Genomic DNA, 115,343 nt, shown 5'->3' with positions numbered 1-115,343 from the left:
GAATTATTGAGAACTGTCCCTAGTCTTTCTTTTTTTAAGATTGTAAATCCCAAAGCTTGACAATAATATGAAGTTGCTATATTATTACATATAAGATTAGAATATAAAAATTACTATTAAGGTTAATTTCAATATGACCTAATTATATTAGAGAGGTATTTTATGAGTATGTTGCTGGTTAGATAGTTAAAAAAATATTTAAATAAATCTTTTTAAGGGGTATAACATACCTTTGTTAGTTGAGGATTTATTTAATACTATCTGTAAAGTATATGTCTACTCAAGATATCTCAAGTTACAAAGATTGAAGCAATAGTATGATTTCAATGCTGAATATGAATAATTATGAGAAGTTATTTGATGGAATAGTGCTGTATTAATCAGTAATTGATTAATATAAACGGCATTATTAGATTATTTATATATTTGAAATATTAGTATTCAATCTTTATAAATATTTCTATAAACCTACGTTTAATATAAAACGTATTATTAAGTTGTAGAAATAACTAAAAGAGATAATTCTTCAAGTCACAGACATGTCTGTGACTTTTTTATTTACACAAATATATGGGTTAAAGATTCTAATCTTAGGACAGTACTTTATGGGTAATTTTATAAGGGTTAATATAAAAAACCTTGCGGAATTTAATGGTTTTGATAAAATTTGCTTATGAAGGAGAAATAACATTGAATATAAATACATTTAATACATTAGGATATAACGATTTTAAGGAAATAATAAAAGGATATTGTGTTAGTGGCTTAGGGAAGCAATTAATTGATAAAATGATTCCTTCGAGTAATCTAACTGTTATACAGAAAAAGTTAAGAGAGACTAGTGAGGCAAGAAAAATATTAGACGATTCTAGGCATATTCCCTTAGAAGGAATTTATGATATTAGAGCTTTGGTTGAGAAGGTGGAAAAAGGTGGATTGTTAGAAGCAGAAGAAGCTACTCATATAGGGGATTTTTTAAGGGGCTGTAGGAAAATAAAGAGGTTTATGGTGCAACAAGAAGCATATGCTCCAGTTCTCAGTGAATATGCATATTCTATGAGTGAATTAACCAATATAGAAGATGAGATTAATAGAATAATTAAGAATAATAAAGTAGATTCATCTGCAAGTAAAGAACTATCAAGAGTAAGAAGAAATATGGATGCTACTGAAGGAAAAATTAAAGAGAAGCTAAATAAGATGTTATCATCATCTCATTATTCCCAGTATATACAAGAATTCTTTGTGAGTATGAGAAACGGTAGATATGTTATTCCGATTAAAGCTAATTATAAGAACAAAGTAGACGGTAATATAATTGATAGTTCAGCTAAAGGAACCACTGTATTTATTGAACCATCATCAGTAAGTAAGTTAAATAGTGAACTTAGTACGTTGAAATATGCTGAGAAGGCAGAAGAATATCAAATATTAGCTTATCTTACAGGGATAATATATGAGGAATTGAGAGAAATAAAGATTAATATTGAGTTGATTGCTGAATATGATATGATTTCTGCAAAAGCAAAATATAGCCAAAGAATTGATGGAATTGAACCGGTAATTAATACTAGAGGATATATAAAAATAGTTAATGGAATACATCCTTTATTGGAGGGTGATACTGTACCTTTAAATTTTGAAGTGGGGGATGAATATAGAAGTCTTATAATAACAGGGCCTAATGCTGGTGGAAAGACTGTAGCATTAAAGACTATTGGCATACTCACATTAGCAATGCAATCGGGAGTACATGTTAGAGCAAATGATGGAACAGAACTATCTGTGTTTGATAATGTATTTGTTGATATTGGGGATAATCAGAGTATAAAAAATGCGTTGAGTACCTTTTCTTCCCATATGAAGAATATTTCGGATATACTTGATCAAGCAAATAATTCTTCCTTAATTCTATTTGATGAAATAGGTACTGGGACAGAGCCAAATGAAGGTACAGGATTAGCTATTGCTATACTTGAAGAATTATATTATTATGGGGCAATAACAGTTGCAACTACACATTATGCAGACATTAAGCGTTATGCTTATGAACATCCAGAGTTCCAAAATGCTCATATGAAGTTTAATCCAGATACTTTAGAACCCCTTTATAAAATGGTTATTGGTGAAGGTGGAGAAAGCAATGCATTATGGATATCAAAAAAGGTAGGGGTAAAGGAATCAGTACTAAAAAGAGCTAAGGGTTATATAGATGATAAAAAATATGAATATAACTTAGTAAAGAGGAGTAAATTGAGAAATGATGAGATTTCTAGGATTATTTCGAAAAAAGAATCTATAGAGTTTGAATATAGAGTTGGTGATCAGGTTATATTACTTGAAAATGGACAGAAGGCAATAGTTTACAATGAAAGAGATAAGTTAAATAATATAGTAGTCTTAATTGGGGATGAATATAAGGAAGTCAATATTAAAAGGGTTAAGCTGAATATAAAGAGAGAAAAACTTTATCCAGAAGATTATGATTTTGATATATTATTTAAAGCATATAAAGATAGAAAGCTAGAGCATGATTTAAAGAGGGGATCTAAGAAAGCAATTAAAAAAATACAGAAAGAGATTAGAAATAATAGGAAGTTAAATCAGTAATATTAAACCAGTACCTTTGATTCAATAGGTACTGGTTTTTAAATTAGGGAAAAGGGACAGTTCTCAAGTTTTTACTTATAAATAAAAACTTGAGAACTGTCCCTCAAAAAGTAACTAACAATATTTAAAGTTGACCAATTTGGTTGGGTTTGATAAAATCAGTTATAAAGAATAATTATTTTTAATTAATCACAATAATTAAATCATTAAAGATTCAGAAAATAATTCGATTATTATATTTTTAATTGGGATATTATTTAACAATTAGAATAACTACCCGTTCTATAAGAATTAAATCGAAAAATATGACAACAAAATGTCATATTAAAAATAGTACAATCAAGAAGAAGGTAGCTAAGCATCTGAGAGATAAAAGTTATTATTTGTAATCATAATATTATAAGAGCTTAAATATTTATTTAATGTAGGAGGTATACTTACCTCTGGTATACATAGTGATTACTAATATAGTAAATACATCAGAAAAATTGATAAAAAAGAAGTTAATAAAGAAATTAATAGAGGTCAGGAGGAAAGTTGATAAAGTGAATAAAAAAGTGAATAAGAAAATGAATAAATTAAAGAAGATGATTGTGATTTTTGGTGTATTATCATTAGCGTTAACCAGCTTAGTTGGTTGTGCAAGTGACAAGAACTCTGAGAAATCAAAGAGTTCTCTTGATAAAGAAACAATTGTGGTAGGTATGGAACTGAAGTATCCTCCATTTGAAACAAAGAACAAAAAAGGCGATCCAGAAGGGGCAAGTGTTATGCTTGCTAAAGCATTTGGAGAGTTTGCAGGGAAAGAGATTGAAATAGTCGATGTACCATATCCAAGTTTAATTACATCATTAGAGACTGGTAAGATAGATATGATTATATCATCAATGACAATAACTCCAGCAAGAGAAGAGCGAGTTGACTTTTCAATTTCATATACAACAAGCCAACTTATGATGTTGGTTTATAAAGATTCAAAAGTACAATCAGTAGATGATTTGAATAGTTCTGATGTGGTGATTGCTTCAAAAACAGGAACAATAGGTGCTCTTTGGGCAAAGGAAAATGCTCCTAATGCAATCATTAAGAATGTTAATGAAGAAGCAAGTGCGGTACTTGAAGTAGCTCAAGGTAAAGCTGATGTATTTATCTATGATCCTCTGTCAGTAATAAGGCATCATGAGAATTATCCAGATACTACTAGAACGATTCTAGAACCACTACCAAATACAAAAGGTTGGGGTGTAGCAGTTAGAAAAGGTGAATCTGAATTAGTGGAAAAGCTAAATGAATTTATAAATAAAGCTAAGGAAGATGGAACCTATGATGAAATAAGAGAAAAATATTTAAAAGATAAGATGGAAGAGTTTGAGGAATATGATATAGACTTCTTCTTCTAGAAAGAGGCCATGGTATGAAAAAAATATTACATTTTCTAATAGCAGTTGGTATGTATATTGCTTTGTTTAGGTTTGTTTTATACAAAGCAGTTGGAAACGACTTTGAATTTGATATTTATATTGATTATTCACAGTTAGTATTAAAAGGATGGATTAGTACAATATTAATAAGTATATCAGCATTACTTTTAAGCCTAGTAGTGGGACTAGTATTATATATGATGAGCAATTCTAAAATACTATTCTTGAGATATATGGCTGAATTTCATAAAACAATAATATTTGGAGTTCCTTTGTTAGTTATTATCATAGCAGCATATTATTATATTGGAGATGCATTTAATATTGATAATAAATTTACAGTAGGAGTTATTACCCTAGCATTATATACAGGAGCATATATTGCAGATATTTATAGAGGAGCGATAGAATCTGTTCATGTTAGACAATGGCAGGCTGCTAAGATGTTTGGATTCAACAAATATCAAACATATAGATATATAATATTTCCCCAAGTAATAATGTCTATATTGCCACCTTTAACAGGACAATTGGCACTATTAATAAAAGGTAGTGCATTACTATCATATATAGCTTTTGATGAGTTCTTTAATGTGATTACTACTACTCAAGCTTCAACATTTGCTTATGCTGAAGGGTATATAATTTTAGCAGTAGGATATTTAATAATGACAGTTCCTTTACTGTTTGTTATAAGATTACTTGAAAAAAGGTTTAATTATAGAGGTGTGTAAATATGGAATTAAGAGTTAATAAAGTATTAAAAAAGTATGCTGAAAATATTGTTCTAAATGAAATCAGTTTAATGATAAGTGAAGTTAATGTGGTAGCTATTATTGGACCAAGTGGAGGAGGAAAGTCTACATTTCTAAGATTACTTGCTGGGCTTGAGGAGTATGATGGCGGAAATATAATGATAAATGAACACAACTTATCTAAAGATGATTTAGATAGCTACAGAAAGAAAGTAGGATATGTATTTCAAGATAATAATTTATTTCCTCATTTGAGTGTATTTAAGAATATTAGCTTAGTACTGGAAAAGGTACATGATAGGCCAGAGAAGGATAATAAAGATTTGATTGAAGGGCTGTTAAAACAGTATGGATTACTTGAACATAAAGATAAATACCCTCATCAGATTAGTGGAGGACAAGCACAAAGAGCATCAATAGTAAGAGCTTTGGCGATAAATCCTGAAATACTTCTTTTAGATGAGCCAACTAGTGCACTTGATCCAGCTCTAACATATGAAGTACTTCAATCAATTAAAAAGCTTAAGGATAATAATAAGGATTTTATAATTGTTACACACGAGATTGGATTCGCTAAGCATATTGCAGATCATATAGTCTTTATAGATAATCAAAAAATAATTGAGCACGGAAGTGTGGACATATTAAACAATCCTAAAACGGAAGAGCTGAAGAAATTTCTAGATAAAGTTCTAAGTTATGAATAGAAATATCAGAAAAAATATATAGAATGATTTAATTAAAAAGCACGTGTAGCGTGCCTTTTTATTAGAGTTTAAAGATTTAACCAAATTGTAAAAATATATTAATATATATGACAGAAATAATGTATAATTAAATTTAGGTACAAGCGTTACACAAACTAAGGAGGAATAGTATGGATCGATTTGGAGGAGAAAAAAAGAAAGTTGTAAACTCTATGTTTTTAATTGTCTTTGGGATTTTATTCTATCTTATGGTTGGACAAGAGGAAAACTTAAGGTGGATTTTCAAGATTGTTCAACCTATATTTATAGCTTTTTCTATTGCGTATGTACTTGAGCCACTTGTTAAGCTTTTATGCAATAAGTTCAAGTTTAAAAGAGGTATCAGTGTATTAATAATCTTACTTGTATTAATAGGGTTTATAGGTATTTCAATATCATTTATAATACCTACATTAGTAGGAAGTATAAAGGATTTGGTTAATCTAATAAATATTGAGCAGTTGAATAAAATAGTTGACGAAATAGTAGCTGGAGTAGGGATGGATCAATCTTCAGAGATATTTAAGCAATTGAATAATATGTTAGGAAGTTTCGTCACAAAATTCGGAGAAGCAATAACAACAATACTGCAGAACTCATTGGGTGCAGCGCTACAGGTTACATCTGGGATATTTAATCTTATTGTAAGTTTGTGTATTGCTATATATATGTTATTGGATAAAGATGATCTTTTGGCTAGAATAAAGAGATTGATGTATGCATTTAGTAAGAAAGAGAAAGTGGATGACGTATTAGCAGTAGGGAGACGTGCTAATGAAATATTTATGAGATTTTTCATTGGAAAGATAATAGATTCAATAATTATCGGGATTATTTGTTTTGTAATTATGTTTATTTTTAGAATCCCATATGCACCATTGTTGTCAATAATCATAGGGATAACAAATATGATTCCTTATTTTGGACCGTTTATCGGGGGAGTTCCAGCAGTGCTTATCGTCTTGTTTGTAAGTCCAATACATGCGCTTATAGCGGGAATAATAATTATAGTATTACAGCAGTTTGATGGCTTGTACTTAGGTCCTAAAATATTAGGGGATAAAGTAGGGGTAGGAGCCTTTTGGATTATTGTATCAGTTACAGTTGGCGGTGCCATTATAGGTGTTTGGGGAATGTTATTAGGTGTTCCAATTACAGTATTAATTAAAACACTTATAGAAGAATCAGTGCAGAGGAAACTTGATGAAAAAGGTTTAGGAGATATAGAAAAAGACAAATTAAAGGAAGCATAATAAATGATATATATGCTATAACTAGAATTACCCAGAAAATAAAAGTCAATCACTATAGGTTGACTTTTATTTTATTTGTGGTACAATATTGAAAAATGAAAAAAGTAAACTTCGTATAACCCTAATGATATGGTTTAGGGGTCTCTACCAGGAGCCAAAAACTTCTGATTACGAAGAAAATTTGTTATTCAAATTTTCTTCGTAATCAGAAGTTTTTTTTATACTTATGGTAAGAATACTAATGATGTATAAATTAGCGGACTTCTGTTTTTTAGGAAACTGAAAAATTTTCATCGGGAATTAACACATGTAATCTAATTGGTATTAATCGATTACATGTTTGTGTAAAATTGTATCAGATCAATTTCTATAAATAAAATGCTGAAAACGTTGGCAGAATCAAAAAAATAGAGTATAATAATTAAAGATAATACACGAATGATATTGATGAAAGAGATGGAGTGAACTCTAAGAATGTTGGTATATAAAGAATAGGAGGGCGAACAATGGGTGTTGTGGGATTACCGAAAATTGAATTGCATTGTCATTTAGATGGAAGTGTTAGACCGGAGACTTTATTTGAATTATCTAAAAAAGAAGGATTAAATCTAGGGGTAGAAAGTATAGAAGAATTTAGAAAATTAGTAGAGGTTCCAGAGAATTGTAAATCACTAGATGAATACTTAGAGAAATTTGATATAGCTAATAAAGTGATGCAAACGAAAGATAACTTAGAAAGAATCACATATGAACTTATGGAAGATGTTGCACAGGATAATGTTAAATATATTGAAATAAGATTTGCACCATTACTTCATATTAATAAAGGGTTAACTTTTGAAGAGATAGTTGAGAGTGTGATATGTGGAATTAAACGTGCAGAAAAAGAGTTTGATATATATGGAAATCTAATATTATCATGTATGAGAACTATGCCAGTTGAGGCATGTTTTCAAGTTGTAGAAAAAGGAGCAAAATACATTGGGAAAGGTGTAGTTGCTATAGATTTATGTTCTAGTGAAAGAGCAAATTTCCCAGAAGTGTTCCAAGAGCCTATAAATCTAGCTAAAAAATTAGGTTACAGAATTACTATACATGCTGGAGAAACAGGAATAGGAGAAAATGTATTAAAATCTATAGAACTTTTAGATGCTGAAAGAATTGGACATGGAGTATACTCAAAAGATTGTCCCGAAGCATATAAACTTCTGAAAGAGAAAAATATTGCACTAGAGGTATGTCCGACAAGTAATGTTCATACTAAAGCGGTTGTAAGTTATGAAGAACATCCTATGAAGGCGTATTTTGAAGATGGAATAAAAGTAACTATAAACACCGATAATATGACTGTATCTAATACAGATTTGAATAAAGAATATACAATATTAGAAGATAAGAATATATTCACAGAGGAAGACTATAAACAAATGTATAATTATTCTGTTGAAGCTAGCTTTGCATCAGAAGATATAAAAAATAAATTAAGAGCTTATATTTAAAAGTAACTTTGAAAAACTAATAAAAACCTAATCATATTCATGTGATTAGGTTTTTATTTTTTCTACCATAATATAATGATTTAAAATGATTAATACTTAATCGATAGTACTATTATATTGTTATATCAGATTTTAAAAATATTTTTGAGTTTAATTCGTATTTTTTTATTAATTCGAAGAATAATAGCTGATAAGGAATTGTTGTTGTATAATCTAATGCTTTCAAATATATTTTGTAGAGGGCGTCTAAGTTAGTTTGTTACTAAGTTGAAGATAATATCTTGTATCATTTAAAAGATAATATGGAAAGAGTGGGAATCAATGTATATCAACGGATTTACCACAAAAACAGTACTTGCAAATTAGGTATTTATACATAATAATAATAGATTAAAAACACAGAAAATTTAATAGGAATTTTTTGAATTTTAAAACTTTAAAATTTATGTTTTTTTTTGTTGAAATACTTCAAACTATGTGATACTATATAGAAGTGCTCGAGAGACGGGTACAAAAAAAGAAAAAATAAGTGGTATGTAAGTGATATGCGTCTTTAGCTCAGCTGGATAGAGCAACGCCCTTCTAAGGCGTGGGTCGGGAGTTCGAATCTCTTAAGGCGTACCATATCGGGGTGTGGCGCAGATTGGGAGCGCGCGTGCTTTGGGAGCATGAGGCCGCAGGTTCGAGCCCTGTCACCCCGACCACTTATGCGGGTGTAGTTCAATGGTAGAACTCCAGCCTTCCAAGCTGGTAGCGTGGGTTCGATTCCCATCACCCGCTCCATATGGTGGACGTAGTTCAGTTGGTAGAGCGCCAGATTGTGGTTCTGGTTGTCGTGGGTTCGAGTCCCATCGTCCACCCCATACATTGGGATATCGCCAAGCGGTAAGGCAACGGACTTTGACTCCGTCATGCGCAGGTTCAAATCCTGCTATCCCAGCCAATTGAGTTCTATTTCAATAGAACTCATAATTCTAAAGCATGATAACCAAAGATTTAATCTTTGGAAATCATAATACGTGCAGGTGTGGCGGAATTGGCAGACGCACTAGACTTAGGATCTAGCGCCTTCGGGTGTAAGGGTTCGACTCCCTTCACCTGCACCAATTTTTTTTATGTGCGGTAGTAGCTCAGCTGGTAGAGCGCCACCTTGCCAAGGTGGAGGTCGCGAGTTCGAGCCTCGTCTACCGCTCCATTAAAAAAATGTATTATTAGGGTAGATTTCCAAAACACGTTTATGTCCTCAAAATCCTCTCGATTAATCGAGAGGTCTTTTTTTATTCTTTATACAATTCTTTTCCTGCTGTTTTCTGTAGATGTTTCTAGAAAAATGTAATATAATCATTAAGGATGATAAAACTCGATTTTGTAATAAAAAGGAGAGTAAAATGATTAAAAGTATACTTATAATATTGTTTTTTGGATTTTTGGGAAATAAAATTTTCTCAAAGATTAAATTACCAGGATTGCTTGGAATGATAATTGCAGGTATAGTGGTAGGTCCGTATGGGCTCAATCTTATTGATGGTTCAATAATTGATAATGCAGCAGACATAAGGAGTATGGCATTAATAATAATTCTTCTAAGAGCTGGATTAGGAATAAATAAACAAACCTTAAAGAAAGTTGGTAAGGTTTCCTTGAAGATGGCATCAATTCCATGTTTATTAGAGGGTACAGCGATTTTGTTGGTAGCTCACTTTTTATTAGATTTTACATTTATTCAATCAGGAATTTTAGCATTTATAATTGCTGCAGTTTCGCCAGCAGTAATAGTACCATCTATGCTAGAACTAAAAGAGTCGGGAAGAGGGATGGATAAGGGGATTCCAGTACTTATCTTAGCGGGATCTTCAATTGATGATATATTTGCAATGACATTATTTTCTGTATTCATAGGACTTGAAAAGAATACAGGAGTTCCTTTAGGAAAGCAGCTTTTAGCAATACCTTTTGAGATAGTAGGTGGAATATTATTAGGGTGTATTGCAGGGTATATAATCATAAAGATTATGAAGAGGTTTAAGAGCAAATTCTCTAAGCAAGATAAGTTATTAATATTATTAGCATCTTCTTTCGGTGTATATATTTTAGGAGATATGATTAAAGTATCAGGTCTTCTAAGCATAATGGCTATAGGCTTCTTACTTCTTGAGTATAGTAAAGAAACTGCCGAGGAGATTCAACCATCATTAAATAAGATATGGTATTTCGCACAGATTTTCTTATTCATGTTGATTGGTGCGGCTGTGGATATTAATATTGCAATAAAAGCTGGATTAGTAGGATTAATCATAATTACAATAGGGCTTATTGCTCGTACTATTGGAGTTGTAATAGCGCTTACCAATTCAGAGTTATCAATGAAGGAAAAGATATTTTGTGCCATTGCATATGTTCCAAAGGCAACAGTACAGGCTGCTATCGGAGCTAAACCTCTAGAATTAGGAGTTGTTGGAGGGGAGTTAATGTTAGCAATAGCAGTATTATCAATAATAATAACTGCGCCATTAGGTGCTATTGGAATAAAGATTTCTGCACCTAAATTGTTGAATAAGATTAAGATTGTTAATGAGGAAGATATAGAAAATTTATCTGCATCATAAACAACAAAATAAAGTATTTCATATAGCACTAGGGGGATATGCCTTGGTGCTATTTTATATTGCATAAAAAATATGAAAAATTCAATATATTACTAAAAAATGAATAAAGTGCTATAATATATGTAGGTATATGAAAAAAAAATTACAAGTTAAAGATGCCATAAAATAGACTGGCATACTCACTAGTTGATTATTTGAATATATCTTAAATGAATTCATATATACAGAGGGATTACGCAATGAAAAAGAAAGGAGGATAATTAGTGGAAGATTTGAAGGTTCTAAGGTTTATTGAAGATAATATACAGAATGGGACAAGGTGTGCAATTGCTATTATGACAGATTCTTATGGTTCTTCTCCTAGAAAAGAAGGGACAACTATGGGTATTGATGAGAATGGAAATATATCAGGGACTATAGGGGGAGGAGCATTAGAAAAAGAAGTTATAGACAGGGCGATTAATGCAGTTAAAGAAGGAAAGAATAAGCTCCTTACTCTTCATTTGAATGATGAAGGAGAGTTACACATGCAATGCGGAGGAAAGACTGATATATATATCAAGGTATTCATTCCAAGTGATAGGATAATAATCGCAGGGTGCGGACACATAGGAAAGGAACTATATTTTCTGAGCAATTATCTGAATTTTCGTACTATAATGCTAGATGATAGAGAGGAATTTGCTGATAAAGATATTTTCACTAATAGCGAAGAGGTTTTGAAAGGTGACATATATGAAAATCTCACGGGAATTAATATTACATCTAATGATTATATAGTTATTGTAACAAGAGGTCATAAATATGATCAGGAGGCACTAGAAGCGGTAGTTAATAGTAAAGCTAAATATATTGGAATGATAGGCAGTAAGCATAAAATAACACATACACTTAAGAATTTGATTGATAAAGGTATAACTGAAGAAGTGTTGAATAGAGTATATGCTCCAGTAGGTCTTGACATATCAAATGGAGAACCTAGAGAGATAGCATTTGCTATTCTAGGAGAAATTCTTAAGGTGAAGAATGAAGGAAGTGGAGAGAACTTAAAGAAGATGAAGTTTGGAGGGGATTTTTTTGGAAAGAAAACCTGTTAGAGAAGCTGTAGGAATGATATTATGCCATGATGTTACCCAAATAATACCTGGTGAAGTTAAAGGGAGAGCATTTAAGAAAGGACATACAATTACACAAGAAGATATCCCTGTTCTATTATCTCTTGGAAAAGATAATATCTATGTGTGGGAGAACGATGAGACCATGACCCATGAAAATGATGCAGCGGAAGTATTAAGGGAGATAGCAGCTGGGGAAGGATTGGAATTCACAGAGGTTAGAGAGGGGAAGATAAACTTTATAGCATCTGAAGATGGTCTATTAAAGATAAATAAGGAAATGTTATTTAAGCTAAATTGCTATGATGACATAGTACTAACAACATTCCATAATAACGCTCCAGTTAAGAAGGGGGATATTGTGGCTGGAACAAGAATCGTCCCTCTTGTTATAAAGACTGAAAAATTAGATGAAGTCAGAAAAAATATTAATGATAAAATTGTGAGCATAAAACCATTTAACAAGATGAAAGTGGCTGTCGTTACAACTGGTAGTGAGGTATTCCATGGAAGAATAAAGGATGCTTTTGGACCTGTTATAAGAGAAAAATTTCAAGAGTATGGTTCAGAAGTGATAAATCAAGTGAAGGTTCCAGATGATGAGGAAAAGATTGTACAAGCAGTTAATGATGGACTCAAGAGTGAGGCTGACATAGTAGTGTGTACAGGTGGTATGTCAGTTGATCCAGATGATCTAACACCATCAGCTATAAGAGAGTGTGCTAGCGAGGTTATAAAATATGGAGCGCCTGTACTTCCAGGTTCTATGCTATTGGTAGCATATAGTGGAAAAAAAGTGATCTTAGGATTGCCAGGGTGTGTTATGTACTTTAAAAGAAGTGTATTTGATTTGGTTCTCCCTAGAATATTGGCTAGGGAAAAAATAGAGAAGATGGATATCATAAAGCTGGCACATGGAGGATTATGTATGAGGTGTGATGTGTGTGTATATCCAAAGTGTTCTTTTGGAAAGGGAGAATAAAATACAGATGAAAGAGCGGAGCATATGTAGATGAAGGGAAGTATAGGATCTATATTAATGAAAGTTTTTCTGGTATTAGTGATAGGATTTTTTACAATACCAATAATTTCACTCATTGTATATTTACTAAGAGAGGGTGGAATTAACATTGGGGAAAGATTTATACAAAGTCTTATGGTGAGTTTGAAGAGTACAGGAATTACGGTTTTAATAAATATTACACTTGGAATTCCTATAGCATATTACCTGTCAAGAAATGAATTTAAAGGTAAGAGAGCGATATCCATGATTTTGAACATCCCTATATTATGCCCACCTTCTGTTTCTGGGATAATATTACTGCTAGCATTTGGTAGGCAGGGAGTTGTCGGTAAATTATTAAATGGGTTTGGTGTGAGTATACCATTTACATTTATTGCTGTGATTATGGCTCAATGTTTTGTATCTTTACCTCTATTCATCCAAATAGGTAAGGAAGCTTTTGATAAGGTAGATGTTGAAATTGAAAGATCAGCTTTATTGTTAGGAATGAGCCCCATTAAGGTTTTTTTGAAGGTGACAATTCCTATGGCTCTATTTGGATTGCTGAAGGCTACAATTATGTCATGGGGTCGGGCGTTTGCAGAGTTTGGAGCAACAATAATATTCGCAGGTAATCTAGGGGGCAAAACACAAACACTGCCATTAGCTATATATTCAGCCATGGAGGGAGATTTTAATGAAGCTCTATCTATGGCACTTATAATGATAATAGTTGCTGTTACGGTACTAATAGTAATCAGCCTATTAGGAAGAAAGAGTTGGGATTAGAGAGATGTTAAATGTAAAGTTTGAACAAGAGTATGAGAATATAAATCTAAACATAAATGTAAAAATAGATTCTATGAGATGTGCTTTAGTTGGACCTTCAGGGGCAGGAAAGACTAGTATATTTGATGTTATATCTGGCTTGAAGATCCCCCCTAGAGGAAAGGTTATACTAGGAAAGGATATATTATTTTCCTCGCAAGAGAAGGTAAATATTCCTGTTCATAAGAGAAGAGTGGGATATGTAAGGCAAAATAGTTATCTAATACCACATATATCAGTAGAAGATAATATACGTATGGGGTTGAATATAGATAGCAAAGATTTTGAAGATATTCTGACTAGACTTAAAATAAAGGATATATTGAAGAAGCGTCCAGGAGAACTATCAGGAGGGGAATTAAGAAGAGTTGATATAGCTAGAATGTTGGTTATAAAACCAAGATTGTTCCTTATAGATGAAGGGTTATCCTCATTGGATGAAAATCTTAGAGCGTGTGTATTCAAGTGTATCTTAGATAAGTGTTCAAAGTGGAATACAGGGATGATGATTATAACACATAACCCATTATATATAAAAGGACACGTGGATAGTGTGATAAAGATAGAACAAGGAAAAATAATTCAAGGTTAAATTATTGAAGAAGGTGACGGTATTGAATACATGGAATAGAATAGTTTGTATTATGATGATGTTCATAATAGTAGGAACTTTAGTTTCTTGCGGAAAAAAAGAAACAAAAGAGAATCAAGTAATAATATACGCTGCAGCTTCCATGACAGAGTCTCTCAGTGATGCTGTGGAAGAGATAAATGAAAAATATCCTGATATTGAAATATGTGTGAGTTTTAATAGTAGTAGTAAACTAAGATTACAGATAGAACAGGGAGCAGATGTGGATATATATATATCTGCTAGTAAGAGTCAATACAATAAACTAAAAGAGAAAATCCAGATTGAAAAAGATAAAGAATTTTTATCAAATGAGATTGTAATAGCGGCGAACAATCGAAATGCTATTGAAAAGTGGAATGATATCCAAGGAAATTACAAGGTGTTGAAAGCAGAAGACCAGGTTCCAGCAGGAGAATATGCAATTAGATTACTTGAAAATCTTGATGCTATAGAGAAAGGATTTAGTGATAAGGTTTTAAGAAATGTTGTATCTGAGGAGATAAACGTGAAACAAGTTGTTAACAAATTATATCTTGGAGAAGGGGATGTTGGGTTCATATATAACACAGACCTCACGGAAAAAGTAAAGGATAAGTTGTATAAATTAAAGGTTCCAGAAGCTATGAAGGTCAAAAGTAACTATTATATATGCCTTTTAAAAAAGCAAGATGAGTCCTCAAAAATATACAATGAGCTTATAAGTGATGATATTCAGAAAATTTTCTGTAAATATGGGTTTTCATCACCAAAAAATTCGCAGGAATAGTGGAGATATTAAAATATGAATCATATATTATTAATGGAAATAATATCTGGAGGCTATTATGCAGAATAAGACAAGTAAATCCTTATTCGGAGTAGATTTAAATCAATACAGAGCAAATGCAGATTTTAAAATACTGGCAACTAAATGTGACTTTATTTTCTTGAGGTCATCAGGCTCAGGAACTGGTAAGTTCAAAGTGGATACAAAATTCCTTGAATTAGCAAAGAAGTGTAGGGATTATGGAATTCCATCAAGTGCATATCACTTTGCTGTTCCATCAGCAGACCTTTCTACAGCGGATTCACAATGTGATGATTTCATAAACATATTGCAAGAGGGGTATGGTAAGGGAGATTACGGAGAGTTATTCCCTGTTGTGGATGTAGAGGTACCGTTAGATAAATCAATATCCACAGATAATCTTCTCGATTGGGTGGATAGATTTAGAAAAAGATTCGAGAGCAAAACAAGAAGAAGATTAATGATATACACAGGATCATTCTTCATAGATATGTATAATAATTTCAAACATTCTAAAAAGGGATATATTCTATCAGATATGCCTCTTTGGATTGCAATGTATAGTGATATTCCAGCAAATCCACCATTTCCTAATGACGGAGGAGGATGGACTAGATGGAGAGTATGGCAATTTTCAGAGAAGGGAGATGTTGCAGGTATAGATCTTCCGGTGGATGTTAACTGGGGACCTGATCACATTGACCTTTTAAGAATGCCTAAACCAGTATCAAATGTGAGAGCAACTATCCATGGAGGCATGGCTAAGGTAACTTGGAACAAGAGCACAGATATTGATCTCAATGGATATAATCTATTTGTGAATAAGGAATATGTAACTACTTTAGATAAGAATGCAGTATCTTACACTATAGACTTGAGTAAAGTACCACGCTTAAAAGCAGGAATGGAAGTGGTTGTAGGAATCGAGTCATTTGACCTAGATGGTGAGTTTTCTAAGAGAGTAGAGGTAAGAGCAGGAACAAGAGAAGATGAAATGGAAAGAGAAGATACAATAGAAAGAGAAGATATAATAGAAAGAGAAGATACAATAGAAAGAGAAGATATAATAGAAAGAGAAGATGAAATGGAATTTCAAGAGTTTAGGTACGATAGTGTATCAGAGGAAACATTCTTCATAAGGTACCCAAAAGGATGGAGAATCTAATTAAAAATATAAAATTATAAAATTAAATCCCTCATACAACTTTGTGTTGTGTGGGGGATTTAACTTTGAGTATATAATTAACTACATTTGTAGTAAGCGCGTTCAAGGAAGAACGAAAAATTATCGTTGGTTATTAATTGGTTTGAAAAAATTATAATTTCTCTTCTTAATTTCTATAATGTAAAAATAATAAACCTATATTTTACAATAATATGAGTATAATGTAGAATGTAAGTATAGAGAATCCGTAGTTAAACTTTATTTATATATACTCAAAATCGCAGTGTTTCTATGAGTTTTGAGTGTGTATCAATTTAGTTTTAACTTGGAATCTATGTAGGAATTCAATGTAAATGAGAGTGAATAAAAATGAAAAATGATTTAACTATAGATGAAATTTTAAAAAAATCAGTTCATGAGTTTGAGATTTCCCAATATGGTGTGATAAAATGCCAAGAATTTGAAGATCTAAGGGAAATACTTATGGGAAGAAAAGAAAAAGATGAATTGACTGGATTTGAAGAGCAAGATATTGAAAAAAGAATAAATCCAAAGCTTACTATGGAGGATTGCAGATCAATTATTGTGTGCTTGTTTCCTTATTACAAAGTAAGTAATGAAGAGAGTAATTTAGCAAAATACACACATGGGATGGATTATCATTTTGTAATAAATGATATGATGAATCTTTTGGGAGATAAAATAGGGAAGGAAGTTGAAAACTTCAAATATATGAGTTTTACTGATTCGGGTCCTTTAGTGGATAGATATGTTGCATATAAAGCTGGGTTAGGATTTTGGGGAATCAATGGACATATTATAAATGAAAAGTATGGTTCTTATATTTTAATTGGGTATATGCTTACCAATAAAGAGTTTAAAGAATATAATACCCAACTTGAAAATAGTAGTTGTATTAGATGTATGAGATGTGTGAAGTCTTGTCCAGGCGGAGCTATTAAGGGTGATTATGATATAAATCCATTAAAGTGTAAATCTTATATAACTCAGAAGAAGGAAGAACTCACATGTGAAGAAAAGAATATACTCATGAAAAGTCAAATTATATTTGGGTGTGATATATGCCAAGAAGTATGTCCTCACAATAAAAATATTGAAGAAACTCATATTGCACAATTTAGTGAGGATTTAATAAAAAGAATTACTGAAGATGAAATAACTGAACTTTCAAATAAGAAATTTAGAAAGATTTACGGTAGAAGAGCTTTTGGGTGGAGAGGAAGAAAGATATTAGAGAGAAATATGAAAATCATTAAAGGGGAATAGGGGGCTACGTATGAATATTTTACCTGAACCAAGGGTTATAGAACACATGAAAGGGGAATTTTTATTAAAAGGTAACATGAGGATTGAACTTGATACCAGCTGTGGAGACAAGGAGTTTTATTCAGCTAAAATTCTTAGGGGTGCATTTAAAGAATTAGGGATTGAGAGTTCTATAATAAAATCATTACCAAAGAGGGTTATTGGAGATATTAGGATTAAGATAGAAAAAGATATGCACCTTAATCAAAACAAAGAGACCCACTTTAATCAAAACAAAGATATTCACCACATTCAAAATATAGAGAATAAGGAAGAGGCATATTGTATTGAAATAAAAGAAGATTACATTACAGTGATGGGAACAAATTCAAAAGGGATATTCTACGGGGTTCAAACATTGAAGCAGATTGTTGAGAGTGGAGATAGAAGAATAACGTGTACTAAGATAGTTGATTATCCAGAATTCAGGGTTAGAGGATTCTATCATGATATTACACGTGGAAAAGTTCCTACACTTGACACTTTAAAAGGAATAGTGGATGATCTTGCAAAATATAAGATAAACCATTTTCAATTATATGTTGAGCATGTATTTCCGTTTACAGGACATGAAGAAGTATGGGCACATAAGGATCCTATAACACCTGAAGAGATATTAGAGCTTGATCAATACTGTATAAATAATAACATAGAGCTTGTCCCTTCTATAGCTACATTTGGTCATCTTTATCATCTCTTAAGTTCAGAGAGGTATGGTCATCTATGCGAGTTAGAGGATAGCAAAGGAAAGCCTTTTTCTTGGGTAGATAGAATGGGTCATCATACCATAGATATAAGTAATGAAGAGAGTATAAAGATTATAGAAGGTATGATAGAAGATTATCTTCCTTTATTCTCAAGTAACAAGTTTAACATATGCTGTGATGAGACCTTTGATTTAGGAAAAGGAAGAAGTAAGGAATATGTTGAAAAGGTTGGTAAGGGAAGAGCATATTTAGATTTTTTAAACAAGCTTATAAATATAGTTAAGAAAAATGGAAAGATCCCTATGTTTTGGGGAGATATAATACTCAATTATCCAGAGTTATTAGATGAGATTAGCGAAGATGTTATATGTCTAAATTGGAATTATAGCCCTGAGGCAACAGATAGTTCAACTAAGACTCTTAGTGAGAGTGGACGAAGATTCTATACATGCCCAGCAGTATGGGGATGGGATAGGTTCATGAATGATATTGAAGGATCTTTCAGTAATATTGAGAAGATGGTGTCATATGGTAAGGAATTTGGGGCAGAAGGTGTATTATGTACTGATTGGGGTGATTATGGACATGTTAATTCCTATTCATCATCTAAGCCAGGAATGATATTAAGTGCTGTATTGAGTTGGAATAGTGATAGTAAGGCAGAAATATTAGAAGGACAGATATCAGAGAGAGAATTTGGAGATAGGGATATTGTATCCCTAATGAGGGAACTTGGAAAACAACAGTATATTTCATTCATGGAGACAGTATGGTGGATGGAGAATAAGATGAAGAAGACTACTCTGTTGATTGAACGTTCCGAACTTATTGAGAAGTATATGCTCAATAAATCAGAAGAACAGTTGAAGCAGAGTTATTATGCAGCATATGAGATAGAGGAGAGCTTCAAAGATAAACTATATGAAAATTCTAAATCAAAAGAGGACATAAAGAGTTTCATATTGAGCGCCCGAGCAGTAGGGTTATTGAATTCATTATATCTATATATCAAAGAGTGGGATTTTAATGAGAAGGTAGATGAGTTCATACATGACAATAATGAACTTTCAAATTTATTTGAGAAATGGTTGAATGAGTATAAGGAAATATGGAGAAAAGATAATAAAGAGAGTGAATTATATAGAATTGAAGAATTCTTTAATGAAATATGTATATATTTAAGAAGAGGAGATGGGAAACTATGTTAAAAAGTAATAGGGATAAGATTGTGAAGTGGTCTGTACAGGGAAAGATTCATCATCCATTAGGAGGTACATATAGAATAACTCATAATGGTGAACCAAGAATACTGCCTGCTACAGGAGGAATAACTTACAATGTAAAATTAGGTGATCCAGCATTTGGATGGGTAGGAGATCATGTTGAACCAGGAGTTTCGATAAGAAATGAGGATAAATCACAAAATGCAGCTTTAACTACATTTGCTTGTGTTGGAAATGAGGCAAAAGTTGTATCTGGAGATGCAAAGGGTGCTAAGGGATATGTGATTGGAGTACATGGAGGCATAGATCATACGATTATTCATTTTGAACAAGAAGATCTTGAGAATATGGCAATTGATGATAAAATTCTAGTAAGAGCATATGGGCAAGGATTAGCTTTAGATGATTACCCAGATGTAAAAATTCAGAGTATAGACCCTGAACTGTTTTTTAAACTAGATATAAAAGAAGAGGATGGAAAACTAGTTGTACCTGTTGTTGCAGAGGTACCAGCATATTTAATGGGTTCAGGAATAGGATCAGGTAATGCATATACTGGTGATTACGATATTATGACAGCAGATGAAGAAGAAATCAAAAGACTTGGTTTAGATAAACTTAAGTTTGGAGATCTAGTACTTTTACAGGATGCCGATAATACTTTTGGAAGAGGACACTATAAAGGTGCTGTGAGCATAGGTGTAGTTATCCATAGCGATTGTGTAAAAGCAGGTCATGGACCAGGTATAACAACTATAATGAGTTGTAAGCAGCCTATGATTAAAGGGAAAATTGATTCCAATTCTAATATAGCAAAACACTTACTATAAAAAGTATAAAAGCCTTGAAGATTTTCTTCAAGGCTTTTATTATATATAATTATTATAGACATTGAATTAATAGATTTCTTAATTCAAGCATATCATTTTCATTTGGGTGTTTAAGCGCACTTTTGTAGTTTTCAAGCTGTTTTAGAGCATGAAGATCATCAGGCGTTTTTTCAAGAAGATTGAACCACTTGTCCATTATTCCATTAGAAATCTGTCCCTGACATAAAAAATGGCCTATTACAGTATTATTCTGTTCAAAGATATTCTGTATATTCTTTTTAATGATACCACCATAGGGTGAACTTGGATTAGCTCCCATTGTGCCAAATAAAAATATTTTTTTCCCTCGTATACTACTTAAATACTCTTTTAGATTATCATCAATTGATCCACTAGTTAACCTATATCCTACAAATAATACATCATAGCTGAATGGTTCCGGTGCCATGGATACATGTGCTATATCAAAGTTATTACCCAATGATTCCCCTATAGTATTTGCTAATTTTTTTGTATTACCTGTCTCACTAGAATATATTACAAGATATTTCATCTTAATCCCCTTTTCAACGAAATGATTTTATCATAATATAAATGTATATTTACACTCTATAATTTACAATAGTTGAGTTAATGCAGAAAAACCAATGAAGATTATAATTAAGAAAACAAATGAAATATTGAAAATACTCCCATTTCCCTCACTATTATATTCTCTAATAAGATTATCAGAGATATGTTCATCTTCATAAGTATTGTCAGAATTATAATACGGTTTAGTGTTTTTGTAATATAAATCCTTATTTATTATATCATGTTCTGACTGGGAATCATCAGCTGTATTATAATTTTTTTCAAAATTAGTAATATTATTTAATCTTATAGCTCTTAGAATATAATAAGTTAAATATAATGAAATCATAAAAAAGATTACAGAAATTATAATACTAGATGGTTTAGAAGATAATTGCGCTGCTTGATTAATGGTCTCTTGATCAATTTTAACAATGGATGACATTGCTACAGACAATCCGTTGTTCACAAGATGCATTATCATACTAGCGAATATAGATTTTGTATACCATACTACAATCGCAAAAATAGTTCCAAGAAAAGCCGTATAGAAAAATTGATGGAAGTTCATATGCAACATACCGAAAAGTATACCATTGAGTATTACTGCCTTTTTAAATCCAAATTTTTTATAACTATCCAATACAACTCCTCTCATTATGACTTCTTCGCATATAGCAGGAGTAATTGCAATTACAAAAAATAGATAGGGAAAGGTATTACTTGATACAATATCAGTAATAACTTCAGATATTGGGCTACCAAATATTCCAGATGCTATTTTAGATATTAGCCCTGTTATTGGTAATATAACTATGGCTAGTAATATTACTCTAAGTACATCTGATATTTTCATTGGATTAAGTTTTAAAGTCTTTTTTATATTCATCTTATTGGCTAACATGAATACAATACATGGTATTAATATAAATAGATATTGGTTCAAGGCTAATGTTAATTTAGGTGGAACATTGATAAAGAAAAGCGCTCCTATTATAGGTAAAAAAACACATGCAATAATCAATAAATTGGATTTTTGTATTTTACTCATTTGATAATCTCCTTAAGTTAATGTGATTTTATTATATATTAAATATATTTTTCATTCCATAAGTATATACAATATTTATAATACATTAAATAAATTGGACATTTGTGGTCATAATACAATCAAGTTATTATTTCATCATAAAAACACACAATATATTATGGTGAAATTAATTTCATATATATAAAATTTGAATAGTAATCTAGTAAAAACATATAAAATGAGTTAAAATATTAGTAATATAATGAAAACTTCTCATGGAGGGTAGAAAGATGAAAAATAGAGTAGAATTGTTACTTAACAAGATGAAAGAACACGGGATAGATGCATATGTTATTCCTAGCTCAGATGCACATATAAGTGAATATGTAGCTGAGCATTGGAAGAGTAGAGCATGGGTATCAGGATTTACAGGTTCAGCTGGAACTGTTGTTATATCTAGAGACGGAAGTGGTTTATGGACAGATGGAAGATATTTCATTCAAGCTGAAAAACAAATTGAAGGATCAGGTATTGAACTATTTAAGATGGGTCAACCAGGAGTTCCAACTATAACTGAATGGTTCAATAAAAATCTTAGCAATGGAAGCACTATAGGATTCTGTGGAGAGAGTACATCATTATTATTTAAGAGAAACTTAGAAAAAGAGTGTAAGGAGAAGGAATTTAATATTGTTTCTGAGTTCGATCTTGTAGATGATATATGGAATAATAGACCTAATATTCCCAGAACACAGGTATTTGTACTTGAGGATAAATACGCAGGATGTAGTTTCAAAGAAAAATTAAATGTTGTAAGACAAAAGATGCAGGAAAAGGGAGCAACTACTTATGTATTAAGTAGTTTAGACGATATAGCATGGTTGTTTAATATAAGAGGTAATGATATCCCAAATTACCCAGTAACTATTTCTTATGCAATCATAACCCTTGACGAGGCAAACCTTTTTATAGATGAATCAAAACTTGATAATAAAGTTAAGGAATACTTAAAAGGCAACGATATTAATGTCTTTTCATATGAAGAGGTATTTAATAAGGCAGGGGAATTGAAGAAAGATGATGTTATATTCTTTAATTCTTCTAAATTGAATTCTAAATTATATATGGCTATGCCAGATGGGTGTAAGAAAAAAGAAGGAAGAGATATTACAACAGATTTGAAAGCTATAAAAAATGAAGGTGAGCTTGCAAATCTTAGAAAATGTCATATAAAAGATAGTGCTGCAATGATAAACTTCATTCACTGGTTAGATACTAGTGTTGGTAAGGAAGAAATCACAGAAATGTCAGCTGATGAGAAATTACTTGAGTTCAGAAAAGAACAAGATTTGTTTATTGGAAGAAGCTTTGATACTATAGCTGGATACAAGGAACACGCTGCTATGATGCATTATAAGGCAACAGAGCAACAACAATATAAGCTTGAGAAGAAGGGATTATTCCTTGTAGATTCAGGCGGACATTATATGGATGGAACTACAGATATAACTAGAACAATGGTACTTGGTGATATTACTGAAGAGGAAAAACTTCATTTCACATTAGTTGCTAAAGGGCATATTTCATTAAATAAGCTTAAATTCTTGCATGGTGCAACAGGCTCTAAGCTTGATATGATAGCTAGAAATCCATTATGGCAGCATGGTATAGATTATAAATGTGGAACTGGACATGGTGTTGGATTTATTTTAAATATTCATGAGGGTCCACAAGGGCTTACTATGAGACCAAATAATGTTGTGTTTGAAAAAGGTATGATATTAACAAACGAGCCAGGAATATACATGGAAGGTAAGCATGGAATAAGAACAGAGAATACTATGGTTGTTCAAGAATGGCAAAAAACAGAGTCAGGACAATTCATGGAGTTTGAGGTTATTTCATTTGTACCGATTGATTTAAGAGGGATAAATGCAGAATTATTGACTAGTGAAGAGAGAGAATGGCTTAACAACTATCATAAAGAAGTATTTGAGAAGGTATCACCACTTCTAAATGATGAAGTAAAAGATTGGTTAAAAGAAGCTACAAGAGCTATCTAAAATAATCAAAATTAGAGGACAGTTATCAAGTTTTTAATACTTGATAACTGTCTTTTTCATAGAGATGTAAAATAGAAAATTCTGATTATTTCTAATCGTATTGACACAGGAAAGCTTATAGCATACAATCAAAGATAAGATTTTCAACTATCTTTAAATTAGTCCGAGAGACTAGTAAGGGAGGAAAAATGGACATGTTATATTTAGTGAATGATTTTAAACAATTTGAACAATTCAAACAATTTAATAATTTAGATTCTTTTAATTTTGGTCTATTAAACTTGATGAAAAAGGTATTGGTGTCCCTATATTCGGCATTGGTAGCTTATTTTTTTATGCTTATTCAGCAAGGTGAATTATTCATAATAAATGAGCACAAGGAGGACATCATATGCAAGGCTATCTAATTTTAGAAAATGGTATGAGATTTAAAGGAGAATGTTTTGGCGATACATCAATAGTTTCAGGAGAGGTAGTATTCAATACTGGAATGACAGGATATGAGGAAGTGCTTACAGATCCGTCATACTATGGACAAATAGTTATGATGACATATCCTCTAATAGGCAATTACGGTATTAATTTTCAAGATATGGAATCAAATAAACCTAAGGTAAGAGGCTTTATCATGAGAGAAAGGTGTAAAACACCTAGTAATTGGAGAAGTCAGGTGGCTCTTGAGGAGTTTTTAAAAGAAAATAAAATAATTGGAATTGAGGGTGTTGATACTAGAGCCATAACAAGCATACTCAGAGAATCAGGAACAATGAGAGGAATTGTGACAACAAAGGAATTCACAGATGAAGAGATAAGAGAAATGTTCGCAGCTTATAAAGAAGAGGATTTTGTTGAAAAGGTATCCACAAAAGCTATATATAGAATTAGCGGAACCGGAAAGAAAATTGCATTGATAGATTTCGGAGTTAAGAAGAGTATTATTGAATCATTTGCAAGAAGAGATGCTGAAATAACAGTATTTCCTCATGATACTAAGTATGAAGATATAGAGGGGTATAATCCTGACATGATATTCCTATCAAATGGTCCTGGTGATCCAGAAAAAATGGACAAAGTGATTGATAACATTAAAAATATGATAGGGAAAAAACCTATAACAGGAATTTGTTTAGGACATCAGTTGTTAGCACTTGCATTAGGTGGAGGAACAGGGAAATTAAAATATGGACATAGAGGATGTAATCATCCAGTTAAAGATTTGAGAAATGGAAAAATCGGTATTACATCTCAGAATCATGGATATTATGTTGATGATGTTCCTGAAAATATGGATGTTACTCATGTGAATGTAAATGATGGAACCGTAGAAGGGTTCATGCATAGGGAACTACCAATTTTCAGTGTTCAATTCCATCCAGAGGCGAGCCCTGGACCAGGAGATATGGATTATATTTTTGATGATTTCATAAAGTATGCAGGAGGGGAAAACTATGCCGTTAAATAAATCTATTAAGAGAGTACTTGTTGTAGGATCAGGACCAATAGTTATAGGGCAAGCTGCTGAATTTGATTACTCAGGAACACAGGCTTGCACTGCTCTAAGAGAAGAAGGGGTAGAGGTTATCTTAGCTAATAGTAACCCTGCTACAATCATGACAGATAGTGAGATTGCAGATAAGGTATATATAGAACCTCTTACTATAGATATATTAGAGAAGATCATTGAAAGAGAAAGACCGGATAGCATATTGCCAGGAATGGGTGGACAATGCGCATTAAATCTTGTTAGTGAGCTTCATAATAAAGGTATATTAGAGAAACACAATGTTAAGATAATTGGAACTGAAATGGAAGGTATAATCAGAGGGGAAGATAGAGATGAGTTTAAAAAGCTTCTGATTAAGATTGGGCAACCAGCAATAGAAAGTACTATAGTTAATAATATTGAACAGGGAATAAGTTTTGCAGAGAAGGTTGGATATCCTCTAGTTGTTAGACCAGCATATACAATGGGTGGTGCTGGAGGCGGTATTGTTTACTCTGAAGAGGAGTTAGTTAATATAGCATCTGTAGGTTTAGATTTAAGTAGAGTAGGTCAAGTTCTTCTTGAGAGAAGTATAAAGGGATGGAAAGAAATCGAGTATGAGGTTGTAAGAGATTCAGCAGGAAATTGCATAACTGTATGTAACATGGAAAATCTAGATCCTGTTGGAGTTCATACTGGAGACAGTATAGTTGTAGCACCTAGTCAAACTTTGAGCGATAAGGAATATCAGATGTTAAGAAGAGCATCAATTGATATTATTAACGAGGTGGGTATACAGGGAGCATGTAATGTTCAACTTGCATTAAACCCAAATAGCATGGAGTATGCGGTTATTGAGATTAATCCAAGAGTTAGTCGTTCATCTGCTCTAGCTTCAAAAGCAACAGGATACCCTATAGCTAAAGTAGCAGCGAAGATTGCACTAGGTTATACTTTGGATGAAATAAAGAATGAGGTTACTGGGAAAACTTACGCATGCTTTGAACCAGCACTTGATTATGTTGTGGTAAAGATACCAAAATGGCCATTTGATAAATTTAATACTAGTAACAGAAAATTAGGAACTAAGATGATGGCTACTGGAGAAATAATGTCTATTGGAAATACTTTTGAGAGTGCATTCTTAAAGGGAATAAGATCCTTAGAGATAGATCAATACAATATGAAGCATAATAAAAGCATGGGATTATCAACTGAAGTTTTGAAGGATAAAGTACAAAGCCCTGATGATGAAAGGATTTTCCAATTATGTGAACTTATCAGAAGAGGGATTACTTTAGATGAATTACATGAAATAACAGAGATAGATATGTTCTTCTTAAGCAAGTTAAATAATATTATTGAAGAAGAGAAGAAGTTAGATGAAGCTAACATTGAAGATTTAAGTAGAGAATGGTTATATACATTGAAGAAATATGGATTCTCTGATAAAGGAATAGCAGGTTTAATTGATTGTAATCCAGATTGCATATATGAGAAGAGAAAAGAGTTAGATGTATCACCTTCATATAAGATGGTAGATACATGTGCTGGAGAATTTAAAGCTGTTTCACCATACTACTACTCAACATATGATGAGTATGATGAAGTTGAAATCTCTGAAAAGAGAAAAGTAATAGTACTAGGTTCAGGACCTATAAGGATTGGGCAAGGGATAGAGTTCGATTATTGTTCTGTACACTCAGTTATGGCACTGAAGGAATTAGGAATAGAGACTATAATTATTAACAATAATCCTGAAACAGTAAGTACAGACTTTAATATATCAGATAAGCTATATTTTGAACCTTTAACAGAGGAAGATGTATTTAATATCATTGAAAAAGAAAACCCAGAGGGTGTCATTGTTCAATTTGGTGGTCAAACAGGAATAAAGCTTACTAAATTCTTAAAAGAAAAGGGCGTAAATGTACTAGGTACTGCGCCAGAGAATATCCATGCAGCAGAGGATAGAGATGAATTTGAGGCTATCTTAGATAAACTTAATATTGAAAGACCAAAAGGAATAATTGCTTGGAATAAAGAAGAGGCAATGACAGGGATTCAAGAGTTAGGATTCCCAGCATTAATCAGACCTTCTTATGTTTTAGGTGGTCATGGAATGAAGATTGCTAATAACATTGAAGAAGCTGATGTATATCTTTCAGATGCTTTTGAGAAAGCTCGTAATAACAGTGTCTTAATTGACCAATATATAAGTGGAAGAGAAATAGAAGTTGATGCTATATGTGATGGGGAAGAAATTTTAATTCCTGGAATCATGGAACATCTTGAGAGAGCGGGGGTTCACTCAGGAGATAGTATAACTATATATCCTTCAAAAAATATTGTTCAAGAAATAAAAGATGTAATTCTTGATTACACAAGAAAATTAGCGTTAGAGCTAAATGTAATTGGTATGATTAACATACAGTACATTGAGTACAAAGGTAAAGTATATGTTATTGAAGCTAACCCAAGATCAAGTAGAACAGTACCTTATATAAGTAAGGTAACTGGAATTCCTATAGTAAGTGTTGGTACACAAGTAATGCTAGGAAAGAAATTAAAAGATCTTCCATATGGTATAGGGGTATATAAAGAAAGCAAGCTAACATGTGTTAAGGTACCTGTATTCTCAAGTCAAAAACTTGATGATGTTGAGATAAGTTTAAGTCCAGAGATGAAATCCACAGGGGAGGTTCTAGGTGTAGGAACAACATTGGAAGAGGCTCTGTATAAAGGATTCTTAGCAGCAGGATATAGCATGGAGATGAAGAACAACCGAATATTGTCCACAATCAGTAACGATAAGAAAGATGATTTTGTGGATATGTTAAAAGATATCAACATGCCAGAATTAGAACACTACGCAACAGCGGGAACAAATGTAAGATTAGGGGAGTCTGGTTTCAACGTAAGAATATTTGATCACATGAAATTAACTGATATATTAAGAAACAGAAGTGTAGACTTTGTTGTAAGTACAGCGACTAAGGGAAATTCTTCTGAAAGAAATGGATTTAAAATAAGAAGAGCAGCAGCTGAAAGCTATACTGATATATTCACATCATTAGATACGGCGAAAGCATATCTTAATGTTATAAAAAGTGGGCTTTCTGAGGAAAAATTAAATGTATATGAATTAGATGAGTATGGAGTATAGGGCGATTCATTAACATATATAATTATAAGTGATTAAAAAAACGTGAAATTATTTCACGTTTTTTTATTACTTTTTTTAGTAAATATTTGATTTGTATTAAAATATGGGTGTATAGATTTAAGAGATTTGTACTAAGCTTTTAGGCAACCATATGATTATTAAGAGTTGATTCAAAATATTCCAAAATTGGTTAAAATAATATATAATTATTATATTAACTAACCAATAGTTGTTCAAAAATATGTTTATTAGGGCGGGGTAAGTATGATAAAAAACGATTACATTTTAGATTTGGTAGAGTCTTTTGGTAAAACTATAGGTAAAGTCGTTTCAGAAGTCAAAGAAGACCCAGAACCAATAATAATCGAGAATTTATCTGATAAAGATATGACAATGATTATTTTGAAAAAAATGCTTTATGGTAAAAAGTTTAATGAGGCGGAAAATCGTTTATTTAAATATGCAGAAACTAATAATTGTGATAAGATTTTAGAAATAGGTGAATGGTTTTATACTGAATTATCTCATAGAAGTGATACAGAACTGCTAGAAAACAACTTTAATAGGAATGAAATTGAGCAAGGATTAAACGATTTTATGAGATGTTTTAACTCACAATCTTAATAAATTGCATCAAATAAGATGGTTCAAATCATTCTAAGACTTCAAACTTAGTATTTTTACTACTCATAGCACTTAAAAATTCAAAACTGTTCCTAAAATTCAAATTTGTTTTCATTGATTCCCTCCATATTGGTGCAATTATTTAAACAATACTTATTTTACAATATTATGTATAATAAGTGTATTATTTTATTATCTATAAAAGTTCGCTATGATTACTTTCTTTAGGAACGATTTCTTTTATGTTTTCTATTGATGGAGAGTGATATGCTTTTTCTAAATGAATTACTCTCCATGTTTTCATAATTAGTAAACCCAAGGTGTAATTGATCATAAGCCTGTTGATACCAAGGATGGATAACCTTTAGTAAATCTTCATCTAGATTATATTTCATATATACATATGCTGCATACTCAAGAGAAGTTTCTAGTGCATCAGAAACAAGTTCATAATAAGGCGCAGTATACGGATTGTCCCAACATAATTTATCAGCTATGAACAATATTAAATCTAATGTACATGGATTTTCTTTGAGAGTTGTATGACATCCAATGGCATTAAGAATGTTCACATCATGTATATTAAATATTTTTTCAGCTATTATACGAGATGTTTTTTGGTGAACTAATAGGGGAAAATCTTCTTCCACAGGTAATAGTTCTACACCATAGTTTTTAACTATCTCTAACTGAGTGGAGTAAGGAAAAACTGCGCTTATATCATGAAGTATACCAGCAATACTTGCATCTTCTTGAGAATATCCAAATAAATCAGCTAGTCGTACGCATTCATTACTTACTTTTAAAGAATGTTCAGCGACTATAGTTTTATCCTTATTTTTAAGAAAGTTGTAACAGTCATTAATTAAATCTCCTGTTTGTTTAAATGTAGAAAACATTTCTATTAGTAAATTCATTTTATATCCTCCTTAGGCTATTTCCCAAGAAATAACTATTATCTTTTACAATCGCGTAAGCTTGACCAAATGTGATAGGTAGATTCATCGCACATAAAATCACTCTTGCTTTTATTCAATATTATTCAATACTTTATAATGTTCTTCAGCGGCTTTTATAACTTCAGAGCCTCCAGTACACATAACATTTATTCCTTTAACCATTGTCATTATTACAAATGTCTCAACTAATTCTTCAATATAAAGTCCTTCTGATACAGCCTTTTTTGCATGGGCTTTAGCACCTTCTAGTTCTCCATCTAGGGTATCTAAGATAGTAAATATAAGTTCCCGTGTTTTGGGAGAAAGCTTTCCATTCTGAACATAATCTCTCATTTGAAGATATCCACCTAAAGCTTCAGGAGCGTAAGATGAAAATATGTCTGCGAAAGGGGGATTCCATTTCAGTTCTTCTTTATAATATTTAAGAATATCATTTTCTTCATTCATATAAACATCTCCTATCAATGAATAGTCATATAAATTAATTCTAATATAGGATATTAAGTAAATCAATAAAAATGAGGAATTTAAAAGAAAATATGCAATTGTTTTACATTGAAATATAAAACAAAAAGACTATCCGAATGGATAGCCTTTTATTTTGCAACAGTAATTCCTATGTATTATAGAGGCATTACGTTTACAGCTTGAGGTCCTTTTTGTCCTTCTCCAACTTCGTAAGAAACTTCTTGACCTTCTTCAAGACTCTTGTATCCTTCTTTTTGGATTTGAGAGAAATGAACGAAGATATCATTTCCATCTTCTCCTGCTATAAATCCGAAACCTTTTTCACTATTAAACCATTTAACTGTACCTGTCATTGAAACATTCCTCCAAAACTTTAATTAATAAAAGTATTTATACTTCTAGTTGAATATATCACTAAATAATAGAAAATTCAAGGGAAAAAATAGTAACTTCAGATTATTTTATAAAACCTGTAGAAATAACATTGATAACCATATAAAGAATAGTTAGTAAATTAAAAAAGAAGAGTATTATTAGGTTTAAAAATATAATTTCAAATAAGTATAGAAATATAATAATAAAATCTATTTTTACATATATAAAAATAGATTGACAAATAATAAGTTTATACATATAATTAAAATGTAAAGAAAATACAAAATTGTTTTAATTAGAAAAGGGACATGAAAATGGGGAAAATAAACAGGGGATTATTAAAGTATACTGACTAGTTATTTATTTGAAAATATCTAAAGTTAATGAACTTTGAAAGGAAGTAATAGTATGTATGATAAAAATGAAGTAATGAAATTTCTTGATAGTGAAAATAGGGTGAAAAATTATCCCCGTAAAAGAAAAAAGAAGATTGATGTTCTTGGATATTTAATAGAAAAGTTTCAAGAGAATAGAGAGTATACCGAACAGGAGGTAAATGAAGTACTAGGAAAGTATCACACATTTAACGATGTATGTTTTCTCCGGCGAGAGTTGGTGGATATTGGGTATTTAAATAGAAGAAGAGATGGGAGTATGTATTGGAAAAGACAAAAAGAAATTAAACATGAAGAATAATAAAGAAAGGAATTGATAAATATGGAGCAATTTAAAAATAAATATATAGAGGCATTAAACTTAGAGATAAAGAATTTAAAAGAGAATGGAGATAAATTAAGAGCAGAAGGATCAGCTGATGAATCAAAATTTGAAATGATTAAAACTAATATAGTAGATATATATTTAAAGATATTTATGGTAGCATATAATAATGTGTTTGTAAAAGTAAATCATGAATGTTTGAGAACTATAGTTGATGAAAATACTGAAAACAAAGATAAGCTTATAAAATGTTATGAATTTCTTCTAAATAAAGTTACTGAACCATGGAGAGAGAAACTTGAGAAGAATAAGAAGTTTAATCTTGTAGAAAAAATAGTGATAGAAGAGGTTAAGATTGAAGAAAGTGAGAAAATCCACAATATGTTCAAAAATATGATTAATGGATAATTTATAGATTTCTTAGTTGAAAACTTAACCTATTCAAGAAATTCAAAAGTAGAATTTGGATGTAAAGAACAAATATCAAAGAACAGAGAATAAATCATGATACCTTTCATCAGAGCTGAAAGCTTTTAAATTATAAAGATATTAGAGAAAATAGATATTAATAATTAGAAATATTGAATGCTATTATATGATTTTTTCTGACAAAAGGAAGAAAAATAACCTGATTTGTTCTTTATTCTCTCTTCTTTGTTCTTTATAGAACATTATATTACCAAAGATTTTTTTGAACAAAGTAAGTTTTACAATAAGAAATCTATACAAGGGGGTGAGCAGAGGAATTGGATAAAGTTAAATTTTTTAAATGTCTTGCTGATAAATCAAGATTACGAATAATAAATAACCTATTAAAAGAACCAATGTATGTAGAGTTATTATCAGAAAAGCTTGATATAACACCGTCCACAGTATCATTCCATTTAAAGAAGCTTATGGATAGTGGAATAGTGTATTCAAAGAAGGAACAATATTATGTAATATATCATATAAATAGTGAATTGTTTAACTCATCATTGATAGATTTACTAACTGATGAGAATGAAGAGAATGAGATAGAAAATAAGAGGGCAGAGGAATACAGAAAGAAGGTATTGGAGAGCTTTTTTGAATATGGAAAGTTAAAATCGATTCCTGTTCAGAGGAAGAAGAGAAGAATTGTATTAGACTATATGCTAGAAGCGTTCGAAGAGAATAGAGATTATACTGAGAGAGAAGTAAATATAATAATTGCAGATTTCCATGATGATTTCTGTACATTGAGAAGAGAATTCATAAGTGAGAATTTAATGGAACGAGATAAGGGAATATATAAGAGAAAGTAAAGTTAAGTAAGAGAAACAATTCAGGTTTAATTAGTTGTTAAAAAAATAAATAAAACAAATAATAGGGGTAGTGATTTTCAATAGGGAAAATCATTACCCTTATTAGCATATTAAAAAATAATTTAGAAAAATTATAAAAACAAAAAACACTTTCAAGAGTATGTGTATCTAATATATTGAAAAGCTTTTTAAACAATCAGTACTGATAAGGATAAAGGAGGATATTTAAGTGGAGGATAAGGAGTTTCTTGAGAGAGTCCAGCAAATTAGGCAGAGGTTATATAGAATTGCCTACACATATATAAAAAATGAAGAAGATGCAAAGGAGATAATAAGTAACACTGTATATAAAGGGTATAAAAACTTAAATAAGTTAAAGAATAATGAGTTTTTTGAAACGTGGATAACGAGGATATTGATTAATGAATGTCATCAGTTAAGTAGAAATAATCAAGGGAAAGTTCATGTGAGTCTTGAGTTTATTTCAGATTGGATGCATAAAGAATCTGAAGAAAATTATGATATTGATGATAAAATTGATCTTTATGAAGCAGTGGATTCCTTAGAAGGCAGTATAAAAACAGTTATAATTTTAAAATATCTAGAGGACATGACTATAAAAGAAACAGCAAAACATATAGGAATCAGTGAGAGTAGAGTTAAGAATTATATTCACAAGGGGTTAAAGTGTTTAAGAGAAAAATTGAGAGGTGAGATTAATGGATAAATATAAAAACATTAAAGAACCAAATGATTTAGAAGAAATAATAGAAAATGCATATAAAAAAGCTAAAGAGGAAAATAAGAATAATATAAAAAGTAAGTTTACCAAAATAGGAGCAACAGCGGCTGCTGCTATGATAGTATTTGCTATATCAGTAAATACATCCACGGCTTTTGCCAATTATTTAGATGATATTCCTGTTTTAGATAAATTAGCACAGTTTTTTAAATTTGATAGAGGACTTGAAGAGGCTGGAAAAAAAGGATTCTTACAAGTTATAGATAAAACTTCTGAAGATCAAGGAATAACATTTGAAATAGAAGATGTTGTTTATGATAATAAGAGAATAGTAATTAAATATTCATTTACAAGTAAAGAAGATTTAGATGATTTATGGGCTGTATATGGTAAAGCAACGTATGGAGATGGAAGTGATTTAGATAAATTGATAATAAGTTCGACTCCTATATATGATAATAATGATGAAAATAAAAAGTCAGGAATAATTGACATTGATATTAAGGGTGAGATAAATAAGGAAAAAACAAGTATAATTATATATCCTGAATTCTATAAAACAGGAGAAGGTCATGAAAAAGAAAACCAGAACATAACTGGGAATTGGAAAGTTGATATTCCAATAAAACACGAACTTCTTGAGGTTGAGGCTAAAGAATACAATATTGATGATCAATTTGAAATTGAAAATATGAAGATAAATATTGAAGATTTAAAAATGTATCCTACGGTTGGTGAATTAGAGATAAAGTATGAAGATGAAAATAGTGAATACAAATTTTCAGGATTTACTCAAACTTATTTAATAGATGGAAAAGGGGAAAAATTTGATAATATGTCTAGCGTTAGTTCAATAACAGGGGAGAAGACATTACGTTTTGAGAGCAATTATTTCATAGATAGTAGTAATTTGGAGTTAAGTGTAGGCGGAATTTATGTAACACCTAGAAAGTCATATGATTTTAAAGTTGATGTTAAAAAAGGAACTATGACTGGAATATGCGATTATGAGATTAGTATGGAAAGTATACAGAAAGAGCAAGATGGTACTTTGAATTCCATAGTAATAAGTGTGGAAGATGATAGATTGGTAAATGAAAATATTAATATAATGCCATTATTAGAGATTCTTTCTATGGGACTTGAAAATGGTACTAAGCTTAAAAGCCATGAAGATTACATGGTTAGCTATTCTTTGGGTATAGATGAGGGAAGTGCAAGCGTTTTTATTGAATTTCTGAAACCTATAAACCAAAATCTGAATTTCAAAGTAAGCAATCTACATGAATACAGACCTATAAATAAAAAATTTATTATAGATAATAAATAATAGGTTATGTTTTAAGTTATAAATATAAGAATGAATATTGATTATTTTATTTAAGGATAAAATAAATTGCAACTATGGGAGGAATTATTTATGGAAAAAAGAGGATCGGTAATAATTGGATTTTCAATAATTATAGGATTTATAATGTTAGGGTTATTGTTAAAATCACCACTAGAAAGTTTAAGCAATAATTCAGCACCAATAAGTAGTAATGAATTAAGTGATTTAAGTAAGAGTGTATCTGAGCTAAATAGATATCAGATGATTTCAGCAAACGATCATAATATTATTTTATTGGATACTAAGACTGGTGAATATTGGAGAAAGTTTGTACCTTCTAATGAGGGACCTACAAACTGGACAAAGGAAATTGGTCCAAATTTAAATAAGTAATTTATTTTTTTGAAAGGGATTAATCTATGAATTTAGCGTAGAATAATCCTTTTCTTTTTTTATACTTAGTTGTAAGTGCGTGCTCTATTATATATTTTTTTATAGATATTAAGGTTAAGCTATTAATTTATTAATGATTTGTAAAAATATAAACAAAGCGACAAAAAAATACAAAAAAATAATATGTAGTAATATATAATCAAAAGTGATTGTACGAATGTATTGTTTTATTATAGATGTTGCAGTTCAATAAAGTATTTTATAGATTGAAGCTGTAAGTATAAAAAACTTCGCTGTAAGGTACCTATAATAAGGTTTTGAAAAATCTGATTAAAATATTGGAGAAAAATATGATTAAAAAGAAAATAATATGCATTATAATGTTAGTGTCAATTTTCACAGGATGTGAAACAGGGAAAAATAATTATGTTAACAAAGTAGAATTAGATGAAAACCAAACCAAAGTCTCGCAAGAAAATCAATCAAATGAAAGTAAAAACAATGAAACTAAACAAAAAGGTAAAACTACTGAAAACAAGAAAAACAACCAAGTTGAAAAAATAGAAAATGAAATTGACTTAAGCGAAATTGATTTAAGTGGAGAAGATAAAGCAAGTGGAATAAAGGTAGGTGGATATCTTCAAACAAATAAATCTTGGAATTTTGGATATAAAAAATTCAATGGTATTGGCACAATTCGTAAATTTAAGTGTAATGAAGATTCAGAAATAGAGTTTGAATACAGTAGTGAAACATCAGAAGGAAATATAAATGTAATTATTCTTGATGAGGATTATAATATTCTTAAAAAGTTTGGAGCAAATGAAAGTAAAACATTTACACTAAATGTGATAAAAGATAAAGTATACAGTATTAGAATAATAGGTGACAATGCTGAAGATGGAAAAACATCAATAAAAATTCTTAATCCAGATTTGAAGGTTGAGGCTGTAGAGTGATTTATAGACTTTTATGATGTTTTATAAACTTATACTAAATAAAAAATAGTTGCTTAGTGTTTAATTAAAAACATAAGGCATCTATTTTTTCACTTCAATTTTTATTAAGAAAAGAGAACAGATATTCAATGTTATTATATGAGTTTTTCTGACAATAAGGAAGAAAAATAACCAAATCTGTTCTTTCTTCTTTTTTCTCTGTTCTTTATATTTTAGTATTCACAACTTTTAAATATTGGAGATTTTTCAACGTAAATTGGGGCAACTGAATATTTCTTAAGATAGCTATCTTTATGTGAAATTATATATTCTAGAACTTTTACTAAAAAGTCAATTTCACTGAATGTATTATAAATACCAAAACTCAATCTCACTACTCCATATGGAGGAATTTGATTTTGTTTTAGATGAGAATATATTTCCGTAGGAGAAATGTTTAATATTTTTTGCATATATGGTTGAGCACAGAAACAACCACTTCTTACGGATATTCCCCATTCTTCACCAAGAATACGAGCAGTTATACTATGATGAATACCCTCAATATTAAATGGTATTATGCTAACACGTGGAACTGATGTATCTAAGGATGAATATATTTTAATTTCAGGAATTTTTAATAGCTTTTCCATGGAGTAGTTTAATAAATTCCTTTCAAATTTTGAAACTTGATTCATTCCTATTCCTTGGAGCATTTCAATAGCTGATACTAGAGCAACTACACCCATTATATTAGGAGTACCTGCTTCATCTTTATTTGGAGGGATATCCCATAAGGCATAATCATCAGTTACAAGCTGAACAGTTCCGCCACCCTTATAGTCAGGATGACCACAACAAAATACCTCTTTAGGGCCTACCAGTACACCAATTCCAAAAGGAGCATACATTTTGTGAGATGAGAATACAACGAAGTCAATGTGTTCATCATTGGATAGAGATTTCATATTGAGTTTTTCATGTGGAACAAGTTGAGCACAGTCTACTAAAAGTTTTGCATCATAAGAATGAACTAATCGTGCTATCTCATGAATAGGATTCATATAGCCAGTGGTATTTGAGGCGCCTGTTATAGTTACTAATTTTACATGTCCATCATATGAAATGAGTTTATGTTCAAGGTCTTCAATAGATAACATACCCATATCATTAAGTGAGATATAGTCTACATTAAACTTATCTCTCCATGGTAGATCATTTGAATGGTGTTCCATAGAAGATGATAGGACAGTGCAGTTTTTATGCATATCACATAATCTGAAAGAGAGTTTATTAATTGCTTCGGTAGTATTTTTTACATATATAATGTTATGTTCCTTAAGGTTAGCACCTATAAATGAGGCAATAACTTTTCTAGAATTCTCATAAACAATAGAAGAATATTTTGATTTATACCCAATACCTCTATGGATAGATGAATACCAAGGAGTAAAGTCTAAAATATCCTCCAAAACGCACTTAAAAGGAGGTGTTGTGGCTGCATTATCAAAATTTATATGCTGTATATTAAATTCACCAACAGGAATTTTCTGATCAACTCCACAGATAAGATTCCTGAATGGATTGAAATGATTTCTTTTCATTTTTTCGCTCCAAAAAATACTATATAAATATTATATTTTATTTATATGGATGTGTGATTCTTAGAAGTTAAAGTCTGGCAACAATTAATGAAGATACTATTAATTACAAAATAAATAATTAATGTTGAAAAATGAATAAATAGGAGAAAAATAAAGGTATTTAATGTAATTTATAGAAGTTTATATAATATGATGTTGACTTTAAAAAGGTGGTAAGAAATTATGGAACTTAAATTCGCAATTATTGATAAATTATACAAGGATAGGGATTATGAAATTTATGTAGTTTTGATTGATGGAGTAAAAAAGATAATTAAAAAAATTAAAAGAGATAATCCTAACTATAATGGTTTATATAAATTAATGCTACAAGAAAATGAATATTGCGAAAATAATCCATCTAAAGAAGAGTGTTTACAACCTGAAAGAATTCATTTAAGTGAAGATGAAACATATCTTATATATGAATATGAGGAGTTTTTTCCAATTGCCAAATTAATAAGTAAAAATGGAATGGAAATTATACAGTTTCTCCATTATGCGATTATGATTTGTGATAAATTATTTGTTTTACATAAAAAAGACATCCATGGAGCATTAAATCCTATAAATGTCTTAATCAATAGTAAATTCAATGAAATTAAATTTCAAGGAGCAATACATGATGTTAATAGCTTAGATTACAATAAAACTCTATTAATAGAAAGTGATTTAATAAATTATATTTCTCCTGAGCATACTGGATTATTTGAATCTTATGTAGATTATAAAAGTGACCTATATTCCCTCGGGGTTCTATTTTATAAGATGATAACAGGAGTTGCACCATTTGAACAGAACTCAAAAAGAAAACTCATATATAATCAGGCTATTAAAACACCTATTCCACCTGAAGAAATAAAAAATGACATTCCTAAATCTATATCAAAAGTAATTATGAAATTACTTAGTAAATCTAAAAAGAATAGGTATGAAACTGTACATGGAGTAAAGTGTGATTTGATAACAATTCTTAAAGGAAAGAAATCAGGAAAAGATATTGATATAACTATTGGAGAACATGATATACCATGTAGATTGAATTTCTCTGAAAAGGTATATGGTAAAAATAAGGAATTAAATCAATTGTTGGATATTTATAATTTGGTAAGAGCTGGAGGGATACATAGCGTCATAGTAGAAGGAGATTCAGGCGTAGGTAAAACTGCTTTTGTTAATAAGTTTATAAATACAATTAAAGAGGATAAATCAATAGTAATTGCAATAAATGAAAATTCAATACTTAAGGATGATTCTGATTTGCTAATCAGTAATGTATTAGATCAATTAATATTTTATTGTTTAGTAGATGGGGATATTGATATAGAAGAAATAAAATCACTAATCATAGGAATGACTGGTGGGTGTTTTGGTTATTTACAAGAAATTATACCAAGGCTTAAATATTTTGCATGCAAAGATATAAAGAAAAATGACGGCTCATGTATCTGTCTTAATAAAGATATTAGATATATTCAATTGGTATTAGTAATTTCTCTTATTGAACGTTTAATAAGAGCAGATAACACTATCATATTTAATCTTGATATAAATAATAAATATAAAAAAGACTTTAATGATTTATTAAAGCAATTATTAACAAACAAGAGTTATAAATGCATAATGATGATTGAAACATCGCTTACTCAATATGAGGGTATATTAAATCGCATAAGTGATAATTGTCATGGCAATGCAATTAAACATAATATAAATCTTAACAATATTGAAAATAGTGATATACAAGAAATGATCAAGGATTTGTTTAGGGTATCTCAAGAACATGCAAGTAATATGTCTAATATATGTTATATAAGAACAAAAGGAAATTATTTTTTAATAAAAGAATATATTTTAAAATTATACAAGAAGAAGGCAATATATTTTGACTATGATAATTATTGTTGGAAGATGGATTTTGAAAAGATACACATCATTACGATTAACAATGATATAAAAAAAGAACTCAATATTAAATTTAATAATATTCCAAAAGAGGTTGAGTTCATTCTGAAGATTTGTTCGTTTTTACCTAATGAGTTTGATTCTAGAATGATAAAAGAAATTTCAGGATATAGTAATAAAACTATACAAAAGATTTTAAATTATTGCATTAGGAACCGTATAATTGAAGAAAAAGGGAAATTTACTTCTTTAGAATCTTACAACTCGGGGTTAAATAAGCTAAAAAAATATAAATTCACATCAAAAAATCTTAGGGATGTTATTTTAAATAAACTTGATACTGAAGACAAAAATAAATATATATATAAAGCGGGTATGTTTCACTTGAAAAATCAAGATGAATACAACTGTAATTGGTTTATTATATATTGTTTTATTAACACAAATATTCTACCTAAATCATCTGAGGAGCTAACTAAGCTAGAAGAATTGTTTTATAAAAATGCAAGAAGAACATTTAATTCAGGAGATTTTTTTAAGGCAATCTTATCTTGTGAAAAAGGTGAAGATATTTGTGATAGATTAGGAAAAGAAAAAATATATTTTAAGGCTATAAAAGCAAGGTGTTTTTTTAGAGTTGGAAGTATAGGGGATGGAGAAAAAGAGGTAGATAATTTACTATGTACAGTAGAAGACAAGGATTTAAGGGTAAAATCCAAACTTATAAAATTATATGGATATACAATAAATAATATGTATGATGAAGCCGAGGAAGTTATATTTGATATTATTAGTGATTTTGATGAAAGTATATCTAAAATTAATGATAAAAAATCTTTCATAAAGCAACTTAACCTGTTTATGATGAGATTATATTTTAAAAAGCCATGGGTATTAAAAAAATATAATAAATTTATGGAAGTTTATAATACTGATACTTTGAGGGAGTTTATTTATCTTGCTGCATTGGTATTTAGTTACACAAATGTATATAGATTTTTATTTATTACATTAATTAGTGTAGTTTTTCATAACTTATATAAAGTGAAATATAATCAGATGATAAATATCCTTAAAAAGTACTATAGATTCATTATAAATGACATGAGTAAAGTCATAGAAATTGCTTTATTTGAGATGGTACCTGCTGCCAATGATACTAAAGAGAGTCTTATAGATTTGAGACAACTAATTATTTTTGGCTCTAACTCATTTTATTTTTGTATAGGTGCGAATGTGGAAGAGGGTAAATGTGACTCTATTATAAGTAAATTAGTTGAATATAATGATGAGGCATTTATAATATATGCAATTCATACATGTATAATATATAAAATAGCACTTGGGTATGAAGTTGATAAAATAATAGAATTAATTGAAGAATATGAATTTAAATTAGATACTTGTAAGAATGAAGTTGTTTATCAGATAAAAGAGATAAAAGACATAGTTATAAGATGTATTAAGGGGGATGAAAAGGTCCCACAAATTAATAGTAATGATATGCTCACTCTTAAAGCAATAAAAGGTCAAGCTAAGTTTTTCAAGAAAGAGTATTCTGATATTGATTTTGTTTTTGATATGAAAAAAGATGAGCAAAACTTTAATAATACCACAGCTATATTGGAATTTGGGTTTTATAGAGCTCTAATAATAGGAGATATTTTTGAAAATTTACCATATAGTAAAAGAACATTGGCAATCAAATCATTTAATGAAACAATGAAAGCTTTTGAAAAGCTTAAGGAATGCGAAAATAAGATAATAAAAATAAAATATTATATAATCAAATGTTATAAATATATTCTTGAAAAAAAATACAAAAAAGCTCTGAGACTAGCTTTTCAAGTGAATGAATTAGCTTCAAATAATAATTATATTATGGGAGTTGCCTTATCAAATGAAATATGTGGGCAATTATATATTAAGATGGAACTTAAAAATCTAGCATATGTACATTTTAATGAAGCAATTAAGCAATACGATAAATTGGGAATATCATCAAATTTAGGAATGGATAACTGCTATAAATTATCTCAAAATAGGCATTCAAAGTTTAATAAAGGGCTAGAAGGAAGTACGATAAGTTATAACGAAGTTAGGGACGTTATAACAGATGTGAATAAACTATCTGGTGAGACTGAATATGCTACATTGGTAAAGAAGTTGATTGCAATAATTCTAAAGAGTATGAACGCAGAAAAAGTTTTATATTTTCAAATATGTAATGGTAAGATTACTAAAGATGGAAGTGGAAATAGAGATAGAATTTCAGTAATGCAATCAATACCACTACAGGAATGTTATGAGGTTCCCAAAACTGTAATAAATTTTGTCATAAGAACAAGAAAAAAGATAGTTATCAATGAAGCTGTGAACAATCAATTATTTCATTTTGATAGATATATACTTGAAAATAATATTAAATCTTTGGCTTGTTATCCTATTATAATAGATAAAGAAATAATTGGGGTTATATACTTGGAAAATAATAGTTATTATAAGGCTTTTTCTAAAGAAAGTGATGGAACAATGGATATTATTATTTCACAAGCATCTATTTCAATTAAGAATGCAAAAGAATATCATGAAATTAGCAAGAGAAAAATTAACCTTGAGAATTTAGTTCAGAAAAAATCAGAAGAAATACAAGAGATTGAAAAAAAACTGGTGAAGGAAATTCAAGATAGGATAGTTGTTGAACAGAAGCTTAGCAGAAGTCGAGAAAATACAGAATTTTTTGCTAATTTATCACATGAGTTTAAAACTCCATTAAATGTGATTTTAAGTACTATTCAGCTTATAGAAATAATAAGTAATAGTAATAATGATACGAAGGTAAGAGAATATATCAAAATGATGAAACAAAATTGTTATAGATTATTAAGATTGGTTAATAACATTATTGATCTCACAAAGATAGATGAAGGATACTTGAAATTGGATATGAAAAATTATGATATTATCAGAGTGGTGGAGGATATATGTATGTCAGTAGCCACATATGCTCAGAATAAAGGAATATCATTAATATTTGATACTGAGGTAGAAGAATTAATTATTGCCTGTGATGAGGAAAAAATAGAACGTATTATATTGAATATCCTTTCAAATGCAATAAAATTTACTGAAAATAATGGTGATATAAAGATAAATATGCGAGTAGAAGGGCTATATGTAGTAGTATCAATTAAAGATTCAGGAATAGGCATTCATAGAGATTTACAGGAGAAAATATTTCAAAGATTTGAGCAGGCAGATAAATCTCTTTCTAGAAGGCAAGAAGGAAGCGGTATTGGACTGGCCTTAACTAAACAACTTGTAGAGATGCATAATGGTATTATAGATATAATAAGTGAATATGGTAAAGGTAGTGAATTTATAATTAAATTACCTATAAACACAATTGATAATAAAGAGTTTGGAGTAGAGACAAAGGGAATAATTACACCTAATCATAATTCTGTAGAAAAAATCAAGATTGAGTTTTCAGATATCTATTTTTAAGGAGGTAATTTTATTAAAGATTATGTACAAGTATCTTTGTTTGTCTTGAGTTTGCAGTTAGTGATTCTTTTTCTAGGAGTAAAAACAAGTATAAATAGTAGAAATAATATGGGGGGGAGTGTATTTCCAAAGAGTATAAAAATATATCTTTCTACTTCAATTAGCATAATGAGTATTTTTATATTATATAATATTGGAAAAGAAAGCTTGCTAGGGTATTCAATAATAATATCTATGGCTGTAGTATTGAGTACTATTGGGGATATGTTGATATTCCATGTGTTTAAATTTAAGAAATCAACGATGTATGGTGTTTACTGTGTTGTTGTATCAAACTTTATTTTTGGCTATGCATTTCTTAGCTTATTTAATGTCACTGGCAAAGATATGATTATAATAGCAATAGTTTCGATAATTGGGTTTATAATCTTATATGTAATAAAGAAAATTGTATTAAGAAAAGTATATGCTTGGGTATTACTTTATGGAGAAGCATTAATATTTATGACCACATGTGCTATTTTTATGGTTATTAATGTAGGAGTTAATGGGATAGTACCATTCTTAGGTACAATATTGGCATTATTATCAGGGATATTAGTTATTTTAAGAAGCTTTTTTAATACTAGATTTAGAAATATGAATATATTTGTATGGGGATTGTATGTTGTATCATTAATTGCCCTAACTTATTCGCCTCTAATTATGATTGATATTTGATAGAGTACGTATAAAAAAGTTAATAGTAGTAAGGCAATAAGATTTGATAATAAATGTCTTTTAATGTATTATTTAAGAGGAAACTAAAATTAAAGGAGAATTATCTATGGAAAATAAAGTTTTAGCAAGAGTAAACGGAAGAGATATCACTCAATTTGATCTTAATGGTTTAATGCAGAACCTAGGTCAGAGAGCTATGCAGTTCGCTACAGATGAAGGAAAAAAACAATTAGTTGAGGAATTAATTACTCAAGAATTATTATATGTAGATGCTATTGAAAATAATATCGAAAAAGATGAAGAGTTCCAAAAGGCTCTTGAAGAGATGAAAGTTACATTATTAAAGCAATATGCTATGAGAAAAGTTCTTAGTGATGTTGATGTTACTGAAGAAGAGATAAAAGCGTTCTATGAAAGCAATAAAGAAATGTTTAAATCTCAAGAAGAAGTTAAAGCAAGTCATATTCTTGTAAGCAGTGAAGATGAAATTAAAGAAATTGCTACAAAAATTAAAGAGGGTGCATCTTTTGAAGAGATGGCTCAAGCAAACTCAAGCTGTCCATCAAGCCAAAATGGTGGAGATCTTGGTAGCTTCTCAAGAGGAAAAATGGTTCCTGAATTTGAAACAGCTGCTTTCGAATTAGAGATTGGTGAAGTAAGTGAGCCAGTTAAAACTCAATTTGGATACCATTTAATAAAAGTAACAGAAAAACAAGAAGCAAGAACTCAAGAGTTCGAAGAAGTAAAAGAGAATATCAAGAATCAACTAGTTGCTATGAAGCAAAACGAACTATATGTTGCAAAGAGAGAAGAATTAGAAAAGAAATATGAAATAGAAAGATTATAATAGAGATAAACTTGAAAGGTAGTTTTGCATTTGCAAAACTACCTTTTATTTTTTTATTAAATTGTAAAGAATAAAAAATGAAGTTAAATTGATAGAGAGGAGGATGCTAATGTTTGTAGGGTTAATGAGAATAGAACTAAGAGCTTCATGGGTAAATTCTCTTAAAGAGAAGCGGATGATTATTAAAAGTCTTATTAGTAGAATTAAGAATAGATTTAATGTTTCAATATGTGAAGTTGATAAACAAGATAGTCATAAGAATATAGTAATCGGTATTTCCATGATTAGTACCACAAATAAAGATCTTGATGGTATAATGGAAAGTATAGTGAGATATATTGATGAAACTGAAGAAGCAGTTATAGTAGACATTGAGAAAGAGAAACTATAGGGTGATAATATGAAAAAAGGGTTGCTTGAACAGGCTAAGAATCTTCCTGAACAACCAGGAGTATATTTAATGAAGGATAGCAACGATATAATTATATATATTGGAAAATCAAAGAATTTAAGAAATAGAGTTACTTCGTACTTTTATGATATTAAGGATAGAAGTAGTAAGATTGAGAATTTAACTAATAATATCAGAAATTTCAAATATATTACTTGTGATAATGAACTTGACGCTCTATTATTTGAAAATAAGCTTATAAAATTACATAAACCAAGATATAATACCTTGTTAAAGAATTATAACAATTATATTTATATAGTTTTAAACATGAGGCGAGGCTATTATGAGTTGAATTGGTCTTATGATGAGGAAGAAATTAATGGAAATATATTTGGACCTTTTAACAGTTTGAATTTAGTAGAGAATTACATCAATATGGTGAATATTACATATAACTTGAAGAAATGCAATGGTTTTAGAGGGGAAAAGTGTTTAGAATACCATATAGGTAACTGTTCTGCACCGTGTGCTGGGGAAATAACTGAAGAAGAATATAACTGTGTATTTTCTGAGATAATTTCATTTTTAAAAGGTGAGAGTGGTGCTCCCATAGAAAGAGCAAAAGAACAGATGAAGCTCGCTTCTGAAAAATTAGATTTTAATTCAGCAGCTAGGTTAAGAGATATGATTAAGGCAAGTGAATTGTTAGTTAATCAACAAAATATCATAAATGATAATGATCTTAATGGAGCACTTATATACGTGCTTAAAACTGTTGAGAATAAATTTAAAATATATTTTATCAAAAACTTAAATATTATTTATACTGAGGTTTTTGATTCCAATGATTTAGAAGATATACTGAGTAAATGTAATGAAAATTTACAAGGTATATTTAATGATGAGGTAGTTTGCACAAGTTTAAAAGAGAATATTGATGAGAAGTTGATTCTATATAGTTTTATAACAAGAGAAGGTTCAATATTCAAATATGATAAAGAAGAAAAATAACTTTAGATATTAAGCGTATCTTTTATCAGTTGATATTTAGTTGAGTTAGTATTTTAGTATATAAATAATTAAGAAAATCTCAAAAAATGTTGATGTTTCACATATATGTATTTATAATTAAGTTGAAGATTAAAATGATTATGACTTTGTATTAAATATGAAGCATCTAATTAGTGAGGGATGGAAATGATAAAGAATATTAAAATCAATTTAGAAGCTATTGAAGCAATGAATTATTTTTGGCACGCTGCGGCAGATAAAGACCATATAGAGGAAAGTTTTTTTCAAAATGTAGGCCAAATGGAAGCAATGAAATTCATCTATGATGATGAATTTAATGAAGAATCTGTAAGACTTGTATTAAGTGCAATAAAGAATAGAGAATTAATAAATGGTAATAAAAAAGAAATGAAGTTTTGGAATTACAACATGTGGGTTATGGAAGATTTCCAGTATACTCAAATGATGATAGATCCTTGTAAGAAACTAAACATAGATTTCTTATTAGATGAAATTCAAGAATATAACAACAAGAATTACGAAGAAATTGAAGTTGTATTCTCAATGATGTATGACGGAGTTTACGAAATAAAGGGTAATAAGCTTATTGTTAATTTCTTTAGAGTTAAGCCGGATGATTTTGAAGAAGGAAAAACGTACATTGATAAGGTTGATATCAAAGAGTTCATGAAAGAAAAAATCATTGAACTTTTAAGATAAGGTAATATGAACATTTTCTAATTTTACTTAACTAAGGGACTACAAAGCATATTTGTAGTCCTTTTGTTTGTTGATAAAGTACAATATATTGTTTTGACTCTGTTTGCCATCTTCAGAGTTTCAGGCGTTGAAAATGTGTGTTTTATATATTCATTTATTTTTGATCGAGAGTGTCTCTGATTTTCTTGATTTTTTTTAGGCATGTTTTAATCTCTTTAGAGTTATTCACATCATATTCGTATTCTTCATATACTATCTTTCCAAGTTGATAAAATAGAGAGGCCATCTGAGTTTCAAGGGCGCCTTTTGATATAATAGATTTTGTTTTATTTAATAAGTATTTTGGACCATCAGTTAATATATCTTTATTACTAGAAAATGTTAGGTTTAGAGACTTTATGTTATTATCCTTATCAGAATATTTTTTATAACTTCTTGACATTTATACCACCTCACTTTAGAATATGAATAATATTTACATGTGTTACTTATCCACTAATGATAATAACCATTAATGGGTTAAGTAATGATGATTTTCAATTTGGCAATTGTTTGATAAAATATATATATAGATTCTAGTTTGAAATTAATTTATTCAAATGGATTAAATGTAATTCGTTCTCTGTTCTTTGATATTCGTTCTTTACATTCAAATTTTACTTTTGAATTTCTTGAATAGGTTAAGTTTTCAACTAAGGAATATATAATCAATATGTGAAGTGGTGATTTTATGGATATAAAAGATAGACCAATTGGATTTTTCGATTCTGGAGTAGGTGGAATAAGCGTTCTAAAAGAGGCTATTAAATTAATGCCTGAAGAAAAGTACATATATTTTGGAGACTCAAAAAATGCACCTTATGGTGAAAGAGATAAGGAAGAGATAAAGGAACTTACTTTCAAGGCGGTTGAGTTATTAATAGATAAAGGATGTAAAGGAATTGTAATTGCGTGTAATACAGCCACAAGTGCTGCAATTAATGATTTAAGAGAAAAACACGAAAATATTCCAATTATAGGAATTGAACCAGCGCTGAAGCCTGCAATGGAGAAAAATCAAACCGGTAAAGTAATTATAATGGCAACACCAATAACATTAAGAGAAAGAAAATTTAAAGAATTATTGAATAAATATGGTGATAATAAAGAAGTTGAATTAATTCCTTGTGCCGGGTTGGTAGATTTGATTGAAGGTGGGAAAATAGATTGCAGTGAGACTGAAAAGTATTTAAACGATAAGTTATATGTTTTTAAAGATAAAAAGATATATGCAGTAGTACTTGGATGTACACACTATCCGTTTATAGAAAATAAAATTAGGATGATATTTGGTGAAAACATTAAAATCATACATGGGGGAGAAGGAACAGCTAGACAGCTACAACGACAGCTTATCAAAGAAGGAATTAAGAGGGATAGGAATTGTAAAGGGGAAATAATAGTATTAAATTCTAAGAACGAAGAACTTATAGAATTAAGTTATAAGTTATTGAAATTAAAATAGAGGTTTTGTGCAATTAAGCACAAATAGTGTATGAAGTGAATAAATTACTATGTAGGGTCTTTTATAAAAGGTGATATTATGCGTGTATTTATTCATGAAAATAATGAGAAAAATGAAGAACTAAAAGATGGTATGGTATGTGAAATCAAAAAGAGTAATGAAGATGTTGTATATATTTTAAATAAAAGAGATAGTAAATATATATACATTATATATTCAATTAAGATTTCAACATTAAGATTTAATGAAAAAAGAGTTGAGATATTTAACAGTGAGGACATGTTGAATAAAAATAATTCTAATCAAATCGATAAGAGTTTAGAATGGGTTGCTGAAAGTAATGAAAAGTTTTCATCAGAAAATTTGCTTTTAGTTAATTCAATATATGAAAAAGAATATTTTAGTGATATACTTTTAGATAAGTATATTATTATAATTCCAGGTGGCGGAATTGCGATAAAATTAGACTCTTTAAATGATTTTAATATTATATACAAAAAACAAAGAATATAAGAGGAGAGCTAAATATGAAAAATCCGATAGTTACAATTACAATGGAAAATGGAAAAACAATGAAGGCGGAGTTATATCCTGAAATAGCACCAAATACGGTGAATAATTTCATAAGCCTAGTGAAGAAAGGGTTCTACAATGGAATAATATTCCATAGAGTGATTCCAGGTTTCGTTATTCAAGTTGGATGTCCTGAAGGAACAGGAATGGGGGGACCAGGTTATTCAATAAAAGGTGAGTTTAATTCAAATGGATTTAAAAATGACTTGAAACATACAGAAGGTGTGCTTTCAATGGCTAGAACTAATGATCCAAACTCAGCAGGAAGCCAGATATTTATTATGGTTGGAAATGCCCCACACTTAGATCAAAGTTATGCTGGTTTTGGAAAAATTATTGAAGGTATGGATGTAGCAATGGAGATTGCTGCAACAAAGACAGATCGTATGGACAGACCTTATGAGGATCAAAAAATTAAAGATGCTACAGTAGAGACTTTTGGAGAAGAATATCCAGAGCCTGTTAAATATTAATTTAAAATACAAGGTGTATTGAGTTTTTTTCAATACACCTTGTATTTATTGATAAAGATATACTATTATTGTTTTAGTTCTGTTTTCAATCTTGAGAATTTCAGACTATTGAAAAAGTTCAAGATCAAGGGATAAGAGGAGCGAGCAGAGGAGTGTACAAGTAGTACTCGAGCAGCGCAGCGAGTCTTAATGACGCCGAGATTGGACTTTTTTTAATAGTCTGAAGGTGTATTGAGTTTTTTCAATACACCTTGTATTTATTTAATACACCTTTTTGTCATAATATATAGAAATATTTTCTTAAAAATATTAAAATATAATTAGAGGATTATATTTTTTATTCTTTAAGAAATTATTACATGTAATTTTATTCAGGTCAAAGGGAAAACCATAGGGTTATCTAGCGAAGGCTGTGAAACACGCCTTTTAATATAAAGCAAGAAAAAAAGGAGGACAACATGAGTAGAGTAGGTAATAAAATATCATTTTTAAGAGAAAAAAAAGGCATGACAAGAAAGCAATTAGCTAAGAAATTAGGGGTAGCAGAAAAGTATGTGACAGAGGTAGAAACAGGAAGAAAAATAATAAATGAAAAAATAATGAGCAAAATTAGCACAATTCTTGGGGAAGATGTGAATGATATAACATTCAACATGGAAGAATCAGCAGATAAAGAACAGGTTGAAGTTAAAAGCATGAACAAGGCACCAAAACAAATCAATCTTGATGAGTCTTCATGGAGTGGAGCGCTTGGAGGGATTTTGAGAGATGTTCCTATTTATGATTATTCTTTAAATAAGACTAAAGGAAAAATCTCTATGCCAATTATATCAAATAAGGTTGAGGGGTTTTCTAAAGATAAAGTACTATTCATTGAAATTCAGAATGATGATATGATTGGATTCAGAATAGGTAAGGGAGATGTGGCTTTTGGTTATCTAACACATGAACTCTCAAATAACTCAATTTGCTTAATTGAGTGTAATGGAAAAAGAGCAGTGAGACAAGTGAAAATGTTAGATAGTGAAAAAGTATTGTTAATAAACAATATAAATGGTATAAAAACGGAAACATTAAATAAAAAATCAATTAAAGTATTAGCCAAGATTGAATGGGCAAAAGTTAAACTATAATTGAAATTGGGGAGAATAGGGGAAAATGTTTCATAGGAGAAAAAATTTAAAGGGGCTATTATTTTTTAACATATTGCATTTTAATGTAGGATTAATAGTTATTGCATTTATTGCTATGACTACGCTTTCTATAATCATTACCCATGAGAATGCTAGAAAGAGTGAGTTAACTCTCATGAAAAATATATCTGATGGAATGAAAAAACGTCAGAATGAATTAATAGAAGTTGCTGAAGATATATCAATCACTATAGGCGAGGGGTTTATATCTAAGGATAAAGAACAGATATATTTGAGTAAAATGAAGTTAAATAGAGAGTATATAAAGAGTATTATAATTTTTGATAAAGATGGTAATATCAAAAATAGAGATTATGATTCAATTGGAATAAAGAATAATTTATTAGAAGGAATAGAATATACATCTCTAGGTGAAAATGGAGAAAATGCATTTTTTTATGGAGATGGAAAAGAAATAAAATTCTATTATGCAATAAAAGATAGTTCAGGAATGATTGTCGAGTATATTCTTTTTAATATAGACTTTGATCATATATTAAAACTTGATATGGATAATTATGAATATTTCTTATTAAACGAAGAATTGAATTTAATATATTCCCAAGAAATGATTTCTTTGGGAGAACATCAATATAAAAAAATTAATGAAGCACGGGAAGATAACAATAGATATATATATCATAATGAGTTTCAGAAAGCTTATTTTAGTGGATATATTGATAAACTATCAAATAGCAATTTATATTTAGTCATTGAGCATAATATATCTAAAGAAATATTATTCAGTGGATGGATAATATATATTATAATCATTGTGCTAGTAGTTGTAGCAACGGCAATTATCCTATCTTTTAAGATTTTTAATATAATAAAGGATTATTTAAGTATATTAAGAACTCTTTTAGAGGAAGTTGAAAAAGGAAATTATAATTTTAAAATTCCTGAGAAATATCAAATGAAGGAATGGAAGATGGAATTTGATAACATTATTTCCATGGCTCGTAAGATTGATGAAAGAGAGCGGCAATTATCAATGTTTAATAATGAGTTGATGGAAGCGCATAATAGTGTTGAGATTATGTATAAAAAGCTTCAAGCTAATGATATTGAAAAAAGAAATCAGTTTATTGAAGTAATATCATCAATGCTGAATTTGATTGAACTGAAAGATAAGTACACAGCGGGACATTCTGTTGCAGTTACAAAATATTCTAGTATAATCGCCAGAGAGATGAACGTAAAATATGGTTATAAAATAGATGAAGAAAAGCTTATAGTTGGATCTATATTACATGATATAGGTAAAATTGGTATTTATGGAGATGTTCTCAATAAGCCCAGTAAATTAACTCAAGAAGAAATGGAAATAATTAAGGGGCATCCAAAGAATGGTGCAGATGCGTTAGCTGATATTAATGACTTTGAAACAGAGTATTCTATTATAAAATATCACCATGAAAAGTATGATGGAAGTGGGTATCCAGAAGGACTAAAAGGAGATGAAATACCAATTGAGGCTAGAGTTGTATGTGTTGCAGATGCGTTTGATGCAATGACTTCCAGTAGACCGTATAGAAAAGCAATGGATATCGACTTGGCTATAAAAGAGTTGATAAATAGTAAAGAGGTACAATTTGATCCGAAAGTTGTAGACATAACTGTTACATTAATCAAAATGAATAAACTTAAAATAGATGATGATAGAATAAATGAATAAGGGAAATCTTAAAAAGAACTAGGTATTTACTTAGTTCTTTTTTTTGTTTTATTTGGCTAGATAATGTCATAAGTTAGAATATAGAACTTTTTTTGGAGTGTAAATATGAAGGGGAATTTCCGAGGAAATTATAGAGAGTATAATCGTAAGAATAGTGATGCCTATTTAAACATGTTAAGTAATATGAATCCTACTGTGAAGAGTAAGTTATTGACATACTATCTTGGAAGCGATAATAATACTATTGAATTAATAGTATTAATTGGAAGTAATAATGAAAAAGTTAAGGCTTCGGTAGAGAATATTGGAGGAAGCTTTGATGATTTAGGTTATGGATTTGGGATAATAAAGATTAGTGTAGATAAATTAGATGATGTTCTTAAAATAGAGGAGATACAATATGCAGAGTTACCAAAGAGTTTATATACAAGTTATAATCCTTCTAATAAAGCATCCTGTATAAATGAAGTTTGGAGCAGTGCTAATCTTTCAGGGGAAGGTACTGTTGTAGGGTTCATTGATTCTGGAATTGATTACTCTCATAAAGCCTTTTTAAATAGTAATGGGGATTCAACAAGAATTGAATATATATATGATTTGAATACAGATAAAGAATGGAATAAAAGTGATATTAATTCATGGATTAAGGGAAATGGAACAGGGGATGAGCCTTCAAAAGATGAATTTGGACATGGAACCCATGTTGCTGGTATAGCTTGTGGTAGTGGAGAAGGTGGAAATAGATATAAGGGAGCAGCCTATGAAAGTTCTATTATAATGGTGAAGATGACAAGAGAAGGGGAATTACAAAATGCACAGAGTACACAGTTAATGAGAGGAATAAAATATGTAATTGATAAAACAAAAGTATTAAATAAGCCTCTTGTATTGAGTTTAAGCTATAGTACAAATAATGGAGCTCATGATGGAAGGTCCTTACTTGAGTTATATATTTCTACAATAGCTTCTTTGGAGAGAATATCATTTGTATGTGCAGCAGGAAATATGGGAGATAAAGGTCTACATAAAGGTGGAAATCTCAAGGATAGCACAAAAATAGATGTTTCTGTTGGTGGAGGAGAAAGAGGATTAATAATTAACTTATATAGAGATTTCTTTCAAGAGTTGACCATAAATATTAAAAACCCATCAGGTGAAGTAACGGGCGATATAAAGATTAATAAGAGGTTTATTACTAGGGATATTGGAGATGGAGAGATTTTTATTTATAGAGATGAAGCAAATCCTTTTAATTTAAAAGGAGCAATAATTATCAGTCTTATTCCTCGAGAATATGTTCAAATAGGACAATGGACCATAACATTGATGAAAGATGATTTTGAGAGTGAGAGTTACAGTATGTGGTTACCTATATCAGAAGGTTTGAGTGATAAAACTAAATTTTTAGAACCAACCCTTGAAGATACTCTTGGAATACCTGCTACGGTTGAAAATATTATATCTGTTGGGAGTTATAATTATATTACTAATGTTATCTCTTCTTTTTCAGGAAGGGGAAAGCTTAATTGTGAAGTTAAACCAGAAATAGTTGCTCCAGGAGAAGAGATTTTATCATCTTATCCAGGAGGAGGATATAATTCTCTTTCAGGAACGTCAATGTCTGCACCACTTGTAGCTGGAGCATGTGCATTACTAATGGAATGGGGAATGGTTAAAGGAAATGATAGCTATATGTATGGGGAGAGAGTGAAATATTATCTGATAAGGGGAGCTAGAAAAAAAAGAATAGATGTAAATTATCCAAATAATAAATGGGGATATGGAACTTTATGCTTAAGTGATTCTTTAAAAATAGCTATTAAAGAGGGGAGGAGAACTATGAGGGTAACAGGACTTGGTAATCAAAAATTTGGAAAGATATTTACTAAAGAAGATTATGAAAATTATATAGTGGAATATGAAGATGGTTTTATGGAATCTATGGAGAAAATTGAATATGCATCAGCTTTAAAATTAGATAATCAAAGGGCTATTATTTCAGTTAGAAAAGGATATTTAGAGCAATTATTAAAAGAGGTAGAAGCAATTCTTTTTGTTGAAAAATCCTGTATATATACACTAAACGCTACGTCCCCAATAGATGCTGCTAATATATCTGAGTTTCATGAGAATCCATATTTACCATTGAGAGGGTATGGTGTATTAGTAGGTATAGTAGATACAGGGATAGATTATTTGCATGATGAATTTATATATGAGGATGATACATCTAAAATAGTTAGTATATGGGATCAAGAGGGTGTGGGAGATAATACTCCAGATATTATTGGGTTTGGAAGAGAGTTTAAAAGGGTTCAAATCGATGAAGCTATCCAAGCAAAGCGGAAAAATGAAAATCCATATCTGATAGTGGATTCGAAGGATACTATAGGTCACGGTACAAATATTGCTGGAATAATTGGAGCTAGGGGAAAAGATGAGAATTTAGTTGGAGCAGCTCCGGATTGTGAACTCGTAGTGGTTAAGGTGAAAAGGGCTAAGAAATCATTGCTTGAATCAAAAGGGATAGCGGAAAGTAAGATTGCATATGATAGTGTAGATATAATTTTAGGAATTAAATATGTTATAGATGTTGCTAAGAAATTAGGTAAACCATTAGTGGTTATTTTACCTATGGGGACCAACAGTGGAGCACATGATGGTAGTTCACTTATTGAGAGATATATTGATGAGATTTCAAAGGTAAGAGGGGTCGCTGTAGTAACGGGTACTGGAAATAATGGAGATACTAATACACACACGAGTGGTAAATTTGAAAATCAAGGGGAGATAAAAAATATTGAATTAAAGGTTGGGAAAAATCAGAGGAATTTAGATTTGCAAATATGGGGTAGAAAACCCGATAAGTTGTCTGTGGGGTTAATTTCTCCTAGTGGAGAGTTAATTGAAAAGATACCAGCAAAATTGATGGAAACAGAAGAGGTTAAGTTTGTTTTTGAAGGGAGTACTGTTTTTATTACTTATTATTTTCCAGAGGAAAAAACAGGAGATGAGTTGATAGAAATAAGTATTAAAGATATCAGACCTGGAATATGGCAAATACGATTATTCTGTGATTTTATAATAGATGGGAATTATGATATTTGGCTTCCACAGAAAGAATTGCTTGAAGAGGGAACTGAATTTTTAAATCCATCACCGTACATTACCTGTACAGTACCATCTACTGCAAGAAGAATAATAAACTGCTCAGCCTATAATCAAAATAATAATTCAATACTATCTGAATCAGGTAGGGGCTACACTAGAGATGGAAGAGTGGCACCTAATGTGACTGCTGGAGGAATTAAGGTGGTAACAACGGCTACAGGAGGTGGAAGTATAACTATCTCCGGTAGTAGTGCAGCATCTGCGGTATTAGCTGGAGCAGTAACTCTTTTGTTAGAATGGGGAATAGTCCTTGGAAATGATAAGACCATGTATTCAACAAAAATCAAGACTTATTTAATTAGAGGGACAAATAGAAGGAAAGGTGATATATATCCCAATGAGGTATGGGGATATGGAATGCTTAATCTTAAAGGTGTATTTGAAAATATAAGAGGATTACAAAGTAGAGATGGACTTTTAGTTAGAATACCAAATGAAATTTACAGAAAAATCAAATAGAATCTGTCTATTCTTAACCTATTAATCATATGATAATAATGAAAGTATTTTATAAGGAGAATAAATATGCCTGATATAGGTAATTTGAAGGTTCAGGTTTATGGCGAAGATGGGTTTAAGCCTATAGAAGGAGCTACTTGCACAATTACAGGACAAAATGGGAGTACAGTTAAGGAACAGGTAAAAAGTAATGACTCAGGAATATGCGATATTGTGGAAGTTGATACACCCCCAATTGAGTATTCTATGGAACCTACAGGGAAAATACCTTATGGACTATGTAATGTATTTGTTGATGCTGATGGATATGAGGGGATAGAGATAAAAGGGTGTCAAGTATTCCCTAATAGAGAGGCTATACAAATCTTTCCGCTTAAGAAGATAGGTAGGAATGGAAAACGTGAGAAAAAGGTTGAAGTTATTGAGGTTAAGGAAAATCGTTTGATAGGGAACTTCCCACCTAAAATCCCTGAAGATCCAGTCAAGGATTTAGAGAAACTTAAAACTACAACAGGATTAGTTGTTTTAGAAGAAGTGGTAGTTCCTGAATTTATTGTGGTACATGATGGAGCACCTAAGAAGGCAGCTAAAGATTATACGGTGAGATTTAAGGAATATATAAAGAATGTTGCTTCAAGTGAGATATATGCAACATGGCCTTATGCAACCATAAAGGCTAATATATTGTGTATATTATCATTTACATTGAATAGAATTTATACAGAATGGTACACAGGGAAAGGGTATAAATTCCAGATTACCAGCTCCACAGCTTATGACCATGCTTTTTCATATAGGCGAAATATATATGATAATATAAGTCAAGCTGTTGATGAAATATTTACAACATATGTTAAATTAATGGGGCGAAAACAACCGCTACTTACTCAATACTGTGATGGTATAAAGGTTCAATGTCCTGGATGGATGACGCAATGGGGAAGTAAATCATTAGGTGATAAAGGGAAGAATGAATATCAAATAATAAGGGATTTCTACGGTAGTGAAATTCAATTTGTAAGAGCTAAAGAGGTAACAGGAATACCAAAATCATATCCTGGATATCCATTGAAGATTGGTTCAAGAGGAGCACCAGTAAGAACTATTCAGACTTATTTAAATAGAATTTCAGTGAATTACCCTGCAATTCCAAAAGTAAAAGTAGATAGTATTTATGGAACTAAGACAGCTGAATCAGTAAAGAAATTCCAATCAATATTTAACTTAAAGCAAACAGGAGTTGTAGATTACGCTACTTGGTATTCAATTTCAAATATTTATGTGGCAGTTACTAAAATAGCTGAATTAAGAAATGAGTATACTGGAAACAAAATATTCATACCACCTAATAGTCATAGAAGTGATGATGTACCTAAAATAGAATATCCTTGTGATTATTGATTAAGGCACATGAAAATAAATAACTAGTAAGTATGCTAGTTATTTATTTTTATGTGCCTAAAAAAATGAAGTCAAAGTTAATTGACTTCATTTTTTTTGAATATAAAAATCTTTATTATAAATAGAACACTTACAAATCCAAATAATGGGTACAAGATAGTGATTAATCTTTTGAATCCTAACTGTGATATTGGTATAGCAATAGCTAATATTATACAAACACATTTCTTGTAAGGTATATTATATTTTTTTTCCATTGTTTTACCTACACTATATATATCAGATATTTCTGTGGAGAACATTTCACACCATATGATAATTAATAATAACACTTCTAAAGGTCCTTTGAAGTGATTAGCAATATAGAGTAAAGGAACTTCATATTTAAATATATTTGGTATATTAGATGTTAAAAGTAAATTTATCATCAATGAAATAATAGTTAAGATAATTGCACCTAAAAAAATACCATAGATAAAGTTGCGTTTATTTTTAATTTCTTTAGACAATGGCACTAGTACTCCTGTGAAACTGAGAATATTGAATCCTGCATATAATAATGCTGATAGGAACCACATTCCTTGAAAATTATATGTTTTATATTCTCTAGCCCTTATGAGTGAATCAAGGGAAATGCTGTGGCGAAAAAATATTATGTACATGGTGAAAATTAAAATTATAGTTAATACCAAGGATGGTACTATGAATGAATTCACAAATATTAATCCTTTAGTATCATTTAATAAAACGACTAAAGCAACAATGGCCATAATAAAAATTCCTAACCATTTTGAAACACCGAAATATTGGTTTATAAGAGCGCCACTTCCAGCAAGGATTATAGCTGCACCGCTTATTAAAAAGAAACTAGTAAATAGTTCAGTTACTTTTCCAAAATATCCTCCACCTACCTTGGTTATTAATTCTGTATAAGAGCTCAGAGAATATTTTTGGCTTATATCTACTATTAAATTACAAGTTACCATATAGATTAAACAGCAAATTAAAAGACCAGTAAACCCCATTAAACCATAAGTTGAAAAAAATTGAGTGATTTCTTGACCAGATGCTAGTCCTGCACCAACTATAGTTCCTATGAAAACAGTTGTTATTTGAAATATTTCTTTTTTCATTTTACCCTCCTAGTAAATTTTTCTATAAAGTAGTTTCTCTATATATAGATATTTAGTTGAGATGAAAATAATGAATGAGTTTATAAAAAATATCATTAAATTATTTTTTATTGGAAAAACTATTATAGAAATATATAAAGGTTCATAAATGAAATCATGATTTAGATGTATGAAAATAAATAACAAATCAAAGATTAGACTGATATTTTTCATGTAACAATGAGTTAGGTTCTACTGATAGTTAATCTATGAGTAAGTTTTGAGGTCGAAGTAAACACTATACACTATAGACCAATGACTAGTTATTTATTTGAATATGCCTTACCTTGAAAGGAGAGAAAAAATGAAAAGAGCAATAATATTTTTTCTATTAATATGTAATATAATGATTATTTCCTGTACATCTAGTTCAAAGGAAAAATATGATGATGTGAAACAAACTGTTGAAGAGGAGAAAATGCATGATTTTCAGTTGAAGATAGCTGAAAATATAGTTGATAACTATTTTTTATTTTTATTGAACGATAACTATGATAAAGTGAATGAACTATATACAACAGAAATAAAAGTAGATGATATTAAGAAGAATGATAGTAATATGAAGTTAAGAGGATATACTATTGACGAAATGAATGAGGTAGGAAAAACAGCAGAATTTCAGGTGAAAGTGTCATATAATGATACTACAAAGTCATTTGCCATGGCTAATGAGTTTAAGATAAAAGTTATAAAAGAAGAAGGAATGTATAGGATAAGTGAGGTAAATGAAATACCACATAGAGAGGTTTTTCTAGAGAATCAAACAATTAGGCTTCGAGATAAAACAGCTGCTAAAACTTATTTGGTTATTGATAATTCGGGGATACCTAAATATATAAGCGGTGCTGAGAAAGGTGAGAAGTATAATAAAATTGAAAATAATCTCAAGCATTATAAGTCTTTAAATATAAACTATAAGGGCGATAAAATATGTTTTTCAAAGGAAGAAGGTAATTGTTACCTTGCAATGATAGATATAAATGAGGTAATGTTAATTGAAAAGGAGAAGCAAGAATTTAGTGCTAAAGAGCTACCAATAGGGGAGAACATAGTAACGCTGGATTACATAAAAGAGGGAAAGGTGGATTACTGTGTATTTTCTGAGGATAACAGATTTGTTGCAGCGCAGATTGTTGAAAAAGGGTTAGAAAGAGTTAAAATATATAATTCGAGCAGTGGAGAAGAGGTGCCAGTAGAAATTGAAGAGAAATTGAACTTAATAGATGTTAATGTATCTTTTAAATCATTCCATAAAGGTGTAGTAAATCTTGAAGTTCTACCCGTAGATATGAAAAACTTGAATAAATCTAATTTATATGGATTATGGAAATTAGAGCTTGAAACTTCTAAGTTCCATAAAATATAATAATAAAGGTCTATTAAAAACATCTATATAATAATATACTTTAAATATTTATTGAACAGATTTGAGCTATGCAGTTGCCCAACCTTTATAGGTGGGCGTGGGTAGCTCTTTTAGGTTGTCAAACCTAAAAAAATTGTTCATAATATAGTTATATTACTAAGTCGAGAAAGGAGAAATGCCACGAATCTATATTTTGAGTGGCAGTAAGCATATGAATAAGCAATGGGGAGATAAACCATATAATAATTTAAATTATTTCTTGAGGGAAAAGTTTGGAGGAAAAGTTTTTAAGGTATCGTTGGATGCTGGCTTTTCATGTCCAAATAGAGATGGAAATATAAGTAGAGCAGGGTGTACGTTTTGTAGTTCTAGAGGATCTGGTGATTTTGCTGGTAATAGAGATTTTTCTATCACTAGACAATTTAATGATATTAAAGAAATGATGAATAAGAAGTGGAAGAGTGATAAGTATATTGCTTATTTTCAAGCATACACAAATACTTATGGTGATATAGAGGAATTGAAGGAGAAGTATGATGAGGCAGTAAATCAACAAGGCGTGGTTGCTATGGCGATTGCTACAAGACCAGATTGTTTGGATGATGAAATAATAGATCTAATTGAATCTTATAAAGATAAGGTTTATACGTGGATTGAACTAGGATTGCAAACAGTAAGTGACGAGACAGCAATGTTAATAAACAGAGGGTATGAGTTGTCAGTTTTTGAAAATGCATTAGATAAATTAAGAGAGAAAGATATAGATGTTGTAGTGCATGCCATTTTTGGCTTGCCTAATGAGAATAGAGAAGATATGCTAAATACAGTTGATTATTTAGCTCATAAGGATATTCAAGGTATAAAGTTACACTTATTGCATCTTATGAAAGGTACTCCAATGGTCAGACAGTACGAACAAGGATTATTGAAATTCATGGATATGGAAGAATATGTTGAAATTGTTGGTGAGGCAATTGGTAGATTAAGAGAAGAAATTGTAATTCACAGAATAACAGGAGATGCACCACGAGATTTATTAATTGGGCCAATGTGGAGTTTGAAGAAATGGGAAGTATTGAATGCTATACACAAATATTTGGATGAAAATGATATATATCAAGGGAAGTTTTTTTAAGGCACGCAGCGCGTGCCTTTTTTATTTATAGTTTAAATTTAGATATAGATTCTTGTAAAGATTGAGCTAAATCTGTTAGTCCCTCACATGCATTTGAAATTTCTTGAATGGAAGCAGATTGTTCTTCTGAGGATGCCGCTACTTCTTCACTGCTAGCCGCATTTTCTTGGGCAATCGCTGCTAAGTTCTGAATAGAATTCAAGATTTCTTCTGTTTTTGTATTCATTGTTTTACTTGAGCTAGTAAGAATACTAATAGCTGTTTCCGCTGTCTTCATAGCTAAAGAGATTTCATTGTATTTTTTCATGCTTTCATCAACGCTTATGAGTTGTTCATCAACCATAGAGGATACACTTACCATGGTAGATACTGCATTTTTAGAATTGGAGATTAACTCTTTAATAATGTTATCTATTTCTTTAGTTGAATCAGTTGACTGCTCTGCTAATTTTCTAACTTCTTCTGCAACAACAGCGAATCCTCTACCTGATTCTCCTGCTCTTGCAGCTTCAATTGCTGCGTTTAATGCAAGTAGATTTGTTTGTTCAGCTATTTCAGCTATTAATTTACTTGCTGCACCAATTTTTAAAGTGCTATTATTAGTTAAATTTACGATCTGAGAGACTTCATTAATAGCCTGTGAACTTTCATCAGTTTTATTATTTAGTTTATCCATTATTACAAGCCCTTCCTTAATGAGGGATACCACCTTATTAGATTCTACATTTAAAGTGTTAACGTGGTTAGCGTCCTGTAATATTATACCTTCAAGTTCCTGAGCTTTCATTGCTCCATCTTCAGTATTATGAGCTTGCTCAGTAGCACCTCTTGATATTTCATTGATTGTTCTAGCAATTTCTTCAGAGGTTGCTGAACTCTCTTCAGTTATAGCTGTAAGTTCTTCTGCAGAAGAAACTACATTTTCAGATGAATTAGCTATTTCCTTAATAAGAAAGCGGAAATTTTTAGTCATTTTATCAAATGCCAAAGCTAATCGGCCAATCTCATCATTTCTTTTTAAATAACAATCTGGAACATCACTAGAAAAATCACCATTACCCATTTTTTCAGCATGAGCTGTAGCAACAGATACTCCTTTAAGATTTTTCTTTATTATAAGATATAAAATTAAAGTCAATACAGCAGATGTAATAAGGAATGTTAAAATCAAGACACTTAAAAGTTTATTGCGAGTTGCCAATATTTCTCTTTTGTTTACGAGTATACCCATAGACCAACCATTTATAGGTACTGGAGCATATGAAAAATAATATTGTTCATTTTTATATGTAAGTTCAATAAAATTATCATTTTCTCCATTCATCATTTTAGAAGCATATTCTTTAAAATCTTTATCATTAACAATATTAGCACCATTAGTTACTTTTTCTTTATCTTTTGCATAAACATATTTTCCAGTACTTGATATAAGGAAAGTTTCTCCTTTATCGCCTATTTTATATTGTTCCATTATTTCAGGGATATGGTCAATAGAAACATCAGTTGTAACAAAACCTATTAAATCACCTTTTTCTTTAATAGATTTTGTTGCAGATACAACAACTAAACCTGACCCAGCATCAGGATAAGGATCTGAAAATCCTACTTCATCTGTAGAAATTACTGATTTATACCAAGGCCTACTTTTAATATCATAATTTGTGTTAACGGTAGCATCATTGTTATCTATATAAAAATTTGCTTTTCCATTAGCAATAAAGTCATTTACAATATCGTTATCTGTTTCGCTTATAGCTATTAATGTTTTCAGTATTTCAGGATAAAGCCTGTGTGTTTTAATTTCATCCCTTGTATCAACTTCTTTAAGATAAGTTTTTATTTGTTCATTTGTTGCCATTTGTTCAGTTACAAGAGAAGTTTTTTCAAAAAGACTTGAAACATCACTAATAGCTTTATCAAATCTTAAGAATACTTCATTAGTAACTTTTATCATAGTATCATCGTTTACTGATTTAACTATAAAAAAACCAGATAAAAGAAAAATACACATTATACTAATGAAAGTCCAAAGGGCTATTTTGCCTGCGAGACTTTTTTGTTTTTCTTTGCTTTTTTCTTTCAATATAATCCCTCCAGTGTAAGTTATTAATATAACAATACACTTTTTGACTATAAATGTCAAAAAAATCGAAAAATTAAGAAAAATTGTCGAAATATAAAACACACAAAATTTTGGAAAATTGTGTGTTGAATATGTTATATAGCTTTATTCTCAGAGTGTTCATTTTTATCAAAATCAACAAAGGTATCATCAACTAGAGAGATGAAATGTTCATTTACCCAACCTATGCTGTTTATATCATTTGTAGTATCAATATCAACTTGATACCACGTAGTGTCAGTGATTTTTACACAAGTAAAAATTTGAACTAATTCATTTTCAGTTAATGAGTTTAGTGGCATAGATTTTGAAATAGGGGAAATTCTCAAGCTTGTATCTTTAGTTATGATTCCTTTTGAAGAAATTAATTTCAATCTTTTCATCTGAAAGTTTTTTATTCGTTCCATATGAATATTCATTTTGCTCTTAAGAGATCTATTTTGCTTAGATAGTAAAATAACCTGCTTTTTAAGTGATGACACAGTAGCATCGTATTTATAATAAATAGCAAAAACAATTACGCAGAAAAAAATGAATGTCAATAAATAGGTCAAAAAACCACTCCTATCAAAATGTTCTTTAATAAATATTATTAAAGCTTCCGTGAAATAATTCTTTAAAATAAAAAAAGAAGCTTTTATAAAACAAAGCTTCTTACATTAATAATCAATATTTGAATATGCCACCTTAAACGCTATAATTAACATAATCAGAGATATATTCATCTGCATATTTTAAAAGATCATCTTTAGAATAATCACAGTATTGGTCTTCTATTGCAATAACTTTCATTCCCGCGGATTTAGCGCCTTTAATGGCAGGAAGAATATCTTCAAAAACTGCACATTGATTAGGAGCAAGTCCTAGTTTGCTGCAAGATAGGAGATAAACATCAGGGAAACTCTTACCCCTTGAAACCTCATCCGTAATAGTTATTGAATCAAAGTAATGATAAATATCATTATTTTTCAAAACAGGTTCTAATAGATAATGGCAGTTACTTGTAGCTAAACCAATTTTGATATTTGTGTTTTTTAGCATATCTAAAAAAGTTTTTATCCCAGGTTTTAGCTTAATACATTCAGAATATTCTTTGAAGGCCATATCCATCCATTCTTTTTTTATATCATCAACACTTTCTTCTAAATTAAAAGTCCTTTTAAAATAATGAGCAGTTTCATCAAAACCGAAATGTTCAATCTCACTTTTGAGGTTATTGGGAACAGAGATATTTCTTTTATTTAAAAAATCAAAATCTATTTTATCCCATACCCACATAGAATCAATAATTGTACCGTCTAAATCAAAAATTACGCCTTTAATATCAGTCATTGAAATCCTCCTAAATTAAATTAAAAGTAATAAATTAAAAGTAATAAATGATGAAATTGCACCGATAAGCATTCCGATAACAACATCAGTCGGATAGTGAACACCAAGATACATTCGAGAGATTCCTACTAAAGAACTCAACGGAATAACATAGATACTTAGAAATGGAAAATATAATCCACTCATTGTAGCTATAGAAAAAGCAGCACATGTGTGACCAGAAGGAAAAGAGTAATCATCTATTCCTATTTTTTTGATGTATAGATCCTCCAACAATAAGAATGGACGAGTTCTATTTGCTTTTTTCTTTATTATCTGAGTTATACTTGCACCTAATGTAAGTGATATTATGGTGCTTATAGCAAATTGATGTAACATATCATTATTTATAATCAACGTTGAAAGACAAAATATAACAGCAAAAGTTAAAGAACCTAAATATGTTATTGCAGGCATAATTTTGTCTAAAGTGGAACATCTAATTTTATGATTAAATACTTTCAGTATTATTATATCCTTGTCGTGAATTTTTTCAAGATTTATCCTCAAACAGCACACCCCTCAGCAATTTAAAATCGCTTATTCTATTTTATCATGCTTCTATTTTATCATGTTTTTATTTAATTCACATTAAAAGTTTATTAAAATCAAATGGAATCCTTATGAAAAACTTCAGTTTTATTAATTTTCAGAAAATTGACAACAGATAGTAGTGCAGATTAAGATATGGGTTTAAAGGAATTTGTATCATCAACAAAAAAACCACTGAACTAATATTCAGTGGTTTTGGTCGGGGTGACAGGGCTCGAACCTGCGGCCTCATGCTCCCAAAGCACGCGCGCTCCCAATCTGCGCCACACCCCGGCGACAATCATTATTATATCTTAAAAATGTGAATAAGTCAATAATAATATTCATATTGAATAGTATAAAGCAATTTTGGAGAGATAATGATTATGAATTCAGCATTTATTCCCTTATATTTAAACAGTGCATTGATGAGTAATTTATTTACTGTAGTAGGAAATATTGATTTATCTTCAGACGTTTCTGTACAGAGTATAAGCACTAAAACACAACAGAATACAACATATACCGTACCTATGAGCGAATTAACTAGAGATCTTACAGGGAGGTTCATACAGGGCGAAGTTAAGTTTAATATATCTAATGAATTGCAATTAGAAAAGACTGCAATAGAGATTACTGCTCTAATAAAATTAAGGAAGGTACTAAAGAGCAAATCATTTCTAACATTGATGAGGTCCCCACTGGATATTCAGAATGTAAGAGAGAAGGAATACATAGAATTCCAAGGGATAATAGATCATAATCCTCACTTGAGATACATTGAAAAGATGGTTGAGTATATTGAAATCGATAATTTAATCGATGGAATAAAGAGTATTGAATCACTTGAAGATGAAAAGAAGTTAGATTTGCAGATGAAAAAGATAAACTTTAAAAAAGAACTCCTTGGGGATTTGAAAGATAAAATTAAACAACACAAGGAAGAGAGATGTGAGTATTTAATTACTGAGGGACTATATGGTAGTAAGTTAAGAGCAATAATACCGGTAGAGGATAAGCACCTTTTGGATAATATAGAGCATATGATGGCTTGCAGAGTGACAGTATTAGGTAAGGTGATAAAAGTGGGAACCATAGGTGAGTTGGGTTTATCTGATAGAAAGAAGAATTATTTAAAGCACGTTGACAAAATAATAGTGAATGAACTAGCTAATATGGAAAAATCACGTTCTTCAAAAAATATGAAAAAAAATGATGATTTGAACCCATATGATGATGATGATGATGATGATGATTTGAACCCATATGATGATGATGATGATTTGAAAAAAAATGATCCAGTGATATTAATTTTACCATTGTCCATATCAATGTAACAAGGCATATAAAAAAATCCCACCCGTTTTTCGGGTGGGTTTTGTTAAGCTCCTTCATTGAGGAATTTAAATTGAGATACATATAAATTGTGATATAGTCCTTTATTCTTCATTAGAGTCATGTGAGTTCCATATTCTACTATTCTACCCTCATTTACAACCATTATACAGTCACAATCCCTAATTGTTGATAATCTGTGAGCAATTACAAAAGAAGTTCTATCTTCAAGCACCGTTTCTATACCGCTTTGTACTAATTTTTCAGTTGCTGTATCAATATTTGATGTAGCTTCATCTAATATTAATATTTTAGGGTTAGCTAATAATGCACGAGCAAATGAGATTAATTGGCGTTGTCCTACTGATAACCTAGAACCCCTTTCATTGATTTTTGTATCATATCCATTTTCAAGCTTAGATATGAAAGAGTGAGCATTTACTGCTTTGGCAGCTTCTATAATTTCTTCGTCAGTAGCATCAAGTCTACCATACCTAATATTCTCCATTATTGAATCAGAGAATAAGAAGGTATCCTGAAGCATTATACCCATCTGAGATCTAAGGGATTCAAGGTTAACTGTACTAATATCAATACCATCAATTAGAACAGTACCATCAGTCGGATCATAGAATCTACTTAGTAAATTGATAATAGTAGTCTTCCCCGCTCCTGTTGGTCCAACTAGGGCTATTTTACTTCCTTTGTTTATTTTAAAACTTACGTCATGTAATACTTGTGAGTCTTTATCGTACTCAAAGGAAACATTTTTAAATTCAACATCTCCGTGTATTTCTGGCATATCTTCAGCTGCTTCTATGCTTACAAGTGTAGGTGCAGTATCTAAGATATCAAATATTCTTTCTGCTGCTGCAAAGTTTGTAATAAGCACATTATAAAAGTTACTGATATTTGTTATTGGTCTCCAGAACATACCTATATACATTGTGAAAGCTATCAAGTTACCAACTGATAGAGATGGATCGCCAGATTGTATTAATCTAATTCCATACCAGAAGGTTAGGAATGTACCCATTCCCCAGCTTATATTTACTAGTGGCCAGAAAAGGTTATTTAACCTTACTGCATCCACAAATGATGTAATAAGCTTACCTACATAGCTGTCGAATTGGGAAGAAGTCTTCTTCTCAACTCCAAAAGCTTGAACAACTCTAATTCCAGAGAAGTCTTCATGGGTAAATCCATTTAAGTTTGAACGATTACTTTTATGTTTTTGCCATCTCTTTCTTGAAAATATCTGTATGCATGAAAGTGATACAATCAATAAAGGAAGAAATGAGATTGAGATTAATGCTAATTTATAATTCTTATAAAACATAATACCTGTTACACATACAATTGTTAAGAATTCAGGGATTAAACTTGTTATACTGTTATTAAATAAATTCTGCAGGGCGTTAACATCACCAACTATCCTTGCAAGAATTTTACCTACAGGTCTACTATCGAAGAACCCAAAAGACAATTTTTGAATATGAGTATAAAGTTCTTCTCGGATCTCTAAAACTACTTTGCTTGTTATCTTAGCCATAAGATTTATTCTTAAATTAGTTAAGACCATGGCAATAATATATAAGGTGAGCATAATAGCCCCAGTAAACAATAATCCTCTGATATTTCCGGACTTTATATCAAGATCTATAGCTCTTTCTAATAGTAGTGGATTTACAAGTGTAGTAAGCATTACTATTACCATCATAAATACTGTTAGTGATATCTTAAGCCAATATGGCTTAAGATATTTAAATAGTCTTGATATCAAGTGTTTAGATTTATATTTTTTTATATTTTCTTTCTGGTTTGAGGTATTTACCTTACTCAATTAGACCACCTCCTCTTCGCATAGACCTAGGTCTTTAAATTGTTCTCTGTATATATCATAGTATTTTCCACCCTTAGCTATTAGAGAGGCGTGGTTACCCTGTTCAGCTATATTACCATCTTCCATGATTACAATCATATCTGCATTTTTAACAGCTGATATTCTATGAGCAATTATGATTGTTGTCATGTGAGCACAATGATCATATATATTCTTAAGAAGTTGGAACTCAGTATCCATATCAAGCGCTGATGTCGAGTCATCAAGAATAAGTATTTTACTATCATTTATTAATGCTCTTGCGATAGATAATCTTTGTTTCTGTCCACCTGATAAACCAATACCTCTTTCACCAATAACTGTGTCATATTTATCTTCTAAAGATTCGATGAAATTTTTAGCACAGGCTTTTTCACAAGCGGATTCAACATCCTTCAAAGTTGCTGATTCACAAGCAAATTTGATATTCTCTTCTATTGAATCTGAGAATAAGAATACATCTTGAGGAACTACTGCCATCTGACTTCTTAATGTATTTAAGTGTAGATCTTTTACATTGAATCCATCTATAGTTACTGAACCTTCAGTGACATCATAGTAACGTCCAATCAAGTTAGTTAAAGTACTTTTTCCGCTTCCGGTAGAACCCATAATAGCTACAGTAGAGCCAGGTGCTATATCCAGGTTAACTCCCTTCAGAATTTCTTCATCATCATATTTAAAACTTACATTATTGAACTTTATATGTCCCTTCATATCTTTTAGTTCAATTGCATTTATTTTATTTTTGATTTCAGGTTCAGTATCCATTATTTTGAATATTTTCTTTGAAGAAGCGTTAGCTTGAGCAATCATATTAGATAACCAACCAAGCATTCTCATAGGCCATATAATCATCCATGCATATAGATTGAATTGTACAAGTTCTCCTACAGATAGACTACCTTGTATAACAAATATTCCACCAATTATGATTACTAAAAGTATACATATATTGCTTAAGAAATCGAAAAGTGGAAAATATTTTCCGAACACCTTGAATTTCTTTATACTAAGATCGTGATTCTTTTTATTGAAGTTGAAGAACTTAGAAAGTTCATATTTTTCTCTGGCAAATGCTTTGACAAGTCTTACCCCAGCTAAATTTTCTTGTGCTATTGTATTCATTTCAGATGTGTTATCGCTTATATCTTCAAATGTCTGATCAATTTCTTTTTCAAGTTTTATTGCAACAAGTGCAAGAAATGGCATAGGTATAAGAGCTATTAAAGTCAATTTCCAACTTATACTAAAAAGGCAGATTGAGGCGATTATGAAATAGAGGATATTTTCTATAAATAATGCTAATCCAAAACCAATTGTCTCCCATATTCTATCAACATCAGAGTCAACTCTAGACATTAGTTCTCCAGTATTCTTTTTATCAAAGTAACTGAATGATAAACTTTGAATGTGGTTAAATAAATCTTTTTTTAGATCTCTGCTTATTAAAGAAGAGGTCTTATCAAAACGATATTCCTTAATATACATAAAAATAGATCTAGAAAAGGCTATACCTAGAATTCCTATTAATAGTTTTGTTGTTAAATGATATTGTCCATCCTTAATGACATCATCAATAAACATACCTGTAATTTTAGGATTTAGCATATCTAATGCTATTCCAAATACCATGAACATTATTGGAATGATGTAAGACGTCCAATATTTCGAGATGTATTTGAGTATTTTTTTCATATAAATCGCCCCCTTTTTTTATTTGAAATTTGTTAAATAATCCTAATGGATTGAGACTCCGATATCTGTGGAGAAGAACTCCACTGTTGATTTTAAAGCTTCCATTTAAAGTTTTAATTACTGATGTTGCATTCATTGTAAAACCTCCTAAAATTTTTTGAATTATTATGTTAGGCAAGTTCAAATTATATATTTTCACCTGCCTTATGTACCTTTTGTTAAAAACAAAAAGAGGCCATATAAACATGACCTCGCAAAGCAATGAGCGTAAAATATAAAAGCCATGGGAGATAATCCCATGGCGAATTAACATATAAATATTAATTAATAATACATAAATTAATAGTATGTTTCCATCAAGGTAGAATTATCGTAAGAAATAATTTTATTTAGTTTTGTATTTAAGACTATATTGATTTCTGAGTCATTAAATTTTCCAAATAACATAATTTCTACCTCTCTTTCTAATAATTTAGTACAATAAACATTATATGCAATTCGTAATGCAATGTCAATCATATTTCTAAATATTTTTAATTTTTTCCCATATGGTGTTTATATCTCCAGCTCCCACCAACATAAGTACGTCGCCTTCTTTTAATTTTGGAGCAATATATTCGGCGATTGAATTTAACTCACCGATATATTTGCAGTTAATATTATTTTCTTTGATTTTTTCAGCTAGCATCTTAGAATTTACTATTCCAGTATCCTTTTCTCTTGCAGCATATATATCAGCAATTACAATTTCATCTGCTTCTCCAAAACATTCACTGAACTCTTTTAAAAGGCTATGAGTTCTCGTATAAGTATGAGGTTGAAAAACGCAATAAAGCTTACCTTTAGTAATTTTTCTTCCTGCATTTAACGCATTTATTATTGCAGTTGGATGATGAGCATAATCGTCAACAACTTTTGCGCCATTTACTTCTCCTTTAATTTCAAATCTTCTATGTGTTCCTTTATAATCATAAAGTCCTTCAGAAATAGCATTAAAAGGTATGTTTAATGCTATACCAGAAGCGATTGCTGCTAATGAATTATATATATTATACTCTCCAGGAATGTTTAAATGAGCTTTTCCTAGAGTTTGATTATTATATTCAACATTAAAGTGACCGCATCCCTTGGAATCATATTCAATATTCGTAGCTTTTACCATGCCAGAATTTAATCCAAAGGTTATTTTATTGCAGGAACATGATTTAATAACTTTATCTGCTCTTATATCATCATTATTAATTATTAAATATCCATTTTTAGGGATTGATTGAGCATATTTTATGAATGTTTCTTCAATATGATTAATATCTCTATAGTAATCTAGATGATCCTCATCAATATTTAATATAATGCCTATATAAGGAAAAAAATTTAAGAATGATTCTTTGTATTCGCATGCTTCGGTTAAAAAATATTCACTTTTCCCAACCCTTAAATTACCATCTATGGCGTCTAGGACTCCACCTACAAATAATGTAGGATCAGTGTTTCCGCGTAATAATACATGAGATGCCATTGAAGTTGCTGTAGTTTTACCATGGGTACCTGCCATGCCAATACTATATTTATAATTTTTCATCACTAATCCTAAAAATTCTGCTCGTGAATACATTGGTAGGCCTAATTCTTTGGATTTTATATATTCCTCATTATCTTCCTTAACAGCAAAGGTGTAAACAATTATAGAGTTATCATGAATGTTTTCCTTTTTTTGACCTATGGATACGGTTATTCCTTTGGATTTTAAGGTTTTCACCATATCTGATTCACTTTTATCAGAACCGGTTACGTTATATCCATGTTTTTTAAGTAATAGAGCAATAGCACTCATACTTATTCCACCTATACCAATGAAATGAATAGTCTTATGTTTATCCATATTAAGATTAAAAGACATAGAATCACTCCTCTCAATTTTTGTTATTAATTAAAAATAAAATTAATAGTTCATATATGTAATTTATGTTATATCATAATTATAATACATTCTAAGGAAAAATTTTGTGACTTTTTTTAGGAAATTGACAGATTTCCTATAAAAATTATCACATGTAATCTTGGATATATCAATAGATTTGTGTTTACGGAAAATGTTCACAAGAAAATATGTTGTTCAAGAAAAATAATACGAATATTTAATTGTAAAATACATAATAATATTCCCCTTAGAGGCGAATTATGATATTATTAATTTACAGATTAAAGGAAATTTCAAATAAATAAAAATTGTAAAGGTGGGTTTTATGGACGGAAAGTTTATGCGTAATCAAAGAGTATCAGCGATTACAAAAATTTTAATAGAGAATCCGAACAAGGTTATTAATTTAAATGTATTTACTAATATGTTGAATGCTGCAAAGTCCACAATTAGTGAAGATATTGTGATTGTTAGAGAGAGTTTAAAGAGATTGGAAATGGGCACAATTGAAACAATATCTGGTGCGGCAGGTGGAGTAAAGTTCGTTTGTGATATTTCGAAGGAAGAGTGTGAAAAGTTTTTAGAGGACTTATGTAAAGAATTACAAAATCAAAATAGAGTTATATTAGGAAACTTTTTGTATTTAACAGATATATTATCTAGTCCAAGATACTTGAAGAAGGCAGGGACAATTTTAGCATCAAAATTTATTTCTAATGAAATTGATTATGTTGTAACTGTTGAGACGAAGGGGATTCCTCTAGCATATGAAGTTGCAAATAAGCTTGGTGTTGAACTTATAATAGTAAGAAGAGGAAATAAAATTACTGAAGGGACTACTATAAGTATAAATTATCTTTCTGGGTCAAGTAACAGAATACAAACTATGTCTTTATCAAAGAAATCTTTACCTAGTGGAAGTAAGTGTATTTTTATTGATGACTTCATGAAGGCTGGTGGAACAGCCAGCGGAATAAAACATCTTCTTCAAGAGTTCCAGAGTGAGCTGTTAGGTATAGGTGTGCTTATTGATGACAGAAGTGTGGAGAACAAACTTATGGAAGATTATATTGCACTAGTAGAATATGATGCACCAAAAGATAATAAGAGTGCAATAGTTAGAATATCAGAAAAATTGGATAGTTAAACTAAAAAATCTCTAAGGTTGTTGACAATGGTATTTTGTTAACAACCTTTGTTAATTTAAAAGGGATATGAAAAGTGATTATTATGAGAATATAAGGAATTATAAAAAAATTGATAATTTTTTGAACATTTAGAAGGAATTTCACTCTATACATAGAATATAAAAGTTATGTATAGTTCTAGATGCGGAGGTGGCTTATGCAAATTACAGATGTTAGAATTAGAAAGATAACTGAAGAGGGAAAAATGAAGGCAATAGTGTCTATTACTTTTGATAACGAATTTGTAGTACATGATATTAAAGTTATTGAAGGTAAGAGTGGATTATTTATAGCTATGCCAAGTAGAAAAACACCAAGTGGGGAGTTTAAGGATATAACACATCCAATAAACACAGATACTAGACAAAAAATTCAAGATTCTATCTTGGAGGCATATCATAAGGCTAAAGATGAGCAAGAGCCAGGGGCTGTTGAGGTTGAAGCTTAAGGAGTGTGTGACTAAGGAGTGTATCATACTCCTTTTTTGCGTATTTATATTCTTTCAACCTTTTAATATAGATCCCCGTTTTAACGTGGAATAATGTTGATATAAAAAAACTATGTATACAAAAATGTATTAAAAGCCATGATTCTTATTTATAGAATGATGGCTTTATTTCTATTATGATATACAATTTAAATTTAATCTAAGAATAATCTAAGAATAATATATGAAAAATCACACTTAAATTTCAATTAAAAATGATTAAAAGGGTAGTATATTCCAAAAAGGCTATAATTATGGACAAATATATTGATAAAATTCGTGTAGTATAAATATATGAAATAAAACTTTATAAATAAAGGTTGAAATTAAAAATAGATTAAAATATAATATAATTGGTTTTTTAAAATTATCGCAAAAATGTAATAGTATATACTATTTGCGTAAATGGGGTGTTAAATTTGAATCATTGTGCTATAATATTAGCTGCAGGTAAGGGTACTAGGATGAAATCTGAGATTCATAAAGTTCTTCATAAAGTATGTGGAAAAGAAATGATAAACCACGTAGTTGACAATATAGAAAAAGCTGGAATAGATGATATACATGTTGTTGTTGGTAGTTTAGTAGAAGAGGTTAAAAAAGGTATTAAGAAATATGATGTAACTTATCATTTACAAGAAGAACAATTAGGAACTGGACATGCTGTTATGTGTGCTAGAAAAGCGCTTGAGGGTAAAGAGGGAACTGTTGTGATACTTGTAGGGGATGGGCCTATGATAACTGAGAGTATGTTAAAGGAACTTCTAGAATATCACAATGAACATGATTATAAAGCTACAGTTATAACGTCAGAATTCCATGAGCCTAGAAAATATGGAAGGATAGTTAGAGCTGAAAATAGAGATTTAGAAAAAATAGTTGAATTCAGAGATTGTACAGAAGATGAGAAGAAAATTAAAGAGATAAACTCAGGAATGTACTGTTTTGATATAAAAGTTCTTGTTGAGCATATTGATAAATTGAGTAATGATAATTCACAAAAAGAATATTATCTAACAGATATGATAGAAATTTTAAAAAGTGAAGGTTATAAGACTGGAGCATTTATTGTAGAAAACGAGCTTATAACGGCTGTTAATTCAAGAGAAGAGCTTGCTATTGCTGAAAAAATCATGAGAAATAGAATAAATAGGAAGCACTTTGAAAATGGAGTAACAATTATAAATCCAGATAACACTTATATTGGTGTTGATGTGGAGATAGGAAGAGATACAATAATATACCCAGGGGTAATACTTGAGGGTAACACTAAAATTGGTAATAACTGTATCATTTATTCGAATTGTAGAATAAAGGACAGTATTATAAAGAACAATATTACTATTGATAATTCAGTGATTTTAGATAGTAGTATTGAATCAAATACAACAATTGGACCATTTGCATACATTAGACCTGAATCGCATATTGGTGAGAACGTCAAGGTAGGAGATTTTGTTGAAATTAAAAAATCATCTATTGGAGACGGAACTAAAATTTCTCACTTAACATATGTGGGTGATGCTAAAGTAGGAAAAAAATGCAACTTTGGATGTGGTACAGTTGTTAGTAATTATGATGGTACAAAGAAACATATAACAGAAATTGGGGACAACGCATTCATAGGATGCAACACAAATTTAGTTTCACCTGTAAAGGTAGAAGATAACACATATATTGCTGCTGGATCTACCATAACAGATACTGTACCAGAAGGTGCGCTTGCTGTGGCTAGAGCTAGACAAGTAAATAAGGAAAATTGGGTTAATAATAAGGGGCTAAAAAAATAACTGAGGAGGTCCACCGATGCAACCAACAGGAAATATTAAGATTTTTACAGGGAACTCACACCCACAATTAGCAGAAGATATTGCTAAGATTTTAGGAGTTAAAGTAGGAGACTCTACTGTAGGTAAATTTAGTGATGGAGAGATATTTGTAGATACAAGGGAGACAGTTAGAGGAAGAGATGCATTTATAATTCAATCAACAAATGCTCCAGTAAATGATAATTTAATGGAACTTTTGATAAATATTGATGCATTTAAGAGAGCTTCTGCTGGAAGAATAACAGCTGTTATTCCGTACTATGGATACGCAAGACAGGACAGAAAAGCAAAGGCTAGAGATCCTATTACAGCAAAGCTTGTGGCTAATCTTTTAACAGCAGCTGGCGTTGATAGAGTACTTACAATGGATTTACATGCTGCTCAAATTCAAGGATATTTTGACATTCCTGTTGATAATTTAATGGGATCGCCTATATTAGCGAACTATTTCATTGAGCAAGGGTTCAAAGATAGGGACGATGTTGTTGTTGTATCACCAGACCTTGGAAGTGTAACTAGAAGTAGAAAGTTTGCGGATAGATTAAACGCAGAAATTGCTATTATAGATAAAAGAAGACCTAAAGCTAATGTTTGTGAAGTAATGAATATAATAGGTGATATTGAAGGTAAAACTTGTATCATGATTGATGATATGATAGACACAGCGGGTACTATTTGTAATGCAGCAGCAGCTTTAATTGAAAGAGGTGCTAAGGAAGTGTATGCCGGTTGTAGTCATGGAGTTTTATCTGGTCCAGCTATAGAAAGACTAGAAAATTCAGTAATCAAAGAAGTTGTTATGCTTGATACTATAGATTTAGCAGAAGATAAAATGATAGAAAAGTTTAAAACTTTATCTGTAGCTCCTATATTTGCTGAGGCAATAAAGAGAATACATGATCATGAATCTGTAAGTAAGTTATTTGGTTAATATAAAAATTGAAATTTTTTCAAATCTGACATCTATGTTTAATAGGTGTCAGATTTTTATTTTCTATTTTTATATTCCATTAAGTTAATGGGAGTGATTCATGTGGAAAATGAAGGAGTAAAATGGCAAAAATTCAGAACACCTGAGCGATGAAATTTTAAATAAGCGTTATTTCAATATGAAATTATAAATATTTTGTAACAAATAAGCAAAAAATGATTGATATGTCTATAATATTTTTCAAGGATATTATAGAATGGATATAAGGAATTCATTTGCTTCGTAACATATTATAATATTTAAAATTGAAGCAAATAGATTTTACGTGCTAAGTTATTGCGAATTATTTTGAGAGGAGTGTTTTATGATGGAAGGTATTAAGGCTAAGGTTTTAGTTGTTGATGATGATAGAAATATTTGTGAAATTGAGAAAATGTACTTAGAAAGTTCAGGATATGAGGTTGAGATTGCAAATGACGGTAAAGCTGCTATAGAGAAGTTTCAATCATATAAGCCTAACATTATTATTTTGGATGTAATGCTACCATATATTGATGGGATAGATGTTCTTAAGAACATAAGAAAAGAAAGTGAAGTTCCAGTAATAATGGTAACGGCTAAAGGGGATACTTTTGATAGAGTTTTAGGATTAGAATTAGGTGCTGATGATTATATGGTTAAACCTTTTGAGCCTAAAGAACTAGTAGCTAGGGTTAAAGCGGTTTTGAGAAGATTTAATGCTGATGCTACAAAGAGTGAAGTTATGATATTTAATGATTTAAAGATTGATGCTGACTCATTTACAGTGGTTTATCATGGAGAAGAATTAAAAATGCCACCAAAAGAATTCGAATTAGTATTTTATTTAGCAGCCAATAAAAATAAGGTTTTCACAAGAGAGCAGCTTCTTTGTGAAGTGTGGGGATATGATTATCCAGGAGATTCAAGAACTGTAGATGTTCATGTTAAAAGATTAAGAGAAAAACTTAAGGGTGGATCAAACTGGCAAATAGAGACTGTTTGGGGAGTAGGATATAAATTTGAGGTGAAGTAGATGGTAAAAAATGGCTTATTTACAAAAATGGCAATTGCATATACTGTTATAATTACCTTTAGTTTTATCGTTTTAGCTGCTTTTCTATCTTTTTGGTTCAAACATTATTATACTCAGCAAAGTCATCATAAAATAAAATCACAAGAAGAATTAATAAATGAAATTATGATAGATTATGTAACAAAGGAAATATCAGTTAATGAGATGAGTGATAGTTTGAGACTATTAGGGAAGTATCTTGACTCAGATATAATTTTAGTTGATAGTTCTGGAGTAGTTTTTGAAGTATCAAATCGAAATCATACAATATTTATGAGAACTAAACTATTTAATGATGAGGGCCAAAAAGACAAGAGTTTTAAGGAAATTAGTCAAAAAGAAAAAGAAAAGTTTTATAATGAAATGTATCATAATAAAGTGCAGGCACTTGAAATAGATTTAGTGGATAGTCAAGTAAATTATTTAGGTTCGGCAATAGTAGTTACTCCGATATCCAATATTACAGGTCCGTTAAAAAAAGTATATGAAATAATATGGATATCAGCAGTTTTAGTTGTTATATTTTCAACCATTGGAATATATATATTTTCGCAGAAAATTATAGTGTATCCTTTGTCGCAAATTAATTACGTTGCAAAAAAAATAACAAAAGGTGAAGTTGAAAAGAGAGTTGATATCATAAGTAATGATGAAATTGGAGAACTAGCAGTTTCTTTTAATACTATGGCAGATTCGTTGGAAAAAATTGATATAAATAGAAGGCAATTTATATCAAATGTTTCCCATGAAATACGAACACCAATTACTTCTATAAAAGGTTTTATAGGTGGTATATTAGATGGTATAATACCAGAAGAAAAGACGCATTATTATCTTTCTATGGCTTATGAAGAAACAAAGAGACTTACTCGATTAGTTAATGATTTGCTAGATTTATCTGCACTTGAAACAGGTAAATTTAATCAGGTTATTGACGAAATAGATATTAATGAGATTATTCGAATAACGGTGTTGAAATTAGAAAATAAGATAAATGAAAAAGCGCTTAATGTTGATGTTTCTTTTGATGGAGAGAAACTTATGGCTTTAGGTGATAGAGATAGAGTCATTCAAGTTTGTACTAATTTACTAGATAATGCTATTAAATATTCTAATCAGAATGGAAGTATAAGGGTAACCACGAAGGTTAAAGGTAAAAAGGTTAATGTATCATTCTTTAACACATGTGAGAATGTGATTGATGCTAAAGATTTAAAGAATATATGGCAGAGATTTTATAGAGTTGATAAAGCAAGAACATCTAGAGAGAGTAGTGGACTGGGGCTTTCAATTGTTCGAGGAATAATATCACAAATGGGTGAAGATATTTGGGTGGATAAGAAAGATGAGGGTGTTATGTTTACTTTTACATTAAAACGAGTTAAGAAATACTTGAGGTGAGAAAATGACCAAGAATAGAGGAAATATTGTCTTTAAAAAAAGTAAAAGGAATATTTATAAGAGAGGATTAGGAATAAGTTTGTTTGTTTTAACATCAATGATTATTGGGGTAACTTTATCATCATTGATGTTAAATGAAGAGATATCGGCAGATATCAATAGAGAAGATAAGGAACTTAATGCTAAAACTCAAGAAAAGAATATTGATACTTTGCTTGAGAGTACTATGCCCTCTATTGTGGCTGTATTATCTTTTGATGGAGAAATAAGCAATAATGATGTTACGATTGGTTCAGGAGTTATTTGTAATGAAAAAGGATATATATTGACAGTAAACCATATTGTATATGGGAGTGATAAGATACAGGTTAAATTAAATAATGGACAAATTTATGATGCAAGATTTGTAGGGTATGATAAATATAGTGATATAGCTATTCTTAAAATAAAAGAAAATGGGTTAAAAACTGCTAAATTTGCAAATAATAATAGTTTGAAGTTGGGTGAAAATACTTTATTAATAAGCAGTGATATTAGTGAGGAAAATTTAGGGGGCATATCTAGGGGGATAATAAACTCCATAAGTATGCAAAGTGATTATTTAGATGAAGAAATAGAAGAATCATTTAATAATGAAATCATATTTAGTGATGTTTTTTCAAGAAAAGGTAGTGACGGAGGAGTATTGATAAACTATAATGGTGAAGTAGTAGGTATTAATAATTTTAATCTTCGAGAAAAAATAGATGAAAATAAGTACTCTGTTGCGGTAAGCGTTGATAAAATAGCGGATACTATAGATCAAATAATGAGATATGGATTCATATCTAGACCTGCAATTGGAATATATGGTGGTAATGTTATTTCAACAAAAGGGTCAGAATCTATAGGAGTATATATACATGATATAAAGAAAGATAGTGGTGCTGATTACGCGGGACTTAGACCAACAGATGTAATTATGGAAGTGAATGATATCAAAGTAGGATCTATGGAGGAGCTAATTGATATTATAAGCAAATGTAATATAGGTGAATCGGTTATATGCAAAATAAAGAGAAATAATTCTATTGAAAGAGTAACTGTGAGATTAGGAAGACGGGATTGATGGAGGTAAGATATGTACTTAGTTGTTGGGCTTGGTAATCCAGGTGTTGAATATGAAAATACTCGCCATAACGTTGGCTTTAAAGTTATAGATAAATTAATTGATATGTATAAAATTAGTATGGACAGGAAAAAATTTAAAGGTATATGTGTTGATTTAAGAATTGGTAGTGAGAAAGTTATTCTACTTAAACCTCAAACATATATGAATTTAAGTGGAGAGAGTGTAGTTGAAGTTGTAAATTACTTTGATATTCCAAATGAAAATATAATTGTTTTACATGATGATGTAAGCATAGATGTTGGTAGACTGAGAATAAGAAAAAATGGTAGTTCCGGTGGACAAAATGGGATAAAAAACATTATTAAAATGTTGAACAGTGATGAGTTTAATAGAGTAAAAATAGGTGTGGGTAAAGCTCAACATGACATGATATCTCATGTTCTTGGGAAGTTTCCAACTGAAGAAGAAGAAGTAATGGAAAAAGTATATGATCAGGTGGTTAAATCTGTTGTATACATGATTGAAAACAATGTTGATAAGGCTATGAATGTATTTAATGGATATAACGCTTATAATTAATAATATCTTAGGAGGCGGTAGTGTTGAGATTAAAAGGGATCATTGATCCCCTTTTAAAAAAAGATAAATTCATATCTTTAATAGATAATATAAAAAAAGGGGAAACTCCTGTTGAAATAAGTGGAATAAGTGACTCTGCAAAAAGTTATGTGGTTAGTGCGATGCATAATGAGGTTAATAAACCTTTTTTGATTTTAAGTTATAGTGATATGGAAGCCAGAAATATATATGAGGATCTTCTTTTCCATTATGATAATGTAGAGTATTTTCCCAGTAAAGAAGTAGTTTTTTATAATATTGATGCTATTTCTGGAGATTTAAGATGGAGACGAATAAATGTTCTAAAGAATGTATTAAGTAAGAAAAATAATATTGTCGTTACCTCTATAGAAGCGGTAATGGGTAAATATACACCTATAGATACTTTTAAAAGATATATCAAAAAAGTATCTATAGGTGATATTGTAGATGCGCAAAAAACCTCTCTGTGGCTTATTGAAGCGGGTTATGAACGGGTAGTTACGGTAGAAAATAAAGGTCAATTCTCAATAAGAGGGGGTATAATTGATATATATCCACCTACTGAAGAATATCCATTTAGGATTGAACTATTTGATGATGAGATTGATTCAATTAGAACATTTAATACAAAAACACAAAGAAGTATAGAAAAGGTATTCACCTTCATGATGTATCCTGCAAAAGAGACTGTGATGCCTAAAGAGGCCTTAGCAAATGGAATTGCAAGAATAAAAGAAGATTTTGAGTCATATAAGAAGAAATTCAAAAAAAATAATGATGTTATGGAAAATATAAATGCAACTATAGGGAAGAATCTTGAAAGTCTACAGGAAAAGGGCAACTGCGATAATATTGAAAGTTATCTTTCTTACTTTTTTCAGGAGACTTCTGAAATCTATGATTACTTTGATGGATACAAGGTAATAGTAGATGATGTAAACAGATGTATGGGGAAATTAGAAAGTATATTTGTTGAATTTAATGAAAACTTTGAAACTTATTTTACTAGAGGTAGTATCCTCTCTAAACAGGGGGAGTTACTATATAGTTTGGATCATGTGAAAGAAGAGATTAAATATCGTTGTAAAGTAGTTTTTAATCCATTGAGTATTGAAAATAAATTTTTAGATATTAAGAAGAAATATAATTTAGAGCAAAGGACATTGCATCACTACCATGGGCAACTTGATTTGTTGATAGATGACCTGAAAAAAAAGAAGGCTAATGGATATTCAATAATAATATTATCTGGAACGAAATCAAGAGGAGAACGACTAATTGATATTCTTAAAGATAAAGGTATCGAGGCTGTTTATAAAGATGCAATTAAAGAATTAATTCAAGGACAGATTGTAGTAACCTATGGAAATCAGCTTAATGGTATGGAGTTTCCAGAATTATCATTGTGTATAATATCAGATAAAACCGTTTTTGGTGAATCTAAGAGAAAGGCAAAAAAGCACAGTAAAAAGGGTATGGGCAAGATAAAAAGTTTCACAGATTTGAAACTTGGAGATTATGTTGTTCATGTAAATCACGGTATTGGTGTATATAAAGGTATAAAGCAATTAGAGGTTAAAGGACACAAAAAAGATTATCTTATGATAACATATACAAATAGTGATCTGCTATATGTACCAGTAGAGCAGTTAGATATGATACAAAAGTACATTGGGGCAGAAGGAAAGAGTCCAAAAATTAATAAACTTGGAGGAAGTGAGTGGATAAAGGCCAAAAGGAAAGTTCGTAAATCTATAATGGATATTGCGGATGAACTTTTGAAATTATACGCATCTAGAAGTCTCATTAAGGGATACATATATAATGAGGATACACCATGGCAGAAACAATTTGAAGATGAATTTCCTTATGAAGAAACGGGAGATCAATTGGTAGCTATAGAAGATATCAAAAAGGATATGGAATCAGATAAACCAATGGATAGACTTCTTTGTGGTGATGTTGGATATGGGAAAACAGAAGTTGCTATTAGAGCGGCATTTAAAGCTGTTATGAATGGTAAGCAAGTGGCATTTTTGGTTCCAACAACAATACTTGCAAAGCAACATTATAATAATTTTATTCAGAGGTTTGCAGGATATCCAATCAATATTGATATGATTTGTAGATTTAGAACAGCAGCGCAACAAAAACAAACACTAACAGCCCTAAAAGAGGGGAATGTTGATATAATTATTGGAACTCATAAGTTGATTCAAAAGGATGTTCGTTTTAAAGATTTAGGTGTATTGATTGTTGATGAGGAACAGAGATTTGGTGTTACACATAAAGAAAAGATAAAGAATTTAAAGAAAAATATAGATGTGCTTACATTAACGGCAACACCAATTCCAAGGACCCTTCATATGTCCCTAAGTGGTATTAGAGATATAAGTGTTATAGAGACTCCTCCTGAGGATAGATATCCTATTCAAACGTATGTTGTTGAGTTCAATGAACAGCTTGTTAGAGATGCTATAATTAGAGAGATTGGACGAGGTGGTCAAGTATATTTTGTCTATAATAGGGTAGAGAGCATAAAAGAAATGACAGCATTTTTAAAGGACCTCATTCCAGAGGCTAAGATAGTTATTGCACATGGACAAATGACAGAAAGAGAATTAGAAAAAGTCATGATTGATTTCATGGAGAGAAAATATGATATATTGGTGAGTACAACAATTATCGAAACAGGAATTGATATTAAAAATGTTAATACTATGATAATATATGATGCTGATAAGATGGGACTATCTCAATTGTATCAATTAAGAGGAAGAGTTGGTAGATCAAATAAAATAGCATATTCCTATTTTACTTATAGGAAAGATAAGCTTCTAAGCGAAGTTGCTGAAAAGAGGCTAAAAGCAATTAAAGAATTCACGGAATTAGGTTCTGGATTTAAGATAGCAATGAGAGATCTAGAAATAAGAGGTGCAGGAAATCTTATGGGTTCGTCACAACATGGACACATGTCTGTGGTAGGATATGATTTATATTGTAGAATGCTAGAAGAGACTATTGCTAAGCTTAGAGGAGGTATTGAGGATGAGCCTATAGAGAGCGTTATAGATATAAAAATAGATGCATATATTCCAGAGAGTTATATCAAGGATGAAACTCAAAAAATTGAAATCTACAAAAAAATAGCTGCTATAGAAAATGAAGAAGATATGCAAGAAACAATAACTGAGCTCGAAGATCGATTTTCAAACATACCTAAGCCTGTATTCAATCTTATTAACATTTCTTCATTGAGATTCTTATGTAAATCTATTGGAGTAGTTGAATTGAAAGAGGTAAAAAATGAAATGCTATTTGAGTTTAAGAATAATAAATTTTTTACTCCTAAGGTCTTTACAAAGCTAATGGAGAAATATAAAAATAAAATTACGTTTAAGGTAAATAGTGATGCACCTACGATTGCATTTAAGTTTTCGCAAGACAATAAAAATAATATTTTTGAGGATTTGAAAGACTTTATTTTATATCTTAAAGATATAAATTAGTTATGAAAATTCGTTAATTTATGTTAAAATTATCTATAAGATAATAATTAAATTATATAAATAATGAAAGAACGGGGGAAGTATAGTGAGTAAAATAAAGAAATTGATGGCTACACTTATGATTGGTGCATTAGCGGTTACAAGTGTAGGTTGTAATTTAATAGAAAAAACACCGGAAGCAATAAGACGACAGGTTGTAGCAAAGGGAAAAGGCGTTAAGATTACGAGAGGTGAACTTGATGATGATTCTAGAACAAAGAACTTAATGAAACAGTTTGAAATGGCATATGGTGCAAATTATATGGAAAATGAAGAGGCAGTAAAAACTGTTATTGCATATAAGCAATCAATTTTGAACTATATAATTCAGAGTGAAGTTATTGAGAGTAAGGGTAAAGAGATAGGTGTAAAATTAACTGATAGTGAGATGGCTGAAGAAGTTGACAAGAGGTACAATGAGTATATGGAGACTGTTGGTGGAGAGGAAGAATTAAATAAGCTTCTAGAAAATGCTGATATGACTGAGGCGGAAGTAAAAGCAAGTTATGAAAAACAGATTCTTGAAAACAAGGTTTATGAAGAAGTTACTAAAGATGTGACTGTTGCTGAAGAGGAAATCAAAAAATCTTATGATTCAAATAAAGAGAGCTATACGGAAGAGCCTAATAAAGTAAAAATATCATATATGCTTGTTGACACTGAAGAAAAGGCTAGTGAAATTATTTCTAGATTAGATAATGGTGAGGCATTTAGTGATATTGCGAAAGAAGTTAGTTTAGACGAAAGTACTAAAGAAAATGGTGGAGATTTAGGTTATATAACTTATGATGATCCTAAATTAGGAAAGCAGATTATGACTGCAGCAAAAATATTAAAGGTTGGAGAAGTGAAAAGTTTAGAAGATACTAGAGGATTTAACATAATTAAGATTGAAGACAAGAAAGATTTCCCTATAAAGGAATTTGATGTTGTAAAAGAAGAAATCGAGAAAATGCTCGTTGATCAAGAAAAATATAATTTATGGCAGACAAAATTAAATGAATGGTTAGAAGAAAAAGATGTAAAAACATATAGCGAGAAGCTTATTTAATAGTTTTTTAGATTTAGTATATAAAGCTGTATTTACACATAAGTGTAAATACAGCTTTTTTTGTGTATAAAATTAGAAGTTAAGAAAGATAATATTAATACAAGTATATTTTATTAAGGAAATAAGGAGGCTAATAATTAATGAAAGCTACAGGTATTGTAAGAAGAATAGATGACTTAGGTAGAGTTGTAATTCCTAAGGAAATAAGAAGAACTTTAAGAATTAGAGAAGGAGACCCTTTAGAAATATTCACCGATAGAGAGGGTGGAGTAATTCTTAAGAAATATTCACCAATTGGAGAGTTGGGTGATTTCTCAAAAGAATATGCTGAGTCACTTAATCAAATAAGTGGGTACATGGTTGTAATTGCAGATAAAGATAATATAATATCTTTAAGCGGATGTTCCAAGAAAGAATATATGGATAAAAAGGTTAGTTCAGAATTGGAAAAAATCATGGAAGACAGAAAAGCTGTTGTGTTAGAAGAAAACAATATTATTCCTATATATGATGATGAAGAGTTTGAAGGTAAATATACTCATCAAGCAATAGGACCAATCCTTGCAGAAGGAGATGCAATAGGAACAGTAATAATAGCTTGTAGTGAAGCTGGAGCTGCTTTTGGTGATACAGAGAAAAAACTTGTTGAAACAGCTGCATCATTCCTAGGAAAACAAATGGAGTAATACATAAAAATTAGAGGTAGCTTTTGCTACCTCTAATTTTTTTAGTATAAAAATGCAAAATTCAAAATATCTATTTTAATAAGACAAAATTGTATTGAGGTGATATTTTGAATGATAATAGAATAAGAAAAAATAGTATGGTAAGTGGTGCTCTTATATTAGGAGTGTGTATGATCTTTGCTAGGTTTTTAGGGGTGTTTTTTAGGATTCCTTTACAGAACCTTATAAAAGATGAGGGAATGGGATATTATCAAATGTCATATCCTATATATATGACATTCGTTGCCATTGCATCAGGAATACCTATTGCGTTATCAAAGATGGTATCGGAATATAATGCTGAGGGGAAATTAGAACATATAAGAGTATGTGTAAGAAGTACATTGTACATAATGTTGGTTTTTGCAGCAAGCACTTCTTTAGTGCTGCTTCTGTTCTCAAAAAGAATTGTGTTATTATTTGGATGGCATGAAAAATCATACTATGCTTTTTTGATAACTGCCATAGCTCCAATATTTGTGGTTATTCTAGGGACTTTTAGAGGGTTTTTTCAAGGAATAAGAAATATGGCACCTTCAGGTGTTTCACAGATAATTGAGCAGTTAGGAAGAGTTATGCTAGGCGTTGGGATAGCATATATGTTGTTCCCTAAGGGAGTGGAATACTCAGCGGCTGGAGCGGTAATAGGAACTGTAATAGGGGCTGCAATAGCTGGTGTATATCTTTTGATAAAATACTATCAAGTGATAAAGGTATTTCCGAAAAGCAATATGAATAATCAGAAAAATATAATGAGAAAAATAATTAGTATAGCAATTCCAATATCTATAGTGACTACTATGGGGAGTTTGATGGTTTTATTTGATAATATGATTGTACCTAAAAGGCTGATTAATGCTGGATTTTCTAAGATGCAGATAACTATTATTTTTGGACAAACATACGGAAAGGCGGCTACTTTAAACAATGTCCCACTAGCATTATCAATGGCCATATGCGCATCTATTGTTCCGGTGATAGCTGAGGCTAAATTGAGAAATTTTGAGCTTTTTAAATCTAAAGTACAATTAGCAATTAAGCTAGCTATTGTTATAGCGTTACCTTCGGCTGCAGGGTTATACTTTATGGCATTTCCTATAATGGACATGGTTTTTGTGGGAAGTACAGGAGGATATGAGATATTAAAGTTATTCGCAATATCCTTGCCTTTTATAGTAATTTGTCAGGCTACTACATCCATTTTTAATGCAATAGGAAAGTACCATGTTCCAATCATAAATTTGGGAATAGGGTGTATAATAAAGGTAAGCTTGACGTATTTTTTAGTTGGAATACCATATGTAAATATCAAGGGGGCATTACTTGGGACTATATTTGGATATGCATTTGCTGGGATAATGAATATTATTTATATAAAAAGGAGATTAAAAGTAGAGATTAGTAATTATGAGATATTATTTAAACCCATAATAGCTACAATGATTATGATTATATCGGTTGTATTTGCTTATACTAATGTCTATAATTATACAAGAAGTAATACTTTTTCATGTATTACAGCAATCTTTATAGGGGCTTTATGCTATTCTATAATGGTATTTGGACTTAGAATATTTGACTTTGATGAGATTAAAATCAGATTTAATAGAAAAAGTAAGAGATAAAACTCAAAGCTATACATGAAATATTTAGGAGGAATAAAATGATTAAAATTATAGGATTAGGTCCTGGATCGGTTGATTCACTGACGCTGGGGACTGTTAATGAACTTAAGAATGGAAAGAATATATTTTTTAGAACTGAGAAACATCCGACGATTGACTACATAAAAGATTTAAACGTAGACTATAAAACTTTAGATCATTTTTACAATGAATTAGATTCTTTTGATGAGGTTTATGAAGCAATATCTAATGAGATAATCAAGGAATATGATAAATCAAAAGAGCTTATTTATGGAGTGCCGGGACATCCGTTGGTAGCAGAAAAAAGTGTTTCTTTGATTATTGAAAAATGTGAAGAAATGAATATAGATTACGAGATAGTACCAGCAGTGAGTTTTATAGATGCCATGATGGAATCCCTGAAAATTGATCCTATAAAGGGTATGAAAATATTAGATGCATTTGATATAGGTAATAGTGTTTTAGATAAGAGGGTTGGTATAGTTTTAACTCAAGTGTATGATAAGTATATTGCTTCAGATGTTAAGCTTAAATTAGCTGAATACTATGGAGATGATTATGAGGTATATTTTGTAAGAGCCGCTGGTGTAAAAGGGTTAGAGGTTATTAAAAAAATAAAAATTTACGAAATTGATAGAATGGAAGAGATAGATTACTTGACATCATTATATATTCCAAGCAAGGCTGAAATAATATATGATTTTAACGATCTAACAGAAATAATGGAAGAATTGAGAGGAGAAGATGGGTGTCAGTGGGATAGAAATCAAACACATGAATCTTTGAAAAAATATTTGATAGAAGAATGTTATGAAGTCATTGATGCCATAGATAAAGATGATATAGATAAAATTATAGAAGAGTTAGGCGATGTTCTGTTACAGGTTATTTTTCATGCCCAGATAGGGAAGGAAGAAGGATATTTTAATATAAATGATATTATTAAAGGTATTTGTGAAAAGATGGTGAGAAGGCATCCTCATATATTTAATAAAAAAGCTGATTTAACAGAAAGTGAAGTATTAACAAATTGGGAGAATATAAAGAAAGAGGAGAAAGGGTTCAGTAAACATAGTGAAGGTTTAGAAGATGTACCTAAAGTATTGCCATCATTGATGAGAGCAGAAAAGATTCAAAAAAAGGCTGCTAAGGTGGGCTTTGATTGGGAAAATATAAATCCTGCAATGGAAAAAGTTATAGAAGAATTAAATGAAATAAAAGATGTATATAAAACCAATAATAGGTCAAAAATATTAGATGAGATGGGAGATTTAATATTTGCTTGTGTTAATGTAAGTAGATTTTTAAATATCAATCCAGAGGAAGCATTAAATAGCACTTGTGATAAATTTATTAGGAGATTTTCTTATATAGAAGAACAAGCTAATAAAAAAGGTTTTAAGCTTGAAAGTATGAGTTTAGAAGAAATGGATATACTTTGGGAAGAGGCAAAAAATGAAGAATAATCATTATTTTTCAAAATACTATTTAGATTTAGTGCTTTTTATGATAAAATTTGATTATTAAATTTAAAATTTCACAGAATTAGTCAATAAAAAAAGGAATTTTAAAATTTATGCAGAATAAATGATTTTAGAGTGTACTAGTTTAAATATTGAGTGTGCTTAATTTTAAGGAGGTAGCAAAGGTGAATAAAGCAGAATTAATTACTAAAATGAGTGAAAAATCTAACTTAACAAAGAAAGATGCTGAGGTAGCTTTAAAGGCTATGATGGAGTCTGTAATAGAAACTCTTGAAAACAAAGAGAAAGTACAATTAATAGGTTTTGGTACTTTTGAAACTAGAGAAAGAGCTGAAAGAAAAGGAAGAAATCCAAGAACTAAAGAAGAAATGATTATTCCAGCTTCTGTAGTTCCAGCATTCAAGCCTGGTAAAGAGTTCAAAGAAAGAGTAAACAAGTAATATACATAATAAAAACCTAGATAATTAATTATCTAGGTTTTTATTTTAGTTATTTATTTGAATATGTATTAGGTATATGAAAAAAATAAATTAGGTATATTAGATTTAAGTATTTAATATATCTTCATTAAGATTTATTTAGGGAATACTAATTCAAAGGGGGAGTATATATGAGATTAGATAAGTATCTTAAAGTTTCAAGAATAATTAAGAGAAGAACGAAGGCTAAAGAAATATGTGATAGTGATAGAGTATTTATTAATGGTAGAAAAGCTAAAGCTAGCACAACAGTTAAAGAAAGTGATATCATAGAAATTCAATTTCCTAAAGGAACTTTAAAAGCTAAAATTATGAATATTACTGCACATGTAAGAAAAGAAGAGGCAAAAGAAATGTATGAGATAATATCTGGAGCTGATTCAGAAGAATAAAAATAAATATAATTAAGAATATAGAGTTGAGTGAAAAGTTCATATTAATTTCCAACTCTATATTTTTGATTGTTGAGGAAATTATAGATTTTTAATAATTTAGCAAGCATTAAAAACTTCTCATATTTGTGATTAATATGGAAAAAAGCAAATATATTCAGTGAATTGTGTGTTTCTCTCAAAATTGTGCGATTATAATTTTTTCCTTTATAAAAAATATTCATAATTAGATTGTTATTAAGCATAAGTTATAGAATAAGAGGATTGCAAATTTGGAGGGGAGTTATGGATATTAATAGAGAAGAAAAACAAGAAGAAATGAATTGTAATCTTTTGCTAGAGAGTAGGAAAAAACTACAAATTACTGGAGTTATAGAGGTTATAAGGTTCAATGAAGAGGAAATACTATTAAATACTAAGTTAGGCACTTTATTAATAAAAGGTGAAAACTTAAAAATGAATAAACTAGATGTTCAAGCAGGCGAAGTCTTTATTGTTGGAAGTATCGATTCTTGTGTATATAGTGATAAACATAAGGCGAAATCTAATGAAGGGATCTTAGCTAAGCTATTTAAATAATGATTTTAAGTATATGGTATCAGATCATAATTTTGATAGGAAGCTTGCTTGCTGGAGTAATAATAGGATTACTGTTTGAGTTCTACAAAACAATAATAAAAGATTTGAGAAGAAAAAAAATAATATTATTTTTTTTGGATATTATATTTTGGTGTATTTCTGGAATGATAATATATCTTTGGCTTTTTGTAATTTGTAATGCTATAATGGCTACATATGTTATACTGTTTATATTAATAGGTGTAGGAATATATTATTTTGTATTTGCTCCAGCATTAGAAGGTGCATTAGAGTTTATATATTATAAGATATGCATTTATTTAAGAGGAATTATCAGAATTATGGTGTATCCATTACAATTGTTATTTAAGATATTTTTTGTTAAAAGAAAAAATATAAAAAAATAATTAAATTTATGCTGAAATTATTATTTAAATAGTATAATATTAGAATAGGTATAAACTTACCTAAATTTGATAAAATTAAAACTTGAAAAAATATAGATAAGAATTTAAAATTATATTAGTCAGTTTTTTAAACAAGCTGTATTCTAATTATGGATGGTAATTTAGAGATGAAAAAAATATTCAAGTTAAGAGTTTTATTAATATTAATTTTAATAATAGGTATGGCATATAATTATGTTTCTCAAGAAATGAAATTAAGAAGCCAGAAAGAGGAATTTAAAAAACTTGAAGAAAAATTAAAAGAAGCAGAAAAAGAGTACTTGTATCTAACAAATCAAGATAATCATAAACTTGATGATAAATATGTGACAAAAGAAGCTAGAGAAAAGTTAAGATTTATAAAGCAAGGTGAAATTACTATTATAGATAAGAACCAATGAAAAACAGCTTTGAAAATTAATAGAAGTATTAATTTTTAATATATTTAAAATTTTAAGGAGGATACTTTCTACATGTCATTAGAACTTGGAAAAATCTTTGAAGGTAAAGTTGTAAACATAACAAAATTTGGTGCCTTTGTTGAGGTTGATGGTGAAATAGGATTACTTCATATTTCAGAGATATCAGATGGGTATGTTAAAAGCGTAAATGATCATTTGAAAGAAAATGATAAGGTTAAAGTGAAAGTTATATCGATTAAGGAAGATAAGATAAGCTTCTCAATGAAAGGTATTGCTGAGAAAAAAAGTGCAAAGCCAAAAGAGTTTAATTGGACTAAAAAGCCTGAAAAAGTTACAACTCATAACTTCGAGGATAATCTTTCAAAATTTTTGAAAGAAAGTGATGAAAAGATTAAGTCATTAAAAACTCAAAAAAATAATAGAAGTAATGGATATAGAAGAAGCTAAGTCTCATTCAGAGACTTAGCTTTATTTTTTATTTCTTAGGAAATTGAAATATTTAGTTTCGGCCATAAAGCAGAAACATCCATCGTTCTCACTCTCAATTCACCATTCTCAACTTCATTTAAAAGGTTCTTAGCGCACGCAGTCCGTGATTTTTTAATGGTATATAAAGTTTGAATTTTCAAACTTGAAAAATATGTTGACATGGATATAATCTTAATATATAATAAGACTTGTCGCTGAGACAAAGTAGCTTTTATTCATGTCTAAGTGGCGGAATTTGCAGAGGCATAGGACGTAAAATCATGTGGTGGTTAAATGCCGTATCGGTTTGATTCCAGTCTTTGGCACCTAATGTCGCGGGATGGAGCAGTTGGTAGCTCGTCGGGCTCATAACCCGAAGGTCAGAGGTTCAAGTCCTCTTCCCGCAACCATTTATTTAAATGGGTTGACAAGATGGAGTAGATTAGATATAATAACAAATGTCGCATAGAGACATGCCGAAGTGGCGGAATTGGCAGACGCACAGGACTTAAAATCCTGCGGTGGTTAACACCGTACCGGTTCGATTCCGGTCTTCGGCACCAAGCGGCGCGGGATGGAGCAGTTGGTAGCTCGTCGGGCTCATAACCCGAAGGTCAGAGGTTCAAGTCCTCTTCCCGCAACCATGTGGCGGAATAGCTCAGTTGGCTAGAGCATTCGGTTCATACCCGGAGAGTCGGAGGTTCGAATCCTCTTTCCGCTACCATTTGTTTTAAAGTAATAAAAATAAAAAAGATATATTGGCAAGAGTCGCATAAAGACTTGCCGAAGTGGCGGAATTGGCAGACGCACAGGACTTAAAATCCTGCGGTGGTTAACACCGTACCGGTTCGATTCCGGTCTTCGGCACCAAGCGGCGCGGGATGGAGCAGTTGGTAGCTCGTCGGGCTCATAACCCGAAGGTCAGAGGTTCAAGTCCTCTTCCCGCAACCATTTGTTTCAAACTAATAACAACAAAAAAATATAATGGCAAGAGTCGCATAAAGACTTGCCGAAGTGGCGGAATTGGCAGACGCACAGGACTTAAAATCCTGCGGTGGTTAACACCGTACCGGTTCGATTCCGGTCTTCGGCACCAAGCGGCGCGGGATGGAGCAGTTGGTAGCTCGTCGGGCTCATAACCCGAAGGTCAGAGGTTCAAGTCCTCTTCCCGCAACCATGTGGCGGAATAGCTCAGTTGGCTAGAGCATTCGGTTCATACCCGGAGAGTCGGAGGTTCGAATCCTCTTTCCGCTACCACATTAAAAGAGATACATTTGTATCTCTTTTTTTATTTTAAAAAAAGCAAAGCGCGTGAAACACGCTTTTTTATTTGTAAATTATAAAATAAACATTTCTATGACACAATTCAAGTCTATTTAATTTATTGATATTCTCTAATGAAGAATATCAACAATAATTGTTCTTTGTTCTCTGTTAATTGTTAATTATGGATAAACCTACGAAGTAGTTTATCTATATAAGAGTATTAATCCTTAATAATTCCATTATATAAGTATATTAAAGATGTGAAAAAATATTCATATTATTTTATTTCAAAAAAATGGAAATTAAATGAGTAAATGACATATAATTTTATGTAAATAGTACCCATTATTAATTTTGTTATTTAATTACTATGAGAAAGAAATAAATAAAGTAGTAATTTAAAAGTTTTAATCGTTTGATGTCTTATAAAAGTTAGTGGTTCTTTCCAACTATTGACAATTATTTCCAGTTACTTTTGATATAATTAACTCACCATTGAGAGAGGGTGAGAATTATGCAATATGGATTGAGTCATTTGAAATATAAGAAGATTAGGGGGGAGATAAGGGGGACTTTAGATGGGATTCTAAGTTCTAAATTTTTAATGTTAACAGCTATATTCTTTTCAGCGCTTTTTGTTTCAAGAGTAGAGATACTTAAGGAGATATATCCTTTTGGATTAGCGCTTATGATTTCTATAATGAATAAGTTGGATTCAGAACGGCGTTTTTTTGTAGCAACAGGAGTTTCTGCAGGTTACATATTATCATTTATAAATCTGGAATTATTACCAGGTTATCTAATATCCACATTAACTATTTTTATTTTGTGTTATATAAAGAATAAAGTGAATATCGAAGAGAAAAAAATGAAGATAATAGCATTAATTACAGTGGGAATTATAATTTTTATAAATTTTGCACTGGTAAGGAATGTATATATTGCATTAGTAACTTCCTTGCTTGTTTTTATTTTATGCGGTGCATCCCTTTTTATTTTTGAGAGTGTAATTAATAAATTAACTAGAGATAAGAAAGAATATTCCCTCAGTAATGAAGAGATAATTTCTTTATGCTTATTAGTATCAGTGATAATTGCTGGGACAAGTGGTATAGGAGTGTTCGGGGTATCGTTAACTAATGTACTTGCTATATTATCAATTATTATAATAGGATATTTAGGTGGAGCAGCAAATGGGGCTATATTTGGCGTTGTTTTAGGTATTTTAGTTGGATTAAGTGTTAATAGTCTAGGTGTGTTTGTTGTTGTTTATGCATCAATAGGGATAATTAGCGGTGTGTTTAAAGATATGGGGAAATGTGTGTCTATAATCTCAGTAATTATAGTATATAGTATTCTATTGTTTAATTATAAATCATTTGGTTTTAAAGGAATAGAACTTGTTATTGCGGGAGGAGTTTTTGTGATAATTCCTAATGTGCGTTACTCTATGTTGAGAGAGTATTTTAAGTTTGATAAAGACGCTAATAAGGAAGAGGAGCAAGTAAACTCAAAAATCAAAGGTATATACAAGAAAAAATTAAATGAATTTTCAAGTTTATTAGGAAATATATCGGATATACTAACAGATCTTAATGAAAATGAAAAATTGATTATGAAAGATAAAAGTACAGCAATGGTTCAGAAATTAGCTGATAGAGTGTGTTCAGAGTGTCAATTGAAAAGTAATTGTTGGCGGAGAGAGATGCATTATACGTATTCAGCATTTGTTGAAGTATTAAAAAATGTAGAATTAAATAATCAAGATTTACCGTATCAGTTAAATAAGAAATGTATTAATAGAACTAAGCTTATTGAGAATGCAGAGGATATAGTGGATAGGAATATGATAAGTGAACTCAAAAAATCTACTATAAGCGAAGGTCGACAGGTTTTATCTAACCAAATAAGAAATATGGCGGAATCAGTTGATGAAATAGTAGATGAATTTGATGTTTCAATTAAGATAGATAGTAATTTGGAAGAAAAAATAAGACTTGCAATGCTTGCTAATAATATAAAATTTAAAGATATTACTTGCTTAAAAGACTTAGATGGACGGATATCTATAAAGTTAAAGGGAAAGGCATGTGGTGGAGAACAAAATTGTGTTAAAAATATTTTGCCTGTTATTAACGAATTGAGTGAAAAACGATTCTGTGTTAGTAATGATGGATGTATAATTGATCAAGTAATGAAGAGTTGTGATATTACCTTTGAAGAAATGCCTAAATTTCATGTGTCATCATATTCAATACAGAAATGTAAAGATGGTGAAAAGGAAAATGGGGATAGTTATAGATTTATAAGGAATAAAAAAGATAAATTTATTTCTATTGTTAGTGATGGTATGGGGTCTGGACCGGAAGCTAAAAGAGAAAGTGAAGCCACTGTAAAGTTAATTGAGAAATTCTCAAAGGCTGGTTTGAGTGAAATTGTGGCTATAAATGCTGTGAATTCCGTAATGGCAATGAAATATAAGACTCAAGAAAAGTTTTCAACATTGGATATTGCCTCTTTAGATCTTTATAATGGAAATGTGGAATTCTTCAAGGTTGGATCTAATGAAAGTTTCATTAGGAGGAGTACTGGTGATGTGGAGGTAATTGATTCCAAATCTTTGCCTATAGGTGTGTTAGATAAGATTGATGTTGATGTTAAAAAGAAGAAAATAATGGATGGAGATATCATTGTAATGGTGAGTGATGGAGTATTAGAATATGGGGACAAAAGTAGTGAAAGTCATTGGGTTATGAAATATCTTTATAATTGTAAACTAAATAATCCTAAAGAAATCGCATTGGGGATACTAAATGAAGCCTTAAAAGCAGAAAATTATAAGGTTAAGGATGATATGACAATTTCAGTATTGAAAGTTTATAATATAAATTAACGTAAGCGTGTTCAAATATCTATCGTATCTTTGATTTGTTATTTATTTTCATATGCCTTATTTGCTTATACTACTTGAAATTTTGCACGCAGCTAGCGTGCAATTTTCATTTTTATGTTTTTACTATCATATATTTGTGTATAATATATATAAATCAGGTGTAAAGGTTAGGTAGAATATATGATTAAAAAAGTAGAGAATTATATTAAAGATAATAATATGATGGATATTGGTGATACGATAATTGTGGGTGTTTCAGGGGGTCCTGATTCAATGTGTTTATTGAATATTTTGGTAGCATTAAAAGATAAGTACAAGCTACGAATAATTGTTTCACATATAAATCATGGATTAAGGGGAAAAGAAGCAGATGATGATGAAAAATATGTGGAGAAATATTGTCAGTCTAAGGGAATAATATTTAGAGCTATCAAAGTTAATGCTAATGAAATTGCAAATATAAGAAAAATATCTTCCGAAATGGCAGGACGAGATGTAAGATATGAATTTTTTAATAAACTGAAAGATGAATATAATGGGAATAAAATTGCATTAGCCCATAATGCAAATGATGTTGCTGAAACGATTCTGATGAGAATTGCAAGAGGTACGGGTATTGATGGACTAGAGGGAATAAAGGCTGTTAGGGAAGGTGTCTATATACGTCCCATCTTGTGTTTGAAACGAGAAGAAATTGAGGATTATTGTGATACATATAATTTGAATCCTAGAATAGACAAGACGAATTTAGAAAATATATACAGCAGAAATAAAATTCGTCTAGACATGTTACCATATTTAAAAGAGCATTTTAATGAGGATATCATCAGTACGCTTCTAAGGTTAGCTAAGAATGTTGCTCGAGATAATGATTATTTTAGAAGTGAAGTTCAAAAGCTTTTGAAAGTTTATTGTGAAGTTCAAGAGGAAAATGTGGTTTTAAAGGAAGAATTATTTGGAAGTCATGAAGCGCTTCTGACTAGATGTATAAGGGGCTGTATTGCTATTCTTAAGGGCGATACGAATAATTTAGAGCAGGTGCACATATATGATATTATTAAATTATCTAAAAAGGAATCAGGAAAGAAGATTAATATTCCAGGCGGTTTAGTGGCTATGAATTCTTTCGGAGATATAATAATTTTTAAAAAAGAAACTAAAGTTACAGAAAAACTGAATATGAAACTTGAAATAAATGAAAAAAATATTTTGCCAAATGGAGATGTAGTTGAAATGCTTCTAAAAAATAGGAGTGAAATAAAAAGCTTTAGTAAAAGCAAGTGTACAAAATATTTCGATTATGATAAAATTAAAGGTAATATTTACGTAAGGTATAAAAATGATGGAGATACCATGGTACCGCTTGGTATGAAAGGTAGAAAAAAACTAAAGAAAATATTTAGTGAAAATAAAATTCCCCAACACATGAGAAATACTTTGCCTATTATTACTTTTGATAATGAAATAGCTTGGATAATAGGGTATACTTTAGGTGAGAAATATAAGATTGATAATGAGACAGAAAAAGTTTTAATTATCAAATACAAAGGAGAGAAGAGATATGAATAACGATATTGAAAGAGTATTGATAAGTGAAGAGGATATTGAAAAAAAGGTTATAGAGATAGCGGAAAGTATTTCTGAGGAGTACAAAGGAAAAGAAGTGATTCTTATAGGTATACTTAAAGGGTCTGTAATGTTTATGTCTGATTTAATGAAGAAAATCACAATTCCTTGTAAGATGGATTTTATGGCTGTATCAAGCTATGGAGAAGGATCAGAAAGTAGTGGTGTTGTTAGAATATTGAAGGACTTGGATTTTGAAATTAGAGATAAACATATTATTCTGGTTGAGGATATTATTGATTCTGGAGTAACGTTAACATATCTTTTAAAATATTTAAACGCAAGAAAGCCTGCTAGTCTTGAAATAGCATGTTTACTTAATAAGAAAGACAGAAGAAAAGTTGAGGTAAATGCTAAATATATAGGATATGATGTTGCAGACTATTTTTTAGTTGGATATGGACTTGACTTTGCAGAGAAATATAGAAATCTACCTTATGTAGGGATTTTAAAAGAAGAAGTTTATAAGTAATCTATAATAATTATATAATTATTAATAGATAATTCAAATTTAATACGTTGTAATGAATTTTTTACTGTGATAAAATTTTATAGTAACTATCAAGAGAGGGGGATTCAGATTGAAGAAATTTTCCGGTGCATCGGTTTGGATAATGATGCTTGTGATAATATTAGTAGGAACGCTACTTTTTATTAGGCAAGATGTTCAATCGGAGCCAATACCGTCAGATATATTTGTTAAGTATTGGAAAGCACAACAAGTTGAAAAGATAAAAGTAAAGAGAAATGAATCCGTTGATATTATTGAAGGGTCAATGAAAAAAGACGGAAAAGATGTTAGTTTTACAACAGTAATTGATGCGCATTTATTCACATTACTTATGGATGATTATTACAAAGGTGTGGATGATACGGGTAAGATTCAGATTTCTTATGAAGAACCACCGAAATATTCAGCGCTATTTACTTTGATTCCATACATAATATTGATTGTACTATTTATCGGAATTTGGTTTATGATAATGCAACAATCACAGGGTGGTGGAAATAGAGGAGTAATGAACTTCGGTAAAAGTAAAGCTAGAATGGCTACTCCTGATAAAAAGAAGGTTTCATTTAAAGATGTGGCTGGTGCTGATGAGGAAAAACAAGAGATGGCAGAGATTGTTGACTTCCTCAAAAATCCTAAATCATATGAAGAGATGGGAGCTAGAATACCAAAAGGTGTTCTTCTCGTTGGACCACCAGGAACAGGTAAAACATTATTAGCTAAAGCTGTTGCCGGTGAAGCGGGTGTGCCGTTCTTTACTATATCTGGTTCGGATTTCGTTGAGATGTTTGTGGGTGTAGGTGCTTCAAGAGTAAGAGATTTATTTGATCAAGCAAAGAAAAATTCACCATGTATTATATTTATAGACGAGATAGATGCTGTAGGAAGGCAAAGAGGTGCTGGACTAGGGGGCGGACATGATGAGAGAGAACAAACACTTAATCAATTGCTTGTTGAAATGGATGGATTTTCAGCTCATGAGAACATAATTATTATTGCAGCTACAAATAGAGCTGACATTCTTGATAAAGCCTTATTGAGACCGGGTAGATTTGATAGACAAATACTAGTTAATTACCCGGATGTTAAGGGAAGAGAAGAGATTCTTAAAGTGCATTCTAAAAATAAGAAACTTGGTAGTGATATAGATCTTAAGGTTATTGCTAAGAGTACTCCGGGGTTTACAGGAGCAGATTTAGAGAACCTTATGAATGAAGCTGCGCTTTTAGCTGTTAGAGAAAAGAAACCATTTGTTGTGATGAATAACATGGAAGAAGCAGCTAGAAGGGTTACGGCGGGGCCAGAAAAGAAGAGTAAAGTTATAACAGAAGATGAAAAGAATCTTACAGCATATCATGAGGCTGGTCATGCGGTTGTTAGACACTTGATACCAGGTAGTGATCCAGTTCATGAGATAAGCATAATTCCAAGAGGAATGGCTGGGGGATATACAATGTATCTTCCGGAGAATGATACTTCTTATTATTCAAAGAAGAAGATGCTTGGAGATATGAAATCACTTATTGCGGGTAGAGTTGCAGAAAAACTTATTTTAGGCGATATTAGCACTGGTGCAAAGAATGATATTGATAGAATGAGTTCTTTGGCAAGAAGTATTGTAATGAAGTATGGTATGAGTGAAGCGATTGGTCCTATTTCATTTGGAAGTGGTCAAGGAGAGGTATTCCTTGGTAGAGATCTTGGACATGAGAAGAACTACAGTGAGGAAATAGCTGCTAAACTTGATGCAGAAGTTATTGAATTGTGTAAAGATGCTCAAGTTGAAGCGGAGAAAATGCTTGCTGAAAATATTGATAAACTTCATGCTGTTGCAAAAGCTCTTTTAGAAAAAGAAAAGGTTAATAGAAAACAATTCCTAGCATTGATGGAAGGTGAGTCTATTGATGAGATTGCATTTGAGGATTCAGGAATTTTCGGTGATTATGATGATAAAGATATTGAAGATATAAAAGAATCTAGTTCAGATGAAAATGAAATATTAAGTAATGTGAATGATGATGATTCGGATGAAGGTAATAATGATGGAGAAGTGAATTTCTAAAATAAAGGTCACCTTTTGGTGAGCTTTATTTTTTTCACATGCCTAAACATTTATGATATAATCAAGATAAAATATATAGAGGAAAGAGGGTGTATTTTATGGAATTTAACATTTCAAATGGGATGAAAACCACTCTAGAAATTACGGTTGGTAAGGAGGATACTGCAAGAAGTTACGGTTCCGGTGCAGTAGATGTTTTTGCCACACCTGCCATGATTGCATTAATGGAAAACACAGCTAAGTCAGTTGTGGATGAGTACCTTCAAGAAGATTTTACTACTGTTGGAATTGCTATTAGTACTAATCACATTAAAGCTACACCTATAGGTATGAAAGTTAAGTGTGAAGCTACTGTGGAGAAGGTTGATGGTAAGAAAATTGAATTTAAAGTAATAGCATGGGATGAAGTAGGAAAAATCGGGGAAGGATGTCATACAAGGTACATAATTAACGTTGAGAAGTTCATGTCAAAATTAAAGTAAAATTTGGGGGTATTTATTATGAAAACGGATATTCAAATTGCACAAGAAGCACAAATGGATAAGATTGTTGATGTAGCATCAAGGTTAGGCTTGAATGAAGATGATATTGATCTTTATGGAAAATATAAATGTAAAATATCGCTGGATAAGCTGAACAGTGATAAAGAGAATGGTAAACTTATTCTTGTAACAGCAATAAATCCTACCCCTGCGGGAGAAGGTAAATCTACAGTTACTATAGGATTGAGTCAAGCACTTAATAAGCTAGATAAAAATGCAATAGCGGTTTTAAGGGAACCATCACTTGGACCGGTATTTGGTATCAAAGGTGGAGCTGCTGGTGGTGGATATGCACAGGTTGTTCCTATGGAAGACATTAATCTTCATTTTACAGGAGATATGCATGCAATAACAGCAGCAAACAATTTGCTATCAGCTGCTATAGATAATCATATACATCAAGGAAATAAGCTGAGAATTGATAGTAGAAGAATTGTGTTTAAAAGAGTTATAGATATGAATGATAGAGCACTTAGAAGTTTAGTTGTTGGAATGGGTGGAAAACCTAATGGGTTCTTAAGAGAAGATGGATTTATGATAACTGTTGCATCGGAAGTAATGGCTGTTTTATGTCTTTCAAGTGATTTAATGGACTTAAAGAAGAGAATGGGAGATATACTTGTAGCTTATAATCTTGATGGTCAGCCTGTATATTGTAAGGATATTGAAGTTGAAGGTGCTATGGCTTTATTGATGAAAGATGCTATAAAACCAAATCTTGTTCAGACATTAGAGAATACACCAGCAATTATACATGGAGGACCATTTGCAAATATAGCTCATGGGTGTAATAGTTTGATTGCAACAAAGCTTGGGCTAAAGCTCAGTGATTACGTAGTAACTGAAGCTGGATTTGGAGCAGATTTGGGAGCAGAGAAATTCTTTAATATCAAATGTAGATATGGTAACTTAAAACCAGAAGCAGTTGTTATTGTTGCAACTGTAAGAGCTTTAAAACACCATGGTGGAGTGAAAAAGGATGATCTTGGAACACCTGATGTGGAAGCTTTAAAGAAAGGTATAAAGAATTTAGAAAAGCATATAGAAAATGTTAAGAAGTTCGGTGTGAAACCTGTGGTTGCTATAAATAGATTTGTTAGTGATGCAGAAGAGGAATTATCATTCATCGAAGAGTTTTGTAATGAGCATGGTGTTGAGGTTGCTTTAACAGAAGTTTGGGCAAATGGTGGAGAAGGTGGAGTACAGTTAGCTGAGAAAGTTCTTAATATAATTGATAACAAAGAGAGTGATTTTAAAGTTCTTTATAATGAAAATATCTCATTAAAAGATAAGGTTGAAGTTATTGCTAAAGAGATCTATGGAGCTGACGGAGTTGAGTTTACTAGAAAAGCATTAAATAATATTAAGAGTATTGAAAAGTTTGGGTTGGATAAAGTGCCAGTTTGTATGGCAAAGACACAAAAATCTTTATCTGATAATGATAAATTATTAGGTAGGCCTAGTGGATTCAATATAACTGTTAAGGAAGTTAAGATATCAAACGGAGCTGGATTTGCAGTTGTTTTAACAGGAGATATTATGACGATGCCTGGGTTACCTAAAGTTCCTGCGGCGAACAAGATGGATATATCAGATGATGGAGTTATAGAGGGCTTATTTTAAATAAGGCACATTCGAATAAATAACTAGTCAGTATGCTAGTGTATTTTATTCCTTGACCTTGGGCTTTTTTAACGCCTGAAACTCTGAAGATAGAAAACAGAGTAAAAAACAATATATTGTGAATTTTTCAGCCAAAAGAGCTTTGAGTATTCAAAGCTCTTTTGGCTGTATTACAGGGGTTTAAGGGGGAAATTAAAAGTGTGAGAGAGATAATTTTGACAAATGATGGACTTTCTTTTAAAAAAAAATAATAGTGAATTTATTCTTGCATATTTCGTATACAAATTGACGTTTTTATGTTATCATAACCATGGATGATATTTTACTTTTGTGTGTTAGGAGGAAAAACAATGGACAAAGTAGATAATTTAGCAGAAATTAAGGCCAAAGCATTGGATGACAGAAAAGTGAATTTGCAGCATAACTTGAATAAAGGAACTGCAAAAGAGAGAATTCTAAGCATTCTGGATGAAGGTAGCTTTATAGAAATAGGTGCCATGTACGAAAAAAATGGTGGTGGAATCATTGCAGGACATGGAACTATAAACGGAAGATTAGCATTCATTTGTAGCCATGATTATACTGTTAACGGTGGAGCAATAAACAAAAGAAATGGAGAGAAAATTTGTAGAATTATGGATATGGCTGTTGAAATGGGAGCACCATTAATACAGATGTATGATTCTATTGGAGCTAATATTTCTGAGGGATTAGATGTTATTGAAACTTACGGAAAGATTTTAAAAAGAAACGCTAAATTGTCAGGAGTAATACCTCATATAGCTGTGATTGCTGGTCCTGTAAAAGGATTAGATTCATTGAGTGCAGGTATGAGTGACTTTGTTTTTGTTGTAGAAGAAAACGCTGATATGTCATTAAATTCTGAGAAGAAGATGACAGAAAGAGAAGGAAGATATATTACAAAAGAGGAATTATCTTCAGTTGATATGTGTTTAAACAGTGGAACAGCACAAATAAGAGTTACTAATGAAACTGAATTGAGTGAAAAAGTGAGAAAATTAGTTACATATATGCCATCAAACAATAAGGGTATAGTACCACAAGATGATGAGTGTTATGATTTAAATGATATAAATCCTTCATTGAACGATATGGTAAATGGTGGGGAAATAAAAGTAGAAGACATAATGAATCATATTGTTGATAATGATTCATTAATAGAAATAAATAAGAACTTTGAGAGTAATACTATTACTGCATTAAGTAAAATTAATGGTCTTACTATTGGATTAATAGGGATTAAAGGTAATGAAGATGAGAATATTAACATCAACACATGTGAGAAAATAAGTAGATTCGTAAAAATTTGCGATAATTTCAGTATCCCGATGGTTAATATTGTTAATAGTAAAGGGTTTGTTGTGAACCTATCTGAAGAAAAACAAGGGTTATCCCTTATGGGAAGTAAGCTCATGTCAGCAATAGGTATGAGTGATGTTGGTAAGGTATCGTTAATAGTAGGTGATGCTATAGGTGCTTCTTATCTAGCTTTTGCAAGCAAAGAATTTGCTTATGATTTTGTTTATGCATGGCCAAGCGCTAGGATTTCAGCAGGGAATCCTATAGAGACTATCAAGAGAGATTTCGCAGATGTTATAACAAATAGTGAAATGCCTAGGAAAGAAGAAGAAAAGATAATCAATGATAAATTGAATGAATACCTTGATCCATATAAAGCTGCATATGCAGGGTTTGTGGATGATGTTATTGTACCAGGGGAAACAAAAGCTAGATTGTTTGCTGTCTTGGATATGTTACAAACTAAGATGGTGTTAAAATACCCTAAGAAGCATGGTAGTCATCTAATATAGGGAGGAAACATAATGAGTAGTATAAATTGGATTAGTGAGATTTTATTCTCAATATCTTCTATGGCGATTGTTTTCGGAGTATTACTTATTCTTATGTGTTTTATTAATCTAATGAGCATGGTTTTTAAAGAAAAGAAGAAGGTTGTAGTTGAGGAAAAGATTGAGGAATATATAGATGAGACTGCTGTGGAAGAACAAGAGGGCGATGACTGCGAGGTAGTGGCGGCTATAATGGCAGCATTAAGTGCAAGTTTAGATGTTCCCACAGAAAAGCTAATGATCAGAAGTATTAAAAGATTAGATAGATCTTCTAATTGGAGAAACTAGATAAGGATTAATATGAGGAGGATTCAAAATGAAAAAGTATGTTGTAACTGTTAATGGTAATAGATATGAGGTTGAAGTTGATGAAGTTAAAGGGGAATTTCCAACAAGTACTCAAGTAGCAGCTCCTGTTGAAAAGCAGGTTTCAGCAAAAACTATATCTACTCCAAAAGCAGCGCCAAAGGCTGCAGCAAAAGCAGGGGAAAAAATAGAGGCTCCTATGCCAGGAACTATCTTAAAGGTAAATGTTAAAGAAGGAGATAGTTTTAAAGAAGGAGATGTGTTATTCATTCTTGAGGCAATGAAGATGGAAAATGAAATAAAAGCACAAAAAGATGGAAAAGTTGTTCAAATGATAACTTCACCAAGCTCTCAAGTTAACACTGGAGATGCATTAGCCGTTATTGAATAACGAAAGAGGGTGAAATAATGAATATTTTAGAAATAATAAATAAAATTATTGAAAAATCGGGATTTGTTCAACTGAGTATTGGTTCAGTTTTAATGATTTGTGTTGCATTTATATTAATATATTTAGCTATTAAAAAGGGATTCGAACCAATGTTGCTTATACCTATAGCATTTGGTATGATTCTAGTAAATATACCTGGTACAGGAATTGTTGAGGAAGGTGGATTACTATATTATTTAGGATTAGGAGTGAAAAAAGGAATATATCCTCCGTTGATCTTTTTGGGTATAGGAGTTATGACTGACTTTGGTCCGTTACTAGCAAATCCTTCAAGTGTATTATTGGGAGCGGCTGCTCAGTTTGGTGTGTTCTTTGCCTTCTTAGGAGCTCTTGCATTAGGACCTCTTACTGATATGCTTCCTGAATGGTTAGATGTATTAAAGTTCTCATTTACAGCTAAAGAGGCAGCTGCTATTGGGATAATAGGAGGGGCGGATGGTCCTACAGCTATTTTCTTGACTAATAAATTAGCTCCACATCTTCTAGGACCAATTGCTGTTGCAGCATACTCATATATGGCGTTAATACCTATGATTCAACCGCCTATAATGAGAGCTCTTACAACAAAAAAAGAGAGAACAATAAGAATGGGTAGTTTAAGAAAAGTTACTCAAAAAGAAAAAATTATATTTCCTATAGCGGTAACAGTTATAGTGGTTTTACTTCTTCCTGATGTTGCAGCATTACTCGGAATGCTTATGCTAGGGAATCTCTTTAGGGAATGTGGTGTTGTTGGAAGACTTGCTGATACAGCACAAAATGCACTTATTAATATAGTAACAATTTTCTTAGGGATTTGTGTAGGTACAAAAGCAGAAGCAGGTGTGTTTTTGAATCCTAAGACTATTGGTATAGTTATATTAGGATTATTAGCCTTCACAATAAGTACTATTTCAGGAGTATTAATTGGAAAGCTAATGTGTAAATTGACAAAAGGAAAGATAAATCCTCTTATTGGGGCTGCTGGAGTATCGGCTGTACCGATGGCTGCTAGGGTTGCACAAAAGGTTGGACAAGAGGATGATCCAGGTAATTTCTTGCTTATGAATGCTATGGGACCTAATGTTTCAGGGGTAATAGGTTCGGCTGTTGCAGCTGGTATTTTACTAGCGTTATTTGGATAATTAAAATATATTGTTAAGATGTCTCGTACACTGCTTGACAATTATAGTAAACTTGTTAAAATAATATAGTGGTAATAAGAAATTAAAGCAGCTTTTAAGCTGCTTTTTATATATTTATACGAGGCGGTGTAGGTTATGGTATTATTGATTGATGTTGGGAATTCAAATATGGTCATAGGGGTTTTAAAAGAAGGTAAAAATATTGCTGAGTGGAGATTATCTACAGATACTAAAAAAACTTCAGATGAATATGGAGTGCATCTTCTTCAGCTTTTTTCATATAATAACCTTAGTACCGAAGAGGTTGAGGGAGTGATTATATCATCTGTAGTTCCTTATTTAATGCATACTTTAGAAAATGTTATCAGAAAATATTTTAAAGTTAAACCATTAATTGTTGGACCAGGGATAAAAACTGGTATAAATGTAAAGTATGATAATCCTAAAGAGTTAGGTGCAGATAGAATTGTTAATGCAGTTGCTGCACATGAATTATACAAGAAACCTGTGATTGTAATTGATTTTGGAACAGCTACAACCTTTTGTGCTATAACAGCAAGTGGAGATTATCTTGGGGGCGCAATATGTCCGGGTATAAAGATATCTGCAAGAGCGTTATTTGAGCAAACTGCAAAGTTACCGGATATACGTATAGAGAAACAAGAAAAGGTTATATGTAAAAATACTGTATCAAATATACAATCAGGAATATATTTTGGGTACGTTGGTCAAGTTGAATATATAGTTAATAAAATGAAAGAAGAAATGAAGAAGTATGATAATGAGGAAGCGTATGTTGTTGCTACTGGTGGTTTAGCAAGATTAATAACAAATGATTCTGAGGTTATAGATGAATTACATCCATTCTTGACTCTTGAAGGGTTAAAAATTATTTACGAAAAGAATAAAGAGTAGGTGAAAAGATAAAGAATGATTAAGATAGGAAGTTTTGAAGTTGAAAATGAGGTTTTGTTGGCTCCTATGGCTGGGGTAACTGATATAGCTTATAGAGAGATATGTGTAGAGTGCGGATGTGGGTTAACATACACGGAAATGGTAAGCTCAAAGGGATTGCATTATAATAGTGAAAATACTGAGAAATTGATGATGATTAGTAAGAAGGAATCTCCTGCTGCTATTCAAATTTTCGGAAGAGATCCTGTTTTTATGGCAGAGGCATGTGAGAAACATATAAATGATAATGATGATTTTGCTATTGTTGATATAAATATGGGATGTCCTGTTAAAAAGGTAGTTAAAAATGGTGAAGGTTCAGCCCTTATGAAGGAGCCTAAAGTTGCAGCAGAAATTGTGAGAAGAATGAAAGCTGTATCTGCAAAGCCTGTTACTGCAAAATTTAGATTAGGATTTGATTCGGAAAATATTAACTGTGTTGAATTTGCTAAGGTGCTAGAAGATGCAGGTGTTGATGCTGTGGCAGTTCATGGAAGAACTAGAGAGCAAATGTACGAAGGAAAAGCAAATTGGGATTATATTGGTGATGTGAAGAAAGCGGTTAGTATACCTGTTATTGCTAATGGAGATGTATTTACAGTTGAGGATGCTATGAAGATTAAAGAGGTTACTAACTGTGATGGTATTATGTTAGCTAGAGGAATAAAGGGAAATCCTTGGTTATTTAAGCAGATAAATGACTATTTAAAAGAGAAACCAATCACAAAACCCAATCAATTCGAAATAATTGAAATGATAATGAAGCACTATAAATTAGCTGTTAAGTATTTAGGAGAAGATAAGGCAATCAGAGACATGAGAAAACATACTATGTGGTATATAAAAGGACTGCATGGATGTACAGATGTTAAAGAAAAAATAAATAAAACATGTTCTTTTGATGAAGTTATGAATATATTATTTGATTATAGGAAAAAATTTGAATAATTATTGACATTAAAATTAGTGTGTTTTATAATTATCAAAATAAGCAATTATATATTAAGAAATTAATATGAACCATTAAATAGAATTAAATATGTTAAAATAAATCAATATATAGTATTAAACTTATAATGAATTGTATAGAATTATAGTACTAATAAATAAATCTGGAATGAGAAGGGGAGAAAGAAATGAATCAGCACAAAAAATATTATATGACTCCTGAGGGAGTTAAAAAGCTTGAAGATGAAGTAGAATATTATAAAACCGTTAAGAGAAAAGAAGTTACTGAAAAAATTAAAATAGCATTATCTTTCGGTGATTTAAGTGAAAATGCAGAATATGATGAAGCTAAGAATGATCAAGCGTTTGTTGAGGGGAAAATAGCTCAATTAGAGGCTATGTTAAGAAATGCTGTTATTATAGATGAATCTCAAATTGATAATGAAACTGTAAATATGGGATGTAAAGTTAAGGTTAAAGATTATGATTTTGATGAAGAAGTAATATTTAAAATTGTTGGTTCTACTGAAGCTGATCCAATGGAATATAAAATATCTAATGAATCTCCAGTAGGTGAAGCGTTGATGGGTAAAAGAGTTGGAGAGACAATTGAAGTACCTATACCGGATGGAATAAGTAAATACGAGATACTTGAAATCACAAGATAATGATTAGGAGGAAGAAATATGTCAGATGAAAGACAGGTAGCAATAGAAAATGAATTAAACTTAAATGAACAAATGATGCAAAGAGTTGAAAAGCTTAAAACCTTGCAAGAAGAAGGAAGAGATCCTTTCGATGTATACAAAGTTAATGTTGAATTTGATTCTAAGCAAATTAAAGATAACTTTGAAGAGATTGAAGGTAAAGAAGTAACATTAGCAGGAAGACTTATGTCTAAGAGAGGGCAAGGAAAAGTAGTTTTTGCTGACATACTTGATAAATCTGACAGAATTCAATTGTTTGTTAAAATAGATAACGTAGGTGAAGATAAGCTTAAAGATTTCAAAGGATTTAACATAGGTGATTTTATTTGGGCAAAAGGTGAAGTGTTCAAAACTAAAATGGGTGAAGTATCTATTAAAGTAAGAGAGTTTGAACTTATATCGAAATCTATCAGACCATTACCTGAGAAATTCCACGGATTAAAAGACCCTGATTTAAGATATAGACATAGAGAAGTGGATATGATTATGAACACTAAGGTAAGAGAAACAATAGCTAAGAGATCAGCTGTTATAACTGGTATTAGAGATTTCCTTAACAATAGAGGATATATGGAAGTTGAGACTCCGTCATTATCTCCAATAGCTGGTGGAGCTGCAGCTAGACCGTTTATAACTCATCATAATTCTTTAGATATCGATATGTATTTAAGAATAGCTACTGAGTTATACTTAAAGAGATGTATAGTTTCGGGATTTGATAAGGTTTACGAAATTGGAAAGAATTTTAGAAATGAAGGAATTGACCAAAGTCATAATCCAGAATTTACTGCTATTGAACTTTATGAAGCTTTTGCAGATTATAATGATATGATGGATATCACAGAAAATATGGTTGCAGAAGTTTGTAAAAAAATTAATGGTACAACGAAAGTAACTTACGATGGAAATGAAATAGAGTTTGCTCCGCCTTGGAAAAGAATAACAATGGCTGATGCTGTAAAAGAAAGTTGTGGAGTAGACTTTATGGCAATGAATAGTCATGAAGAAGCTAGAGCAGCGGCTAAAGAACGTAATGTTGAAATGAAAAAAGACTTGAACTTATGTACAAAAGGTGAGATATTAAATGCTTTCTTCGAAGAATTTGCTGAGGAAAGATTAATTCAACCTACATTTATTACAGATTACCCAGTTGAAATATCTCCATTGACTAAGAAGAAAAGAGGAAATGAAGAGTTAACTGAAAGATTTGAAGGATTCGTGTGTGGTAAAGAATTATGTAATGCTTATTCAGAGCTAAATGATCCAATAGTTCAAAGACAGAGATTTGAGCAACAGAATAAAGAGAGAGAGCTTGGAGATGATGAAGCTTACATGTTAGATGAAGACTTCATGTATGCTTTAGAAGTTGGAATGCCTCCAACTGGTGGTCTTGGAATTGGTATTGATAGACTTGTTATGTTCTTAACTGACAGTCAGTCAATAAGAGACGTTATAATATTCCCAACAATGAAACCAGCTAATAAATAATAATGATACTAATGAGGAATTGAGAAAAATCTCAATTCCTCATAAAAAAAGTTGATTACTTATATGGTTTTTGGTAGAATATAATAAATTGAATATGGCACTTTGATAAAGAGGAGTAGTATTGGACGTTATTGTAGAGAGACTGTGGGTGGTGTAAACAGTTATAACTAAAATATGAATGGCGCTTTTGAGTGAGATAATAAAGATGGGCTTATGCCAAAAAGGGTGGAACCGCGGTTTGAAATCGTCCCTTTGAGGTATGGGGCTTTTTTGTTTTTATTTAAGCATATTCAAACAAATAACTAGTCAGTATGCTAGTCTATTTTGTGGCATACTTCATCCTTGGAACCCACTGATAGAGTAACTATCAGCGGAACCCAACTCTTTGCATGCCGCAAAATATCCGTCGCATCTTTGACTTGTTATTTATTTTCATATGCCTTAGTTATTTCGTAAAGAATAAATATATATAATTCAATGGAGGAGGTGAAAACCGTTATATTTATATATAACGGGTGTGAAATGGCAGTAGAAAAAACAATGGATAAGATAGTTGCTTTATGTAAAAACAGAGGATTTGTCTTCCCTGGGTCAGATATATATGGAGGATTAGCTAACTCGTGGGATTATGGCCCATTAGGAGTAGAATTTAAGAATAATGTAAAAAAAGCTTGGTGGAAGAAATTCGTTCAAGAAAGTCCTTATAATGTTGGGTTAGATTGTGCAATTCTTATGAATCCACAAGTGTGGCATGCATCAGGACACTTAGGTGGATTTTCAGATCCATTAATGGATTGCAAAGAGTGTAAAACTAGATACAGAGCAGATAAATTAGTAGAGGATTATATGACTGAACAAGGTGCAGAGGTTGCAGTCGCTGATGGCTGGAGCGATGAGGAGTATAAAAGTTATATTGAGGAACATGGAATAGTATGTCCTAAATGTGGAAAATTGAATTTCACTGACATAAGAAAGTTTAACCTTATGTTTAAAACATTCCAAGGTATAACTGAAGATTCACAAAATGAAATATATTTAAGACCAGAAACTGCACAAGGGATATTCGTAAACTTTAAAGCAGTGCAAAGAACTACTAGAAAGAAAGTTCCATTTGGTATTGCTCAAATAGGTAAATCATTTAGAAATGAGATTACTCCTGGTAACTTCATATTTAGAATAAGAGAATTTGAACAGATGGAATTAGAATTCTTCTGTAAACTAGGTGAGGATTTAGAATGGTTTGGTTACTGGAAGAACTATTGTATTAACTTCTTGAAAAATTTAGGTATGAAAGATGATAACTTAAGATATAGAGATCATGGAGAAGAAGAATTATCATTCTATAGTAATGCAACAACAGATATTGAGTACTTATTCCCATTTGGATGGGGAGAACTTTGGGGTATTGCTGATAGAACAGATTATGACCTTAAAAAACATGCTGAGCATTCAGGAACTGATATGTCATATCTTGATCCAACAACTAATGAGAAATATGTACCATACTGTATAGAACCATCATTAGGAGCTGATAGAGTTGCTTTAGCATTCTTAGTTGATGCTTATGATGAGGAAGAACTTGAAAAAGATACAAGAACAGTAATGAGATTCCACCCAGCATTAGCACCATTTAAAGCTGCAGTATTACCTTTATCAAAGAAACTTTCAGAAAAAGCTGAAGAAGTGTATGCAGTGTTAAGTAAGAAGTTCAACATTGACTTTGATGTCACTGGAAGTATTGGTAAGAGATATAGAAGACAAGATGAAATTGGAACACCTTACTGTATTACTGTAGACTTCGATACTCTTGAAGATAACGCTGTTACTATAAGAGATAGAGATACAATGGAACAAACAAGATTGAGTATAGATGAATTAGTTAAGTTTATTGAAGAGAAAATTGAATTTTAATAAGTAAAACAAGAACGCCGCTGAAATCAGTGTCAGAGTTTGTTGACAAAGTTACAATATATTGTTTTCACTCTGTTTTCTGTCTTAAGAATTTCAGGCGTTGAAAAAGCCCAAGGTCAAGGAACAAGAGGAGCGAGCAGCGGAGTGTACAAATAGTACTCGAGCAGCACAGCGAGTCTTAGTGACGATGAGATTGGGCTTTTTCAACAGCCTGAGCCACTGAAATCAGTGGCTTTTTTTATGTTATAGAAATTAATGAATGTGTTTTCTTAATGCAATATTTTATCCCAGATAAAATATTGTGAACTGATTTTGTTCTAAAGAACAAAAAAAGCCACTACGCATAGTGACTTTTTAGTGTGTTGTAAAAATAAAACCGGAAACTAGTCCGGTCAATTAAGGGGTTAATCATGGGGATATTTAATATGACATAATGGGGATATGTCAGTGATTAACCTATTTGGGGAATTAATTATATCTTTTTTACGGCACGAATAGAAGTATACCACCAAAGGGGTGCTAAATCAATACTGAAAATAAAAGTCTTTATTTTCAGTATTTTAAAATAATTCAACTTGAGTTACGGTAATCTCATTATTAATTTTAGAATAAAAAACGTTTGGGAAAATCGAATTATAACATATTATAATTTTTACAGAAACTTTATTAGATGTTATAATTTAATATAATGAATGAAAATCAATTCTTCGTTATTAACTTTAAATTAGGGTGGTAGTAATATGACTATGAATTTTAAAGAATTTAAAGAAAATATTAATGGGAAAAAAATTGCTGTTGTAGGTATAGGAGTAAGTAATATACCATTAATAAAAAAACTTGCAGAATATGGTTGTAAGATAACTGCGTTTGACAAAAAGAAATATGATGATATTCCAGTGGAATTATTACAAGAGTTTGATAAACTTGGAGTCAAATTATGTTTAGGAGATGATTATCTAGAAGGATTAATAGGATTTGATATTGTTTATAGAACACCTTCAATGATGCCAGATAATCAGTATTTAGTTAGATGTAGAGAAGAAGGGGCAATAATAACTTCGGAAATGGAGGAGTTTGTTAAATACTGTCCTGCCAAGATATTTGCGGTAACAGGGAGTGATGGTAAAACAACAACTACTTCTATAATATATGAAATCTTTAAAGAAGAAGGTTATAGAACTTGGGTAGGTGGAAACATAGGAACACCTTTATTTGATAAGCTTGATGAGATGGAAAAGGATCATAAAGTTGTGTTAGAATTATCAAGTTTTCAATTAATAAGCATGAAACAAGCTGTAGATGTAGCAGTAATAACAAATCTTAGTCCAAATCATTTAGATATTCACAAGGATATGGATGAATACATTGATGCGAAAAAAAATATATTCTTATATCAAAGAAATAGCGATTTATTAGTTGTAAATAGGGAAAATGATATTACTAACTCGTTTGAAAAAGAAGCCAAAGGTGCAGTATCAAAGTTTTCATTAAATAGAGAACTTAAGAATGGTGCATATTATAAGGATGGTAAGTTGTATTTATATGGACAATTTGTTTGTGACAAAGAAGATATTAAATTAATAGGAATGCATAATGTAGATAATATCCTTGCTGCGTTTTGTGCAACAAGAGGTGAAGTATCTATAGAAACTTTGAAGAAAATAGCTAGTTCGTTTACTGGTGTTGAGCATAGATGTGAATTTATACGTGATGTTAATGGGGTTAAATACTATAATGATTCTATAGCCTCAAGTCCAACTAGGACAATAGCTGGACTAAAAGGTTTTAATAGACCTATTATCTTAATAGCTGGAGGATATGATAAAAATATCCCTTTTGATACTTTAGCAAAAGAAGGATTTGAATATATAAAAGAACTTATATTGGTAGGGTTAACAAAGGATAAAATAAGAGTTGAATTTGAAAAAGAAATGGCTGTTAGAGGAAAAAATATTCCTATATATGAAGTAAAGACTTTTGAAGACACTGTTGAAATGGCTAAGAAAATAGCTGAAGAGGGGGATGTGGTATATTTGTCTCCGGCATGCGCTAGTTTTGATATGTTTCCTAACTTTGTTTTGAGGGGGAGAAGATTCAAAGAATTAGTTAATAATATAAACGAATAATTTAGTTATATAATATAAGAAGTGGCTTAAAGAAAGCTGCTTCTTTTGTATATAGACAATTATATATGAATCAGTTAAAAAACACTTTTCCTAGTGTATCATTACAAGAAAAACAAAGTAATTTACAGATATACTTAATATTTAAGTGATAATCGTGAAAAATAGATATTTTTATCTAATTATAAGGATAAATAAAGTGATAAGATATTACTTGTCGCTGCAACAGAGCGATGATGAATCACAAAAAAACACTTCAAAAAAAGTGTTGACATGAAAAATGTCTAGTGATACAATAAGGAAGTCGCTTCAAGGCGATGGATGTTCATTGAAAATTAAACAGAGTAAAGGAAATTTGTATTATTTGTATAATGCAAGCCTTAAATTCCATGAGATATAAAAGAAACACACAGGTAATAAGCAAGCAAGTACTAGCTTGGGAAAAAAACTTTTCAAACTGAGAGTTTGATCCTGGCTCAGGACGAACGCTGGCGGCGTGCCTAACACATGCAAGTCGAGCGATGAAGCTTCCTTCGGGAAGCGGATTAGCGGCGGACGGGTGAGTAACACGTGAGCAACCTGCCTCAAAGAGGGGGATAGCCTCCCGAAAGGGAGATTAATACCGCATAATATCAGAGTTTCGCATGATTTTCTGATTAAAGGAGTAA

Annotated in this window: 93 protein-coding genes, 17 tRNA genes, 1 rRNA gene, 1 pseudogene and 1 riboswitch; of the genes and pseudogenes, 95 read left to right on the top strand and 17 right to left on the bottom strand. The window is 30.7% G+C overall.

The annotated features are described in order from the left end of the window. Positions 1-690 precede the first annotated feature (690 nt). From KDK92_RS20575 to KDK92_RS20465, 23 genes and pseudogenes are all read left to right on the top strand, one after another. Positions 691-2,610 carry an endonuclease MutS2 gene (locus tag KDK92_RS20575; RefSeq protein ID WP_250861293.1) on the top strand — a complete coding sequence of 640 codons (1,920 nt, stop codon included), beginning with the start codon at positions 691-693 and terminating at the stop codon, positions 2,608-2,610. A 545-nt stretch (positions 2,611-3,155) separates the two neighbouring features. Continuing rightward, a complete protein-coding gene (locus tag KDK92_RS20570; RefSeq protein WP_250861292.1) occupies positions 3,156-4,010 on the top strand; it encodes a transporter substrate-binding domain-containing protein in 855 nt (284 codons plus the stop codon). Between the two features lie 14 nt (positions 4,011-4,024). Beyond that, complete coding sequence (locus KDK92_RS20565) at positions 4,025-4,765, top strand: amino acid ABC transporter permease (protein WP_250861291.1); 741 nt, start codon at positions 4,025-4,027, stop codon at positions 4,763-4,765. Positions 4,766-4,767: 2 nt separating this feature from the next. Next, the gene (locus KDK92_RS20560; protein ID WP_250861290.1) at positions 4,768-5,493 is read left to right on the top strand and encodes an amino acid ABC transporter ATP-binding protein; all 726 of its coding nucleotides are present in this window, start codon (positions 4,768-4,770) and stop codon (positions 5,491-5,493) included. A gap of 170 nt (positions 5,494-5,663) precedes the next feature. Continuing rightward, entirely contained in the window at positions 5,664-6,785 is a 1,122-nt protein-coding gene (locus KDK92_RS20555) for an AI-2E family transporter (RefSeq protein WP_250861289.1), read from the top strand. Positions 6,786-6,876: 91 nt separating this feature from the next. Beyond that, positions 6,877-6,976: riboswitch (purine riboswitch) on the top strand. 315 nt (positions 6,977-7,291) lie between these two features. After that, the gene (add, locus tag KDK92_RS20550; RefSeq protein WP_250861288.1) at positions 7,292-8,284 is read left to right on the top strand and encodes an adenosine deaminase; all 993 of its coding nucleotides are present in this window, start codon (positions 7,292-7,294) and stop codon (positions 8,282-8,284) included. A gap of 547 nt (positions 8,285-8,831) precedes the next feature. Next, positions 8,832-8,908, top strand: a tRNA-Arg gene (locus KDK92_RS20545). Between the two features lie 3 nt (positions 8,909-8,911). After that, positions 8,912-8,988, top strand: a tRNA-Pro gene (locus tag KDK92_RS20540). Between the two features lie 5 nt (positions 8,989-8,993). Then, a tRNA-Gly gene (locus KDK92_RS20535) sits at positions 8,994-9,067 on the top strand. A gap of 4 nt (positions 9,068-9,071) precedes the next feature. After that, positions 9,072-9,147: transfer RNA gene (locus KDK92_RS20530), tRNA-His, on the top strand. Between the two features lie 5 nt (positions 9,148-9,152). Continuing rightward, positions 9,153-9,227 (top strand) — tRNA-Gln (locus tag KDK92_RS20525). A gap of 78 nt (positions 9,228-9,305) precedes the next feature. Next, a tRNA-Leu gene (locus tag KDK92_RS20520) sits at positions 9,306-9,390 on the top strand. A 13-nt stretch (positions 9,391-9,403) separates the two neighbouring features. After that, positions 9,404-9,479: transfer RNA gene (locus KDK92_RS20515), tRNA-Gly, on the top strand. A 193-nt stretch (positions 9,480-9,672) separates the two neighbouring features. Beyond that, positions 9,673-10,890 (top strand): cation:proton antiporter, encoded by a 1,218-nt coding sequence (locus KDK92_RS20510; protein ID WP_250861287.1) that lies wholly within the window; start codon positions 9,673-9,675, stop codon positions 10,888-10,890. A 263-nt stretch (positions 10,891-11,153) separates the two neighbouring features. Beyond that, positions 11,154-11,987 carry an XdhC family protein gene (locus KDK92_RS20505; RefSeq protein ID WP_250861286.1) on the top strand — a complete coding sequence of 278 codons (834 nt, stop codon included), beginning with the start codon at positions 11,154-11,156 and terminating at the stop codon, positions 11,985-11,987. Further along, the gene (locus KDK92_RS20500) at positions 11,968-12,987 is read left to right on the top strand and encodes a molybdopterin-binding protein (RefSeq protein WP_250861285.1); all 1,020 of its coding nucleotides are present in this window, start codon (positions 11,968-11,970) and stop codon (positions 12,985-12,987) included. Before KDK92_RS20505 ends, KDK92_RS20500 begins: the two co-directional genes overlap by 20 nt. Positions 12,988-13,017: 30 nt before the next feature. Continuing rightward, positions 13,018-13,797: a molybdate ABC transporter permease subunit gene (modB, locus tag KDK92_RS20495; protein WP_250861284.1), complete on the top strand. Its 780-nt coding sequence runs from the start codon at positions 13,018-13,020 to the stop codon at positions 13,795-13,797. 4 nt (positions 13,798-13,801) lie between these two features. Next, positions 13,802-14,428, top strand: coding sequence for an ATP-binding cassette domain-containing protein (locus KDK92_RS20490; protein WP_250861283.1), 627 nt, complete (start codon positions 13,802-13,804; stop codon positions 14,426-14,428). Positions 14,429-14,450: 22 nt separating this feature from the next. Then, on the top strand, positions 14,451-15,236 hold the full coding sequence (gene modA / locus KDK92_RS20485; RefSeq protein WP_250861282.1) for a molybdate ABC transporter substrate-binding protein: 786 nt from the start codon (positions 14,451-14,453) through the stop codon (positions 15,234-15,236). 58 nt (positions 15,237-15,294) lie between these two features. Further along, a pseudogene (locus KDK92_RS20480) lies at positions 15,295-16,215 on the top strand (glycoside hydrolase family 25 protein); the annotation flags it as partial. Between the two features lie 576 nt (positions 16,216-16,791). After that, positions 16,792-17,709, top strand: a complete 918-nt coding sequence (gene queG / locus KDK92_RS20475; protein WP_250861281.1) for a tRNA epoxyqueuosine(34) reductase QueG — start codon at positions 16,792-16,794, stop codon at positions 17,707-17,709. 10 nt (positions 17,710-17,719) lie between these two features. Then, positions 17,720-19,663: a beta-N-acetylhexosaminidase gene (locus KDK92_RS20470; protein WP_250861280.1), complete on the top strand. Its 1,944-nt coding sequence runs from the start codon at positions 17,720-17,722 to the stop codon at positions 19,661-19,663. After that, entirely contained in the window at positions 19,657-20,508 is an 852-nt protein-coding gene (locus KDK92_RS20465; protein ID WP_250861279.1) for a DUF4438 domain-containing protein, read from the top strand. Before KDK92_RS20470 ends, KDK92_RS20465 begins: the two co-directional genes overlap by 7 nt. A 52-nt stretch (positions 20,509-20,560) precedes the next feature. On the opposite strand, the gene KDK92_RS20460 is transcribed toward KDK92_RS20465, so the two are convergent. Next, positions 20,561-21,061: a flavodoxin family protein gene (locus tag KDK92_RS20460; RefSeq protein WP_250861278.1), complete on the bottom strand. Its 501-nt coding sequence runs from the start codon at positions 21,059-21,061 to the stop codon at positions 20,561-20,563. 63 nt (positions 21,062-21,124) lie between these two features. Beyond that, entirely contained in the window at positions 21,125-22,132 is a 1,008-nt protein-coding gene (locus KDK92_RS20455; RefSeq protein ID WP_250861277.1) for a CPBP family intramembrane glutamic endopeptidase, read from the bottom strand. Between the two features lie 269 nt (positions 22,133-22,401). Between KDK92_RS20455 and KDK92_RS20450 the strand changes: the two genes are divergently transcribed. The 4 genes from KDK92_RS20450 (at position 22,402) to KDK92_RS20435 (ending at position 29,447) form a co-directional block, all read left to right on the top strand. Next, positions 22,402-24,174 (top strand): aminopeptidase P family protein, encoded by a 1,773-nt coding sequence (locus tag KDK92_RS20450; protein WP_250861276.1) that lies wholly within the window; start codon positions 22,402-22,404, stop codon positions 24,172-24,174. Between the two features lie 391 nt (positions 24,175-24,565). After that, positions 24,566-25,636 carry a carbamoyl phosphate synthase small subunit gene (locus KDK92_RS20445; RefSeq protein WP_250861275.1) on the top strand — a complete coding sequence of 357 codons (1,071 nt, stop codon included), beginning with the start codon at positions 24,566-24,568 and terminating at the stop codon, positions 25,634-25,636. Beyond that, positions 25,623-28,823: a carbamoyl-phosphate synthase large subunit gene (gene carB / locus KDK92_RS20440; protein ID WP_250861274.1), complete on the top strand. Its 3,201-nt coding sequence runs from the start codon at positions 25,623-25,625 to the stop codon at positions 28,821-28,823. Before KDK92_RS20445 ends, carB begins: the two co-directional genes overlap by 14 nt. Before the next feature lie 264 nt (positions 28,824-29,087). Beyond that, on the top strand, positions 29,088-29,447 hold the full coding sequence (locus tag KDK92_RS20435; protein WP_250861273.1) for a DUF6483 family protein: 360 nt from the start codon (positions 29,088-29,090) through the stop codon (positions 29,445-29,447). Between the two features lie 224 nt (positions 29,448-29,671). Here the strand turns inward: KDK92_RS20435 and KDK92_RS20430 are convergent, their stop codons facing one another. From KDK92_RS20430 to KDK92_RS20420, 3 genes are all read right to left on the bottom strand, one after another. Then, positions 29,672-30,364 (bottom strand): HD domain-containing protein, encoded by a 693-nt coding sequence (locus KDK92_RS20430; RefSeq protein WP_250861272.1) that lies wholly within the window; start codon positions 30,362-30,364, stop codon positions 29,672-29,674. Between the two features lie 111 nt (positions 30,365-30,475). Beyond that, a complete protein-coding gene (locus tag KDK92_RS20425; RefSeq protein ID WP_250861271.1) occupies positions 30,476-30,853 on the bottom strand; it encodes a carboxymuconolactone decarboxylase family protein in 378 nt (125 codons plus the stop codon). A 176-nt stretch (positions 30,854-31,029) separates the two neighbouring features. Beyond that, the gene (locus tag KDK92_RS20420) at positions 31,030-31,227 is read right to left on the bottom strand and encodes a cold-shock protein (protein ID WP_250861270.1); all 198 of its coding nucleotides are present in this window, start codon (positions 31,225-31,227) and stop codon (positions 31,030-31,032) included. A 430-nt stretch (positions 31,228-31,657) separates the two neighbouring features. Here KDK92_RS20420 and KDK92_RS20415 point away from each other — a divergent pair, with 430 nt between their 5' ends. The 7 genes from KDK92_RS20415 to KDK92_RS20385 all read left to right on the top strand — a co-directional run bounded on the left by KDK92_RS20415 (position 31,658) and on the right by KDK92_RS20385 (position 36,679). Then, positions 31,658-31,945, top strand: coding sequence for a DUF2087 domain-containing protein (locus KDK92_RS20415; protein ID WP_250861269.1), 288 nt, complete (start codon positions 31,658-31,660; stop codon positions 31,943-31,945). Between the two features lie 21 nt (positions 31,946-31,966). Further along, positions 31,967-32,377 carry a hypothetical protein gene (locus tag KDK92_RS20410; RefSeq protein ID WP_250861268.1) on the top strand — a complete coding sequence of 137 codons (411 nt, stop codon included), beginning with the start codon at positions 31,967-31,969 and terminating at the stop codon, positions 32,375-32,377. Positions 32,378-32,715: 338 nt separating this feature from the next. Next, entirely contained in the window at positions 32,716-33,255 is a 540-nt protein-coding gene (locus KDK92_RS20405) for a metalloregulator ArsR/SmtB family transcription factor (RefSeq protein WP_250861267.1), read from the top strand. A gap of 229 nt (positions 33,256-33,484) precedes the next feature. Next, positions 33,485-33,982, top strand: a complete 498-nt coding sequence (locus KDK92_RS20400) for a sigma-70 family RNA polymerase sigma factor (RefSeq protein ID WP_250861266.1) — start codon at positions 33,485-33,487, stop codon at positions 33,980-33,982. Next, a complete protein-coding gene (locus KDK92_RS20395; protein ID WP_250861264.1) occupies positions 33,975-35,327 on the top strand; it encodes a DUF4179 domain-containing protein in 1,353 nt (450 codons plus the stop codon). Before KDK92_RS20400 ends, KDK92_RS20395 begins: the two co-directional genes overlap by 8 nt. A 90-nt stretch (positions 35,328-35,417) precedes the next feature. Further along, on the top strand, positions 35,418-35,720 hold the full coding sequence (locus KDK92_RS20390; protein WP_250861262.1) for a hypothetical protein: 303 nt from the start codon (positions 35,418-35,420) through the stop codon (positions 35,718-35,720). Between the two features lie 350 nt (positions 35,721-36,070). Further along, positions 36,071-36,679: a hypothetical protein gene (locus tag KDK92_RS20385; protein WP_250861260.1), complete on the top strand. Its 609-nt coding sequence runs from the start codon at positions 36,071-36,073 to the stop codon at positions 36,677-36,679. A 212-nt stretch (positions 36,680-36,891) separates the two neighbouring features. Here KDK92_RS20385 and KDK92_RS20380 read toward each other — a convergent pair whose 3' ends face one another. Then, positions 36,892-38,262 (bottom strand): aminotransferase class V-fold PLP-dependent enzyme, encoded by a 1,371-nt coding sequence (locus KDK92_RS20380; RefSeq protein ID WP_250861258.1) that lies wholly within the window; start codon positions 38,260-38,262, stop codon positions 36,892-36,894. A 222-nt stretch (positions 38,263-38,484) separates the two neighbouring features. On the opposite strand from KDK92_RS20380, the gene KDK92_RS20375 reads away from it, so the two are divergent. The 6 genes from KDK92_RS20375 (at position 38,485) to KDK92_RS20350 (ending at position 47,405) form a co-directional block, all read left to right on the top strand. Further along, positions 38,485-43,713 carry an ATP-binding protein gene (locus tag KDK92_RS20375; RefSeq protein ID WP_250861256.1) on the top strand — a complete coding sequence of 1,743 codons (5,229 nt, stop codon included), beginning with the start codon at positions 38,485-38,487 and terminating at the stop codon, positions 43,711-43,713. A 168-nt stretch (positions 43,714-43,881) separates the two neighbouring features. Beyond that, positions 43,882-44,433, top strand: a complete 552-nt coding sequence (locus tag KDK92_RS20370; RefSeq protein WP_250861254.1) for a lysoplasmalogenase family protein — start codon at positions 43,882-43,884, stop codon at positions 44,431-44,433. A 106-nt stretch (positions 44,434-44,539) separates the two neighbouring features. Next, positions 44,540-45,280 carry a peptidylprolyl isomerase gene (locus tag KDK92_RS20365; protein ID WP_250861252.1) on the top strand — a complete coding sequence of 247 codons (741 nt, stop codon included), beginning with the start codon at positions 44,540-44,542 and terminating at the stop codon, positions 45,278-45,280. A 109-nt stretch (positions 45,281-45,389) separates the two neighbouring features. Beyond that, positions 45,390-45,671, top strand: coding sequence for a DUF503 domain-containing protein (locus KDK92_RS20360; protein WP_250861250.1), 282 nt, complete (start codon positions 45,390-45,392; stop codon positions 45,669-45,671). Positions 45,672-45,680: 9 nt separating this feature from the next. Continuing rightward, complete coding sequence (locus KDK92_RS20355; RefSeq protein ID WP_250861248.1) at positions 45,681-46,685, top strand: GIY-YIG nuclease family protein; 1,005 nt, start codon at positions 45,681-45,683, stop codon at positions 46,683-46,685. A gap of 186 nt (positions 46,686-46,871) precedes the next feature. Beyond that, positions 46,872-47,405 (top strand): TDE2712 family protein, encoded by a 534-nt coding sequence (locus tag KDK92_RS20350; protein WP_250861246.1) that lies wholly within the window; start codon positions 46,872-46,874, stop codon positions 47,403-47,405. Positions 47,406-47,559: 154 nt separating this feature from the next. Here the strand turns inward: KDK92_RS20350 and KDK92_RS20345 are convergent, their stop codons facing one another. Further along, positions 47,560-47,847: a hypothetical protein gene (locus KDK92_RS20345; protein WP_250861245.1), complete on the bottom strand. Its 288-nt coding sequence runs from the start codon at positions 47,845-47,847 to the stop codon at positions 47,560-47,562. 288 nt (positions 47,848-48,135) lie between these two features. On the opposite strand from KDK92_RS20345, the gene murI reads away from it, so the two are divergent. The 7 genes from murI (at position 48,136) to KDK92_RS20310 (ending at position 57,857) form a co-directional block, all read left to right on the top strand. Next, positions 48,136-48,909 (top strand): glutamate racemase, encoded by a 774-nt coding sequence (gene murI, locus KDK92_RS20340; RefSeq protein ID WP_250861244.1) that lies wholly within the window; start codon positions 48,136-48,138, stop codon positions 48,907-48,909. A gap of 78 nt (positions 48,910-48,987) precedes the next feature. Further along, positions 48,988-49,422: a hypothetical protein gene (locus tag KDK92_RS20335; RefSeq protein WP_250861242.1), complete on the top strand. Its 435-nt coding sequence runs from the start codon at positions 48,988-48,990 to the stop codon at positions 49,420-49,422. A 14-nt stretch (positions 49,423-49,436) separates the two neighbouring features. Then, positions 49,437-49,955, top strand: a complete 519-nt coding sequence (locus KDK92_RS20330; protein WP_250861240.1) for a peptidylprolyl isomerase — start codon at positions 49,437-49,439, stop codon at positions 49,953-49,955. A 458-nt stretch (positions 49,956-50,413) separates the two neighbouring features. Continuing rightward, on the top strand, positions 50,414-51,088 hold the full coding sequence (locus KDK92_RS20325; RefSeq protein WP_250861239.1) for a helix-turn-helix transcriptional regulator: 675 nt from the start codon (positions 50,414-50,416) through the stop codon (positions 51,086-51,088). 25 nt (positions 51,089-51,113) lie between these two features. Beyond that, positions 51,114-52,826 (top strand): HD domain-containing phosphohydrolase, encoded by a 1,713-nt coding sequence (locus KDK92_RS20320; RefSeq protein WP_250861238.1) that lies wholly within the window; start codon positions 51,114-51,116, stop codon positions 52,824-52,826. A gap of 105 nt (positions 52,827-52,931) precedes the next feature. Further along, positions 52,932-56,456, top strand: a complete 3,525-nt coding sequence (locus KDK92_RS20315; RefSeq protein WP_250861236.1) for a S8 family peptidase — start codon at positions 52,932-52,934, stop codon at positions 56,454-56,456. A gap of 66 nt (positions 56,457-56,522) precedes the next feature. After that, positions 56,523-57,857: a peptidoglycan-binding protein gene (locus KDK92_RS20310; protein WP_250861235.1), complete on the top strand. Its 1,335-nt coding sequence runs from the start codon at positions 56,523-56,525 to the stop codon at positions 57,855-57,857. A gap of 77 nt (positions 57,858-57,934) precedes the next feature. Here KDK92_RS20310 and KDK92_RS20305 read toward each other — a convergent pair whose 3' ends face one another. Then, entirely contained in the window at positions 57,935-58,990 is a 1,056-nt protein-coding gene (locus KDK92_RS20305) for a YkvI family membrane protein (RefSeq protein ID WP_250861234.1), read from the bottom strand. 343 nt (positions 58,991-59,333) lie between these two features. On the opposite strand from KDK92_RS20305, the gene KDK92_RS20300 reads away from it, so the two are divergent. Continuing rightward, positions 59,334-60,395 carry a hypothetical protein gene (locus tag KDK92_RS20300; protein WP_250861233.1) on the top strand — a complete coding sequence of 354 codons (1,062 nt, stop codon included), beginning with the start codon at positions 59,334-59,336 and terminating at the stop codon, positions 60,393-60,395. 211 nt (positions 60,396-60,606) lie between these two features. Beyond that, a complete protein-coding gene (gene mnmL, locus KDK92_RS20295; RefSeq protein WP_250861232.1) occupies positions 60,607-61,530 on the top strand; it encodes a tRNA modification radical SAM protein MnmL/YtqA in 924 nt (307 codons plus the stop codon). 25 nt (positions 61,531-61,555) lie between these two features. On the opposite strand, the gene KDK92_RS20290 is transcribed toward mnmL, so the two are convergent. The 5 genes from KDK92_RS20290 to KDK92_RS20270 form a co-directional block, all read right to left on the bottom strand. Then, positions 61,556-63,613 carry a methyl-accepting chemotaxis protein gene (locus KDK92_RS20290; protein WP_250861231.1) on the bottom strand — a complete coding sequence of 686 codons (2,058 nt, stop codon included), beginning with the start codon at positions 63,611-63,613 and terminating at the stop codon, positions 61,556-61,558. 134 nt (positions 63,614-63,747) lie between these two features. Continuing rightward, complete coding sequence (locus KDK92_RS20285) at positions 63,748-64,206, bottom strand: hypothetical protein (protein WP_250861229.1); 459 nt, start codon at positions 64,204-64,206, stop codon at positions 63,748-63,750. Positions 64,207-64,339: 133 nt separating this feature from the next. Continuing rightward, positions 64,340-64,984 carry an HAD family hydrolase gene (locus KDK92_RS20280; RefSeq protein ID WP_250861227.1) on the bottom strand — a complete coding sequence of 215 codons (645 nt, stop codon included), beginning with the start codon at positions 64,982-64,984 and terminating at the stop codon, positions 64,340-64,342. A gap of 15 nt (positions 64,985-64,999) precedes the next feature. After that, positions 65,000-65,533: a phosphatase PAP2 family protein gene (locus KDK92_RS20275; protein WP_250861225.1), complete on the bottom strand. Its 534-nt coding sequence runs from the start codon at positions 65,531-65,533 to the stop codon at positions 65,000-65,002. Positions 65,534-65,771: 238 nt separating this feature from the next. Beyond that, positions 65,772-65,848: transfer RNA gene (locus KDK92_RS20270), tRNA-Pro, on the bottom strand. Positions 65,849-65,940: 92 nt separating this feature from the next. On the opposite strand from KDK92_RS20270, the gene KDK92_RS20265 reads away from it, so the two are divergent. Further along, entirely contained in the window at positions 65,941-66,891 is a 951-nt protein-coding gene (locus KDK92_RS20265; RefSeq protein ID WP_250861224.1) for a hypothetical protein, read from the top strand. A 44-nt stretch (positions 66,892-66,935) separates the two neighbouring features. Here KDK92_RS20265 and KDK92_RS20260 read toward each other — a convergent pair whose 3' ends face one another. From KDK92_RS20260 to murC, 4 genes are all read right to left on the bottom strand, one after another. After that, complete coding sequence (locus KDK92_RS20260) at positions 66,936-68,732, bottom strand: ABC transporter ATP-binding protein (protein ID WP_250861222.1); 1,797 nt, start codon at positions 68,730-68,732, stop codon at positions 66,936-66,938. Continuing rightward, entirely contained in the window at positions 68,733-70,469 is a 1,737-nt protein-coding gene (locus KDK92_RS20255) for an ABC transporter ATP-binding protein (RefSeq protein ID WP_250861221.1), read from the bottom strand. 339 nt (positions 70,470-70,808) lie between these two features. After that, complete coding sequence (locus tag KDK92_RS20250; RefSeq protein WP_250861220.1) at positions 70,809-70,988, bottom strand: hypothetical protein; 180 nt, start codon at positions 70,986-70,988, stop codon at positions 70,809-70,811. A gap of 4 nt (positions 70,989-70,992) precedes the next feature. After that, positions 70,993-72,369 (bottom strand): UDP-N-acetylmuramate--L-alanine ligase, encoded by a 1,377-nt coding sequence (gene murC / locus KDK92_RS20245; protein WP_250861218.1) that lies wholly within the window; start codon positions 72,367-72,369, stop codon positions 70,993-70,995. 346 nt (positions 72,370-72,715) lie between these two features. On the opposite strand from murC, the gene purR reads away from it, so the two are divergent. The 45 genes from purR to KDK92_RS20020 all read left to right on the top strand — a co-directional run. Next, a complete protein-coding gene (purR, locus tag KDK92_RS20240; protein WP_250861216.1) occupies positions 72,716-73,537 on the top strand; it encodes a pur operon repressor in 822 nt (273 codons plus the stop codon). Positions 73,538-73,734: 197 nt separating this feature from the next. Next, a complete protein-coding gene (spoVG, locus tag KDK92_RS20235; protein ID WP_250861215.1) occupies positions 73,735-74,025 on the top strand; it encodes a septation regulator SpoVG in 291 nt (96 codons plus the stop codon). Positions 74,026-74,483: 458 nt separating this feature from the next. Beyond that, a complete protein-coding gene (gene glmU, locus KDK92_RS20230; RefSeq protein WP_250861214.1) occupies positions 74,484-75,854 on the top strand; it encodes a bifunctional UDP-N-acetylglucosamine diphosphorylase/glucosamine-1-phosphate N-acetyltransferase GlmU in 1,371 nt (456 codons plus the stop codon). 16 nt (positions 75,855-75,870) lie between these two features. Continuing rightward, the gene (locus KDK92_RS20225; protein WP_250861213.1) at positions 75,871-76,824 is read left to right on the top strand and encodes a ribose-phosphate diphosphokinase; all 954 of its coding nucleotides are present in this window, start codon (positions 75,871-75,873) and stop codon (positions 76,822-76,824) included. 367 nt (positions 76,825-77,191) lie between these two features. Beyond that, entirely contained in the window at positions 77,192-77,878 is a 687-nt protein-coding gene (locus KDK92_RS20220; protein ID WP_250861519.1) for a response regulator transcription factor, read from the top strand. Then, positions 77,879-79,318 carry a sensor histidine kinase gene (locus tag KDK92_RS20215; RefSeq protein WP_250861212.1) on the top strand — a complete coding sequence of 480 codons (1,440 nt, stop codon included), beginning with the start codon at positions 77,879-77,881 and terminating at the stop codon, positions 79,316-79,318. Positions 79,319-79,322: 4 nt separating this feature from the next. Next, positions 79,323-80,426 (top strand): S1C family serine protease, encoded by a 1,104-nt coding sequence (locus tag KDK92_RS20210; protein WP_250861211.1) that lies wholly within the window; start codon positions 79,323-79,325, stop codon positions 80,424-80,426. 12 nt (positions 80,427-80,438) lie between these two features. Continuing rightward, positions 80,439-81,008: an aminoacyl-tRNA hydrolase gene (gene pth / locus KDK92_RS20205; RefSeq protein WP_250861210.1), complete on the top strand. Its 570-nt coding sequence runs from the start codon at positions 80,439-80,441 to the stop codon at positions 81,006-81,008. 23 nt (positions 81,009-81,031) lie between these two features. Then, positions 81,032-84,538, top strand: coding sequence for a transcription-repair coupling factor (gene mfd / locus KDK92_RS20200; protein WP_250861518.1), 3,507 nt, complete (start codon positions 81,032-81,034; stop codon positions 84,536-84,538). An 85-nt stretch (positions 84,539-84,623) separates the two neighbouring features. Next, positions 84,624-85,628 carry a peptidylprolyl isomerase gene (locus KDK92_RS20195; protein ID WP_250861209.1) on the top strand — a complete coding sequence of 335 codons (1,005 nt, stop codon included), beginning with the start codon at positions 84,624-84,626 and terminating at the stop codon, positions 85,626-85,628. A gap of 140 nt (positions 85,629-85,768) precedes the next feature. Continuing rightward, positions 85,769-86,314: a stage V sporulation protein T gene (spoVT, locus tag KDK92_RS20190; protein WP_250861207.1), complete on the top strand. Its 546-nt coding sequence runs from the start codon at positions 85,769-85,771 to the stop codon at positions 86,312-86,314. A gap of 107 nt (positions 86,315-86,421) precedes the next feature. Further along, positions 86,422-87,978: a putative polysaccharide biosynthesis protein gene (locus tag KDK92_RS20185; RefSeq protein ID WP_250861206.1), complete on the top strand. Its 1,557-nt coding sequence runs from the start codon at positions 86,422-86,424 to the stop codon at positions 87,976-87,978. A gap of 38 nt (positions 87,979-88,016) precedes the next feature. Beyond that, a complete protein-coding gene (gene yabN, locus KDK92_RS20180; RefSeq protein ID WP_250861205.1) occupies positions 88,017-89,465 on the top strand; it encodes a bifunctional methyltransferase/pyrophosphohydrolase YabN in 1,449 nt (482 codons plus the stop codon). 182 nt (positions 89,466-89,647) lie between these two features. Continuing rightward, the gene (locus KDK92_RS20175; RefSeq protein WP_250861204.1) at positions 89,648-89,923 is read left to right on the top strand and encodes an HU family DNA-binding protein; all 276 of its coding nucleotides are present in this window, start codon (positions 89,648-89,650) and stop codon (positions 89,921-89,923) included. Positions 89,924-90,093: 170 nt separating this feature from the next. Next, positions 90,094-90,354 (top strand): RNA-binding S4 domain-containing protein, encoded by a 261-nt coding sequence (locus tag KDK92_RS20170; RefSeq protein WP_250861203.1) that lies wholly within the window; start codon positions 90,094-90,096, stop codon positions 90,352-90,354. A gap of 285 nt (positions 90,355-90,639) precedes the next feature. After that, positions 90,640-90,933 carry a sporulation protein YabP gene (gene yabP / locus KDK92_RS20165; protein WP_250861202.1) on the top strand — a complete coding sequence of 98 codons (294 nt, stop codon included), beginning with the start codon at positions 90,640-90,642 and terminating at the stop codon, positions 90,931-90,933. Next, entirely contained in the window at positions 90,933-91,340 is a 408-nt protein-coding gene (yabQ, locus tag KDK92_RS20160) for a spore cortex biosynthesis protein YabQ (protein ID WP_250861201.1), read from the top strand. The genes yabP and yabQ overlap by 1 nt, the downstream gene beginning before the upstream one ends. Positions 91,341-91,507: 167 nt before the next feature. Then, positions 91,508-91,780 (top strand): septum formation initiator family protein, encoded by a 273-nt coding sequence (locus KDK92_RS20155; RefSeq protein WP_250861200.1) that lies wholly within the window; start codon positions 91,508-91,510, stop codon positions 91,778-91,780. Between the two features lie 72 nt (positions 91,781-91,852). After that, positions 91,853-92,248: a S1 RNA-binding domain-containing protein gene (locus KDK92_RS20150; protein WP_250861199.1), complete on the top strand. Its 396-nt coding sequence runs from the start codon at positions 91,853-91,855 to the stop codon at positions 92,246-92,248. Positions 92,249-92,603: 355 nt separating this feature from the next. Further along, positions 92,604-92,679, top strand: a tRNA-Met gene (locus KDK92_RS20145). 65 nt (positions 92,680-92,744) lie between these two features. Then, positions 92,745-92,832, top strand: a tRNA-Leu gene (locus tag KDK92_RS20140). 5 nt (positions 92,833-92,837) lie between these two features. Next, a tRNA-Met gene (locus KDK92_RS20135) sits at positions 92,838-92,913 on the top strand. 3 nt (positions 92,914-92,916) lie between these two features. Further along, positions 92,917-92,993: transfer RNA gene (locus tag KDK92_RS20130), tRNA-Met, on the top strand. Positions 92,994-93,051: 58 nt separating this feature from the next. Next, positions 93,052-93,139 (top strand) — tRNA-Leu (locus KDK92_RS20125). A 5-nt stretch (positions 93,140-93,144) separates the two neighbouring features. After that, positions 93,145-93,220: transfer RNA gene (locus KDK92_RS20120), tRNA-Met, on the top strand. A 57-nt stretch (positions 93,221-93,277) separates the two neighbouring features. Continuing rightward, positions 93,278-93,365, top strand: a tRNA-Leu gene (locus tag KDK92_RS20115). Between the two features lie 5 nt (positions 93,366-93,370). Then, a tRNA-Met gene (locus KDK92_RS20110) sits at positions 93,371-93,446 on the top strand. Positions 93,447-93,449: 3 nt separating this feature from the next. After that, a tRNA-Met gene (locus KDK92_RS20105) sits at positions 93,450-93,526 on the top strand. A gap of 523 nt (positions 93,527-94,049) precedes the next feature. Beyond that, positions 94,050-96,428, top strand: coding sequence for a stage II sporulation protein E (spoIIE, locus tag KDK92_RS20100; protein WP_250861197.1), 2,379 nt, complete (start codon positions 94,050-94,052; stop codon positions 96,426-96,428). Positions 96,429-96,608: 180 nt separating this feature from the next. After that, entirely contained in the window at positions 96,609-97,997 is a 1,389-nt protein-coding gene (tilS, locus tag KDK92_RS20095; protein ID WP_250861196.1) for a tRNA lysidine(34) synthetase TilS, read from the top strand. Next, a complete protein-coding gene (gene hpt / locus KDK92_RS20090; RefSeq protein ID WP_250861195.1) occupies positions 97,990-98,526 on the top strand; it encodes a hypoxanthine phosphoribosyltransferase in 537 nt (178 codons plus the stop codon). The genes tilS and hpt overlap by 8 nt, the downstream gene beginning before the upstream one ends. Positions 98,527-98,635: 109 nt before the next feature. Beyond that, a complete protein-coding gene (gene ftsH / locus KDK92_RS20085) occupies positions 98,636-100,627 on the top strand; it encodes an ATP-dependent zinc metalloprotease FtsH (RefSeq protein WP_250861194.1) in 1,992 nt (663 codons plus the stop codon). 122 nt (positions 100,628-100,749) lie between these two features. After that, complete coding sequence (locus tag KDK92_RS20080) at positions 100,750-101,109, top strand: thioesterase family protein (protein WP_420852351.1); 360 nt, start codon at positions 100,750-100,752, stop codon at positions 101,107-101,109. An 18-nt stretch (positions 101,110-101,127) separates the two neighbouring features. After that, positions 101,128-102,792: a formate--tetrahydrofolate ligase gene (locus tag KDK92_RS20075; RefSeq protein ID WP_250861191.1), complete on the top strand. Its 1,665-nt coding sequence runs from the start codon at positions 101,128-101,130 to the stop codon at positions 102,790-102,792. Positions 102,793-103,142: 350 nt separating this feature from the next. Next, the gene (locus KDK92_RS20070) at positions 103,143-104,624 is read left to right on the top strand and encodes a carboxyl transferase domain-containing protein (RefSeq protein WP_250861189.1); all 1,482 of its coding nucleotides are present in this window, start codon (positions 103,143-103,145) and stop codon (positions 104,622-104,624) included. Between the two features lie 12 nt (positions 104,625-104,636). Further along, complete coding sequence (locus KDK92_RS20065) at positions 104,637-104,951, top strand: OadG family protein (RefSeq protein WP_250861188.1); 315 nt, start codon at positions 104,637-104,639, stop codon at positions 104,949-104,951. Positions 104,952-104,979: 28 nt separating this feature from the next. Beyond that, a complete protein-coding gene (locus KDK92_RS20060; RefSeq protein WP_250861186.1) occupies positions 104,980-105,360 on the top strand; it encodes a biotin/lipoyl-containing protein in 381 nt (126 codons plus the stop codon). A 17-nt stretch (positions 105,361-105,377) separates the two neighbouring features. Then, positions 105,378-106,544: a sodium ion-translocating decarboxylase subunit beta gene (locus tag KDK92_RS20055; RefSeq protein WP_250861185.1), complete on the top strand. Its 1,167-nt coding sequence runs from the start codon at positions 105,378-105,380 to the stop codon at positions 106,542-106,544. Positions 106,545-106,679: 135 nt separating this feature from the next. Beyond that, positions 106,680-107,459: a type III pantothenate kinase gene (locus KDK92_RS20050; protein WP_250861184.1), complete on the top strand. Its 780-nt coding sequence runs from the start codon at positions 106,680-106,682 to the stop codon at positions 107,457-107,459. 18 nt (positions 107,460-107,477) lie between these two features. Then, positions 107,478-108,446: a tRNA dihydrouridine synthase DusB gene (dusB, locus tag KDK92_RS20045; protein ID WP_250861517.1), complete on the top strand. Its 969-nt coding sequence runs from the start codon at positions 107,478-107,480 to the stop codon at positions 108,444-108,446. Between the two features lie 188 nt (positions 108,447-108,634). Continuing rightward, positions 108,635-109,114: a transcription elongation factor GreA gene (gene greA, locus KDK92_RS20040; RefSeq protein WP_250861183.1), complete on the top strand. Its 480-nt coding sequence runs from the start codon at positions 108,635-108,637 to the stop codon at positions 109,112-109,114. Between the two features lie 18 nt (positions 109,115-109,132). Next, complete coding sequence (gene lysS / locus KDK92_RS20035; protein ID WP_250861182.1) at positions 109,133-110,641, top strand: lysine--tRNA ligase; 1,509 nt, start codon at positions 109,133-109,135, stop codon at positions 110,639-110,641. A 522-nt stretch (positions 110,642-111,163) separates the two neighbouring features. Continuing rightward, positions 111,164-112,552 carry a glycine--tRNA ligase gene (locus tag KDK92_RS20030; protein ID WP_250861181.1) on the top strand — a complete coding sequence of 463 codons (1,389 nt, stop codon included), beginning with the start codon at positions 111,164-111,166 and terminating at the stop codon, positions 112,550-112,552. Positions 112,553-113,292: 740 nt separating this feature from the next. Continuing rightward, positions 113,293-114,678, top strand: coding sequence for a UDP-N-acetylmuramoyl-L-alanine--D-glutamate ligase (murD, locus tag KDK92_RS20025; RefSeq protein ID WP_250861180.1), 1,386 nt, complete (start codon positions 113,293-113,295; stop codon positions 114,676-114,678). A gap of 450 nt (positions 114,679-115,128) precedes the next feature. Then, positions 115,129-115,343 (top strand): 16S ribosomal RNA (locus tag KDK92_RS20020); the annotation flags it as partial.

It is taken from the genome of Oceanirhabdus seepicola, from assembly GCF_023684385.1.
Taxonomy (GTDB): domain Bacteria; phylum Bacillota; class Clostridia; order Clostridiales; family Clostridiaceae; genus Oceanirhabdus; species Oceanirhabdus seepicola.
Note: the sequence above shows the minus strand (reverse complement) of the source record. Positions and strands in the feature narration are given on the sequence as shown.

What these genes read in the sequence shown, in the direction of transcription:
- KDK92_RS20455 (WP_250861277.1), bottom strand. Translation starts at nt 22,132, where the DNA reads ATGAGTAAAATACAAAAATCCAATTTATTGATTATTGCATGTGTTTTT.
- greA (WP_250861183.1), top strand. Translation starts at nt 108,635, where the DNA reads ATGAATCAGCACAAAAAATATTATATGACTCCTGAGGGAGTTAAAAAG.
- KDK92_RS20060 (WP_250861186.1), top strand. Translation starts at nt 104,980, where the DNA reads ATGAAAAAGTATGTTGTAACTGTTAATGGTAATAGATATGAGGTTGAA.
- KDK92_RS20255 (WP_250861221.1), bottom strand. Translation starts at nt 70,469, where the DNA reads ATGAAAAAAATACTCAAATACATCTCGAAATATTGGACGTCTTACATC.
- KDK92_RS20420 (WP_250861270.1), bottom strand. Translation starts at nt 31,227, where the DNA reads ATGACAGGTACAGTTAAATGGTTTAATAGTGAAAAAGGTTTCGGATTT.
- yabP (WP_250861202.1), top strand. Translation starts at nt 90,640, where the DNA reads ATGGATATTAATAGAGAAGAAAAACAAGAAGAAATGAATTGTAATCTT.
- KDK92_RS20450 (WP_250861276.1), top strand. Translation starts at nt 22,402, where the DNA reads ATGAAAAATAGAGTAGAATTGTTACTTAACAAGATGAAAGAACACGGG.
- KDK92_RS20460 (WP_250861278.1), bottom strand. Translation starts at nt 21,061, where the DNA reads ATGAAATATCTTGTAATATATTCTAGTGAGACAGGTAATACAAAAAAA.
- KDK92_RS20335 (WP_250861242.1), top strand. Translation starts at nt 48,988, where the DNA reads ATGCGTGTATTTATTCATGAAAATAATGAGAAAAATGAAGAACTAAAA.
- KDK92_RS20410 (WP_250861268.1), top strand. Translation starts at nt 31,967, where the DNA reads ATGGAGCAATTTAAAAATAAATATATAGAGGCATTAAACTTAGAGATA.
- KDK92_RS20225 (WP_250861213.1), top strand. Translation starts at nt 75,871, where the DNA reads ATGCAACCAACAGGAAATATTAAGATTTTTACAGGGAACTCACACCCA.
- modB (WP_250861284.1), top strand. Translation starts at nt 13,018, where the DNA reads ATGAAGGGAAGTATAGGATCTATATTAATGAAAGTTTTTCTGGTATTA.
- spoVT (WP_250861207.1), top strand. Translation starts at nt 85,769, where the DNA reads ATGAAAGCTACAGGTATTGTAAGAAGAATAGATGACTTAGGTAGAGTT.
- KDK92_RS20220 (WP_250861519.1), top strand. Translation starts at nt 77,192, where the DNA reads ATGGAAGGTATTAAGGCTAAGGTTTTAGTTGTTGATGATGATAGAAAT.
- KDK92_RS20075 (WP_250861191.1), top strand. Translation starts at nt 101,128, where the DNA reads ATGAAAACGGATATTCAAATTGCACAAGAAGCACAAATGGATAAGATT.
- KDK92_RS20360 (WP_250861250.1), top strand. Translation starts at nt 45,390, where the DNA reads ATGTTTGTAGGGTTAATGAGAATAGAACTAAGAGCTTCATGGGTAAAT.
- KDK92_RS20265 (WP_250861224.1), top strand. Translation starts at nt 65,941, where the DNA reads ATGAATTCAGCATTTATTCCCTTATATTTAAACAGTGCATTGATGAGT.
- mnmL (WP_250861232.1), top strand. Translation starts at nt 60,607, where the DNA reads ATGAATAAGCAATGGGGAGATAAACCATATAATAATTTAAATTATTTC.
- lysS (WP_250861182.1), top strand. Translation starts at nt 109,133, where the DNA reads ATGTCAGATGAAAGACAGGTAGCAATAGAAAATGAATTAAACTTAAAT.
- KDK92_RS20425 (WP_250861271.1), bottom strand. Translation starts at nt 30,853, where the DNA reads ATGAATGAAGAAAATGATATTCTTAAATATTATAAAGAAGAACTGAAA.
- KDK92_RS20560 (WP_250861290.1), top strand. Translation starts at nt 4,768, where the DNA reads ATGGAATTAAGAGTTAATAAAGTATTAAAAAAGTATGCTGAAAATATT.
- KDK92_RS20320 (WP_250861238.1), top strand. Translation starts at nt 51,114, where the DNA reads ATGTTTCATAGGAGAAAAAATTTAAAGGGGCTATTATTTTTTAACATA.
- KDK92_RS20390 (WP_250861262.1), top strand. Translation starts at nt 35,418, where the DNA reads ATGGAAAAAAGAGGATCGGTAATAATTGGATTTTCAATAATTATAGGA.
- KDK92_RS20330 (WP_250861240.1), top strand. Translation starts at nt 49,437, where the DNA reads ATGAAAAATCCGATAGTTACAATTACAATGGAAAATGGAAAAACAATG.
- KDK92_RS20310 (WP_250861235.1), top strand. Translation starts at nt 56,523, where the DNA reads ATGCCTGATATAGGTAATTTGAAGGTTCAGGTTTATGGCGAAGATGGG.
- carB (WP_250861274.1), top strand. Translation starts at nt 25,623, where the DNA reads ATGCCGTTAAATAAATCTATTAAGAGAGTACTTGTTGTAGGATCAGGA.
- KDK92_RS20435 (WP_250861273.1), top strand. Translation starts at nt 29,088, where the DNA reads ATGATAAAAAACGATTACATTTTAGATTTGGTAGAGTCTTTTGGTAAA.
- KDK92_RS20430 (WP_250861272.1), bottom strand. Translation starts at nt 30,364, where the DNA reads ATGAATTTACTAATAGAAATGTTTTCTACATTTAAACAAACAGGAGAT.
- KDK92_RS20325 (WP_250861239.1), top strand. Translation starts at nt 50,414, where the DNA reads ATGAGTAGAGTAGGTAATAAAATATCATTTTTAAGAGAAAAAAAAGGC.
- murD (WP_250861180.1), top strand. Translation starts at nt 113,293, where the DNA reads ATGACTATGAATTTTAAAGAATTTAAAGAAAATATTAATGGGAAAAAA.
- KDK92_RS20415 (WP_250861269.1), top strand. Translation starts at nt 31,658, where the DNA reads ATGTATGATAAAAATGAAGTAATGAAATTTCTTGATAGTGAAAATAGG.
- KDK92_RS20565 (WP_250861291.1), top strand. Translation starts at nt 4,025, where the DNA reads ATGAAAAAAATATTACATTTTCTAATAGCAGTTGGTATGTATATTGCT.
- KDK92_RS20315 (WP_250861236.1), top strand. Translation starts at nt 52,932, where the DNA reads ATGAAGGGGAATTTCCGAGGAAATTATAGAGAGTATAATCGTAAGAAT.
- purR (WP_250861216.1), top strand. Translation starts at nt 72,716, where the DNA reads ATGGACGGAAAGTTTATGCGTAATCAAAGAGTATCAGCGATTACAAAA.
- KDK92_RS20445 (WP_250861275.1), top strand. Translation starts at nt 24,566, where the DNA reads ATGCAAGGCTATCTAATTTTAGAAAATGGTATGAGATTTAAAGGAGAA.
- KDK92_RS20510 (WP_250861287.1), top strand. Translation starts at nt 9,673, where the DNA reads ATGATTAAAAGTATACTTATAATATTGTTTTTTGGATTTTTGGGAAAT.
- KDK92_RS20155 (WP_250861200.1), top strand. Translation starts at nt 91,508, where the DNA reads ATGAAAAAAATATTCAAGTTAAGAGTTTTATTAATATTAATTTTAATA.
- murC (WP_250861218.1), bottom strand. Translation starts at nt 72,369, where the DNA reads ATGTCTTTTAATCTTAATATGGATAAACATAAGACTATTCATTTCATT.
- KDK92_RS20250 (WP_250861220.1), bottom strand. Translation starts at nt 70,988, where the DNA reads ATGATTGACATTGCATTACGAATTGCATATAATGTTTATTGTACTAAA.
- KDK92_RS20345 (WP_250861245.1), bottom strand. Translation starts at nt 47,847, where the DNA reads ATGTCAAGAAGTTATAAAAAATATTCTGATAAGGATAATAACATAAAG.
- KDK92_RS20215 (WP_250861212.1), top strand. Translation starts at nt 77,879, where the DNA reads ATGGTAAAAAATGGCTTATTTACAAAAATGGCAATTGCATATACTGTT.
- add (WP_250861288.1), top strand. Translation starts at nt 7,292, where the DNA reads ATGGGTGTTGTGGGATTACCGAAAATTGAATTGCATTGTCATTTAGAT.
- KDK92_RS20150 (WP_250861199.1), top strand. Translation starts at nt 91,853, where the DNA reads ATGTCATTAGAACTTGGAAAAATCTTTGAAGGTAAAGTTGTAAACATA.
- KDK92_RS20065 (WP_250861188.1), top strand. Translation starts at nt 104,637, where the DNA reads ATGAGTAGTATAAATTGGATTAGTGAGATTTTATTCTCAATATCTTCT.
- KDK92_RS20555 (WP_250861289.1), top strand. Translation starts at nt 5,664, where the DNA reads ATGGATCGATTTGGAGGAGAAAAAAAGAAAGTTGTAAACTCTATGTTT.
- KDK92_RS20375 (WP_250861256.1), top strand. Translation starts at nt 38,485, where the DNA reads ATGGAACTTAAATTCGCAATTATTGATAAATTATACAAGGATAGGGAT.
- KDK92_RS20385 (WP_250861260.1), top strand. Translation starts at nt 36,071, where the DNA reads ATGATTAAAAAGAAAATAATATGCATTATAATGTTAGTGTCAATTTTC.
- KDK92_RS20080 (WP_420852351.1), top strand. Translation starts at nt 100,750, where the DNA reads ATGAAAACCACTCTAGAAATTACGGTTGGTAAGGAGGATACTGCAAGA.
- KDK92_RS20380 (WP_250861258.1), bottom strand. Translation starts at nt 38,262, where the DNA reads ATGAAAAGAAATCATTTCAATCCATTCAGGAATCTTATCTGTGGAGTT.
- KDK92_RS20355 (WP_250861248.1), top strand. Translation starts at nt 45,681, where the DNA reads ATGAAAAAAGGGTTGCTTGAACAGGCTAAGAATCTTCCTGAACAACCA.
- queG (WP_250861281.1), top strand. Translation starts at nt 16,792, where the DNA reads ATGAAAAATGATTTAACTATAGATGAAATTTTAAAAAAATCAGTTCAT.
- yabQ (WP_250861201.1), top strand. Translation starts at nt 90,933, where the DNA reads ATGATTTTAAGTATATGGTATCAGATCATAATTTTGATAGGAAGCTTG.
- murI (WP_250861244.1), top strand. Translation starts at nt 48,136, where the DNA reads ATGGATATAAAAGATAGACCAATTGGATTTTTCGATTCTGGAGTAGGT.
- spoIIE (WP_250861197.1), top strand. Translation starts at nt 94,050, where the DNA reads ATGCAATATGGATTGAGTCATTTGAAATATAAGAAGATTAGGGGGGAG.
- KDK92_RS20490 (WP_250861283.1), top strand. Translation starts at nt 13,802, where the DNA reads ATGTTAAATGTAAAGTTTGAACAAGAGTATGAGAATATAAATCTAAAC.
- KDK92_RS20030 (WP_250861181.1), top strand. Translation starts at nt 111,164, where the DNA reads ATGGCAGTAGAAAAAACAATGGATAAGATAGTTGCTTTATGTAAAAAC.
- KDK92_RS20070 (WP_250861189.1), top strand. Translation starts at nt 103,143, where the DNA reads ATGGACAAAGTAGATAATTTAGCAGAAATTAAGGCCAAAGCATTGGAT.
- KDK92_RS20350 (WP_250861246.1), top strand. Translation starts at nt 46,872, where the DNA reads ATGATAAAGAATATTAAAATCAATTTAGAAGCTATTGAAGCAATGAAT.
- hpt (WP_250861195.1), top strand. Translation starts at nt 97,990, where the DNA reads ATGAATAACGATATTGAAAGAGTATTGATAAGTGAAGAGGATATTGAA.
- KDK92_RS20170 (WP_250861203.1), top strand. Translation starts at nt 90,094, where the DNA reads ATGAGATTAGATAAGTATCTTAAAGTTTCAAGAATAATTAAGAGAAGA.
- tilS (WP_250861196.1), top strand. Translation starts at nt 96,609, where the DNA reads ATGATTAAAAAAGTAGAGAATTATATTAAAGATAATAATATGATGGAT.
- KDK92_RS20280 (WP_250861227.1), bottom strand. Translation starts at nt 64,984, where the DNA reads ATGACTGATATTAAAGGCGTAATTTTTGATTTAGACGGTACAATTATT.
- spoVG (WP_250861215.1), top strand. Translation starts at nt 73,735, where the DNA reads ATGCAAATTACAGATGTTAGAATTAGAAAGATAACTGAAGAGGGAAAA.
- KDK92_RS20305 (WP_250861234.1), bottom strand. Translation starts at nt 58,990, where the DNA reads ATGAAAAAAGAAATATTTCAAATAACAACTGTTTTCATAGGAACTATA.
- pth (WP_250861210.1), top strand. Translation starts at nt 80,439, where the DNA reads ATGTACTTAGTTGTTGGGCTTGGTAATCCAGGTGTTGAATATGAAAAT.
- KDK92_RS20365 (WP_250861252.1), top strand. Translation starts at nt 44,540, where the DNA reads ATGGAAAATAAAGTTTTAGCAAGAGTAAACGGAAGAGATATCACTCAA.
- KDK92_RS20055 (WP_250861185.1), top strand. Translation starts at nt 105,378, where the DNA reads ATGAATATTTTAGAAATAATAAATAAAATTATTGAAAAATCGGGATTT.
- yabN (WP_250861205.1), top strand. Translation starts at nt 88,017, where the DNA reads ATGATTAAAATTATAGGATTAGGTCCTGGATCGGTTGATTCACTGACG.
- KDK92_RS20300 (WP_250861233.1), top strand. Translation starts at nt 59,334, where the DNA reads ATGAAAAGAGCAATAATATTTTTTCTATTAATATGTAATATAATGATT.
- KDK92_RS20470 (WP_250861280.1), top strand. Translation starts at nt 17,720, where the DNA reads ATGAATATTTTACCTGAACCAAGGGTTATAGAACACATGAAAGGGGAA.
- KDK92_RS20465 (WP_250861279.1), top strand. Translation starts at nt 19,657, where the DNA reads ATGTTAAAAAGTAATAGGGATAAGATTGTGAAGTGGTCTGTACAGGGA.
- KDK92_RS20210 (WP_250861211.1), top strand. Translation starts at nt 79,323, where the DNA reads ATGACCAAGAATAGAGGAAATATTGTCTTTAAAAAAAGTAAAAGGAAT.
- KDK92_RS20050 (WP_250861184.1), top strand. Translation starts at nt 106,680, where the DNA reads ATGGTATTATTGATTGATGTTGGGAATTCAAATATGGTCATAGGGGTT.
- KDK92_RS20370 (WP_250861254.1), top strand. Translation starts at nt 43,882, where the DNA reads ATGAGTATTTTTATATTATATAATATTGGAAAAGAAAGCTTGCTAGGG.
- KDK92_RS20395 (WP_250861264.1), top strand. Translation starts at nt 33,975, where the DNA reads ATGGATAAATATAAAAACATTAAAGAACCAAATGATTTAGAAGAAATA.